The 113,933-nt window shown below is 71.2% G+C and carries 105 protein-coding genes, 1 pseudogene and 2 riboswitches (2 of these 108 running past the window's edge); of the genes and pseudogenes, 69 read left to right on the top strand and 37 right to left on the bottom strand.

Annotated elements, in window-relative coordinates:
* The 3 genes from ACZ60Q_RS01305 to ACZ60Q_RS01295 form a co-directional block, all read right to left on the bottom strand.
* Positions 1-1,082, bottom strand: the 5' portion of a protein-coding gene (locus ACZ60Q_RS01305; protein ID WP_469626629.1) for a S1C family serine protease. It extends 7 nt beyond the left edge of the window; the window shows 1,082 of its 1,089 coding nt (coding positions 1-1,082); it begins with the start codon at positions 1,080-1,082; its stop codon lies beyond the left edge, outside the window.
* Between the two features lie 73 nt (positions 1,083-1,155).
* Complete coding sequence (locus ACZ60Q_RS01300) at positions 1,156-1,818, bottom strand: class I SAM-dependent methyltransferase (protein WP_469626626.1); 663 nt, start codon at positions 1,816-1,818, stop codon at positions 1,156-1,158.
* 128 nt (positions 1,819-1,946) lie between these two features.
* Positions 1,947-2,546, bottom strand: coding sequence for a DUF3043 domain-containing protein (locus tag ACZ60Q_RS01295; protein ID WP_097869394.1), 600 nt, complete (start codon positions 2,544-2,546; stop codon positions 1,947-1,949).
* A gap of 317 nt (positions 2,547-2,863) precedes the next feature.
* On the opposite strand from ACZ60Q_RS01295, the gene ACZ60Q_RS01290 reads away from it, so the two are divergent.
* The 5 genes from ACZ60Q_RS01290 (at position 2,864) to ACZ60Q_RS01270 (ending at position 9,460) form a co-directional block, all read left to right on the top strand.
* A complete protein-coding gene (locus tag ACZ60Q_RS01290) occupies positions 2,864-3,649 on the top strand; it encodes a PspA/IM30 family protein (protein ID WP_469626624.1) in 786 nt (261 codons plus the stop codon).
* 9 nt (positions 3,650-3,658) lie between these two features.
* Positions 3,659-3,937, top strand: a complete 279-nt coding sequence (gene pspAA / locus ACZ60Q_RS01285; protein ID WP_469626621.1) for a PspA-associated protein PspAA — start codon at positions 3,659-3,661, stop codon at positions 3,935-3,937.
* Between the two features lie 157 nt (positions 3,938-4,094).
* The gene (locus ACZ60Q_RS01280; RefSeq protein ID WP_469626618.1) at positions 4,095-5,372 is read left to right on the top strand and encodes a sensor histidine kinase; all 1,278 of its coding nucleotides are present in this window, start codon (positions 4,095-4,097) and stop codon (positions 5,370-5,372) included.
* Positions 5,369-6,124 carry a response regulator gene (locus ACZ60Q_RS01275; RefSeq protein WP_469626616.1) on the top strand — a complete coding sequence of 252 codons (756 nt, stop codon included), beginning with the start codon at positions 5,369-5,371 and terminating at the stop codon, positions 6,122-6,124. Before ACZ60Q_RS01280 ends, ACZ60Q_RS01275 begins: the two co-directional genes overlap by 4 nt.
* Before the next feature lie 186 nt (positions 6,125-6,310).
* The gene (locus ACZ60Q_RS01270; RefSeq protein WP_469626612.1) at positions 6,311-9,460 is read left to right on the top strand and encodes an efflux RND transporter permease subunit; all 3,150 of its coding nucleotides are present in this window, start codon (positions 6,311-6,313) and stop codon (positions 9,458-9,460) included.
* Positions 9,461-9,641: 181 nt separating this feature from the next.
* Here ACZ60Q_RS01270 and ACZ60Q_RS01265 read toward each other — a convergent pair.
* Positions 9,642-9,737: pseudogene (locus ACZ60Q_RS01265) on the bottom strand (GNAT family N-acetyltransferase); the annotation flags it as partial.
* A 96-nt stretch (positions 9,738-9,833) separates the two neighbouring features.
* On the opposite strand from ACZ60Q_RS01265, the gene ACZ60Q_RS01260 reads away from it, so the two are divergent.
* Positions 9,834-10,343: a DUF6879 family protein gene (locus ACZ60Q_RS01260; protein ID WP_469626609.1), complete on the top strand. Its 510-nt coding sequence runs from the start codon at positions 9,834-9,836 to the stop codon at positions 10,341-10,343.
* Between the two features lie 152 nt (positions 10,344-10,495).
* On the opposite strand, the gene ACZ60Q_RS01255 is transcribed toward ACZ60Q_RS01260, so the two are convergent.
* Together ACZ60Q_RS01255 and ACZ60Q_RS01250 are read right to left on the bottom strand one after the other, a co-directional pair.
* Positions 10,496-10,690, bottom strand: a complete 195-nt coding sequence (locus ACZ60Q_RS01255; RefSeq protein WP_469626607.1) for a DUF397 domain-containing protein — start codon at positions 10,688-10,690, stop codon at positions 10,496-10,498.
* The gene (locus ACZ60Q_RS01250) at positions 10,687-11,514 is read right to left on the bottom strand and encodes a helix-turn-helix domain-containing protein (protein ID WP_469626605.1); all 828 of its coding nucleotides are present in this window, start codon (positions 11,512-11,514) and stop codon (positions 10,687-10,689) included. Before ACZ60Q_RS01250 ends, ACZ60Q_RS01255 begins: the two co-directional genes overlap by 4 nt.
* A gap of 149 nt (positions 11,515-11,663) precedes the next feature.
* On the opposite strand from ACZ60Q_RS01250, the gene ACZ60Q_RS01245 reads away from it, so the two are divergent.
* Positions 11,664-11,963: a hypothetical protein gene (locus ACZ60Q_RS01245; protein WP_469626602.1), complete on the top strand. Its 300-nt coding sequence runs from the start codon at positions 11,664-11,666 to the stop codon at positions 11,961-11,963.
* 42 nt (positions 11,964-12,005) lie between these two features.
* On the opposite strand, the gene ACZ60Q_RS01240 is transcribed toward ACZ60Q_RS01245, so the two are convergent.
* Together ACZ60Q_RS01240 and nadA are read right to left on the bottom strand one after the other, a co-directional pair.
* Positions 12,006-14,261 carry a tetratricopeptide repeat protein gene (locus ACZ60Q_RS01240; protein ID WP_469626599.1) on the bottom strand — a complete coding sequence of 752 codons (2,256 nt, stop codon included), beginning with the start codon at positions 14,259-14,261 and terminating at the stop codon, positions 12,006-12,008.
* Between the two features lie 243 nt (positions 14,262-14,504).
* On the bottom strand, positions 14,505-15,692 hold the full coding sequence (gene nadA / locus ACZ60Q_RS01235) for a quinolinate synthase NadA (protein WP_469626596.1): 1,188 nt from the start codon (positions 15,690-15,692) through the stop codon (positions 14,505-14,507).
* Between the two features lie 264 nt (positions 15,693-15,956).
* Between nadA and ACZ60Q_RS01230 the strand changes: the two genes are divergently transcribed.
* Positions 15,957-16,313 carry a HesB/IscA family protein gene (locus ACZ60Q_RS01230; RefSeq protein WP_007451212.1) on the top strand — a complete coding sequence of 119 codons (357 nt, stop codon included), beginning with the start codon at positions 15,957-15,959 and terminating at the stop codon, positions 16,311-16,313.
* 74 nt (positions 16,314-16,387) lie between these two features.
* On the opposite strand, the gene ACZ60Q_RS01225 is transcribed toward ACZ60Q_RS01230, so the two are convergent.
* A complete protein-coding gene (locus ACZ60Q_RS01225) occupies positions 16,388-17,821 on the bottom strand; it encodes a hypothetical protein (protein ID WP_469626593.1) in 1,434 nt (477 codons plus the stop codon).
* Between the two features lie 197 nt (positions 17,822-18,018).
* Positions 18,019-18,216: a hypothetical protein gene (locus tag ACZ60Q_RS01220; protein WP_469626590.1), complete on the bottom strand. Its 198-nt coding sequence runs from the start codon at positions 18,214-18,216 to the stop codon at positions 18,019-18,021.
* A 156-nt stretch (positions 18,217-18,372) separates the two neighbouring features.
* Between ACZ60Q_RS01220 and ACZ60Q_RS01215 the strand changes: the two genes are divergently transcribed.
* The gene (locus tag ACZ60Q_RS01215) at positions 18,373-19,347 is read left to right on the top strand and encodes a carbohydrate kinase family protein (protein ID WP_469626587.1); all 975 of its coding nucleotides are present in this window, start codon (positions 18,373-18,375) and stop codon (positions 19,345-19,347) included.
* On the opposite strand, the gene ACZ60Q_RS01210 is transcribed toward ACZ60Q_RS01215, so the two are convergent.
* Complete coding sequence (locus tag ACZ60Q_RS01210) at positions 19,348-20,730, bottom strand: aminotransferase class V-fold PLP-dependent enzyme (RefSeq protein ID WP_469626584.1); 1,383 nt, start codon at positions 20,728-20,730, stop codon at positions 19,348-19,350.
* Between the two features lie 273 nt (positions 20,731-21,003).
* Between ACZ60Q_RS01210 and ctaC the strand changes: the two genes are divergently transcribed.
* The 4 genes from ctaC to ACZ60Q_RS01190 all read left to right on the top strand — a co-directional run bounded on the left by ctaC (position 21,004) and on the right by ACZ60Q_RS01190 (position 25,495).
* Positions 21,004-21,972, top strand: coding sequence for an aa3-type cytochrome oxidase subunit II (ctaC, locus tag ACZ60Q_RS01205; protein WP_469626581.1), 969 nt, complete (start codon positions 21,004-21,006; stop codon positions 21,970-21,972).
* The gene (gene ctaD, locus ACZ60Q_RS01200; RefSeq protein ID WP_469626579.1) at positions 21,969-23,705 is read left to right on the top strand and encodes an aa3-type cytochrome oxidase subunit I; all 1,737 of its coding nucleotides are present in this window, start codon (positions 21,969-21,971) and stop codon (positions 23,703-23,705) included. Before ctaC ends, ctaD begins: the two co-directional genes overlap by 4 nt.
* The gene (locus tag ACZ60Q_RS01195; RefSeq protein WP_469626577.1) at positions 23,702-24,100 is read left to right on the top strand and encodes a cytochrome c oxidase subunit 4; all 399 of its coding nucleotides are present in this window, start codon (positions 23,702-23,704) and stop codon (positions 24,098-24,100) included. Before ctaD ends, ACZ60Q_RS01195 begins: the two co-directional genes overlap by 4 nt.
* Before the next feature lie 141 nt (positions 24,101-24,241).
* Positions 24,242-25,495 (top strand): L,D-transpeptidase, encoded by a 1,254-nt coding sequence (locus ACZ60Q_RS01190; RefSeq protein WP_469626574.1) that lies wholly within the window; start codon positions 24,242-24,244, stop codon positions 25,493-25,495.
* A gap of 57 nt (positions 25,496-25,552) precedes the next feature.
* Here the strand turns inward: ACZ60Q_RS01190 and ACZ60Q_RS01185 are convergent, their stop codons facing one another.
* On the bottom strand, positions 25,553-25,954 hold the full coding sequence (locus ACZ60Q_RS01185) for a hypothetical protein (RefSeq protein ID WP_469626573.1): 402 nt from the start codon (positions 25,952-25,954) through the stop codon (positions 25,553-25,555).
* A 199-nt stretch (positions 25,955-26,153) separates the two neighbouring features.
* Between ACZ60Q_RS01185 and ctaE the strand changes: the two genes are divergently transcribed.
* The 6 genes from ctaE (at position 26,154) to ACZ60Q_RS01155 (ending at position 33,317) form a co-directional block, all read left to right on the top strand.
* Positions 26,154-26,774, top strand: a complete 621-nt coding sequence (gene ctaE, locus ACZ60Q_RS01180; protein ID WP_469626570.1) for an aa3-type cytochrome oxidase subunit III — start codon at positions 26,154-26,156, stop codon at positions 26,772-26,774.
* Positions 26,775-26,829: 55 nt separating this feature from the next.
* Entirely contained in the window at positions 26,830-27,639 is an 810-nt protein-coding gene (gene qcrC / locus ACZ60Q_RS01175) for a cytochrome bc1 complex diheme cytochrome c subunit (protein WP_469626567.1), read from the top strand.
* Positions 27,636-28,688, top strand: a complete 1,053-nt coding sequence (qcrA, locus tag ACZ60Q_RS01170) for a cytochrome bc1 complex Rieske iron-sulfur subunit (RefSeq protein WP_469626565.1) — start codon at positions 27,636-27,638, stop codon at positions 28,686-28,688. The genes qcrC and qcrA overlap by 4 nt, the downstream gene beginning before the upstream one ends.
* Positions 28,685-30,334: a cytochrome bc1 complex cytochrome b subunit gene (gene qcrB / locus ACZ60Q_RS01165; RefSeq protein ID WP_469626564.1), complete on the top strand. Its 1,650-nt coding sequence runs from the start codon at positions 28,685-28,687 to the stop codon at positions 30,332-30,334. The genes qcrA and qcrB overlap by 4 nt, the downstream gene beginning before the upstream one ends.
* 122 nt (positions 30,335-30,456) lie before the next feature.
* The gene (gene trpD, locus ACZ60Q_RS01160) at positions 30,457-31,524 is read left to right on the top strand and encodes an anthranilate phosphoribosyltransferase (protein WP_469626563.1); all 1,068 of its coding nucleotides are present in this window, start codon (positions 30,457-30,459) and stop codon (positions 31,522-31,524) included.
* A gap of 105 nt (positions 31,525-31,629) precedes the next feature.
* Positions 31,630-31,747, top strand: a riboswitch (SAM riboswitch).
* Between the two features lie 178 nt (positions 31,748-31,925).
* A complete protein-coding gene (locus tag ACZ60Q_RS01155) occupies positions 31,926-33,317 on the top strand; it encodes an aminotransferase class V-fold PLP-dependent enzyme (RefSeq protein WP_469626560.1) in 1,392 nt (463 codons plus the stop codon).
* A gap of 58 nt (positions 33,318-33,375) precedes the next feature.
* On the opposite strand, the gene ACZ60Q_RS01150 is transcribed toward ACZ60Q_RS01155, so the two are convergent.
* Both ACZ60Q_RS01150 and ACZ60Q_RS01145 read right to left on the bottom strand, forming a co-directional pair.
* Positions 33,376-33,657 carry an Lrp/AsnC family transcriptional regulator gene (locus tag ACZ60Q_RS01150; protein ID WP_469626557.1) on the bottom strand — a complete coding sequence of 94 codons (282 nt, stop codon included), beginning with the start codon at positions 33,655-33,657 and terminating at the stop codon, positions 33,376-33,378.
* On the bottom strand, positions 33,654-34,403 hold the full coding sequence (locus ACZ60Q_RS01145; protein ID WP_469626554.1) for a rhomboid family intramembrane serine protease: 750 nt from the start codon (positions 34,401-34,403) through the stop codon (positions 33,654-33,656). Before ACZ60Q_RS01145 ends, ACZ60Q_RS01150 begins: the two co-directional genes overlap by 4 nt.
* A gap of 193 nt (positions 34,404-34,596) precedes the next feature.
* On the opposite strand from ACZ60Q_RS01145, the gene ACZ60Q_RS01140 reads away from it, so the two are divergent.
* The 5 genes from ACZ60Q_RS01140 to ACZ60Q_RS01120 all read left to right on the top strand — a co-directional run bounded on the left by ACZ60Q_RS01140 (position 34,597) and on the right by ACZ60Q_RS01120 (position 40,133).
* Positions 34,597-34,839 carry a hypothetical protein gene (locus ACZ60Q_RS01140; RefSeq protein ID WP_015608051.1) on the top strand — a complete coding sequence of 81 codons (243 nt, stop codon included), beginning with the start codon at positions 34,597-34,599 and terminating at the stop codon, positions 34,837-34,839.
* Positions 34,840-34,878: 39 nt separating this feature from the next.
* Positions 34,879-36,240, top strand: a complete 1,362-nt coding sequence (locus ACZ60Q_RS01135; RefSeq protein ID WP_469626551.1) for an NYN domain-containing protein — start codon at positions 34,879-34,881, stop codon at positions 36,238-36,240.
* A gap of 309 nt (positions 36,241-36,549) precedes the next feature.
* Positions 36,550-37,575: a C40 family peptidase gene (locus ACZ60Q_RS01130; RefSeq protein WP_469626548.1), complete on the top strand. Its 1,026-nt coding sequence runs from the start codon at positions 36,550-36,552 to the stop codon at positions 37,573-37,575.
* Between the two features lie 256 nt (positions 37,576-37,831).
* Entirely contained in the window at positions 37,832-38,860 is a 1,029-nt protein-coding gene (locus ACZ60Q_RS01125; protein ID WP_469626545.1) for a C40 family peptidase, read from the top strand.
* 16 nt (positions 38,861-38,876) lie between these two features.
* Entirely contained in the window at positions 38,877-40,133 is a 1,257-nt protein-coding gene (locus tag ACZ60Q_RS01120) for a hypothetical protein (RefSeq protein WP_469626542.1), read from the top strand.
* On the opposite strand, the gene ACZ60Q_RS01115 is transcribed toward ACZ60Q_RS01120, so the two are convergent.
* On the bottom strand, positions 40,109-41,356 hold the full coding sequence (locus ACZ60Q_RS01115; protein ID WP_469626539.1) for a glycosyltransferase 87 family protein: 1,248 nt from the start codon (positions 41,354-41,356) through the stop codon (positions 40,109-40,111). The two genes, ACZ60Q_RS01120 and ACZ60Q_RS01115, sit on opposite strands and share 25 nt — an antisense overlap.
* A 106-nt stretch (positions 41,357-41,462) precedes the next feature.
* Here ACZ60Q_RS01115 and ACZ60Q_RS01110 point away from each other — a divergent pair, with 106 nt between their 5' ends.
* Positions 41,463-42,605, top strand: a complete 1,143-nt coding sequence (locus ACZ60Q_RS01110) for a glycosyltransferase family 4 protein (RefSeq protein WP_469626536.1) — start codon at positions 41,463-41,465, stop codon at positions 42,603-42,605.
* 99 nt (positions 42,606-42,704) lie between these two features.
* On the opposite strand, the gene ACZ60Q_RS01105 is transcribed toward ACZ60Q_RS01110, so the two are convergent.
* Entirely contained in the window at positions 42,705-44,501 is a 1,797-nt protein-coding gene (locus ACZ60Q_RS01105) for an AMP-dependent synthetase/ligase (RefSeq protein WP_469626533.1), read from the bottom strand.
* Between the two features lie 279 nt (positions 44,502-44,780).
* Between ACZ60Q_RS01105 and ACZ60Q_RS01100 the strand changes: the two genes are divergently transcribed.
* From ACZ60Q_RS01100 to ACZ60Q_RS01075, 6 genes are all read left to right on the top strand, one after another.
* The gene (locus tag ACZ60Q_RS01100; RefSeq protein WP_469626530.1) at positions 44,781-45,587 is read left to right on the top strand and encodes a metallophosphoesterase family protein; all 807 of its coding nucleotides are present in this window, start codon (positions 44,781-44,783) and stop codon (positions 45,585-45,587) included.
* Between the two features lie 109 nt (positions 45,588-45,696).
* Complete coding sequence (locus ACZ60Q_RS01095) at positions 45,697-46,146, top strand: SRPBCC family protein (RefSeq protein WP_398613738.1); 450 nt, start codon at positions 45,697-45,699, stop codon at positions 46,144-46,146.
* 5 nt (positions 46,147-46,151) lie between these two features.
* Positions 46,152-47,339 (top strand): ArsA family ATPase, encoded by a 1,188-nt coding sequence (locus tag ACZ60Q_RS01090; protein ID WP_469626527.1) that lies wholly within the window; start codon positions 46,152-46,154, stop codon positions 47,337-47,339.
* Between the two features lie 83 nt (positions 47,340-47,422).
* Positions 47,423-47,902 carry a DUF5304 domain-containing protein gene (locus tag ACZ60Q_RS01085; RefSeq protein WP_469626524.1) on the top strand — a complete coding sequence of 160 codons (480 nt, stop codon included), beginning with the start codon at positions 47,423-47,425 and terminating at the stop codon, positions 47,900-47,902.
* A gap of 103 nt (positions 47,903-48,005) precedes the next feature.
* Positions 48,006-48,947, top strand: coding sequence for an ROK family glucokinase (locus ACZ60Q_RS01080; RefSeq protein ID WP_469626521.1), 942 nt, complete (start codon positions 48,006-48,008; stop codon positions 48,945-48,947).
* Positions 48,948-49,027: 80 nt separating this feature from the next.
* A complete protein-coding gene (locus tag ACZ60Q_RS01075; protein WP_469626518.1) occupies positions 49,028-49,780 on the top strand; it encodes an endonuclease/exonuclease/phosphatase family protein in 753 nt (250 codons plus the stop codon).
* 4 nt (positions 49,781-49,784) lie between these two features.
* Here the strand turns inward: ACZ60Q_RS01075 and ACZ60Q_RS01070 are convergent, their stop codons facing one another.
* Both ACZ60Q_RS01070 and ACZ60Q_RS01065 read right to left on the bottom strand, forming a co-directional pair.
* The gene (locus tag ACZ60Q_RS01070; RefSeq protein WP_469626516.1) at positions 49,785-50,480 is read right to left on the bottom strand and encodes a hypothetical protein; all 696 of its coding nucleotides are present in this window, start codon (positions 50,478-50,480) and stop codon (positions 49,785-49,787) included.
* On the bottom strand, positions 50,473-51,252 hold the full coding sequence (locus ACZ60Q_RS01065) for an alpha/beta hydrolase (protein WP_469626513.1): 780 nt from the start codon (positions 51,250-51,252) through the stop codon (positions 50,473-50,475). The genes ACZ60Q_RS01070 and ACZ60Q_RS01065 overlap by 8 nt, the downstream gene beginning before the upstream one ends.
* Before the next feature lie 220 nt (positions 51,253-51,472).
* Between ACZ60Q_RS01065 and ACZ60Q_RS01060 the strand changes: the two genes are divergently transcribed.
* The 4 genes from ACZ60Q_RS01060 to ACZ60Q_RS01045 all read left to right on the top strand — a co-directional run bounded on the left by ACZ60Q_RS01060 (position 51,473) and on the right by ACZ60Q_RS01045 (position 55,306).
* Entirely contained in the window at positions 51,473-52,243 is a 771-nt protein-coding gene (locus tag ACZ60Q_RS01060; RefSeq protein ID WP_469626510.1) for a lysophospholipid acyltransferase family protein, read from the top strand.
* Positions 52,244-52,276: 33 nt separating this feature from the next.
* Entirely contained in the window at positions 52,277-53,527 is a 1,251-nt protein-coding gene (gene macS, locus ACZ60Q_RS01055) for a MacS family sensor histidine kinase (protein WP_469626507.1), read from the top strand.
* Positions 53,524-54,237 carry a response regulator gene (locus ACZ60Q_RS01050; protein WP_469626504.1) on the top strand — a complete coding sequence of 238 codons (714 nt, stop codon included), beginning with the start codon at positions 53,524-53,526 and terminating at the stop codon, positions 54,235-54,237. Before macS ends, ACZ60Q_RS01050 begins: the two co-directional genes overlap by 4 nt.
* Positions 54,238-54,310: 73 nt before the next feature.
* Positions 54,311-55,306, top strand: a complete 996-nt coding sequence (locus tag ACZ60Q_RS01045; protein WP_469626502.1) for a 2-hydroxyacid dehydrogenase — start codon at positions 54,311-54,313, stop codon at positions 55,304-55,306.
* 9 nt (positions 55,307-55,315) lie between these two features.
* Here ACZ60Q_RS01045 and ACZ60Q_RS01040 read toward each other — a convergent pair whose 3' ends face one another.
* Positions 55,316-57,217: an anthranilate synthase family protein gene (locus ACZ60Q_RS01040; protein ID WP_469626499.1), complete on the bottom strand. Its 1,902-nt coding sequence runs from the start codon at positions 57,215-57,217 to the stop codon at positions 55,316-55,318.
* A 123-nt stretch (positions 57,218-57,340) separates the two neighbouring features.
* A complete protein-coding gene (locus ACZ60Q_RS01035; RefSeq protein ID WP_398064646.1) occupies positions 57,341-57,409 on the bottom strand; it encodes a trp operon leader peptide in 69 nt (22 codons plus the stop codon).
* A gap of 103 nt (positions 57,410-57,512) precedes the next feature.
* Between ACZ60Q_RS01035 and ACZ60Q_RS01030 the strand changes: the two genes are divergently transcribed.
* Positions 57,513-58,859 (top strand): class II 3-deoxy-7-phosphoheptulonate synthase, encoded by a 1,347-nt coding sequence (locus ACZ60Q_RS01030; RefSeq protein WP_469626495.1) that lies wholly within the window; start codon positions 57,513-57,515, stop codon positions 58,857-58,859.
* A 177-nt stretch (positions 58,860-59,036) separates the two neighbouring features.
* Entirely contained in the window at positions 59,037-59,333 is a 297-nt protein-coding gene (locus ACZ60Q_RS01025; RefSeq protein ID WP_469626492.1) for a (2Fe-2S)-binding protein, read from the top strand.
* Positions 59,334-59,373: 40 nt separating this feature from the next.
* Here ACZ60Q_RS01025 and bfr read toward each other — a convergent pair whose 3' ends face one another.
* Entirely contained in the window at positions 59,374-59,853 is a 480-nt protein-coding gene (bfr, locus tag ACZ60Q_RS01020) for a bacterioferritin (RefSeq protein WP_469626490.1), read from the bottom strand.
* Positions 59,854-60,009: 156 nt separating this feature from the next.
* On the opposite strand from bfr, the gene ACZ60Q_RS01015 reads away from it, so the two are divergent.
* On the top strand, positions 60,010-60,642 hold the full coding sequence (locus ACZ60Q_RS01015) for a sulfite oxidase-like oxidoreductase (RefSeq protein WP_050358036.1): 633 nt from the start codon (positions 60,010-60,012) through the stop codon (positions 60,640-60,642).
* Positions 60,643-60,675: 33 nt separating this feature from the next.
* Here the strand turns inward: ACZ60Q_RS01015 and ACZ60Q_RS01010 are convergent, their stop codons facing one another.
* The 5 genes from ACZ60Q_RS01010 to thiO all read right to left on the bottom strand — a co-directional run bounded on the left by ACZ60Q_RS01010 (position 60,676) and on the right by thiO (position 65,881).
* Complete coding sequence (locus ACZ60Q_RS01010) at positions 60,676-61,569, bottom strand: deoxyribonuclease IV (protein ID WP_469626487.1); 894 nt, start codon at positions 61,567-61,569, stop codon at positions 60,676-60,678.
* A 6-nt stretch (positions 61,570-61,575) separates the two neighbouring features.
* Positions 61,576-63,501, bottom strand: a complete 1,926-nt coding sequence (gene pknB / locus ACZ60Q_RS01005) for a Stk1 family PASTA domain-containing Ser/Thr kinase (RefSeq protein ID WP_469626484.1) — start codon at positions 63,499-63,501, stop codon at positions 61,576-61,578.
* A 135-nt stretch (positions 63,502-63,636) separates the two neighbouring features.
* On the bottom strand, positions 63,637-64,431 hold the full coding sequence (locus tag ACZ60Q_RS01000; protein WP_469626481.1) for a thiazole synthase: 795 nt from the start codon (positions 64,429-64,431) through the stop codon (positions 63,637-63,639).
* 2 nt (positions 64,432-64,433) lie between these two features.
* On the bottom strand, positions 64,434-64,703 hold the full coding sequence (gene thiS / locus ACZ60Q_RS00995) for a sulfur carrier protein ThiS (RefSeq protein WP_469626479.1): 270 nt from the start codon (positions 64,701-64,703) through the stop codon (positions 64,434-64,436).
* Positions 64,700-65,881: a glycine oxidase ThiO gene (gene thiO, locus ACZ60Q_RS00990; RefSeq protein WP_469626477.1), complete on the bottom strand. Its 1,182-nt coding sequence runs from the start codon at positions 65,879-65,881 to the stop codon at positions 64,700-64,702. Before thiO ends, thiS begins: the two co-directional genes overlap by 4 nt.
* A riboswitch (TPP riboswitch) is annotated at positions 65,879-65,991 on the bottom strand. It overlaps the preceding gene by 3 nt.
* Positions 65,992-66,042: 51 nt before the next feature.
* Between thiO and ACZ60Q_RS00985 the strand changes: the two genes are divergently transcribed.
* The 6 genes from ACZ60Q_RS00985 (at position 66,043) to ACZ60Q_RS00960 (ending at position 70,936) form a co-directional block, all read left to right on the top strand.
* The gene (locus ACZ60Q_RS00985) at positions 66,043-66,384 is read left to right on the top strand and encodes an avidin-fold protein (protein ID WP_469626474.1); all 342 of its coding nucleotides are present in this window, start codon (positions 66,043-66,045) and stop codon (positions 66,382-66,384) included.
* Positions 66,385-66,462: 78 nt separating this feature from the next.
* Complete coding sequence (locus ACZ60Q_RS00980) at positions 66,463-67,695, top strand: NAD(P)/FAD-dependent oxidoreductase (RefSeq protein ID WP_469626471.1); 1,233 nt, start codon at positions 66,463-66,465, stop codon at positions 67,693-67,695.
* 82 nt (positions 67,696-67,777) lie between these two features.
* Positions 67,778-68,143 carry an Rv2175c family DNA-binding protein gene (locus ACZ60Q_RS00975; RefSeq protein ID WP_469626470.1) on the top strand — a complete coding sequence of 122 codons (366 nt, stop codon included), beginning with the start codon at positions 67,778-67,780 and terminating at the stop codon, positions 68,141-68,143.
* Between the two features lie 76 nt (positions 68,144-68,219).
* Positions 68,220-68,870 carry a thiamine phosphate synthase gene (gene thiE / locus ACZ60Q_RS00970; RefSeq protein ID WP_469626467.1) on the top strand — a complete coding sequence of 217 codons (651 nt, stop codon included), beginning with the start codon at positions 68,220-68,222 and terminating at the stop codon, positions 68,868-68,870.
* A gap of 184 nt (positions 68,871-69,054) precedes the next feature.
* Positions 69,055-69,972, top strand: coding sequence for a methylenetetrahydrofolate reductase [NAD(P)H] (gene metF / locus ACZ60Q_RS00965; RefSeq protein WP_469626464.1), 918 nt, complete (start codon positions 69,055-69,057; stop codon positions 69,970-69,972).
* 49 nt (positions 69,973-70,021) lie between these two features.
* The gene (locus ACZ60Q_RS00960; RefSeq protein ID WP_469626461.1) at positions 70,022-70,936 is read left to right on the top strand and encodes a hypothetical protein; all 915 of its coding nucleotides are present in this window, start codon (positions 70,022-70,024) and stop codon (positions 70,934-70,936) included.
* A 50-nt stretch (positions 70,937-70,986) separates the two neighbouring features.
* Here ACZ60Q_RS00960 and ACZ60Q_RS00955 read toward each other — a convergent pair whose 3' ends face one another.
* The 4 genes from ACZ60Q_RS00955 to ACZ60Q_RS00940 all read right to left on the bottom strand — a co-directional run bounded on the left by ACZ60Q_RS00955 (position 70,987) and on the right by ACZ60Q_RS00940 (position 76,438).
* Positions 70,987-72,501 carry a phytoene desaturase family protein gene (locus ACZ60Q_RS00955; protein WP_469626459.1) on the bottom strand — a complete coding sequence of 505 codons (1,515 nt, stop codon included), beginning with the start codon at positions 72,499-72,501 and terminating at the stop codon, positions 70,987-70,989.
* A gap of 463 nt (positions 72,502-72,964) precedes the next feature.
* Positions 72,965-73,576 (bottom strand): TetR/AcrR family transcriptional regulator, encoded by a 612-nt coding sequence (locus ACZ60Q_RS00950; RefSeq protein WP_469626456.1) that lies wholly within the window; start codon positions 73,574-73,576, stop codon positions 72,965-72,967.
* A gap of 53 nt (positions 73,577-73,629) precedes the next feature.
* Positions 73,630-75,717: a YhgE/Pip family protein gene (locus ACZ60Q_RS00945; RefSeq protein WP_469626453.1), complete on the bottom strand. Its 2,088-nt coding sequence runs from the start codon at positions 75,715-75,717 to the stop codon at positions 73,630-73,632.
* Positions 75,710-76,438, bottom strand: coding sequence for an ATP-binding cassette domain-containing protein (locus ACZ60Q_RS00940; protein ID WP_469626451.1), 729 nt, complete (start codon positions 76,436-76,438; stop codon positions 75,710-75,712). Before ACZ60Q_RS00940 ends, ACZ60Q_RS00945 begins: the two co-directional genes overlap by 8 nt.
* Positions 76,439-76,602: 164 nt before the next feature.
* On the opposite strand from ACZ60Q_RS00940, the gene ACZ60Q_RS00935 reads away from it, so the two are divergent.
* From ACZ60Q_RS00935 to ACZ60Q_RS00925, 3 genes are all read left to right on the top strand, one after another.
* Positions 76,603-77,130 carry an SAV_6107 family HEPN domain-containing protein gene (locus ACZ60Q_RS00935; RefSeq protein WP_469626449.1) on the top strand — a complete coding sequence of 176 codons (528 nt, stop codon included), beginning with the start codon at positions 76,603-76,605 and terminating at the stop codon, positions 77,128-77,130.
* Between the two features lie 174 nt (positions 77,131-77,304).
* Positions 77,305-78,063, top strand: coding sequence for a methyltransferase (locus ACZ60Q_RS00930; protein ID WP_469626447.1), 759 nt, complete (start codon positions 77,305-77,307; stop codon positions 78,061-78,063).
* Between the two features lie 247 nt (positions 78,064-78,310).
* Positions 78,311-78,715, top strand: coding sequence for a DUF3040 domain-containing protein (locus tag ACZ60Q_RS00925; RefSeq protein WP_018957470.1), 405 nt, complete (start codon positions 78,311-78,313; stop codon positions 78,713-78,715).
* 231 nt (positions 78,716-78,946) lie between these two features.
* Here the strand turns inward: ACZ60Q_RS00925 and ACZ60Q_RS00920 are convergent, their stop codons facing one another.
* The 4 genes from ACZ60Q_RS00920 to ACZ60Q_RS00905 all read right to left on the bottom strand — a co-directional run bounded on the left by ACZ60Q_RS00920 (position 78,947) and on the right by ACZ60Q_RS00905 (position 84,597).
* Positions 78,947-81,364 (bottom strand): transglutaminase TgpA family protein, encoded by a 2,418-nt coding sequence (locus tag ACZ60Q_RS00920; RefSeq protein WP_469626443.1) that lies wholly within the window; start codon positions 81,362-81,364, stop codon positions 78,947-78,949.
* Positions 81,361-82,728, bottom strand: coding sequence for a DUF58 domain-containing protein (locus ACZ60Q_RS00915; RefSeq protein ID WP_469626441.1), 1,368 nt, complete (start codon positions 82,726-82,728; stop codon positions 81,361-81,363). The genes ACZ60Q_RS00920 and ACZ60Q_RS00915 overlap by 4 nt, the downstream gene beginning before the upstream one ends.
* A complete protein-coding gene (locus tag ACZ60Q_RS00910) occupies positions 82,728-83,780 on the bottom strand; it encodes an AAA family ATPase (RefSeq protein ID WP_469626439.1) in 1,053 nt (350 codons plus the stop codon). The genes ACZ60Q_RS00915 and ACZ60Q_RS00910 overlap by 1 nt, the downstream gene beginning before the upstream one ends.
* Positions 83,781-84,033: 253 nt before the next feature.
* Positions 84,034-84,597: a beta-class carbonic anhydrase gene (locus ACZ60Q_RS00905; RefSeq protein WP_469626436.1), complete on the bottom strand. Its 564-nt coding sequence runs from the start codon at positions 84,595-84,597 to the stop codon at positions 84,034-84,036.
* A gap of 419 nt (positions 84,598-85,016) precedes the next feature.
* Here ACZ60Q_RS00905 and rsmH point away from each other — a divergent pair, with 419 nt between their 5' ends.
* The 16 genes from rsmH to ACZ60Q_RS00825 all read left to right on the top strand — a co-directional run bounded on the left by rsmH (position 85,017) and on the right by ACZ60Q_RS00825 (position 103,041).
* A complete protein-coding gene (gene rsmH, locus ACZ60Q_RS00900) occupies positions 85,017-85,982 on the top strand; it encodes a 16S rRNA (cytosine(1402)-N(4))-methyltransferase RsmH (protein WP_469626433.1) in 966 nt (321 codons plus the stop codon).
* Between the two features lie 67 nt (positions 85,983-86,049).
* Entirely contained in the window at positions 86,050-86,622 is a 573-nt protein-coding gene (gene ftsL, locus ACZ60Q_RS00895; protein ID WP_469626432.1) for a cell division protein FtsL, read from the top strand.
* Positions 86,623-86,626: 4 nt separating this feature from the next.
* Positions 86,627-88,615 (top strand): peptidoglycan D,D-transpeptidase FtsI family protein, encoded by a 1,989-nt coding sequence (locus ACZ60Q_RS00890; RefSeq protein WP_469626429.1) that lies wholly within the window; start codon positions 86,627-86,629, stop codon positions 88,613-88,615.
* A 40-nt stretch (positions 88,616-88,655) separates the two neighbouring features.
* Positions 88,656-90,374, top strand: coding sequence for a UDP-N-acetylmuramoyl-L-alanyl-D-glutamate--2,6-diaminopimelate ligase (locus ACZ60Q_RS00885; protein WP_469626426.1), 1,719 nt, complete (start codon positions 88,656-88,658; stop codon positions 90,372-90,374).
* A 4-nt stretch (positions 90,375-90,378) separates the two neighbouring features.
* Positions 90,379-91,800, top strand: a complete 1,422-nt coding sequence (locus ACZ60Q_RS00880; RefSeq protein WP_469626423.1) for a UDP-N-acetylmuramoyl-tripeptide--D-alanyl-D-alanine ligase — start codon at positions 90,379-90,381, stop codon at positions 91,798-91,800.
* Positions 91,797-92,867: a phospho-N-acetylmuramoyl-pentapeptide-transferase gene (gene mraY / locus ACZ60Q_RS00875; protein WP_469626421.1), complete on the top strand. Its 1,071-nt coding sequence runs from the start codon at positions 91,797-91,799 to the stop codon at positions 92,865-92,867. The genes ACZ60Q_RS00880 and mraY overlap by 4 nt, the downstream gene beginning before the upstream one ends.
* A complete protein-coding gene (gene murD, locus ACZ60Q_RS00870) occupies positions 92,849-94,294 on the top strand; it encodes a UDP-N-acetylmuramoyl-L-alanine--D-glutamate ligase (RefSeq protein WP_469626418.1) in 1,446 nt (481 codons plus the stop codon). Before mraY ends, murD begins: the two co-directional genes overlap by 19 nt.
* A gap of 64 nt (positions 94,295-94,358) precedes the next feature.
* Positions 94,359-95,804: a putative lipid II flippase FtsW gene (gene ftsW / locus ACZ60Q_RS00865; RefSeq protein ID WP_469627947.1), complete on the top strand. Its 1,446-nt coding sequence runs from the start codon at positions 94,359-94,361 to the stop codon at positions 95,802-95,804.
* Between the two features lie 6 nt (positions 95,805-95,810).
* Complete coding sequence (murG, locus tag ACZ60Q_RS00860) at positions 95,811-96,899, top strand: undecaprenyldiphospho-muramoylpentapeptide beta-N-acetylglucosaminyltransferase (RefSeq protein WP_469626415.1); 1,089 nt, start codon at positions 95,811-95,813, stop codon at positions 96,897-96,899.
* 62 nt (positions 96,900-96,961) lie between these two features.
* Positions 96,962-97,756 carry a cell division protein FtsQ/DivIB gene (locus tag ACZ60Q_RS00855; RefSeq protein WP_469626413.1) on the top strand — a complete coding sequence of 265 codons (795 nt, stop codon included), beginning with the start codon at positions 96,962-96,964 and terminating at the stop codon, positions 97,754-97,756.
* A 276-nt stretch (positions 97,757-98,032) separates the two neighbouring features.
* Positions 98,033-99,253, top strand: a complete 1,221-nt coding sequence (gene ftsZ / locus ACZ60Q_RS00850; protein ID WP_469626410.1) for a cell division protein FtsZ — start codon at positions 98,033-98,035, stop codon at positions 99,251-99,253.
* Complete coding sequence (pgeF, locus tag ACZ60Q_RS00845; protein WP_469626407.1) at positions 99,250-99,990, top strand: peptidoglycan editing factor PgeF; 741 nt, start codon at positions 99,250-99,252, stop codon at positions 99,988-99,990. The genes ftsZ and pgeF overlap by 4 nt, the downstream gene beginning before the upstream one ends.
* A gap of 6 nt (positions 99,991-99,996) precedes the next feature.
* Positions 99,997-100,716, top strand: a complete 720-nt coding sequence (locus tag ACZ60Q_RS00840; protein WP_469626404.1) for a YggS family pyridoxal phosphate-dependent enzyme — start codon at positions 99,997-99,999, stop codon at positions 100,714-100,716.
* A gap of 125 nt (positions 100,717-100,841) precedes the next feature.
* Positions 100,842-101,465, top strand: coding sequence for a cell division protein SepF (locus ACZ60Q_RS00835; RefSeq protein WP_469626401.1), 624 nt, complete (start codon positions 100,842-100,844; stop codon positions 101,463-101,465).
* A 90-nt stretch (positions 101,466-101,555) separates the two neighbouring features.
* Positions 101,556-101,840 (top strand): YggT family protein, encoded by a 285-nt coding sequence (locus ACZ60Q_RS00830; protein ID WP_006123846.1) that lies wholly within the window; start codon positions 101,556-101,558, stop codon positions 101,838-101,840.
* A gap of 49 nt (positions 101,841-101,889) precedes the next feature.
* Entirely contained in the window at positions 101,890-103,041 is a 1,152-nt protein-coding gene (locus ACZ60Q_RS00825; RefSeq protein WP_469626397.1) for a DivIVA domain-containing protein, read from the top strand.
* A 352-nt stretch (positions 103,042-103,393) separates the two neighbouring features.
* Here the strand turns inward: ACZ60Q_RS00825 and ileS are convergent, their stop codons facing one another.
* On the bottom strand, positions 103,394-106,537 hold the full coding sequence (gene ileS, locus ACZ60Q_RS00820; RefSeq protein WP_469626394.1) for an isoleucine--tRNA ligase: 3,144 nt from the start codon (positions 106,535-106,537) through the stop codon (positions 103,394-103,396).
* A 563-nt stretch (positions 106,538-107,100) separates the two neighbouring features.
* On the opposite strand from ileS, the gene ACZ60Q_RS00815 reads away from it, so the two are divergent.
* From ACZ60Q_RS00815 to ACZ60Q_RS00795, 5 genes are all read left to right on the top strand, one after another.
* Complete coding sequence (locus ACZ60Q_RS00815) at positions 107,101-107,850, top strand: TraR/DksA family transcriptional regulator (RefSeq protein ID WP_469626391.1); 750 nt, start codon at positions 107,101-107,103, stop codon at positions 107,848-107,850.
* Positions 107,851-107,907: 57 nt separating this feature from the next.
* Positions 107,908-108,498 (top strand): signal peptidase II, encoded by a 591-nt coding sequence (lspA, locus tag ACZ60Q_RS00810; RefSeq protein ID WP_469626388.1) that lies wholly within the window; start codon positions 107,908-107,910, stop codon positions 108,496-108,498.
* Between the two features lie 51 nt (positions 108,499-108,549).
* Entirely contained in the window at positions 108,550-109,491 is a 942-nt protein-coding gene (locus tag ACZ60Q_RS00805; RefSeq protein ID WP_469626385.1) for an RluA family pseudouridine synthase, read from the top strand.
* Positions 109,488-109,973 (top strand): GNAT family N-acetyltransferase, encoded by a 486-nt coding sequence (locus ACZ60Q_RS00800; RefSeq protein WP_469626382.1) that lies wholly within the window; start codon positions 109,488-109,490, stop codon positions 109,971-109,973. Before ACZ60Q_RS00805 ends, ACZ60Q_RS00800 begins: the two co-directional genes overlap by 4 nt.
* A gap of 109 nt (positions 109,974-110,082) precedes the next feature.
* Positions 110,083-111,669, top strand: coding sequence for a Na+/H+ antiporter (locus tag ACZ60Q_RS00795; RefSeq protein ID WP_469626379.1), 1,587 nt, complete (start codon positions 110,083-110,085; stop codon positions 111,667-111,669).
* 19 nt (positions 111,670-111,688) lie between these two features.
* Here ACZ60Q_RS00795 and ACZ60Q_RS00790 read toward each other — a convergent pair whose 3' ends face one another.
* Positions 111,689-112,840 carry a mechanosensitive ion channel family protein gene (locus tag ACZ60Q_RS00790; RefSeq protein ID WP_469627944.1) on the bottom strand — a complete coding sequence of 384 codons (1,152 nt, stop codon included), beginning with the start codon at positions 112,838-112,840 and terminating at the stop codon, positions 111,689-111,691.
* Positions 112,841-112,889: 49 nt separating this feature from the next.
* On the opposite strand from ACZ60Q_RS00790, the gene ACZ60Q_RS00785 reads away from it, so the two are divergent.
* A complete protein-coding gene (locus ACZ60Q_RS00785) occupies positions 112,890-113,468 on the top strand; it encodes a dienelactone hydrolase family protein (RefSeq protein WP_469626377.1) in 579 nt (192 codons plus the stop codon).
* Positions 113,469-113,541: 73 nt separating this feature from the next.
* Here ACZ60Q_RS00785 and ACZ60Q_RS00780 read toward each other — a convergent pair whose 3' ends face one another.
* Positions 113,542-113,933 carry the end of a DsbA family protein gene (locus ACZ60Q_RS00780; RefSeq protein WP_469626374.1) on the bottom strand. It continues 424 nt past the right edge of the window, so only the last 392 of its 816 coding nucleotides appear in the window; its start codon lies beyond the right edge, outside the window; it ends in the stop codon at positions 113,542-113,544.

Below are 113,933 nucleotides of genomic sequence, written 5' to 3'. Positions count from 1 at the left end.
TCCCCGAGCGTGACCTCCGCCGTCCGGCTGTCACCGTCGCGCGTGTACGTCACGGTCACCTTCTGGCCCGGCTTGTCACCCGCCAGCGCCTCGGAGAGCGAGGTGATCGTGGTGACCTTGTCGTCCCCGATCCCCGTGATGGTGTCCCCGGGCTTCAGCCCCGCCTCGTCCGCCGCGCCGCCCCGGTCCACGCTGACCAGCGCCACCCCGGCGGGGCGGTAGCTGTCGTCGACGACCGTGCGGCCCGTGATGTTCAGTGCCGCCCGGCCCGAATCGGTGACCTTGCCGTCCTTGATGATCTGGTCGGCGACCGTCTTCACCATCGAGACGGGAATCGCGAAGCCGATGCCCGGCGCCGCGCTGTCACCCGACTGGCTGTCGGTCGCCGCGAGGGTCGGGATGCCGATCACCTGGCTGTCCAGGTTGACCAGCGCACCGCCGCTGTTGCCCGGGTTGATCGCCGCGGACGTCTGCACCATGTCGGCGATCGTCGCGCCCGTGCCCCCGCCCGACCGGCCCTCGCTCACGGTCCGGCCGAGGGCGGAGACGATGCCCTGGGTGACACTGCTGGACAGGCCCAGCGGTGACCCCATCGCCAGCACGATCTGCCCCACCTCGACCTTTCCCGAGTCGCCGAACGTCGCGGGCTTCAGCCCGTCCGGCACCTCGTCGAGCTTGATCACGGCCAGGTCCTGCTCCGGGTAGGAGGAGACCAGCGAGGCGTTGAGCATGCCCTCGCCGGTGGCGACGCTGACCTTGAAGCTCTTCTCCTTGCCGACCACATGGGCGTTGGTGATGATGTGCCCCTTGTCGTCGTAGACGATCCCGGAACCGAGACTGTCCGAGGCGTCGATCTGCACCACCGAGGGCAGCACGTCGTTGATGACGGCCTGATAGGCGTTCTGCAGGTCGTCGGGGGCGCGTTTCGCGGAGCCCTGCGCCGTACCCGACGCAGCGGCTTCGGGGGCCGGGGCCGCCGGACTCGTACCGGAACAGCCACCCGCCAGGGCGATGGCGCAGACGGCCGCGGACAAGGGAAGCAGCAGCCTGCGCGCCCGGCTGCGGGAGGGGGATACGTCCATATCCGGAGTCTGGTGCCCGAACCGTTCGGGTGCCCGGGCTGATGGGCCGAACGGGCCCGCCACCGCGTCGCTGTCAGCCGCGCACGCCGCACAGATGCAGCAGCGCCGCCACACCCCGGTAGGGGTCGGTCCGCCCGGCCCGGTCCTCCAGGGTCAGGACCCGTTCCAGCTCCTCGGCCGACCGCTCCACGTCGTGGTCGACGTTGTCCGTGAAGACCCGGACCCCGTACCAGGCGTGCAGCGGCGCGGCGATCCCCGCGAGCGTTGCCCGCAGCGCGTCGAGCCGGTCGGCCCGCACGGTGAGGCCGAGGCGGTTGGTGTACGTGGCGGTGTCGAAGGCGGTCAGCGCCGCGCCGAAGTCACCGGCGAGCCCCGGGCGCATCGCGAGCGCGTCCGCGTTCCGTACGAGCAGGGAGAGCAGCCCCCCGGGAGCCAGCATCCGGGCGAGCCCGGCCAGCATCGGGTCCGGCTCCTCGACGTACATCAGGACGCCATGGCACAGCACCACGTCGAAACTGCCGGGCAGGAAGTGCACACCGGTGTCCCGGCCGTCGCCCTCGATGAGCCTGACCCGCTCCCGGATGCCCTCCGGCTCGGTCGCCAGGGACTCATGGGCCGCCGCCAGCATCTCGGCGTCCGACTCCAGGCCGGTCACCGAGTGACCGGCCCGCGCCAGGCGCAGCGCCTGGGCGCCCCGGCCCATGCCGACATCCAGGACGCGCAGTCGCTGACCCACCGGGAAACGCCCGGCTATCTGCTCGTCCAGTTGCCGTGCGACGAGCTCCTGGCGGACCCTGTCGCGTACGCCGCCGAGACCTGCCGGCCACGCCGAGGGGACCCCGGTGAATCCGGAGTCCTCCGTGCTCAGGGCCGCTCTCCGCGCTTGACCTGCGGCTTCGGAAGCCGCAGTCGGCGCATCTGGAGCGTGCGCATCAGGCCGTACGCCACGGCTCCGCGCTTCGGCGTGTCCGGGAAGCGCTCACGCAGCTGCTTCTTCAGGCGCATCGACAGACCGATCGAGTCGATCACGATCAGGATGATCACGCCGAGCCAGAGCAGCAACGAGATGCTCTGGATGTTCTGCACCTGGATCACGCTGAGGATCAGGATGATCACGGCGAGCGGCAGGAACCACTCGGCGACGCAGAAGCGCGAGTCCACGTAATCGCGGACGAAGCGCCTGACCGGGCCCTTGTCGCGGACCGGGAGGTAGCGCTCGTCGCCCGACGCGAGCGCCTCACGCTGCCGGGCCAGGTCGGTGCGGCGGGCTTCGCGCTGGCGCTTCATCGCCGCCTTGCGGTCGGTCGGCGCACTGGACGCGGCACGACGGCGCTGCGTCTGGGCCTCGCTGCGCTTGGGGGTGGGGCGACCCTTGGGAGCCTGCGGGTCGCGGGGCTGCTGGGAGAGGTCCGCCGTCACCTTGTCGGTGGGGGCCTTCTCTGTCTTGGCGCGGCTACGGAACACAAAACCCAAGGGTACGGGGTCGGCGCGCGGGCCCGGAGACCCGGGCGGGAACGATCCGGCAACGGACGCGTCCCCACAGGGGTCCGAGGGGGCGATACGGGTGTCAACCGCCCGTTCCCGTGCCCGTCACGAGAATGTCCCGGGGCCTCACCTACACCCTGGGCGGGAGTGTTCACGGGGTGCAGTCGTCCTTGGGGAGGAGCACATCGACGCCCGAACAGTGCGGTAATAGAGACAGGGCCCGTACTGTGGGTTCTATCGGGAGCGCTGGAGCTCAGTCCGTCAGAAGGGGGCGCGCGAAGCCCATGAGCGGTGTCATGAAGCGTATGGGGATGATCTTCCGCGCGAAGGCAAACAAGGCCCTGGACCGGGCCGAGGATCCGCGCGAGACCCTCGATTACTCGTACCAGAAGCAGCTGGAGCTGCTTCAGAAGGTGCGCCGTGGCGTCGCCGATGTGGCGACGTCCCGCAAGCGCCTGGAGCTGCAGCTGAACCAGCTGCAGGGCCAGTCGTCCAAGCTGGAGGACCAGGGCCGCAAGGCGCTGGCACTGGGCCGCGAGGACCTGGCGCGCGAGGCGCTGTCCCGGCGCGCCGCCCTTCAGCAGCAGGTCACCGACCTGGAGACGCAGCACACGACGCTGCAGGGTGAGGAGGAGAAGCTCACCCTCGCGGCCCAGCGGCTCCAGGCCAAGGTCGACGCCTTCCGCACGAAGAAGGAGACCATCAAGGCCACCTACACGGCGGCCCAGGCCCAGACCCGGATCGGCGAGGCCTTCACCGGCATCTCCGAGGAGATGGGTGACGTGGGCCTCGCGATCCAGCGGGCCGAGGACAAGACGCAGCAGCTCCAGGCGCGGGCCGGCGCCATCGACGAGCTGCTCGCCTCCGGCGCCCTGGACGACCCGACCGGCACGGCGAAGGACGACATCGCCGCGGAGCTGGACCGGATCTCCGGCGGCACCGATGTGGAGCTGGAACTGCAACGCATGAAGGCCGAGCTGGCCGGCGGCTCCTCCTCCTCGCAGCAGGCCATCGAGGGTGGCGAGCAGGACAGCGCGCCGCAGTCGCAGCAGTCGTCCCCGCACAAGTTCGACAAGCAGTAAGGCAGCGTCATGATCGTACGGATCATGGGGGAGGGCCAGGTCAAGCTGGCCGACAGTCACGTCGTCGAGTTGAACGAGCTCGACGACGTCCTGCTCAAGGAGATGGAGAGCGGCGACGGCCCCGGCTTTCGCACGACCCTCCACGCGCTCCTGGACAAGGTGCGCGAGCTCGGCACTCCGCTGCCGGACGACTCCCTGGAGCCGTCCGAGCTGATCCTGCCGGCGCCCGACGCGACCCTCGAAGGTGTACAGGCCATGCTCAGCGACGGCGGACTCATCCCCAACTAGAACCCACGGGCCAGCCCTGGCGGGCCCGTGGATCGCCGCACCAGCACCCTGCACCCCGGCCCCGCGCCCGGCCCGCCGGACGCGGGGCCGGGGTGCTCCGGGCCCTCCCCGGGGAAGACTCCCGCACCCGGGGAGGGGCCGCGTACCGTAGCTGGACGTGACCACCCTCTCGTCCGGCTTCGCGCGCGCCCGCCGCTGGCTTCGGGACCATCCTCTCGCGCTCGACGCGACCCTCGCCCTCGGCTCCCTCGTCGCGATGATCGGCGGCTCGTTCGCGGGCCCGGGCACCGGAAACGGGCCCACCTTCGGCACCCGCACTCCCGAGCCGTTCAGCGTGCTCCTGATGGTCCTCGCCGCCGTGGCCCTGGTCCAGCGGCGACGGCGTCCGATGGCGGTGCTCGCCGCCACCGGGGTCCTCTCGGCCACCGAGTACATCCTGATGGACCCGCCCGCCCCGGTCGTCATGAGCACGGTCGTCGCCCTCTACACCGTCGCCTCGCGCACCGACCGCCCCACCACCTGGCGGGTCGGGCTGCTGACCATGGGGGCGCTCACGGCGGCCTCCATGTTCTTCGGTTCGACGCCCTGGTACAGCCAGGAGAACCTCGGCGTGTTCGCCTGGACCGGGATGGCCGGGGCCGCCGGAGACGCCGTACGCAGCAGACGCGCGTTCGTCGACGCCATCCGGGAACGCGCCGAGCGCGCCGAGCGCACCCGTGAGGAGGAGGCCCGCCGCCGGGTCGCCGAGGAGCGGCTGCGGATCGCCCGGGACCTCCACGACGTCGTCGCCCACCACATCGCCCTGGTCAACGTCCAGGCCGGGGTCGCCGCCCACGTCATGGACAAGCGCCCGGACCAGGCCAAGGAAGCACTCGCCCACGTCCGCGACGCCAGCCGTTCCGCGCTCAACGAACTCCGGGTCACCGTCGGCCTCCTGCGCCAGCAGGGCGACCCGGAGGCGCCCACCGAACCTGCCCCCGGGCTCGCCGTCCTCGGCGAGCTGGTCGGCACCTTCCGCAACGCCGGGCTCCCTGTCGAGGTGGCCGGCTCCGACCACGGCGCCCAGCTGCCCGCCGCCGTCGACCTGGCCGCCTACCGGGTCATCCAGGAGGCCCTGACCAACGTCCGCAAACACGCGGGCACCGGGGCCAGGGCCGAGGTGAGCGTCGTACGGGTGGGCACCACCGCCGAGGTCACCGTGCTCGACAACGGCCGGGGGAGCGCCGCCCGGCGGCCCGGAGCCGATGACGACCTGGACGGCGGCGGCCACGGCCTGGTCGGCATGCGCGAACGCGTCACCGCCCTTGGCGGGGCCCTCACCGCGGGGCCTCGGTACGGTGGCGGATTCCGGGTCCATGCGATCCTTCCGGTCGAGGCCCGTACGGGTGAACCGGAGCGGCCGGGCACAGCGGGCGGGACGGGGCTCCGCCGATGAACCAGCCGACACCGAAGCCCACACCGCGGGAGTGGCCGGCAGCCGTGCCGCAGCCGCGGCCCCGGGCGCCGATCAAGGTGCTGCTCGCCGACGACCAGGCGCTGCTGCGCAGCGCGTTCCGGGTGCTGGTGGACTCCGAGCCGGACATGGAAGTGGTCGGCGAGGCCGCCGACGGGGCCCAGGCCGTCGAGCTGGCCCGCGCCTCGGGCGCCGACGTGGTGCTCATGGACATCCGGATGCCGGGCACCGACGGACTCGCCGCCACCCGCATGATCAGCGCCGACCCGGAGCTGTCCGCGGTGCGGGTGGTCATGCTCACCACCTTCGAGGTCGACGAGTACGTGGTCCAGTCGCTGCGCGCCGGAGCCTCCGGTTTCCTCGGCAAGGGCGCGGAGCCGGACGAACTCCTCAACGCCATCCGGATCGCCGCGGCCGGCGAGGCGCTGCTCTCGCCGGCCGCGACCAAGGGGCTCATCGCCACGTTCCTGGCCCAGGGCGGCAGTTCGGGGGAGGGGCCGGACAGTACGGAGTACGCGGAGCGGCTGGCGGCCCTCACCGGCCGCGAACGCGAGGTGCTGGTGCTGGTCGCGGGTGGCCACTCCAACGACCAGATCGCCGAGCGGCTCGCGGTCAGCCCGCTCACCGTCAAGACCCATGTGAACCGGGCGATGGCGAAGCTGGGCGCCAGGGACCGGGCTCAATTGGTGGTAATCGCCTATGAATCGGGCCTGGTGCGTCCCCGGACGGACTGACCGGGGGGAGTTTCGGCGTACAGCGGCGTACTCCACCTGCGGTATGCGCGGCATCAGAAAGCAGCCCGGGGGGCGACGTTTCGGCGGCGCGCAGCGGAGATCGTAGGACTGGGCTGGAGGCGCGGGTTCTTGACGTTTCCCCCCTCCCGCCCTCTGCCGCGTACGCCACAGAAGAGAGACCCACCCATGTCCTGGCTGTCCAGATTCAGCCTCGCGCAAAGGGCCCTGATCGGGCTGATCTCGATTGTCGCGCTGGTTTTCGGCGCGATAGCGATCCCGCAGCTCAAGCAGCAGTTGCTGCCCACCATCGAACTGCCGATGGTCTCGGTGCTGGCGCCCTACCAGGGTGCGTCTCCCGATGTGGTCGAGAAGCAGGTCGTCGAGCCGCTGGAGAACTCCCTCAAGGCCGTCGACGGCGTCGAGGGCATCACCTCCACCGCCAGCGAGGGCAACGCCCTCATCATGGCGACCTTCGACTTCGGCGACGAGGGCACCAAGCAGCTCGTCGCGGACATCCAGCAGGCGGTGAACCGGGCCCGCGCCCAGCTGCCCGACGGCGTCGACCCGCAGGTCGTCGCCGGATCCACGGACGACATCCCGACCGTGGTCCTCGCCGTCACCTCCGACAAGGACCAGCAGGTACTGGCCGACCAGCTCGACCGCACGGTCGTCCCGGCCCTGGAGGACATCGCAGGCGTCGGCCAGGTCACGGTGGACGGTGTGCGGGACCTCCAGGTCTCCGTCGTCCCCGACGACAGGAAGCTCGCCGAGGCCGGCCTGAACGCGGGCACGCTCGCCCAGGCCCTCCAGGCGGGCGGCGCCACGGTGCCGGCCGGTTCCTTCTCCGAGTCCGGCAAGAGCCGCACCATCCAGGTCGGCGGCGCCTACACCTCGCTGAAGCAGATCGAGGACCTCCAGGTCGTCGCCAAGGACCCGGCGGGCGGAGCGCCCGGAAAGCCGGTGCGTCTCGGTGACGTCGCCGAGGTGAAGCAGGAGCCGTCCGCGGCCGTCTCCATCACCCGCACCAACGGCAAGCCGAGCCTCGCCGTGATGGCGACGATGGACAAGGACGGCAGCGCCGTCGCCATCTCGGACGCCGTCAAGGAGAAGCTCCCCGACCTCCGCAAGGACCTCGGCGTGGGCGCGGAGCTGACGGTCGTCTCCGACCAGGGCCCCGCCGTCTCCAAGTCGATCTCGGGCCTCACCACGGAGGGCGCGCTCGGCCTGGTCTTCGCGGTCGTCGTGATCCTGGTCTTCCTCGCCTCGATCCGCTCGACGCTGGTCACCGCGGTCTCCATCCCGCTCTCGATCGTCCTCGCGCTGATCGTGCTCTGGACCCGCGACCTGTCGCTCAACATGCTCACGCTCGGCGCGCTCACCATCGCCATCGGCCGGGTCGTCGACGACTCGATCGTGGTCCTGGAGAACATCAAGCGTCACCTCGGCTACGGCGAGGAGCGCCACGCGGCGATCATCACCGCGGTCAAGGAGGTCGCCGGAGCGGTCACCTCCGCCACCCTCACCACCGTCGCCGTCTTCCTGCCCATCGGTCTGGTCGGCGGCATGGTCGGCCAGCTCTTCGGCTCGTTCTCGCTGACCATCACCGCGGCGCTGCTGGCCTCCCTGCTGGTCTCGCTCACCGTGGTGCCGGTGCTGTCGTACTGGTTCCTCCGCGCCCCCAAGGGCACCCCCGAGGACGCGGCCGAGGCCCGCCGCCTCGCCGAGGAGAAGGAGGCGGCCAGCAAGCTCCAGCGGATCTACGTCCCGGTCCTGCGCTTCGCGACCCGCCGCCGGGTCACCAGCCTCGTCATCGCCGCCGCCGTGCTCCTCGGCACCTTCGGGATGGTCCCGCTGCTGAAGACGAACTTCTTCGACGCCGGTGAGCAGGAGGTCCTGACCGTCAAGCAGGAGCTGACCCCCGGCACCAGCCTGGAAGCCGCCGACGAGGCGGCCCGCAAGGTCGAGAAGGTCATCGAGCGGGACAAGGGCGTCAAGGACTACCAGGTCACCGTCGGCTCCTCCGGCTTCATGGCCGCCTTCGGCGGCGGTACGGGCGCCAACCAGGCCTCCTACCAGGTCACCCTGAAGGACGCCGCGGACCACGCGGACGCCCAGGACCGCATCGAAGAGGCCCTCGGCAAGCTCGACGGCATCGGCGACACCACCATCGCCGCGGGCGACGGCTTCGGCTCCCAGGACCTCAGCGTCGTGGTCAAGGCCGCCGACGGGGACACCCTGAAGAAGGCGGCCGAGGCTGTCCGCACCGAGGTCGCCACGATCAAGGACGTCACCGACGTCCAGAGCGACCTGGCGCAGAGCGTCCCGCGCATCTCGGTCACCGCCAACGACAAGGCCGCCGCCGCCGGATTCGACTCCGCCGCCCTGGGCGGAATCGTCGCCGGAGCCGTACGCGGCACGCCCGCCGGCTCCGCGACGCTGGACGACACCGAGCGCGACATCGTCATCCGCTCCTCGAAGCCGGCCGCCACCATGGCCGAGCTGAAGGCCCTGCCGCTCGGCCCGGTCGAGCTCGGCGACATCGCCGACGTGAAGGTGGTCCCGGGCCCGGTCTCGATGACCCGGATCGACGGCCAGCGTTCGGCGACGATCACCGCCAAGCCCGTCGGCGACAACACGGGCGCGGTCAGCACGGACCTCGCCGCGAAGATCGACGCGTTGGACCTCCCCGAGGGCGCCACCGCCACCATCGGCGGTGTCACCGAGGACCAGAACGAAGCGTTCATGAAGCTCGGCCTCGCCATGCTGGCGGCCATCGCGATCGTCTTCATGCTGCTGGTAGCCACCTTCCGGTCGCTCGTCCAGCCGCTGATCCTGCTGGTCTCCGTCCCGTTCGCGGCGACCGGCGCCCTGGCCCTGCTGCTGATCACGGGCACCCCGCTGGGTGTCCCCGCGATGATCGGCATGCTGATGCTCATCGGCATCGTGGTCACCAACGCGATCGTGCTGATCGACCTGATCAACCAGTACCGCGCCCAGGGCCTCGGGATCGTGGAAGCCGTCATCGAGGGCGGGCGCCACCGCTTCCGCCCGATCATCATGACGGCGCTGGCGACCATCTTCGCCCTGCTCCCGATGGCGCTCGGCGTCACCGGCGAGGGCGGCTTCATCTCGCAGCCGCTGGGCGTCGTGGTGATCGGCGGTCTGATCAGCTCCACCCTGCTGACCCTGCTGCTCGTGCCGACGCTGTACGCGATGGTCGAGCTCCGCAAGGAGCGCCGCGCCAAGAAGAAGGCGGCCAAGCGCGCCGCCAAGGCGGGCGTGCCGGAGCAGGTCGATCCGGAGGAGGCCCGCGAGGCCGAGCCGGCGAAGGTCTGACCTGACAGAGGGGAGGGGCCTGTTCCCACGCGGGTGCGTGGGAACAGGCCCCTCCCCTGTCTCCCGTGTGGTGGCCGGGCCGCAGGCGGTACTCGATCATCCCGTTCACCTTCCCGATCCGTGTGAAGCCGGCCTTCGCGAGCACCCGTCCCGAGGCGGGGTTGTCGGGATGGTGCTTGGCACCGAGGGAATCGAGGCAGGCTGTGGTGAAGGCGAGGGCGACGAGTTCCTCGACAGCCCTCGTCGCATAGCCCTGCCCCCAGCGGTCCTCGCGCAGGACGTAAGGTACCGGGTCACCCCAAGGGGGTACCCGACCACGAGACCGTGGTCCGCGTCCCCGCCCGGATGATCCCGACCCTGCGAAAGGCGTGCGATGCAGCAGAACGTGCCGGACTTCACCGCCCTGCTGAGGAGTGCTGAGCGCTCGGCCGTTCACCTGGAGATGCGCGACAGTTACATGGCGGACCCGCTGTTCGAAGCGTGGCGAGAAGGACGCGAAGTCGAACTGCCGGAGGAATACCGTCATTGGCAGGGACTGGTGAAGGAGACAACGGCCCGCGGCGTGACACTGCGGCGGATTCGGATCGTCTCGGAGCCGGTGACTGACTACATCCGGTGGGAACACTCCCTGACCGCACGCCACAACATCGCGGCCGGCGAGATGGTGCGCTGGCTCCCCAGGCGGCTTTCCTCCGACCTCGCGCTGCCGGGGAACGACCTCTGGTCGATCGACGACGAGCGGGTGCTCTTCCACTGGTTCACCGGCGGCGGCGAGTGGGCTGGACATGAGTTCAACGAGGACCCCACTACAGTCAAAATGGTCGTCACCTCACTTGAGGCTCTGTGGGACCGCGCCATCCCTCACGAGGAGTTCGTGGTCTAGATCCGCCGACTCACCCGCACCGGACAGTCGCCATTTTCGTCCCCTTTGTCGAGTGTTGCCGAGGCGCGCAAGGCCCTCGCTCACCGCCTGGTAAGGCATGGGGCCTGTCCCACGCATGAGTGTGGGACAGGCCCCATCCGGGTGCCCCCGGTCTACTTGACCGACGAGATGAACGTGTCCCAGGTGGAGGCCCGGAGGATGAGCGCGGGGCCGGTGGGGTTCTTGCTGTCGCGTACGGGGACGAGGCCGGGGAAGTCGTCGGTGATCTCCACGCATTCGCCCCCGTTCGTGTTGCTGTGGCTGCTGCTGCGCCAGCGGGCGGTGCTCAGCTCGGGGGAGTGGGTCATGGTCGGTAGCCCTCCATCGCGGTACGAATCCGTTCCGCCGACTCGTCCAGCGTGAGGGAGTTGGCCCGCAGCACCTCGTACTGCCGCCGCCATTTCTTCACCGCGACCGGGTCCTCGTAGAGATGACCGGCTTGGATGCCTTCCTCGTACGCCACCGAAGTGCCATCCGGCAGGGTCAGCAGAGTCAGCGCGCCGCCCAGCAACGAGTGCGGCCCCGCGCTGAACGGCATCACCTGAACCTTACTGCTCGGCGTGTCCACCTGCTCCAGCAGCGACGCCAGTTGCTCGCGCATGCAGTCAGGTTTGCCGACCTGTCGCCGCAGTACCGCCTCGTCGATGATCGCCCAACGGAGTGGTGGGTCGTCCGAACGCAGTCGCACCTGACGGGACATCCGCGCAGTGACACGATCCTCGACCTGTTCGGGGCTCAGTTCTTCCTGGCAGCGGAGCAACCCCCGCGCGTACCCCTCCGTCTGCAACAGCCCCGGCAACGCCTGCGCCCCGTACTGCTCTATCACCTCCGCCCGGAACTCGAAGTCCATGTACCGCTGGTACTTGTCCGGGTGGATCTCGCGCCGGGCCAGCTCGTAGAGCCCGTGGAAGTGCTGGTCGGTCCCGAAGGCGATGTCCAGACGGCTCGGGATGTCCGGCGGCGGCATCAGCTCCGCCGTCTCGATCCGGCCCAGCGCGCTCTTGCTGGAGTTCACGATGCCCGCGAGCTGGACCAGGGACAGGTTCGCCCGCTCGCGGTGGCGGCGCTGCTCGGAGCCGAAGTAGTGGCGGGCGGAGACATAGGGCGTGAGGGGTTGGGGCTTGAACGTCACGGTGCGTGCCTTTCGTGTGTCCCGTTCCCAAGGCCGGGACAGCTGCGCTCTGTTGAGGTCATGTTTCTCAGGGCGACGATTGCGGCACACACCGTAACCGCCCTTTCGTGCGGTGCACCAGAGGGCCTTCTCCGGAGGTAGCGACCGAGATGATGTTCGACAACAAGGGCCGGGCCCTGCGACTGCTCCCGTGGACCAACGACTTCGGGGGTCCGTGCTGGCTCAGCACCACGGACCCCGACAGTCGCGTCTCGCGGATGGCCGACGAGCTGGAGGCGTCCATGATCGCCTCGGCAGAGGAAGTGCTCTCCGAAGCGCGGGAGTTGCTGGCGGAGTCCGTGGTGGGGGAGCGGGAGCTGCGGTTCGCGGGCACCCGGCTCGCCGAGTCGCTGGGGGACACCCTGCGGATCGCGGCGAGCCGGGGCGGCCGGCTGGAGAGCGCCGACTGACGAACGCGGCTCCCGGGCCCTCCCGCTGACGGCCGGTGCCCCTCAGGCGCCCCCGCCGAGGGCCTGGATGATCCGGACCCAGGCGTCCCCGTGAGGGTTGGGGCGGCGGGTGCTCAGGGCGGCCGTCTCCCGTACCAGCCGGGCGCGGGTCTCCTCGTCGGCCTTGTGCAGGAGTGCGGCCAGGTCGTCCGGCTCGAAGCCCTCGGTTGCCCCCGCGAGCACCAGGGCCACCTGTGCGTGGGTGAGCGAGGAGAGCCGGTCGCCGAAGACCTGGCCCTCGATGCCCCCGCCGTGCATCAGCGCGACCCCGTCCCCGGCCTCCAGCGCCCGGTTCACGTAGGCCTGGAGGGCCTCGCGGTCCTCGACGAGGCGGTACGCGGCGTCCAGTCCCTCGACGCGGCCGATCTCCAGCATCGCGACATGGGCCAGCGGGGTGGCGTCGGGCAGCTCTACCGTCAGCAGGCGCGGATGCTCCTCCAGGTACGCCCGTGACTCCGTCCAGTCCGCGCACTCCAGCCACTGGGCCAACTGCTCCCGCAGGATCAGCGGATCGTAGGCGGCGGTCACCCCGTGGGCGAGGACGGCCTCGCGGAGCAGGGCGTGCCGCCGCGCACCGTCCGGGTCCAGGATCGCCAGTTCGTCCAGGGCCGTCGCCGCCTCCTCGCTGCCGAGCGCCTCGGCGTGCTCGGACCAGAAGTCGCGTGACCGGGGCCAGTTGGGCGCGAACATCCACGCACTGACGAGGTCGAGCGTCCCCGGCGACAGGAGGAGCCAGTCCGGCACGGGCGTGAAGGTCTCGTCCTCCCAGGCCGTGTGCACCGCCGCGATGTCACCGTATGCGCGCAGCGCCTGCCGGGCCCGTACGGTCACGGTGTCCGCGCCTCCGGTCCTCTCCGCGTCCTCGTCGAGCCGGTTCACCAGCTCACTCACCCCGGTCGCGGGCCAGGGGGCCGGGCAGCGCAGCAGGAAGGCGCTCCGTTCCACGCCCAGGCGCCGAGCGGTCGCCGGACCGGCCCCGGCGAACTCCTTGACGGTCGCGTCGAACTCCTCGATCGCCGATCCGTGTTCGCCGGTACGGGCGAGCGCCCGGGCCAGGTCGTCGAGGGCGCAGACCAGGGCGGTGCCGGGGGCGCCGGGGGCGGAGACCAGGGCGGCGTCGGGGGCCTCCAGCGCCAGCGACCGGTGGAGGGCCACCGCTTCCCAGAACGCCTCCACCGCCCCCTCGGCGTCCCCGTTCAGCTCCACGTACGTGCCGAGCACCTGGAGGGAGTCGGCCAGATCGGCCAGGACGGCGTCCCCCAGCTCGCGCAGGAGATCGACGGCCTCCCGCGCCGGGAGCAGGGCCTCCTGCGGGTCGCCGGTGCCGGCCAGGCTCCGGGCGAGGGTGCGCAGCGCGGCGGCGAGGCCGGGGCGGAAGGCCTCGGGGTGCTGCGCGGCCAACTCGCGGCAGAGGGCGACGGCTTCCTCCGCCACCCGGAGGCCCGTCCCCGCGTCACCGCCCTTGTCGAGGTGACCGGCCAGGCCGTCCAGCGCCGTGGCCAGCTCCGGGCGGAAGACGTCCGGCCGCTGTGCGGCGAGCGCGCGGAAGCGGCTGCGCGCCTCCTGGGCCGCTTCGATGGCACCGGAGGTGTCGCTCACGGCCGCGCGGTGGTGGCCGAGGGCGTGAAGGGCGCCGGCGAGCCGGGGGAGGAAGGTCTCCGGATCCTCCTCGGCGAGGCCCCGGAGGAGGTCGACCGCCTCCTCGGCGCGGGGCACGGCCTCCACGGCCTCCCCGGCGCCCGCCAGACGCGTGGCGTAGGTCAGGAGGTACGCGGCGAGCGCCGGGACGGACGCGCCCGGCTGCTCCTCCTCGACCAGCTCGCGCTGGAGCCGCACGGACTGCTTCGCGAACGGCACGGCGGCCACCCGGTCCCCGGTGTCGGCGACGCGGTCGCCGAGGGCGCCCATGGCCAGGGCCAGCTCCGCCTGGAAGTCGCCGGGGCGCTTCATGCCGAGCTCGGCGTAGATCCGCGCGGCCTCCTTCGCCGGGGGCAGCGCGCCGGTGCGGTCCCCGGTGGCGGAGAGCAGGTTCGACAGCCGGTGCAGGGCCCCGGCCAGCGCGGGCAGGCCGGTCGCGGGGTCCTGCTCGGCGGCGGCCCGCAGGTCACGTACCTCCTCCTGCGCGCGTGCCGACTCCGCGCGTGCCGACTCCATGCGTGCCGGGGCGTCGGCGGCGGCGTCCTTCTGCCGCACCTCGTGCTCCGCGCCTGCCCCCCGTGCCTCGTCGCCGACGCCCGTTCCACGGTCCTCGTAACTCATGCCCGCCCCACCGTTCTCGCCGTTCGTTCCGGTCAGCCTCATCGGGCCCGTCGGTCCCGCCCGCGCGAAGGTTCGCTGCGGTGAGTAGCAGCGTAGTTACGGCGTGGTGTCATTGGCTGCCGTACGGGAGAACCGGCCCCACCGGAACGTTCCTGCCGGAACATCCCCGCCGAGCCGTCCCCGGCGTACGCGAAAGCCCCGGTACGCCGACGGCGCACCAGGGCTTCGGGGAGCTGTACGGCTCTACGGCAGCGCCAGCATCCGCTCCAGCGCGAGCTTCGCGTACTTCTCCGTCTCCGGGTCGACCTCGATCCGGTTGACCAGCTTGCCCTCGGCCAGCGACTCCAGCGTCCAGACCAGGTGCGGCAGGTCGATGCGGTTCATCGTCGAGCAGAAGCAGACCGTCTTGTCGAGGAAGACGATCTCCTTGTCCTCCGCGGCGAAACGGTTCGCCAGTCGGCGGACCAGGTTCAGCTCCGTGCCGATGGCCCACTTGGAGCCGGCCGGGGCCGCCTCCAGGGCCTTGATGATGTACTCCGTCGAGCCCACGTGGTCCGCGGCGGCGACGACCTCGTGCTTGCACTCGGGGTGCACCAGCACGTTGACCCCGGGCATCCGGGCCCGGACGTCCTCGACCGCCTCGACCGAGAAGCGGCCGTGGACCGAGCAGTGGCCGCGCCACAGGATCATCTTCGCGTCGCGCAGCTGCTCGGCGGTGAGGCCGCCGTTCGGCTTGTGCGGGTTGTAGAGGACGCAGTCCTCCAGCTCCAGCCCCATGTCCCGCACGGCCGTGTTGCGGCCCAGGTGCTGGTCGGGGAGGAAGAGGATCTTCTCGCCCTGCTCGAAGGCCCACTCCAGGGCCCGCTTCGCGTTCGACGACGTACAGATCGTGCCACCGTGCTGGCCGGTGAAGGCCTTGATGTCGGCGGAGGAGTTCATGTACGAGACGGGCACCACCTGTTCGGCGACCCCGGCCTCCGTCAGCACGTCCCAGCACTCGGCGACCTGCTCGGCGGTGGCCATATCGGCCATCGAGCAGCCGGCCGCCAGGTCGGGCAGGACGACCGCCTGGGCGTCCGTGGTCAGGATGTCCGCGGACTCCGCCATGAAGTGGACGCCGCAGAAGACGATGTACTCGGCCTCCGGGCGTGCGGCCGCGTCCCGGGCCAGCTTGAACGAGTCGCCGGTGACGTCCGCGAACTGGATGACCTCGTCGCGCTGGTAGTGGTGGCCGAGGACGAACACCTTGTCCCCGAGCTTCTCCTTCGCGACGCGGGCGCGCTCCACCAGGTCCGGGTCGGACGGGGAGGGCAGGTCGCCGGGGCATTCGACGCCGCGCTCGCTCCTCGGGTCGGCCTCACGGCCGAGCAGCAGCAGCGCGAGCGGTGTCGGCTGTACGTCCAGGGGCTGGGCCGTGGTCACGTCACGCACCCTTTCTAGTCTGCGAACTCAAGTTCACTCCGCGAACTTCCGCGAAGAGCTTCGGCGAACTCGCCTTTTCGTCTATTTGACGCTATCTATCATAGCCGCTTCGTGTCACTTTGACGATGCCGATAGTGTCGATGTGACGCATCCCCCGGACGGCCCGGTGTGCGAGCATGAAAAGGAACAGACAAGCGCTTGGCACGGAATGAATCCGCGGCCGAGGCGGTTGAACCGTCGGCAAGCAGTCCGTACAACCCGGGAGAGAAGCAGATGTCCGTATCGGACGAGACCACCACCGTGAGCGACGGCATCCTCCTGTCCGACGCCGCCGCCGCCAAGGTCAAGGGCCTGCTGGAGCAGGAAGGCCGCGAGGACCTGGCGCTGCGCGTCGCCGTCCAGCCCGGCGGTTGTTCGGGCCTGCGTTACCAGCTCTTCTTCGACGAGCGTTCGCTCGACGGTGACGTCGTGAAGGACTTCGACGGCGTCAAGGTCGTCACCGACCGGATGAGCGCCCCGTACCTGGGCGGCGCCTCCATCGACTTCGTCGACACCATCGAGAAGCAGGGCTTCACGATCGACAACCCGAACGCCTCCGGCTCCTGCGCCTGCGGCGACTCGTTCAGCTAGGCGCCGCGCGTACGAATACGGCATACGAGGGCGGCCCCGGGATCAGTACCGGGGCCGCCCTCGTACGTCCGCCGTCAGCCGCGCGGCACCGCGCCGCCCGACGCCGCGTCGATCACCGTACGGTCGCCCAGCGGCTTCTCCAGCGTCACCGTCCGCGTCAGCTCCTTGGCGATCATGATGCAGGCCTTCTTGCCCTCCTGCGGCTTCTCCGTCACCGAGATCCGCACCTGGCCCGCGCTCTCCCGCGCGCTCGCCGTGTACGTACTGCACACGCCGCCCCAGAACGTCACCTCAAGGGTCCGCCCGTCCGCGCCGTACGACGTCACCTTCCGGTCCCCGGAGGGCGTCGGCGTCGTGGGCTTCTCGATGAAATCCGGGTCCACGGCGACCTGCGTGACGGTGCTCTCCGGGCCGCCCGGGGCCTGGCGGACCGTGAACAGCCAGGACGGCACCAGCGTCTGCCGGCCGTCCACGTGGTTCAGCGCGAGACCGAACACCGCGCTCTCGACCGTCTGCTCCACCGGGGCCCGCTTGCCGTTCGACGGCACGCACTGGGGGTCCGACGGGGACTTCCGCTCACCCTCCAGCGGTACGGGAGTGGCGCAGCCGCCGATGTCCCGGTCGGCGTCGCCTTTGCCCCTGCTCGCGGCGTTTCGCTGCTTCAGCGCCTCGTCCGCGCCGATCGCCGGGTAGCTGTCGCCCTTCTCCAGCGCCTTCAGGTGCCCGCTGCCGCCGGTCACCTTGCCGTCCGGGCCCACCTGGACGCCGGTCGACCAGCCGTACGTCGGGAGCCCGTCGATCCTCGGGTCGGCGTTCACCACACGGACGTCGCCCATCAGCTGGCCCGCGTTCAGCGCCGCGCCGTCCTGCCCGGCCGCCTTGAGCACCGGGACCGCCGCCGCCTTCGCCGCCTTCTCGCTCACCGGGTCGCCGCCCGGCTCCGAGGCCCCGTTCGCGCACATCGTCCCGGGCTCACAGGGCTTGGGCGCGGTGGTACGGGCGAACGTCCAGGTGCCCGGGGCCTGCTTCGTCACCTTCAGGAGCGCACCGGGACCGTCGTCGTCGCCGACCACCCAGGACGTGCCCTCGGTGCGTGGCGAGCCCGCAATGCCCAGCGCCTCCGCCAGTCGGGCGACGTCGGCCGACGCGACCGTGCCCTTCGCATGGTGGACCGCCGCCTCGTCCGGGCCGTCCGGAAGCTCGCCCGCGGCCCGGAGAATCACGGGCGGACCGCCCGGGTCGGGCTCGCCGGGTGCGATGCCGGGGGGAGGGGAGTCCGGGGACGCACCGCTCGGGCCGTCCGCCGGGGCGTCCAGGGCCAGCAGGGGGGCAGGCTTCCTGTCCGCCGCGCCGCTGGCCGCCGCGCCGCCGTCGCCCGCGGCGGCCGAGGCCCAGTACGCCCCCCCGCCCCCGGCCAGCAGCACGGCCGCGGCCACCGAGGCCACCGCGAGCGGCGGCCGTCGCCGCCGGGGGCCGGTCACGTCGTTGTCGGGTCGCTCGGTGCTCACCGGATCGCTCCTTCGACTGCGTTGCCGTCGCGGTGCCTACCGCGTGTCCCGGACCGGGGACGCCGGTGGGACGGAGCGGAGGAGCGTGCGGTTCCCGCGGTCGGGTAGGCCCCGACCCGGGCTCCGTGCGGGTTCCCGCGAGAACCCGCACGGAAAGGCCGAAACGCGGCGTCGTCCGGACCGGCCCCGGCCGGTTCTCAGTCGCCGTACTCGGACATCGCGTCGATCAGCCGCGCCGACGAGGGCGGGACCGTCACCCCGTTGATCAGGGAAGGCTTCACCGGGACCGGGGCGCTCTTCACGGGCGCCGTCCAGTGCGGCGCCATGCGCGCACAGTCACCGCGCAGTGCGGCCAGGCTCAATTCGGACTCGGGCAATGCGTCGTGCTTCGACATATCCGCACCGTAACCACGGTCGGGCTCAGGTAGAAAGACCTACTATCGGGTAGTTTTCCCTTTTCCTGGCTGACGGCGCACCCGGTAGCGTGAACTGTCACGTCGTCCCGGAGGGCGCACTCACGGCCCTTCGCCTTCCGCAGGAGTAGCCTCCCCGTGCGTATTGCAGTCACCGGCTCGATCGCCACTGACCACCTCATGACCTTCCCCGGCCGCTTCGCCGACCAGCTGGTCGCGGATCAGCTGCACACGGTCTCCCTCTCCTTCCTGGTCGACAACCTCGATGTGCGCCGGGGCGGTGTCGCCGCCAACATCTGCTTCGGGATGGGCCTGCTCGGCACCCGCCCGATCCTGGTCGGCGCCGCCGGGGCGGACTTCGACGAGTACCGCGCCTGGCTCGACCGGCACGGCGTGGAGACCGGCTCGGTCCGTATCTCCGAGGTACTGCACACCGCCCGCTTCGTCTGCACCACCGACGCCGACCACAACCAGATCGGCTCGTTCTACACGGGCGCGATGAGCGAGGCCCGTCTCATCGAGCTGAAGAACGTCGCCGACCGCTTCGGCGGCCTCGACCTCGTCTCCGTCGGGGCCGACGACCCCGAGGCGATGCTCCGCCACACCGAGGAGTGCCGCTCCCGGAACATCCCGTTCGCCGCGGACTTCTCGCAGCAGATCGCGCGGATGGACGGCGAGGAGATCCGTATCCTCCTCGACGGCGCCACCTACCTCTTCTCCAACGAGTACGAGAAGGGGCTCATCGAGTCCAAGACCGGCTGGAGCGAGACGGAGATCCTCGCCAAGGTCGGCCACCGTGTCACCACCCTCGGCGCGCGCGGTGTCCGGATCGAGCGGGTCGGCGAACCGGTCATCGAGGTCGGCTGCCCCGAGGAGGAGACCAAGGCCGACCCCACCGGCGTCGGCGACGCCTTCCGGGCCGGCTTCCTCTCCGGCCTCGCCTGGGGCGTCGGCCTGGAGCGCGCCGCCCAGGTCGGCTGCATGCTCGCCACCCTGGTCATCGAGACGGTCGGCACCCAGGAGTACACCCTGCGCCGCACCCACTTCATGGACCGCTTCACCAAGGCGTACGGCCATGAGGCCGCCTCCGAGGTCCGGCAGCACCTGGCGTGATCAACTGAGCCGGCGGACCACATAGGCCGAGCCGCGGTCCGCCGGCTCCTCGCCCACGTACTCCTGGCCCCGCATCTCGCACCAGGCCGGGATGTCCAGGCGCGCCGCCTCGTCGTCGGCGAGCACCGTCACCGTGGCGCCCACCGCCACCTCCCCGATCACCTTTGCGAGCTCGATCACCGGGATCGGGCAGCGCCGGCCCAGCGCGTCGACCACCACGGACGCCGCGGGCCCGGGGGCCAGGGGCGTCGAGGCCGGGGCCCCGAGGTGTTCCCGCACCCCGGCGACCACCCCGGGAAGGATCTCCAGGAAGCGGTCCACGTCCGCCCCGGCCGTGCCCGGCGGCAGCGACACCCGGACGTTCCCCTCCGAGAGCACCCCCATCGCCTTGAGCACATGGCTCGGAACCAGCGTGCTGCTCGTGCAGGACGAGCCGGACGACACGGAGAATTCCCTCCGGTCCAGCTCATGCAGCAGGGTCTCCCCGTCGACATAGAGACAGGAGAAGGTGACCAGATGCGGCAGCCGCCGCTCCGGATCGCCCACCACCTCGACATCGGGCACCCGCTCGGCCACGACCGACCGGATCCGGTCCACCAGGGCCCGCAGCCGCACGGACTCCGCCGCGGCCTCGCCCCGTACCGCGCGCAACGAGGCCGCCGCCGCCACGATCGCCGGCAGGTTCTCGAACCCCGCCACCCGCCCCGACTCCCGCTCCCCGGCCGGCCCCCGGGGGGAGAACCGCACCCCCTTGCGGACGGCGAGCAGCCCGACCCCGGCCGGACCGCCCCACTTGTGCGCGCTCGCCGTCAGCAGCGACCAGCCCGCCGGGACCGGCCCCCAGCCGAGCGACTGGGCCGCGTCCACCAACAGCGGCACCCCGGCGTCAGCACAGCGCGCGGCGACCTCGGCCACCGGCTGCACGGTGCCCACCTCGTGGTTGGCCGACTGGAGGCAGGCCAGCGCGGTGTCCGCCCGCAGCGCCCCGCCGTACACCACCGGATCCACCGCCCCCGTGCGGTCCACCGGGACCTCGGTGAACGAGCCGCCCGCCGCCTCGTGGGCCGCCGCCGAATGGAGTACCGACGAGTGTTCGACCGCCGAGAGGGCCAGATGACGGCCGACACGCCGACGGCCCGAAAGAGCCCCGGTAATTCCCGCGTGCACCGCCGTCGTCCCGGACGAGGTGAAGACCAGTTCGTCGGGGCGGCAGCCGACGGCCTCCGCGGCGGCCTCCCGGGCCGCGTCCAGGAGCAGCCTGGCCCGCCGCCCCTCCCGGTACAGGCGGGCGGGATCGGCCCAGCCCTCGTCGAGCGCGGCAAGCAGCGCCTGGCGTGCGACGGGGTGCGGGGGGGCGGCGGAGGCGGCATCGAAGTAGGGCACCCCGCCACGCTAGCCCGCACCCGGTCCTGCCTCGCCGGGGGCCGTTCCTCCCGGACGGGCGAGTGGCCGTCAGATGGGGCCCGGAGGCCCGGATTCCACCCCATGGGCGTGTCGGGCGGCGCGTTGGGCACCCTCCCCGCGCGACCCCAAATAGCGTCCAGTAGGGTTTGGTCCGCATAAACATCCAAACCCCTGCCCGCGTCAGGGCCGGCGACCGACCAGAGACATACGGGCGCGCCGACCGTGCGGGCGAGACTCTCGGGAAGGCGCTACGTGAGTCCCAACGGCTCCGACCGCTCGTCGCGGCGCCCGATGCGGCGGAAGCTGCCGCAGGTGCTGACTGCGGGCCTGGTCCTGGCGACGGCCTCCGGTTGTTCATACAACTGGGAGGATTTCCCCCGCCTCGGAATGCCCACTCCGGTTACGGAAGAGGCCCCCAGGATCCTCTCCCTCTGGCAAGGCTCGTGGGCGGCAGCGCTCGTCACGGGTGTCCTTGTCTGGGGGCTGATCCTCTGGAGCGTCTTCTTCCACCGGCGTAGCCGGACCAAGGTGGAGGTACCTCCGCAGACCAGGTACAACATGCCCATCGAGGCGTTGTACACAGTGGTTCCCCTCATCATCGTCTCGGTGCTCTTCTACTTCACCGCACGTGATGAGTCCAAGCTCCTCGAGCTCTCCGACAAGCCCGCCCACACCATCAACGTGGTCGGCTTCCAGTGGAGCTGGGGCTTCAACTACATCGAGAAGGTGGATGGCCAGCCCGCTGCGGGCCCCGAGATCCCCAAGGAACTCGACGCCATCCCCGACCGGTTCCGCGAGGACTTCCCCGAGGGCGCCGGTGGCGTCTACGACGTGGGCATCCCCGGGACCCGCAACCCGCAGAACGGCAACCCGGGTCCGACCCTGTGGCTGCCGAAGGGGGAGAAGGTCCGCTTCGTCCTCACTTCGCGTGACGTCATCCACTCCTTCTGGGTGGTGCCGTTCCTCATGAAGCAGGACGTCATCCCGGGCCACACCAACGCGTTCGAGGTGACTCCCAACCGGGAGGGCACCTTCATGGGCAAGTGCGCCGAGCTCTGTGGTGCCGACCACTCCCGGATGCTCTTCAACGTCAAGGTCGTCTCCCCGGAGCGTTACCAGCAGCACCTCAAGGAGCTGGCGGAGAAGGGTCAGACGGGCTACGTGCCGGCAGGCATCGCGCAGACGGACCCGGCCAGGAATGCGGAGACGAACCAACTGTGAGCATCCTCAACGAACCTCAGGGTGCCGCTCCGGCAGACGACTCGTACGAGGACGAGCTGCCCGTGCGGCACAAGCAGCCGGGAAACATCGTCGTGAAGTGGCTGACCACCACTGACCACAAGACGATCGGCACGCTCTACCTGGTCACGTCGTTCGTGTTCTTCTGTGTCGGCGGACTCATGGCGCTCTTCATGCGCGCCGAGCTGGCCCGTCCGGGTACGCAGATCATGTCGAACGAGCAGTTCAACCAGGCGTTCACGATGCATGGCACGATCATGCTGCTGATGTTCGCGACGCCGCTGTTCGCCGGATTCGCGAACTGGATCATGCCGCTGCAGATCGGCGCGCCCGACGTGGCGTTCCCGCGGCTGAACATGTTCGCGTACTGGCTGTACCTCTTCGGCTCCCTGATCGCGGTGGCCGGCTTCCTCACCCCGCAGGGTGCGGCCGACTTCGGCTGGTTCGCCTACTCCCCGCTCTCGGACGCGGTCCGCTCGCCGGGCATCGGCGCCGATATGTGGATCATGGGTCTGGCCTTCTCCGGCTTCGGCACGATCCTCGGCTCGGTCAACTTCATCACCACGATCATCTGCATGCGCGCACCCGGCATGACGATGTTCCGCATGCCGATCTTCACCTGGAACGTCCTGCTGACCGGTGTTCTGGTCCTGCTGGCCTTCCCGGTCCTCGCCGCGGCGCTCTTCGCGCTGGAGGCGGACCGAAAATTCGGTGCGCATATCTTCGACTCGGCCAATGGCGGCGCACTGCTCTGGCAACACCTCTTCTGGTTCTTCGGCCATCCAGAGGTGTACATCATCGCGTTGCCATTCTTCGGAATCATTTCCGAGGTCATCCCGGTATTCAGCCGCAAGCCGATGTTCGGCTACATCGGTCTGATCTCCGCGACGATCGCCATCGCCGGCCTTTCCGTGACGGTGTGGGCGCACCACATGTACGTCACGGGCGGTGTGCTGTTGCCGTTCTTCTCCTTCATGACGTTCCTCATCGCCGTGCCGACAGGCGTGAAGTTCTTCAACTGGATCGGCACGATGTGGAAGGGGTCGTTGTCCTTCGAGACACCGATGCTCTGGGCCGTCGGCTTCCTGATCACCTTCACCTTCGGTGGTCTGACCGGCGTCATCCTCGCCTCGCCCCCGATGGACTTCCACGTCTCGGACTCGTACTTCGTCGTCGCGCACTTCCACTACGTCATCTTCGGCACCGTGGTCTTCGCGATGTTCTCCGGATTCCACTTCTGGTGGCCGAAGTTCACCGGCAAGATGCTGGACGAGCGGCTCGGGAAGATCACGTTCTGGACGCTGTTCGTGGGCTTCCACGGCACGTTCCTGGTGCAGCACTGGCTCGGTGCCGAGGGCATGCCGCGTCGGTACGCGGACTATCTCGACGCCGACGGCTTCACCGCGCTGAACACGATCTCGACGATCTCCTCGTTCCTCCTCGGCCTGTCGATGCTGCCGTTCTTCTACAACGTCTGGAAGACCGCGAAGTACGGCAAGAAGATCGAGGTCGACGACCCGTGGGGTTACGGCCGTTCGCTGGAGTGGGCGACCTCCTGCCCGCCGCCGCGGCACAACTTCCTCACGCTGCCGCGGATCCGTTCCGAATCCCCGGCGTTCGACCTGCACCACCCGGAGATCACGGCGCTCGAACAGTTCGATCACCTCTCCGAGTCGGACAAGGCCCTCGCCGGCGGCAAGGAGGCAGGCAAGTGAAGATCCAGGGACAGATGTTCATCTGGCTGAGCGTCTTCATCCTCGCCATGGCCGTCGTGTACGGCGTGTGGTCCAAGGAGCCGGTCGGTACCACGGCCCTCTTCCTGGCCTTCGGGCTGTCCGTCATGATCGGCTTCTACCTGGCCTTCACGGCCAACCGGGTCGACGCCATGGCGCAGGACAACAAGGAGGCGGACGTCGCCGACGAGGCGGGCGAGCTGGGGTTCTTCGCCCCGCACAGCTGGCAGCCGCTCTCCCTGGCGGTCGGCGGAGCCTTCGCCTTCATGGGCGTCGTCTTCGGCTGGTGGCTGATGTACTTCTCCGCACCCCTGCTCCTGATCGGCCTCTTCGGCTGGGTCTTCGAGTACTACCGGGGCGAGAACCGCACCCAGTGACACCGCACCCCGTGACACCGCACCGCCGGTGACACGCGCTACACCAGGAGGGGCCCGCGTCGCTGACAGCGACGCGGGCCCTTCGCTCGTTTGCAGTCACTGAACGCGCTGGAACGGATGAATCTTCTTAGCGTGGACGGCATGAACCACACGCCGCGCATCCGCACCGTAGTGAGCTGCACCCTGCTGGTCGTGACCCTCGCCGCGGGTGCGACCGCCTGTGGCTCGCCCGACGGCCACCCGCTCTCCACGAAGCCTTACGACGCGGGCGACCAGGTCTCCTTCAACGGCCCCTCCAAGGAGGAGAAGGCCGACCCCGACAAGCCCCTGGAAGTCACGGTCAAGGGCGAGGACGGGCGCATCACCGACGTCAGCGCCGTGGACACCGGCGGCCGCCACCTCGCGGGAGAGCTCTCGGCCGACGGGAAGCGCTGGCGCTCCACCGCCCCGCTCGCGGCCGGCACCGGATACACCGTCAGGGTCGCCACGGAGAACGGCGACGGCGCCCCAGGCGTCCGTACGCTCTCCTTCGACACCTCCTCGCCCAAGAAGTTGCTGAAGGTCACCTTCGGCCCGGAGGCGGGCACCTACGGCGTCGGACAGCCCATCACCGCGGAACTCAGCGCTCCGATCACCGACAAGGCGGCCAGGGCCACCGTCGAGCGCGCCCTGAAGGTCCGCTCCACCCCGGCGGTCACCGGCTCCTGGTACTGGGTCGACGACAAGAAGCTGCACTACCGCCCGGAGGAGTACTGGCCCGCGAACGCCACCGTCGAGGTCCGCTCCAACCTGGCGGGCATCAAGGTGACCAACGCCCTCTACGGAGCCGAGGCCAAGCCCCTGAAGCTCTCCACCGGCGACCGGATCGAGGCCGTCACCGACGCCTCGGACCACACCCTGACGGTGTTCCGCAACGGAGAAGTGATCAATACCATTCCGGTCACCACCGGCAAGCCCGGCTTCTCCACCCGCAACGGGGTGAAGGTGGTGCTCGCCAAGGAGCAGTTCGTCCGTATGAGCGGAGAGAGCATCGGCATCGCCGCCGGCTCCTCGGAGTCGTACGACCTGCCGGTCTACTGGGCCACCCGGGTGACCTGGAGCGGCGAGTACGTCCACGCCGCCCCCTGGTCCACCGGCTCCCAGGGCAGCGCCAACGTCAGCCACGGCTGCACCGGTATGAGCACCGGCAACGCCGAATGGTTCTTCGACACGGTGCGCGAGGGCGACATCGTCAAGGTCGTCGGCAGCCAGGGCGAGGAGATGGACCCGTTCGGCAACGGGTTCGGCGACTGGAACCTCTCCTGGGAGAAGTGGCAGAAGGGCAGCGCCCTCCACGAGGGGGCGCCGGACAGCCCGCAGACACTCCGGGCGGCCCGGCTGCGTCCCCACGTCTGACTCCGGGCAGGAGTGCCCAGCGGCGCGGAACGTCCCTCAGTGGTCCACAGGGGCCGCTCAGGCCTCCACGGCGAGCCGGTGGCGCAGCAGCGCCGCCAGCGCGTCGGCGAACTCCACCGGGTCGACCGGAAGTGTCACGGCGGCCTCCGCCCGGCTCCAGGTGGCCAGCCACGCGTCCTGCGGGCGGCCGATCAGCAGGAGCACCGGCGGGCAGCGGAAGATCTCGTCCTTGATCTGGCGGCAGACCCCCATGCCGCCGATGGGAGCCGTCTCCCCGTCCAGCACACAGACGTCGACGCCGCCGTTGTCCAGCGCCGTGAGGACGGCCGGGAGCGTCGCGCACTCCAGGAACTCCACCGGTGGGACGTCCGCGGCAGGCCTGCGACCGGCTGCCAGCCTCACCTGCTCGCGGATGTTGGCATCGTCGCTGTAGACCAGGACCGTGGCGGTCGCCTGCATTGTTCCTCCGTGACATGGACGTCGTCGGGGCTCTCGGGGCATGAACCGATGCGCGGATCGTACTCCGCCCGACCGGCTGTCAGCACCGGTAATGACGACCTTCGGATGGGCCGTTCGGCGCAGGGTGAGACCCCTGCAGACGGTCCGGACACACCGAACGGCACCCCCCGGGGTGAGGGCGGGATAAGCGACCGACATAATGTCGGTCGTGGCGACAGCAACGACAGTAGAAACCGGGCACGCGCACCCGTCGGTCAATCGGCCGAACCTCACCAGCGTCGGAACCATCATCTGGTTGAGTTCCGAGCTGATGTTCTTCGCGGCCCTCTTCGCGATGTACTTCACCCTGCGATCGGTGATGGGACCCGATTACTGGAAGGAGATGTCCGATCATCTGAACTTCCCGTTCTCGGCGACGAACACCACGATCCTGGTGCTCTCCTCACTCACCTGCCAGCTCGGCGTTTTCGCCGCCGAGCGGGGCGATGTGAAGAAGCTCCGCACCTGGTTCATCATCACGTTCGTGATGGGTGCGATCTTCGTCGGCGGCCAGGTCCTGGAGTACACCGAGCTGGTCAAGGACGCGGGGATCACCCTGTCGTCCGACCCGTACGGCTCGGTGTTCTACCTGACCACCGGCTTCCATGGTCTGCACGTGACAGGCGGTCTGATCGCCTTCCTGCTGGTCCTCGGCAGAACGTACGCGGCCAAGAGGTTCACCCATGACCAGGCCACCGCCGCCATCGTCGTGTCCTACTACTGGCACTTCGTCGATGTCGTATGGATCGGCCTCTTCGCAACGATCTACATGATCAAGTAACCGGGCTCGCACCCGCCCACCATCGACGCAGAAGATCCTGACACCGGGGTAATCCGTGAAAAAGCTCTCCGCACGACGACGCCATCCGCTGGCGGCGGTCGTCGTACTACTCCTCGCGCTGGCGGCCACCGGGGGGCTGTACGCCGCGTTCGCGCCTGCGGGCAAGGCGCAGGCCGATGAAACCGCCCAGTCCCTCGCCATCGAAGAGGGCAAGAAGCTCTACTCCGTAGGCTGCGCCAGCTGCCACGGAACCGGCGGTCAGGGCACCACCGACGGGCCGTCCCTCGTGGGCGTGGGCTCCGCCGCCGTCGACTTCCAGGTCGGTACGGGCCGTATGCCCGCGCAGCAGCCGGGCGCCCAGGTACCGAAGAAGAAGGTCATCTACACCCAGGCGGAGATCGACCAGCTCGCGGCGTACGTCGCGTCGCTCGGCGCCGGTCCGATCAAGCCGACCGACAAGCAGGTCGATCCCGCGGGCGCGGACATCGCCAACGGTGGCGAACTGTTCCGCACCAACTGCGCCCAGTGCCACAACTTCACCGGTAAGGGCGGCGCCCTGACGGAGGGCAAGTACGCCCCCGACCTCGAAGGCGTGAGCCCGAAGCACATCTACGAGGCCATGCAGACCGGCCCGCAGAGCATGCCCTCCTACCCCGACACGCTGATGCCGGAGCAGGAGAAGAAGGACATCATCGCGTACATCGAGACCGTGAACGGTGACGAGACGGAGCGCCCCGGCGGCCTGGCCCTCGGCAGCCTCGGTCCGGTCAGCGAAGGTCTGTTCGCGTGGATCTTCGGGCTCGGCGCGCTCGTCGCAGTCGCCGTTTGGGTCGCGGCCCACACCGCTAAGGCCAAGAAGTCATGAGTAGCCAACAGATTCCAGAAGACAACCTGCCCGTGGTGCAGGAGACCGCGCACGGCGTGGTGGAGCGTAACGACGACCCGTTCGCCGACCCGGGGCTGCCGGCCCACCAGCCGCGCATCCAGGACCTCGACGAACGCGCCGCGAACCGCTCGGAACGCGCCGTCGCGTTCATGTTCACCCTCTCGATGCTGGCGACGGTGGGCTTCATCGCCTCCTACGTCATCTTCCCGGTGGACAAGATCGTCTACATCTGGCCCTTCGGCCATGTGAGCGCGCTCAACTTCTCCCTGGGGCTCACCCTGGGTGCGGCGCTCTTCTTCATCGGCGCGGGAGCCGTCCACTGGGCGCGCACCCTGATGTCCGACGTCGAGGTCGCCGCCGACCGCCACCCGATCGAGGCCCCGCCCGAGGTCAAGGCCCAGGTCATGGCCGACTTCAGGGCCGGTGCCGAGGAGTCCGCGATCGGTCGGCGCAAGCTGATCCGCAACACCATGTTCGGTGCGCTGGCCCTGGTGCCGCTCTCCGGAGTGGTCCTGCTGCGCGACCTCGGTCCGCTGCCGGAGAAGAAGCTCCGGACCACCCTGTGGGCCAAGGGCAAGCAGCTCATCAACATGAACACGATGAGGCCGCTGCGCCCCGAGCACATCACCGTCGGGTCGCTGGTGTTCGCCATGCCCGAGGGGCTCGACCCGGAGTCGCACGAATTCCAGACGCAGATGGGCAAGGCGGCCCTGATGATCGTCCGCATCGAGCCGGACGACATCAAGGACAAGCGCCAGCGTGACTGGGCCCACGAGGGCATCGTCGCGTTCTCCAAGATCTGCACCCACGTCGGCTGCCCGATCAGCCTGTACGAGCAGCAGACGCACCACGTGCTCTGCCCGTGCCACCAGTCCACCTTCGACCTTTCCGACGGCGCTCGCGTCATCTTCGGTCCGGCCGGCCACCCCCTTCCGCAGCTGCGGATCGGTGTCAACAGCGAGGGCAACCTCCAGGCGCTCGGCGACTTCGACGAGCCCGTCGGTGCTGCCTTCTGGGAGCGCGGATGAGTACTGCGACAAAGAACCCCTCCGCCGCCGGACCGGCGAGCGGGCGCAAGGCTCCGGCCGGCGAGCGGGTGGCCGACTGGGCGGACGGCCGACTGGGCATCTACGGCCTCGCCAAGGCCAACATGCGCAAGATCTTCCCGGACCACTGGTCCTTCATGCTCGGTGAGGTCGCGCTCTACAGCTTCATCATCATCATCCTCACGGGTGTGTATCTGACGCTGTTCTTCCAGCCGAGCATGGGCGAGATCGTCTACCACGGTCCGTACGAGCCCATGCAGGGCATCCGGATGTCCGAGGCCTACGCCTCGACCCTGAAGATCAGCTTCGAGGTCCGCGGTGGTCTGCTCGTACGGCAGATCCACCACTGGGCCGCGCTGATCTTCCTGGCCGCCATGTTCGTGCACATGATGCGCGTCTTCTTCACGGGCGCGTTCCGCAAGCCGCGCGAGATCAACTGGCTCTTCGGCTTCCTGCTGTTCGTGCTCGGCATGTTCACCGGGTTCACCGGCTACTCCCTCCCGGACGACCTGCTCTCCGGTACGGGTGTCCGCTTCACCCAGGGCGCGATCCTGTCCGTGCCGATCGTCGGTACGTACATCTCGATGTTCCTGTTCGGCGGCGAGTTCCCCGGCCACGACTTCGTGGCCCGGTTCTACTCGATCCACATCCTGCTGCTGCCGGGCATCATGCTCGGCCTGCTGGTGGCGCACCTGATCCTGGTCTTCTACCACAAGCACACGCAGTTCGCGGGTCCCGGCCGGACCAACAAGAACGTCGTCGGTATGCCGCTGCTGCCCGTGTACATGGCGAAGGCCGGAGGGTTCTTCTTCCTGGTCTTCGGCGTCATCGCGGCCATCTCCGCCATCGCCACGATCAACCCGATCTGGGCCCTCGGTCCGTACCGGGTCGACCAGGTGTCCACCGGCGCCCAGCCCGACTGGTACATGGGCTTCGCCGAGGGTCTGGTGCGTGTGATGCCGGGCTGGGAGGTCAACCTGTGGGGCCACACGCTCGCCCTGGGCGTGTTCATCCCGCTGGTCGGCTTCGGCGTGGTCCTCACCGCGATCGCGGTGTACCCGTTCATCGAGTCCTGGGTCACCGGCGACAAGCGCGAGCACCACATCCTGGACCGTCCGCGCAACGCCCCGACCCGTACGGGCTTCGGCGTCGCCTGGATCACGGCGTACTTCATCGGCCTCGTCGGCGGTGGAAACGACCTGTGGGCCACGCACTTCCACCTGTCGATCAACGCCATCACCTGGTTCGTCCGGATCTTCTTCTTCGTCGGGCCGGTCATCGCGTTCATCGTCACCAAGCGGATCTGCCTCGGCCTCCAGCGCCGCGACCGGGAGAAGGTGCTGCACGGTCGCGAGACCGGCATCATCAAGCGCCTGCCGCACGGTGAGTTCGTCGAGATCCACGAGCCGCTCAGCCCCGGGCAGCTGCACACGCTCACGGCGCACGAGCAGTACCAGCCGCTCGATCTCGGCCCCGCGGTCGACGAGAACGGCGTCAAGCGCAAGATCTCCCCGGTGCAGAAGCTGCGCGCCAAGCTCAGCAAGGGGTACTTCGCCGACGGGAACCAGATCCCCAAGGCCACCCCCGAGGAGTACAAGGAGATCAGCGAGGGCCACGGCCACCACTGATCACCTGAACTGATCGCCACCGTGAGAGCCCCGTCCATCCGATGGACGGGGCTCTTCGCGCTCCCCCGGCTGGATAGGGTGGAGCCATCTTTCCTGACCGGCTGTGGACCCTGGAGCGGACCATGAACGTGGTGACCCCGAACGGCGGCGGCGACAGCGTGGCGGACCGTTCGTGGCCCGGTCTCCTGAACCCCCTGCTGCGCGGCGAGGACCTCAGCTCCGAGGAGACCGCCTGGGCCATGGACCGCATCATGAGCGGCGAGGCCACCGACGCGCAGATCGCCGGGTTCGCCGTCGCGCTGCGGGCCAAGGGCGAGACCGTCGACGAGGTCACCGGACTGGTCCGCGCGATGTACGCCCATGCCAACACCATCCACGTGCCGGGCCCGGCCGTCGACATCGTCGGCACCGGCGGCGACCTCGCCAGGACGGTCAACATCTCGACCATGTCCGCGATCGTCATCGCCGGCACCGGCGCCAAGGTCGTCAAGCACGGCAACCGGGCGGCCTCCTCCGCGAGCGGCTCCTCCGACGTACTGGAGAAGCTCGGCGTCAACCTGGAGCTGACCCCGGAGCGGGTCGTCGAGGTCGCCGAGGCGGCGGGCATCACCTTCTGCTTCGCCGTGAAGTTCCACCCCGCCCTGCGGTACGCCGCCAAGGCCCGCAAGGAACTCGGCGCGCAGACCACGTTCAACATCCTGGGCCCCCTCACCAACCCGGCCCAGGTCCGCGCCCAGGCGGTCGGCGTCGCCGACGCCCGGATGGCGCCCATCGTCGCGGGTGTGCTGGCCGACCGGGGCAACTCGGCCCTGGTCTTCCGCGGTGACGACGGCCTCGACGAGCTGACCACCACCGCCACCTCCCGGGTCTGGGTGGTGCGCGACGGCGCGGTCCGCGAGGAGCCTTTCGACCCCCGCGACGTCGGGCTGACCCTCGTCCCTGTCGAGGCGCTGCGCGGCGCCGACGCCTCGTACAACGCCGATGTGGCCCGCCGACTGCTGGACGGCGAGGGCGGCGCGGTACGGGAGGCGGTGCTGCTCAACTCGGCGGCGGCCCTGGTCGCCCTGGAACCAGGCCCCGGCACGCTGACCGAACAGCTCGCGGCGAAGATCCTCGTCGCGGCCGAGGCCGTCGACTCCGGGGCCGCCAAGCGGGCTCTGGAGCGCTGGGTGGCGGCCAGCAACGCCTGAGCGCGCGGCCGGGACACCTCCGGGCACACGGTGTGACACAGGGCGCGGTCCGGATGCCGGACCGCGCCCTTGCGTGTGTACGCATGTATGGCAAGATGCTGCGCAGGTCATGAGTGACAGCGACTACGGCCCCGGCCCGCTGTCCGGCAACCCTCCGTCCGTGGCGGGGTGCCCCGGGTGAAGACCAGGCCGCAGGCAGCGAGGTCTGCGGCAAGCGCGGGCCCCTCGGCATCCAGCGGATGCCAGCCCCCGGGGTCCTGGTCCCCAGGGAGCCTTCTGTGAGCAAGCGAATGCGCTAGGGCTGACCGCCCTCCTTCCGCGCACCTGTTTCTTCTTCCCCTTCCCGCGCTGCCGCGTACTCGCCGGCGCCGGATTTCGCCTGCCTGTTACGGGAGTTCGCCATGTCTGTCCCCTCCGCCGCCCTCGACTCGTCGATTTGTGCCCCGCTGCCCGTTCTGGGGCAGAACGTCACGGTCCCGCTCGTCACCGGCGGTGAGGTCACCTACGCCGCGCTCGACTACGCGGCCAGCGCCCCGGCCCTCCAGCGGGTCTGGGACGACGTCGCCGCGTACGCCCCGTACTACGGCAGCGTCCACCGAGGCGCCGGCTACCTCTCGCAGCTCTCCACCGACCTCTTCGAGAACAGCCGCCGCGCGGTCGCGGAGTTCCTCGGCTGCCGCGCCGAGGACCAGGTGGTCTTCACCCGCTCCACCACCGACTCCCTCAACCTGCTGGCCGCCGCGATCCCCGCCGACTGCCAGGTCTTCGTCTACGAGACCGAGCATCACGCGTCCCTGCTGCCCTGGCGCGACGCCCAGGTCACCTACCTCAACGCGCCCCGCACCCCGGCCCAGGCCGTCGAGACCCTGGAGCGGGCGCTGGCCGGGCGCGACCCCTACGGCCCCGCCCTCGTCTGCGTCACCGGCGCGTCCAACGTGACCGGCGAGCTGTGGCCGGTGAGGGAACTGGCCGCCGCCGCCCACGCGCACGGCGCCCGCATCGTCCTCGACGCCGCCCAGCTCGCCCCGCACCACCCCGTGGACATCGCCGAACTGGACGTCGACTGGGTCGCGTTCTCCGGCCACAAGCTGTACGCGCCCTTCGGCTCCGGGGTCCTGGCCGGTCGCGCCGACTGGCTCCAGGCCGCCGAGCCGTACCTCGCCGGCGGGGGCGCGTCCCGCAAGGTCGCCCGGCGCGCCGACGGCGGCGTGGACGTCGACTGGCACACCACGGCCGCCCGTCACGAGGCCGGTTCGCCCAACGTCATCGGCGTCTACTCCATCGCCTCCGCCTGCAAGGCCCTGACCGAGGCCGGCTTCGAGGGCCTGGTCGCCCGGGAGCAGGAGCTGGTGTCCCGGGTCCGTGCGGGGCTCGCCGAGGTGCCCGAGGTGCGGGTGCTCTCGCTGTTCGGCGACGACGCGCCCCGGGTCGGTGTCATCTCCTTCGTGGTGCGCGGCTGGAACAGCTCGCACTTCGCCGCGGCCCTCTCGGCCGAATACGGCATCGGCGTGCGCGACGGCCTCTTCTGTGCCCACCCGCTGGTGCGCACCCTGCTCGGCAGCGACCCCCAGGATCCGGGCGAGTGCGGCGCCCCGGAGGCCGAGCCGGGCGAGCTCTCGCTCAACGCCATCCGCGTCAGCTTCGGGGCCGGTACGCCCGACGAGCACATCGACCGGTTCCTGCGCGCGGTCTCCGAACTGGTCCGCGAGGGCGCCCGGTGGAACTACCGCACCGAGGACGGCCGCTGCGTCCCGGACCGTGGCGAGGCCCCCCAGGTCCGAGACACGTTCTGATGAAACACCTCGGCCGGGCACGGGCGTGCTGCCCGAACCCGGCCGAGGTGCGTCGGTGTTACGCGTCGAGGCCGATGGCGAAGGCCGCTTCCAGGTCGTGCTGGGAGTACGTACGGAACGCCACGTGGGTGTCGGTGCCCTCGACGCCCGGGATCTTGCTGATCCGGCCGGGGATGACGTCGGCGAGGTCGTCGTGCCCGGCGACCCGGACCATGGCGATCAGGTCGTAGGTGCCGGTGACGGAGAAGACCTCGCTGACGCTGTCCAGCGCGGCGATGGCCTCGGCGATCTCCGGAATCCGGTCCACGCTGGTCTTGATGAGCACGATCGCGGTGATCACGGCTGGCTGTCTCCCTCGGTGGCTGGAACCTTCACTCTAGCCCTCCGCCCGTAACGCACCCAGGCGTACAGGAACCCGGCCGCGAAGCCCGCCACATGGGCCAGGTAGGCCACCCCGGGACCGCTGCCCGCCCCCTGCGCCGCCGCCCACTGGAGCCCGAACCAGAAGACCAGCACGATCCAGGCGGGGAAGCGCAGCGGCAGGAAGAAGAGGAACGGGAACAGACTGGTCACCCGGGTCCTGGGGAAGAGGTGGAGGAACGCGCCGAGGACCGCGGAGATCGCCCCCGACGCCCCGACCAGCGTCTGTCCGGAGTCCGCGTGCGCCGCCGCGTAGCAGACCAGTGCCACATAGCCGCAGCCCACGTAGAACAGGGCGAACCGCACCCGGCCCATGCGCTCCTCGACCATCGCGCCGAACACGTACAGGAACAACAGGTTCCCCAGCAGGTGCAGCCAGCTGCCGTGTACGAAGAGTGCGGTGAACGGCGTGATCAGGGCGTGCGCCGACCCCTCCCACAGCTCGGTGGGGATCACCCCCCACCGCTCGAAGTACCCCGCCTGCGCGGCGAGCAGCGCGTCCTCGCTCCGATAGGAGGCGCCGCCGAACCCGGAGAGCGGGCTGATCAGGAAGATCACACCGCAGACGGCGATCAGCCCGTAGGTGACCGGGGCGCCGCTCGACGCCGCCGCGTCCCGGATCCTCCCGGCCGTGGTCCGCCGGTCGGTCTGTCGCCCATCGACCATGTGCAGAGCATGACGTACCGGTGGAGAACGGGACGGAGCGCCTCGCCGTGCCGATGCCTATACCCGAGGCCGTAGGGTTACGCCAGGACTTCCGCAGTTCGACGGCGCACCGCGAGTTCCTTGACGTAGACAGGTGGAGACGCGGCGGCGCGCCCGGCGCGGGCTCCTGGAGACGACGAAAGAGGACGCAACGATGACGACGGTTCCCCTGCCGACCGACGGGACCCGCTGGCGCTGCACGCTGTGCGGCAATCTCACCCGTTTCGACGTGACCCGTTCCTCCAAGGTCGTGGAGTACGTGCACCTCGACCTGGCCGGTGAGTCGAGTGTCGAGGAGCGGGAGGTCGTCAGTGAGACCATCGAGTCGGTCCGCTGTCGTTGGTGCAACGCGGTGGACCAGATCGAACTGGTGGACAGGCCGGGTGCCGCTTCCTGAGGAAGCGCACCCATCACACATCTACAGGGGTGACGGACGGTGGATCAGCCGACCAGCGGCGCCGGACCGGCCGATGAGGCCGACGGCGGCGCAGAGGCGCTCGGCCGTCCGCTGCCCGAGGGTGTGCGACGGCGGGTGATCGCGCTGGTCTCGGACGCCTTCGGTGGACTGACCGTCGCCGAACTGCCCGCCCAGCTACGACAGTACGCCCGGTTCACCCCGACCCGGCGGGCGAAGTTCGCGGGGAACGCGATGGCCGCCGCACTGGAGAGCGACGCCCTCTTCCGGCAGCGCATCGGTGAGCGGCTGGCCCAGTCCCAGCCCGAGCTGACCGGTGCGCTGGAGGCGGGTTCGCCGCCCGCCGCCGCCGATCCCCTCGATGTGGCCGCGGCCGCCTATGTGCTGCGTCCGGTCGGCTGGGTCAAACTGGTCGAATCCGCCGGCGAGGAGGTCCAGCGCGCCGACGCGGAACGGGCCGACGAGGAGACCCGGCGCGAGCTGGAGCGCCTGCGCGAGGAGCTGGAGCGGGCCCGCGCCCACACCCGCGCCGAGACCGAGCGGCTGCGTATCGAGCTGGAGGCGGCCCGCAAGGAGGCCGAGTCGCTGCACCGCAAGCTGCGCAGCGCCCTGAGCGAGGTGAAGCGCGGCGAGGCCGCCCTGCGTCGCGGCGCCGCCGAGGCCGACACCGTACGCGCCGAATCGGCCGCCCAGCTCTCCGTCGCGGAGAGCGAGTCGCGCCGGCTCAAGGGGCGGCTGGGGGAGGCCGAGGCAGCCCTGGAGGCGAGCCGCCGGGCCGCCCGGGAGGGCCGCTCGGTGGAGGACATGCGGCTGCGGCTGCTCCTGGACACCGTGCTGGACGCGGCCTCGGGGCTGCGGCGGGAGCTGGCCCTCCCTCCGGCGACGACGCACCCCGCCGACACCGTGGACGCGGTGGAGCCCGGCCGGATGTCGCCCAAGGACATTGCCGCCAGGGCCCTTTCGGAGACCGATCCGGCGCTGCTGGATCAACTGCTGGCGCTGCCGCAGGCCCACCTCATCGTGGACGGCTACAACGTCACCAAGACGGGCTATCCCCAGATGCCGCTGGAGAAACAGCGGTTGCGACTGCTGGGCGGGCTCTCGGTGCTCGCGGCGCAGACCGGCGCCGAGATGACCTGCGTCTTCGACGGGGCCGAACTGGCCGCCCCGGTGCTGCTGGCCCCGCCCCGGGGCGTACGGGTGCTGTTCAGCAAGGCCGGAGTCACGGCGGACGAGCTGATCCGTCAACTGGCCCGCGCGGAACCGCCGGGGCGGCCCGTGGTGGTCGTCTCCACCGACCGGGAGGTGGCGGACGGCGTGGCGAAGGCCGGCGCGCGACCGGTAGCGTCCGTCCTGCTCCTCAAGCGCCTTTCACGCGTCTAACGGGATATGCGTGACATATGCGGTGTGTTTGATATGTGTGGCATGCCGGATTTCTGGGAACGTACGGTCAAGTCGCCGCTACACGCGGTGGGGTGAGAGTAAAGAAGTGCCTGATGTGACGAGAAAAATCCTGTGAGGATTTGAACTGATCACGAGATGGTCACTAGGGTCAGCTCGAACCTTCGCACGGTTGATCACCCATGGGGGGTGGCGGCGAAGGAACCGCCGAGTCCGTCATGAGCGCGGAGCCGGGGATCCTTATTCCCAACGGCCCGGTAGGCGGCTCTGAGGAAGAAGGAGCTCGACTTCGTGGCGTCCCACCGTCGTCCCAAGCAGCCGAGCCGCGCCCGCGTGACCGTGCTCACCGCGACCGCCGCCGCGGCCGTGGCCCTGACCTCCCAGGCCGCCCACGCCGACCCCAAGCCGAGCAAGGGCGAAGTCAAGTCGAAGGTCGACGACCTCTACCACGAGGCCGAGGCGGCCACCGAGAAGTACAACGGGGCCAAGGAGCAGCAGGACAACCTCAAGAAGGATGTCGACGCGCTCCAGGACAAGGTCGCCCGCGGCCAGGCCGAGCTCAACACGCTCCGCACCGAGCTGGGTTCCATCGCCACCGCGCAGTACCGCTCCGGCGGCATCGACCCCTCCGTGGCCCTCTTCCTCGCCTCGGACCCGGACAGCTTCCTCGACCAGGCCTCCGCGCTCGACCAGCTGACGGTCAAGCAGACGGAGTCGCTGCAGAAGATCCAGTCCAAGCAGCGCACCCTCGCCCAGCAGCGCAAGGAAGCCCAGGACAAGCTCGGCGACCTCGCCGACGTCCGCAAGACGCTCGGCGAGAACAAGAAGAAGTACCAGGGCAAACTGGCTGACGCCCAGCAGCTGCTCAACACGCTGACCCAGGCCGAGCGCGCCAAGATCCAGAAGGACGAGCAGCGCGCCAGCCGCGCCGCCGGCGACCGGGTCGAACTCGGCAACGAGTCCCCCGCGTCCGGCCGTGGGGCCGCCGCCCTGGCCGCGGCCGCCACGCAGATCGGCAAGCCGTACGTCTCCGGCGGCTCGGGCCCCAACTCCTACGACTGCTCCGGGCTGACCCAGTGGGCCTTCGCCCAGGCCGGCGTCTCCATCACCCGGACCACGTTCACCCAGCACAACGACGGCACGAAGATCGGCCGCAGCCAGCTCAAGCCGGGCGACCTGGTCTTCTTCAACAACCTGGCGCACGTCGGCTTCTACGCCGGCAACAACCAGATCCTGCACGCCCCGAAGCCGGGCACCGTCGTCCGCTACGAGTCGATGGACTACATGGGCACCTTCCAGTTCGGCGTCCGCATCTGACGTCACGGCACGCCCCGCGGCACGCCCGAACGAGGGAATCGCCGCGCACCACACTGACGCCCCCGCCCCGCCGGAGACCAAGGTCACCGGCGGGGCGGCGGCGTCCGGCCCCGCCGCCGCCACCGGCGCGGTCTTTTGCCGGTGCGTAGTCGCCCGATTACTGTCTGGCTGCCGCGCAGCTCCCGGTCTCCGTCCGCCCGCCCCGGGTGGCAGGGGCTGCGCACTACCGCGTCAGCGGAAGGGAGTGCGGCTACCTGTGGTGTCCCATCGCCGTTCCACACAGTCCGGCTTCAACAGAGGCGTCCGGGTCACGGTCATCTCGGCGGCCGCCGCCACCGCGGCCGCGACGCTGACCGGGGCCCCGGCGAGCGCCGACCCGAAGGACACCCGGGAGAGCGCCAAAGCCGCCGTCGACCGCCTCTACGGGGAGGCGGAGCAGGCCACCGAGCGCTTCAACGAGGCCGGGGAACGCGTGGACCGGCTGCGCGGCGAGGCGGACCGTTCCCAGGACGCCACGGCCCGGGGCCAGGAACGCGTCAACCGGATGCGCGACGCGCTCGGCGCGATGGCGGGCGCGCAGTACCGCACCGGCTCCATCGACCCGACGCTCGCCCTGCTGCTCTCCGCCGACCCGGACACCTACCTGGAGCGGGCAGCCGCCCTCGACCGGGCCGGCGCCCGCCAGGCGATGATCCTGGACAAGCTGCGGCACGCGCAGCGGGGGCTCGCCCAGACCCGCGCGGAGACCACCCGCGCCCTGACCGAGCTGGAGCGCAACCGGGCCGCCGTCACCCGCCACAAGCATGCCGTCGAGGGCAAGCTCCGTGAGGCCCGCCGACTGCTGGACTCGCTGCCGCCCGAGGAACGCGCCACCTTCGACCGGGCCGCCCGCTCCGGCCGCGAAGGGCTGCCCGACCTCTCCGGGGCCGCCCCCGGCTCGGCCCGCGCGATGTCCGCCGTGGCCGCCGCCCACCAGGCGCTCGGGAGACCCTACGTCTGGGGCGCCAACGGGCCCTCCGGGTTCGACTGTTCCGGCCTGATGCAGTGGGCCTACGGCCAGGCCGGGGTGAGCCTGCCCCGCACCTCCCAGGCCCAGCGGTACGCGGGCCGCATGGTGCCCCTCTCCCAGGCCCGGCCCGGCGACCTGGTCGCCTACCGCGCGGACGCCAGCCACATCGGCATGTACGTCGGCAACGGCCAGGTCATCCACGCCCCCTACCCCGGCGCCCCGGTCCGCTACGATCCGGTCGGCATGATGCCCGTCTCCTCGGTGACCCGGATCTGACCGTACGATCGGCAGGGTGGCCGTACGAGGATGTGACGCGCGAGGGGGACGCCCCCGGGGACGGCGGCGCCCGGCGGGCCTGCTGCTCGTCGGGCTCCTGACCGTGTCCGCCTGCACAGCCCCCGCCGACACGGAGACCTTCCTCACCACCGGCGCCCTCGACGCCACCCTGGAGCGCCGCGCGGCGGCCGTCCTCGCCCACGACCCGGCGGGCTACCTCGACGGCCTCGCCCCGGACGCCGCGAAGCTGCGGGCAGCCCAGCGTACCGAGCTGGACCGGCTCGCCGATGTGCCCCTGAAGTCCTGGACCTACGACGTCGAGGGCATCACCGAGCAGGACGGGCGGTGGGCCACCGCCGAGGTGGAGCTGCGCTACCGCATCGACGGGTACGACACCGCCCCCGTCGCCACCCGCCGCGTCCTGGAGCTGATGCGCGACGGGGAGCGCTGGTACATCACCGACGACCGGCCCGCCAAGGGAGCCTCCGGGCAGCTGTGGCAGCAGGGGGACGTCGAGGTCGTCGAGGGCGAGCACGCGATAGTCCTGGGTGTCGGGCGGTCCGAGGGCGAGCTGCGCCAGGTCGCCGACACCGTGGACCTCGCCGTACCGGCCGTGTCGGACGCCTGGCCGAGGCCCTGGACCCGCCGGGTGGTGATCCTCGTCCCGGACTCCGTCGAGGACATGGCGGGACTGCTGGGCTCGCCGGAGGCCAGCTACCGGGGCATCGCCGCCGTCACCACCGGCGAAGTGGGCGGCACCGGTGAGCGCCCGGCCATCGCCGACCGGGTGATCGTCAACCCGCAGGCGTACGCCACCCTGGGCAGTTTCGGGCAGCGGATCGTCCTGACCCATGAGACGACCCATGTCGCCACCCGGACCAGTACCTCCACCGCCACCCCGGTCTGGCTCTCCGAGGGCTTCGCCGACTGGACCGCCTACCGGGGCGAGGACCGCGCCGCCGACACCATCGCCCCCGAGCTGGCCGACGCCGTCCGCAGCGGCCGGACCCCCGCCGAACTCCCCACCGACCCGGAGTTCGGATTCGACGGCGACCCGGCGAAGCTCGCGGGGGCCTACGAGGGCGGCTGGCTGGCCTGCGAGCTGATCGCGGAGCGGTGGGGCAAGGAGAAGCTGGTCGCCTTCTACGAGACCGTCGGCGCGCACCCCGGGCGCGAGGGTGCGGTGGAACAGGCGCTGGACGCGGTGCTCGACACCACTCCCGAGCAGTTCACCGCCGACTGGCGCGACTACCTCGCCACCCGGCTCGGCTGACCCCCGCCCGCGAGAAGGGCGGCCCGGGCACGTGGCCGCCCCGGCACGGTCGACCGCCACAGCCGCCGCGCCGCGATCAGCGAGGCCGCCACCAGCAGCCCGTTCCGTACGAGAAGGAGCGTCACCCCCCACGCGTCGCTCGCCACCACATGGCCGAAGCCGACCGGGAACTCCAGCAGCGTCACCCCCGCCGCCACCAGCACCAGCACGGCCGGGAGCGTCATCGAGGCACCCCGGAACGCCAGACTCACCGCCGCGAGCCCGACCAGCCACACCACGTACTGCGGGCTGATCACCCGGCTGGTGACCGTGAACAGCAGCACCGCGGTGAACGCCGCCTCGGCGGGGGTGTGCGCCGCGAACACCCCCGCCCGAAGCCGCCACAGCAGCAGCCAGCCCAGCGCCAGGACGGCGAGCCCCAACGCCAGCGTCGACACCAGCTCCACGTGCGGGCCGAGGAACTCCAGCGAGCCGTAGCGCAGCTCCACCCGCCCCTCCCAGCCGAATCGCCGCGCCACGTGGAAGACCAGCGCCCCCAGGGACTCGACCTCGGTGCCCCGGTCCCGTTGGAAGGCCAGGAACGCGTACGCTCCCGGCATCCACTGTGCGAACGCCGCCGCGAGCCCCGCCGCCGTCAGCGCCGCCGTCGTCCAGGCCGCCCGTGTCACACGCCCCTTGCGCACCCCCACCAGCAGCAGTGCCGGCCACCCCTTCAGCAGTGCCCCGAACGCGGCCAGCGCCCCCAGGGCCCGGGGCATGCGCACCCCCGCCAGCAGCGCCGCCACCGCGACCGCCGTCACCATCAGGTCGTAGCGGGCATAGACCGTGGGCCCCAGCAGCGGCACCCCCACGATCCACACCCACGCGCCCGCCGCCCTTATCCCCGGCCGTCGCCCCGCGTACAGCAGCAGCCCCAGCACCAGCGCGTCGCAGAGCAGGACGAGGACGAAGAAGGCCGCCGCGTACTCCAGGAACGGCAGCAGGGCCGGGGAGAGGATCGCCAGGGCCGCTCCCGGCGGGTACTGCCAGGTGACGTCGTCCAGCGGATACGTACCGGTCAGCAGGACCTCGTACCACCTCCGGTAGATCACCGACACGTCCACCGTGACGTCCGGGCCGGGCACCGTGACCACCTTGAACACGCAGGCCAGCAGCCAGGCCCGGGTCAGCGCCCACACCGCGTACGGCCAGGGTCCCGCGCCGGTGGGTGCTCGTCCCGTCATCGCACCGTCCGCCTTCGTCGTCCCCCGCCGGTCTCCCGGCGGCCCATGATGCCGGGGGCCGGGCACGTCAGCGGTGAAGCGCGGCCGTTCGGTACTGTCGGCGACGATGGACAAGACCTTGATCGTGACCAATGACTTCCCGCCCCGCCCCGGTGGCATCCAGGCGTTCCTGCACAACATGGCACTGCGCCTGGATCCCGACCGGGTCGTCGTCTACGCCTCCACCTGGAAGCGCGGCGAGGAGGGCGCGGCGGCCACCGCCGCCTTCGACGCCGAGCAGCCGTTCACCGTGGTCCGCGACCGGACGACGATGCTGCTGCCGACCCCGCGCGTCACCCGCCGGGCCACCGGTCTGCTGCGCGAACACGGCTGCACCTCCGTCTGGTTCGGTGCCGCCGCTCCGCTCGGCCTGATGGCGCCGGCGCTGCGCCGCGCGGGCGCCCGGCGACTCGTCGCCACCACCCACGGCCACGAGGCCGGCTGGGCGCAACTGCCCGCCTCCCGGCAGCTGCTGCGCCGGATCGGGGAAGGCACGGACACGATCACCTATCTCGGTGAATACACCCGCTCCCGGATCGCCGGCGCCCTCACCCCCGAGGCCGCCGGGCGCATGGCCCAACTGCCGCCCGGCGTCGACGAGAAGACCTTCCACCCGGCGTCCGGCGGCGACCGGGTCCGGGCCCGCCTCGGGCTCTCCGACCGCCCGGTGGTCGTCTGCGTATCCCGCCTGGTGCCGCGCAAGGGCCAGGACACGCTGATCCTGGCCATGCCCGCGATCCTCGCGCGGCTCCCGGACACGGTGCTCCTGATCGTCGGCGGCGGACCGTACGCCAAGGAGCTGAAGCGGCTCGCGGCTCAGACCGGGGTCCAGGACTCGGTGCGCTTCACCGGACCGGTGCCCTGGGCCGAGCTGCCCGCGCACTACGGGGCCGGGGACGTCTTCGCGATGCCCTGCCGCACCCGGCGCGGCGGCCTCGACGTGGAGGGCCTCGGGATCGTCTACCTGGAGGCGTCCGCGACCGGGCTGCCCGTGGTGGCCGGCGACTCGGGCGGCGCCCCGGACGCGGTGCTCGACGGCGAGACCGGGTGGGTGGTGCGCGGCGGCAGCGCCGAGGAGTCGGCGGACCGGATCGTGACGCTGCTCGGCGACCCGGAGCTGCGGCGGCGGATGGGGGAGCGGGGCCGGGCCTGGGTCGAGGAGAAGTGGCGCTGGGACCTGCTGGCGGAGAGGCTCAAGACCCTGCTGTGAGCGCGCTCACGACGGAGGGGCCCGTACCGGGATATCGGACGCCGTCGGTACCGACGGCGTCCGGGGATATCGGTGCGGGCCCCTCCGCGCGACCACCGCTCAGGCGCGGTAGATCGACTCCACCTCGTCCGCGAAGTCCTTCGCCACCACATTCCGCTTCAGCTTCAGCGACGGCGTGATGTGGCCCGCCTCCTCGGTGAACTGGGCCGGAAGAATACGGAACTTGCGCACCGACTCGGCCTTGGAGACCGCCGCGTTGCCGTCGTCCACCGCCCGCTGCACCTCGGCCAGCAGCTCCGGGTCCTCGCGCAGCGAAAGGGCCGTCGACCCGGCCGGCTTGCCGTGCTCCTCGGCCCAGCGGCCCAGGAACTCCTCGTCCAGCGTGACCAGCGCACCGACGAACGGGCGGCCGTCGCCGACCACCATGCACTCGGCGACCAGGGCATGCGCCCGGATGCGGTCCTCGATGACGGCCGGGGCGACGTTCTTGCCGCCCGCCGTCACGATGATCTCCTTCTTGCGGCCGGTGATCGCGAGATAGCCGTCCTCGTCGAGCGTGCCGATGTCCCCGGTGTGGAACCAGCCGTCGGCCAGCGCCTCGGCCGAGGCCGACTCGTTCTTCCAGTAACCGGTGAACAGGTGCTCGCCGTGCAGCAGCACCTCGCCGTCGTCCGCGATCCGCACGACCGAACCGGGCAACGGCTGGCCGACCGTGCCGATCTTCGGCCGGTCCCACGGGTTGAACGCGGTCGCCGCACAGGTCTCGGTCAGGCCGTAGCCCTCCAGGACCGTGAAGCCGATGCCCCGGTAGAAGTGACCGAGCCGCTCGCCCAGCGGGGCGCCGCCCGAGATCGCGTACTCGCCCCGGCCGCCGAGGACGGCCCGGAGCTTGCCGAAGACCAGCCTGTCGAAGAGCTTGTGCTTGAGCCTCAGCCCCAGTGCGGGGCCCTGCGGGGTGCTCAGCGCCCTGCTGTAGGAGATCGCCGTGTCGGCGGCCCGGTCGAAGATCTTGCCCTTGCCGTCCGCCTGTGCCTTGGCGCGGGCCGCGTTGTAGACCTTCTCGAAGACCCGGGGCACGCCCAGGATCAGCGTCGGCCGGAACGAGGCCAGCTCGTCCGTGAGGTTCTTGATGTCGGGGACGCAGCCGAGCCTGATCGGGGCCATCACCGACGCCACCTCGACCAGCCGGCCGAAGACGTGCGCGGCGGGCAGGAACAGCAGCACCGAGCACTCGCCCGTGCGGAAGAGGGGCTTCAGCCGCTCCACCACGTTGCCGCACTCGGCGAAGAAGCTGCGGTGGGTGAGCACACAGCCCTTGGGGCGGCCCGTGGTGCCCGAGGTGTAGACGATCGTCGCCGGGTCGTCCGCCTTGGCGCTGCGCGTCCGCAGGTCCATGGTCTCCTCCGAGACCTCGGCCCCCGCCTCGGCCAATGCCTCCACCGCGCCCGCGTCGAGCTGCCAGACGTGCGCGAGATCCGGCAGCGCCTCCCGTACGGAGGCCACGGACGCGGCGTGCGCGTCGCTCTCCACCAGCACCGCCACCGCCCCGGAGTCGCCGAGGATCCACCGCACCTGCTCGGCGGAGCTCGTCTCGTACACCGGCACGGTCACCGCGCCCGCGCTCCAGATCGCGAAGTCCAGCAGCACCCACTCGAAACGGGTGCGCGACATCAGGGCGACCCGGTCACCGGGCTGCACGCCCGAGGCGATCAGACCCTTGGCGGCGGCTCTCACCTCGGCCAGGAACCGCGTGGCGCTGACGTCCGTCCAGACGCCGGCCACCTTGCGGCTCATCACCGCGACTTCGGGATGGTGAGCGGCATTGCGGCGGATGAGATCCGTCAGGTTGCCGTCCGTCGGGACCTCGTACAGGGCCGGAAGGCTGAACTCGCGCAAGACTGCTGCTCCTCATCGGGCTCCGGTGCCACGGCTCTGTGTGACGCACCGGCTGCGGTCCAAGAACGGCGGGTGCTCAAGTGGGGTGAGCACGACTGGACTGCCCGGACGTTACCCACCAGTACTCGGTTCCGGATAGGGGGTTCCGGCCAGATGTCTTATGCGTCACACATATAAATGGCCCTTTCGCGCACAGTAGTCCACTGCCGTCCCGACGTGGAAGTAACCGCAGGTCCGGACGGTCTACCAGCGACGGAAGCGGCACCCTAGGGTGATCCCATGCGAGGCAGCGAACCGGACAGCCGGGACCGGGCCGGCGGATCGACCCGGATCCACGTGGTCAGCGACGTGCACGGCAACACCGAGGCCCTGGCCCGCGCCGGGGACGGCGCCGACGCCCTGATCTGCCTCGGTGACCTGGTGCTCTTCCTCGACTACGCCGACCACTCGCGCGGCATCTTCCCCGACCTGTTCGGCAGGGAGAGCGCCGACCGTATCGTCGCCCTGCGCACCGCCCGCCGCTACGACGAGGCCCGTGCCTTCGGCCGCGAGCTGTGGGCGGGCCGCGACCGTGACACCGAGATCCTCGGCGCGGTGCGCAAGCAGTACGCCGAACTCTTCGCGGCCTTCCCCACTCCGACGTACGCCACCTACGGCAACGTCGACATCCCCGGCCTCTGGCCCGAGTACGCCCGCCCCGGCACCATCGTGCTCGACGGCGAACGCGTCGAGATCGGCGGCCGGGTCTTCGGCTTCGTCGGCGGCGGCCTCACGACCCCGATGAACACCCCCTACGAGATCAGCGACGAGGAGTACGCCGCCAAGGTCGAGGGGCTCGGCCCGGTCGACGTCCTCTGCTCGCACATCCCGCCCGAGGTCCCCGAGCTGACGTACGACACCGTCGCCCGCCGCTTCGAACGCGGCAGCCGCGCCCTGCTGGAGGCAATCCGCGCCACCCGCCCCCGGTACGCGCTTTTCGGCCATGTTCACCAGCCGTTGGTCCGCCGGATGCGGATCGGGACCACCGAGTGCGTGAACGTCGGCCACTTCGCGTCGACCGGGACACCCTGGGCGCTGAGCTGGTGACCGCGGGCGGCCGGGGCGTGGACCGGAGCCCCCCGGGCACGCGATAGCCTGCACAGCGGCAGGCTCCTGCCGAACGCGACCGGTTACACCGCACTGGAGGGCCACGGCGATGGCTGAACACACCAGCTCGAGCATCACGATCGAGGCGGCGCCGGCCGACGTCATGGGCGTGATCGCGGACTTCGCCCGCTACCCGGAGTGGACCGGCGAGGTCAAGGAGGCCGAGGTCCTCTCCACCGACGACCAGGGCCGTGCCGAGCAGGTCCGCCTCGTCCTGGACGCCGGGGCGATCAAGGACGACCACGTCCTCTCCTACACCTGGACCGGCGCGAACGAGGTCAGCTGGAGCCTCGTCAAGTCCCAGATGCTGCGCTCCCTGGACGGCACGTACGCCCTCGCCCCGCTCGGCGGCGGCGAGCGCACCGAGGTCACCTACCGGCTCGCCGTCGACGTCAAGATCCCGCTGCTCGGCATGATCAAGCGCAAGGCCGAGAAGGTCATCATCGACCGCGCCCTCGCCGGTCTGAAGAAGCGCGTCGAGTCCGCACCGGAGAACTGAGGGCCGTGCGTACGGTCCTGGTCACCGGCCCCGGCGGTGCGGGCCGCACCACCGTCGCCGCGGCCACCGCACTGGCCGCTGCCGCGAACGGCAGCCGCACGCTGCTGGTCTCCGCCGAGGCCATACCCGGCTTCCCGGCCGCCTCGGAACCGACCCGGGCCGCCGACGGCCTCGACCACGCCCGCATCGACTCCGGCGAGCACTTCCGCGCCGAACTCACCGAGCTCCAGAAGCGCGCCTCCGGCGTCCTGGACCTGCTCGGCGCGGGCCGGCTCGACGGCGAGGAGCTCACCGAACTCCCCGGCTCCCCGCAGCTCGCCCTGCTGCACACCCTGCGCCGGGCCGCCGAGGGAGACTGGTCCGGCTACGACACCCTCGTCGTCGACCTGCCGCCGCTCGCCGAAGCCCTGGCCCTGCTCGCCCTGCCGGAACAGCTGCGCCGCTACCTGCGCCGGCTGCTCCCCGCCGAACGCCAGGCCGCCCGCGCCCTGCGCCCGGTCCTCGCCCAGCTCGCCGGGGTCCCGATGCCCGCGCAGTGGCTGTACGAGGCCGCCGCCCGCAAGGACGCCGAGCTGGCCGCCGTCCAGGCCCTGATCGAGGACGGGGCCACCACACTCCGCCTGGTCGCGGAGCCGGGGCCCGCCGGCGAGGACGCCCTGCGCGCCGCCCGTACCGGTCTCGCCCTGCACGGACTGGGCGCCGACCTGCTGGTCGCCTCCCGTGTGCTGCCCCGGCACTCGCCCGACCCCTGGTTCGCCGCGCTCGCCGCCCAGCAGGAGAAGTGCCTGGACCACTGGCACCAGGACGTGGCCCCGGACCTCCCCGTGCACGAGGCGGCCCACCTGGGCCGCGACCCCGAGGGCCCGGACGACCTGGCCGCGCTGGAGATGCCCGCCCCGGACCACCGGACGCCCGGCCGGGCCGGCGACCCCTGGTGGATCGAGGAGGACCCGGACGCCGAGGACGGGACCCTCACCCTCACCTGGTGCCTGCCGCTGCCCGGGGCCGCCAAGGAGCAACTGCGCCTGGTCCGCCGGGGCGACGAACTGCTCCTGACCGTCGGCCCCTTCCACCGGATCGTGCGGATCGCCTCCGCGCTGCGCCGTTGCACCGTCTCCGGCGCGGCCCTGTCCGACGGGGTGCTCCGGGTGCGGTTCACGCCGGATCCGGCCCTGTGGCCGCGCACCTCCTGAACGGCCTGCGGCCATTCGGGTAACGTCGGTAGTACGTGTACCGCAGGCCGACCGTCGGCCGCCCCGCGTCGCAGGAGTCCGCCATGAGTGAAGCCACCGATCGTCCCGTCGACGGCGACGCGTGGGCCGACGCCTGCGCCGAGGACCTCGCGGCCGAGAAGGCCCGCCGCCGAGCCGAGTACGGTCCCCAGCCCGGATCCGCCGCCGAGGAACTGCGCAAGCTGGTCGACGCGGTCGCCGACAAGGTCTCCTCGCTCCCGACCCCGCTGCTGGGCGCCGCCGCCCAGGGCGCGGTCCAGCAGGCCATCCGGCAGGCGAGGTCCGCCGTCGAACCGGTCATCGAACGCAACCCGCAGCTCTTCGACCACCTCGCCGCCGCGGGCAACGAACTGCTGGCCGCCTACCGCTCCGCGGTCGAGGGCCAGGAGAGCCGCTGGACCCGCACCACCGAGGGCGCGTCGGGCGCCGCGAGCCCCGCGGACCCCTCGAAGGAGGCCGCCGACGACCCGTCCGACCCCCGGGACGAAGGCCCCTCCGGCACCGAACGCATCGACCTGGACTGACCGGAGCCCCGACCGGCACCGACCGGCCCCGGCCGGGGCCGGGGCCGTGCCACGCCTCGGGTACGGTTGCCCCTAGCGGGGCTCGACCGAAACTGAGGGATTCATGGGACTCACCATCGGCGTCGATATCGGCGGCACGAAGATCGCGGCCGGAGTGGTCGACGAAGAGGGCCGGATCCTCTCGACGTTCAAGGTGGCGACCCCGCCGACGGCCGAAGGCATCGTCGACGCGATCTGCGCGGCGGTGGCCGGGGCGAGCGAGGGACACGAGGTGGAGGCCGTCGGCATCGGCGCCGCCGGCTATGTCGACGACAAGCGCGCCACCGTGCTGTTCGCACCGAACATCAACTGGCGTCACGAGCCGCTCAAGGACAAGGTCGAGCAGCGCGTCGGTCTGCCCGTCGTCGTCGAGAACGACGCCAACGCCGCGGCCTGGGGCGAGTATCGCTTCGGGGCAGGACAGGGTCACGACGACGTCATCTGCATCACGCTCGGTACCGGCCTCGGCGGCGGCATCATCATCGGCAACAAGCTGCGGCGCGGACGCTTCGGCGTGGCCGCCGAGTTCGGCCACATCCGGGTCGTCCCGGACGGTCTGCTGTGCGGCTGCGGCAGCCAGGGCTGCTGGGAGCAGTACGCCTCCGGCCGCGCGCTCGTCCGGTACGCGAAGCAGCGCGCCAACGCCACCCCCGAGAACGCGGCCGTGCTCCTCGGCCTCGGCGACGGCTCGGTGGACGGCATCGAGGGCAAGCACATCAGCGAGGCCGCCCGCCAGGGCGACCCCGTGGCCGTCGACTCGTTCCGTGAGCTGGCCCGCTGGGCCGGCGCCGGACTGGCGGACCTCGCCTCACTGTTCGACCCGTCCGCGTTCATCGTCGGCGGCGGCGTGTCGGACGAGGGCGAGCTCGTCCTCGACCCGATCCGCAAGTCGTTCCGGCGCTGGCTGATCGGCGGTGAATGGCGCCCGCACGCCCAGGTGCTGGCCGCCCGACTCGGCGGCAAGGCGGGACTCGTGGGAGCGGCCGACCTGGCCCGCCAGGGTTAGTCCCCGGCTCCGTACGACGCCCAGGGCGCCCGTCGCCGCCCTCCGGGGCAGCGGCGGGCGTCCGTCGTATCGTGGCCCGCATGGTCCTGACGCCACTGCCCGTCTCCCGTACCGAGCCGGACGGTTCAGCCGTCATCAGAGTGCTGAGCTACAACATCCGGTCGATGCGCGACGACACCGCCGCGCTGGCCCGGGTGATCCGCGCCTGCGCGCCCGACCTGGTCCTCGTCCAGGAGGCCCCGCGCTTCTTCCGCTGGCGCAAGGCCGCGGCCAGGCTGGCGAAGAGCAGCGGACTGGTGGTGCTGAGCGGCGGGGCCACCGCCGCCGGACCGCTGCTGCTGTGCTCGCTGCGGGTGACCGCCGAGCGCACCGAGGACGTCCTGCTGCCGCTCACCCCCGGCCTGCACCGCAGGGGCTTCGCCACCGCCGTGGTGCGGATCGCCGGGACCAGACTCGGGGTGCTGAGCTGCCATCTGAGCCTCCAGCGCGACGAGCGCCTCGCCCAGGCGGACCTGCTGCTGGAGAGGCTGGCCGCGATGGGCGTGGAGCACGCCGTGGCGGGCGGCGACCTCAACGACGTACCGACCGGGAAGGCGTTCCGGCACCTGGCCGCGCCCCTCCAGGACTGCCGGGCCGTCGCCCCGTGGGGTGATGAGCTGACGTTCCCCCCGGACGGACCGCGCAAGCGCATCGACGCGGTGTTCGCGACCCCCGGCGTCGACGTGCTCGGCTGCGGTGTCCCGACCGGGCTGGACGGGGTGAGCGGGGAAGACCTGAAGGCGGCCACGGACCATCTGCCGGTCCTGGCCGCCCTCAGAATTCCCGCCGGATGAGCGGCTACACGACCGCGCCGCGCCCCGGGTCGCCGTAGGTGTCGTCATCGTCGTCGTGCGGCATCCGGGCCACCAGGGTGGCGAAGCCGCCGAGGAAGCCCCCGATGCAGAGCGTGGTGAGCCACCACGTCATCTCCCAGCCGAACAGCACCGCGATCAGCATCAGGACCGGCCCGCCGATCACCGAGAGCCAGGCGAACTTCGCCGTGACGTCGGCCTCCGGCAGCGGCGGCGGCTCCGGGGGCACGAAATGGCCCTCGTCCCCGTCGTCCGGCTCGCCGACCCCGTCGTCCTTGGACCCGGGCAGCTCGTAGTCGCGGGGACCGGCCACACCGGGCGCGAAGACCACGGAACTGCCGAGCGGCTTCTTCTCCGGCGGCTTCGGGGGCGTCTTGCCCGACCCCTTGTCCGCCGGATCATCGGCGGAGCCGTCCTTCGGCCCCACCACATTGCGCTGACCGTCCTCCAGCAGCGCCAGGTCCTCGACGGACTTGAACGGCTTGGCGCCCGGCGGGTCCGGCGGCTCCTCCCCGTACCCCTCGACGATCGCGGCCCACGCCGCGTCCTCGTCGACCTCCCGCTCCTGCTCCGCTCCCTCGGCCCCCGTCTGCTTCGTCCCCTCCGGGACGGCCGCCGGCTCCGTGGGGCGCGGTTCGCGCTCCTCGTCGCTGCCTGTGCGTTCCGCGTCGTGCTCAGCCACCGGACGTGCTCCCCTTCATCCCGACGCTCGGTGCGAGACGGCCGATGAACCGGTAGCTCTCATCGAAGATCCGCTCCGCGTCATGGTCCAACGTCGCCACGTGGTAGCTCTGTTCCAACAGGATCTCCGAGACGTCCGTGGAGGAGATCCGGCTCAGGATCCGCGCGCTGTCCGCGGGCGGCACGACATGGTCCTGCGGGCTGTGCAGCAGGACCACCGGCTGGGTCACCTGGGGCAGCTCCCCGTCGACCAGCCGGAAGAACTTCCGCACGGAGTGAGCGGCGTGCAGCGGCACCTTGTCGTAGCCGACCTCGTGCGACCCCGGGAGCGCGATGTCGTCGGACAGGCCCTTGGTCGTCCGCACCAGATGACGGGCCACCGGCAGCGCGTACGCGGCGAGGCCGTGCACCTTGTTGGCCGGGTTGACCAGCACCAGGCCGCTGATCGCGTTTCCGTGCTTGGCCGCGAGCCGCAGGCTCAGCGCGCCGCCCATGGAGAGGCCGAAGACGAAGACCCGCTCGCACGTCTCCCGCAGCACGCGCAGCTCCCGGTCCACCTCCGCGTACCAGTCCTGCCAGCCGGTGACCGCCATGTCCTCCCAGCGAGTGCCGTGGCCCGGCAGCAGCGGCAGCGAGACCGTCAGCCCGCGCTCGGCGAGATGCTCCGCCCAGGGGCGCAGCGACTGCGGCGATCCGGTGAAGCCATGACAGAGGAGGACGCCGACCTCTCCGCCCTCGTGGCGGAACGGCTCGGCTCCAGGGAGGACCGGCACCAGGGTCTCCTGTTCGTGGGACGGGGGCGGGCGGGCACCTGGGGGAGTGCTTGACGGATGGCTTCACCGTACGCGACCGGACCGACACCGACCAGGGCCGTCGCGCCCCCCGGGCCGCCCCGCACGGCCCGCCGGGGCAGCCGGTCCTTCCATGCCGGGCAAAGGCCGCGACGACCTCACAGGCTAAGGTCTCAACGACAGCACACAGGAGGCACAAGAGTTGATCTACGGCGCAGTGAAGTTCTCCATCGGCGGGTCCCTGAAGCTCGCCTTCCGGCCGTGGGTGGAGGGCCTGGAGAACATCCCCGAGCGCGGTCCGGCGATCCTCGCGAGCAACCACCTGTCGTTCTCCGACTCGTTCTTCCTCCCGGCCGTGCTGGACCGCAAGGTCACCTTCATCGCCAAGGCCGAGTACTTCACCGCGCCCGGGGTCAAGGGCAAGCTCACCGCCGCCTTCTTCAAGGGCGTCGGCCAGCTCCCCGTCGACCGCTCCGGAGCCCGCGGCGCGGGCGAGGCGGCGATCAGGGCGGGCATCCAGGTCGTCGAGAGCGGCGGCCTCTTCGGCATCTACCCCGAGGGCACCCGCTCGCCCGACGGCCGCCTCTACCGGGGCAAGCCCGGCGGCCTGGCCCGGGTCGCGCTGGCCACCGGAGCGCCCGTGATCCCGGTCGCCATGATCGACACCGAGAAGATCCAGCCGCCCGGCCAGGTGATGCCCAAGCTGATGCGCCCCGGCATCCGGATCGGCAGGCCGCTGGACTTCAGCCGCTACCAGGGCATGGACGGCGACCGCTTCATCCTGCGCTCGGTGACCGACGAGGTCATGTACGAGATCATGAAGCTCTCCGGCCAGGAGTACGTGGACGTCTACGCCACCGCCGCCAAGCGCCAGATCGCCGACGAGGCGAAGGCCAGGGCGGAGGAGGCCAAGCGCGCCCAGAAGCAGGCCGCCGCGAGCAACGAGAACGGAACGGAACGGTCCGACGCGTAACCGCGTCGTTCACCGCCCGGGGGGTGTGGGGCCATGGCCAAGCGTGAGCGGGTCGTACGGATGTCGGTCGAGCTGCCGCTGTGGCGCGCGCTGACGGGCTACCGCGTCCTGACGATGATCTACGCGGTACTGCTCGCGATCTTCGGGAAGGACAACTTCGGCCAGCAGAGGTTCGAGCGGCCCTGGGTGGCCGTCGCGTATCTGGCGTTCCTCTTCGTCTGGACGCTCGCCACGCTGCCGAAGGTCCGCTCGGCGGCCGGCTGCACCAAACGCTTCCTCGTCGCGGACCTGGTCGTCGCGCTGGCCGGCATCCTGCTCACCCCGCTCGCCGACTTCGACTCGCAGTCGTTCGACGGCCCGACGCTGCCGTCGATCTGGACGGCCGGCGCGGTCCTCGCCTTCGCGATCAAGGGCGGCTGGCGGTGGGCGGCCTTCGCCTCCACGTTCGTCGCCGCCGCCAACATCATCCAGCGCGGTGAGCCCAGCCGGGACACCTACCACAACGTCCTGCTGGTCTGGGTCGCCTCCATCGCCATCGGGTACGTCGTCGAGGTCGCCCGCGCCAGTGAACGCACTCTGGCCCGCGCCCTGGAGATCGAGGCCACCACCCGCGAACGCGAACGGCTCGCCCGCGACATCCACGACAGCGTGCTCCAGGTCCTCGCCATGGTCCAGCGCCGGGGCACCGCCATCGGCGGCGAGGCGGCCGAGCTGGGCCGGATGGCCGGGGAGCAGGAGGTCGCCCTGCGCACCCTGGTCACCAGCGGCCTGCTCCCACCGACCCGGGTCTCCGAGGACGCCGCCGAGGGGGCCGTGGTGCGCACGGTCGAGGTGGACGACGAAGGCTCCGGCGACGGGGCCGCCCGCGACCTGCGGGCCCTGCTCGCCCCGCACGCGGGATCCCGCACGAGCTTCGCGGAACCGGGCGCCCCGGTGCTGCTCCCCGCGGAGTCGGCCCGGGAACTGGCCGCCGCCGTCAGCGCCGCCCTGGACAACGTGCGGGTTCACGCGGGCCCGGACGCCCAGGCGTGGATCCTGGTCGAGGACGAGCCCGGCGAGGTCATCGTCACCGTCCGGGACGACGGCCCCGGCATCCCGGACGGGCGGCTCGCCCAGGCGGAGGGGGAGGGGCGGCTCGGAGTCGCGCTGTCCATCCGGGGCCGGCTGCGCGACCTGGGCGGCACGGCAGAGCTGATCTCGGTGCCCGGACAGGGCTGCGAGGTCGAGTTGAGGGTTCCCAAAGCACCGAAGGTTTCCCGGGGGAAGGCAGGATCGGCCCGATGAGTACACGGAACGCAGCAAACGCAGCACAGGACGAGCAGGGGGCCACAGGCCGGCCCATCAGGGTCATGGTCGTCGACGACCACCCCATGTGGCGTGACGCGGTCGCCCGCGATCTGGCCGAGTCCGGCTTCGACGTCGTCGCGACCGCCGGGGACGGCCCGCAGGCGGTCCGCCGGGCCAAGGCCGTGAACCCGGACGTCCTGGTCCTCGACCTGAACCTCCCCGGCATGCCCGGCGTCCAGGTCTGCAAGGAGCTCGTCGGCTCCCACCCGGGCCTGCGGGTCCTGGTCCTCTCCGCGAGCGGCGAACACGCCGACGTCCTGGAGGCGGTGAAGTCCGGGGCCACCGGCTATCTGCTGAAGTCCGCCTCCACCCAGGAACTGACCGACGCCGTCCGCTCCACCGCGGCCGGCGACCCGGTCTTCACCCCGGGCCTCGCGGGCCTGGTCCTCGGTGAGTACCGCCGGCTCGCCTCCGACCCCGTACCCGTGGCGTCGAACGAGCCCAAGGCCCCGCAGCTCACCGACCGGGAGACCGAGGTGCTGCGGCTGGTCGCCAAGGGACTCTCGTACAAGCAGATCGCCGAACGCCTGGTCATCTCGCACCGCACCGTGCAGAACCATGTGCAGAACACCCTCGGCAAGCTCCAGCTGCACAACCGCGTGGAGCTCGTGCGGTACGCCATCGAGCGCGGCCTCGACGACGTCTGACCGGCGGGTCCGGGGGCGGAGCCGTATATTCGCGTTGTCCGGCCCCGCCCGCGGAAACAGATCGGGAGTACCCGTGGAAATCCTGGCCTTCGGTGTGCAGTCCGACGAGAAGCCCCTGATCGAGAAGGCCTTCGAGGGGCTGCACGAGGTCCGCTGCCTGGACGTCTTCCTGAACCGGGACACCGCCCCCATCGCGGCCGGCTACGAGGCCGTCTCCACCAGCGTCAACGCCGACCTCGGCTCCCAGGTGCTCCAGACGCTCGCCGCGGGCGGCACGCAGTTGATCGCCCAGCGCTCCACCGGCTTCAACAACATCGACCTGGAGGTCGCCGAGCGCCTCGCCCTGCGCGTCGCCCGGGTCTCGTACTACTCCCCGTACTCGGTCGCCGAATTCGCCTGGACGCTCGCCATGGCCGTCAACCGGCGCATCATCCGCGCCGCGAGCCGCACCCGGGACTTCGACTTCCGGCTGGACGGGCTGCTCGGCCGGGACATGCGCGGGCGGACCGTCGGAGTGCTCGGCACCGGGAAGATCGGCGAGGCGTTCACCCGGATCGCCCACGGCTTCGGCATGAAGCTGCTCGGCTGGGACGTGGCGGAGAATCCGGCCTGCGTCGAGCTGGGCATGGAGTACGTCGACAAGGAGCGGCTGTTCGCCGAGGCCGACCTGATCAGCCTGCACGTGCCGCTGCTGCCCAGCACCCACCACATCATCGGCGAGGCCGCCCTGAAGGCGATGAAGGACGACGCGATCCTCGTCAACTCCAGCCGCGGCGGCCTCATCGACACGACCGCCCTGGTCACCGAGTTGCGCGCGGGCCGCTTCCTCGGCGTCGGACTCGACGTGTACGAGGCGGAGGCCGGGCTGTTCTTCCTCGACAAGTCCCTGGAGGGCATCGACGACGACACCCTCGCCCGGCTGGTGACCTTCCCCAACGTCGTCGTCACCTCCCACCAGGCGTACTACACCGAGGACGCGGTGGGCCAGATCATCGACGCGACCGTGAAGAACGTCAGCGACTACCTGGCCCGCCGCACCAGCGAGAACGTCCTCGTGCCGAGGACGTGAGGACGTCCCTCAGCTCGGCACCACCGGCAGCCCCGCCAGCAGCTCCGTCACGATCACCGAGCCCCGCACGGTCAGCACCGACTCCGGGTGGAACTGCACCGAGGCGAAGCCGGGACCCCGCAGCGCGTGCAGCTCGTCGCTGTCCTCGTCGCGGCTCACCTCGATCCCGTGCGCGGCCAGCTCCACGGCGGCCGGAGCGTCGCACCGCCCGGTGAAGCTGTTGTAGAAGCCCACCGTCTCCGGCCGGCCGAACAGCTCGATCCGGGTCTGCGCCCCCTGGTACGGCACGGCCCTGCGCACGACCTCCAGTCCCAGCTCCGCCGCGATCAGCTCGTGCCCGAGGCAGACCCCCAGCAGCCCGTGCCGGTGGTCTCGCACCAGCTCCGCGGCGAGCTCCCGCAGCAGCCGCATCTTCGGGTCGGTGAGATCGCCCGGATCACCCGGACCCGGACCCAGCACCACCGGCCCTTCGTGCGCCCGCACCACCTCGCGCAGCCCCGGCTCGTCGTAGCGGCGCACCGAGACGTCCAGCCCCGACGCCCGCAGCAGATGGGCCAGCATCGCGGTGAACGAGTCCTCGCCGTCCACCACCAGCGCGTGCCCCGAGAGATCCTGGGTCCGCTCCTGCATCCGCAGCCAGAACGGCGCGAGCCCTCCGCGCCGGTCGTCCAGCGCCGCCTGCACCCGGGGGTCGGAGGCCAGCCGAGGCCGGTCCGCCTCGGCTCCGGGCCGGCCCGGCCGCACCCCCAGCGCGGCCAGCACCCCGGCCGCCTTGGCATGCGTCTCGGCGACCTCGCTCTCCGGGTCCGAGTGGCGGACGAGGGTGGCCCCGACGGGCACCTTCAGCGAGCCGTCCGGGGTGATGTCGGCCGTACGGATCAGGATCGGCGAGTCCAGGGTCTGCGCCCCGCTCGCGTCCCGGCCCAGCAGGGCCAGCGCGCCCGCGTAGTAGCCGCGGCCCCCGGACTCGTACCGCTCGATGACCCGGCACGCGTTCTGCACCGGGGAGCCGGTGACGGTCGCCGCGAACATCGTCTCGCGCAGCACGTCCCGTACGTCCAGCGAGGACTTCCCGCGCAGCTCGTACTCGGTGTGCGCGAGGTGCGCCATCTCCTTGAGCCGGGGCCCGACCACCACCCCGCCCATGTCGCCCACCGTGCACATCATCTTCAGCTCCTCGTCGACCACCATGGACAGCTCCTCGCTCTCCTTGCGGTCCCCGAGGAACGCCAGCAGACTCTCGGCGGTGGGCCCCTCGGCCGGGTAGCGGTACGTCCCGCTGATCGGGTTCATCACGACCGTCCCGCCGGACATCCGTACGTGCACCTCCGGGCTGGCCCCCACCAGCGTCCTGTCCCCGGTGTGGACGACGAACGTCCAGTACGCGCCCCGCTCGCCCGCCAGCAGCCGCCGGAACAGCGCCAGCGCGTCCGCCCGCCCGAACCCGGGGATCGCGCCCCGGAACGTGCGCCGGATCACGAAGTTCGCGCCCTCGCCCTGCCCGATCTCGTCCCGGATCACCCGCCGCACGATGTCCGCGTACTTTGCGTCCGGCACGTCGAAACCGAGGTCCTCCACCCTCACGTCATGGGCGGGCAGCGCCGCCAGCAGCTCCGTGAGCTCCAGCTCGTGCGTCTCGTCGGCCACCAGCACGCTCAGCGGGGTGCCGTCGTCGCGCACGTCGAAGCCGCGCTCGGCGATCTGCCGGAACGGCACCAGGGCCAGCGCGGGTGCCGTACCCACCGGCAGGTCGGCCAGCCGCTTCGCCTCCCGCACCCCGCCGATCAACAGTTCGACGTGATCGTGGTCACGGCCGGGCGTGCGCCGGTGCAGCAGGGCGAACGGCGGGGCGTCCTCCGCGAGCAGCCGGCGGAGGAGACCGGAGGCGGGGCGGGATGCGGTCTGCGACATGGGAGCAGGTTCCTTCCGGACGGCCCGTACAGGACTCCGTACGGGATTCACAGGGGAGGAACGGCTCCGCAACGCGGAAAGGCCGCCCCTCGGGCGGCCTTCGCGAAGTGTCAGCGCGATGAATCAGCGGGCCGCCGGATGAGCGGTCCACCACCAGTTCTGGATCGAGATCCCGATCAGTCGCGTCGACATGCCCCGACCCTAGCGGACCGGTCCGGGCATCGGAGCGGGTGTCTCATCTGTTGAGCGCACGGCTGGACGCCCCTTCCGACCCCGTAATGTTGTGCTCGTGACCGTGAACGCCAATACCTCCGTCGCCGGTGGCAACACCTGGCGAGACCTTCCCGCGGCGCAGCAGCCCGAGTACCCCGACTCCGAGGCCCTGCGCGATGTACTCGCGGACCTCGCGTCGTATCCGCCGCTCGTCTTCGCCGGCGAGTGCGACCAGCTGCGCGCCCGCATGGGAGCCGTCGCCAAGGGCGAGGCGTTCCTGCTGCAGGGCGGCGACTGCGCCGAGGCCTTCGACGCCGTGTCCGCCGAGCACATCCGGGCCAAGCTGAAGACGCTGCTCCAGATGAGCGCCGTCCTGACCTACGCGGCCTCCGTGCCCGTGGTGAAGGTCGGCCGGATCGCGGGCCAGTACTCCAAGCCGCGCTCCAAGTCGACCGAGACCCGCGACGGTGTGACCCTGCCGACGTACCGCGGCGACTCGGTGAACGGCTTCGCCTTCACCGAGGAGGCCCGGATCCCGGACCCCGCGCGGCTGAAGCAGATGTACCACGCGTCCTCCTCCACGCTGAACCTGGTGCGCGCCTTCACCACCGGCGGTTACGCCGACCTGCGCCAGGTCCACGCCTGGAACCAGGACTTCGTGAAGTCGTCCCCCTCCGGGCAGCGCTACGAGGCGCTGGCCCGCGAGATCGACAACGCGCTGAACTTCATGAAGGCGTGCGGCACCGACCCGGCCGAGTTCAAGGCGGTCGAGTTCTACGCCTCGCACGAGGCCCTGCTGCTGGACTACGAGTCGGCGCTGACCCGTACGGACTCGCGCACCGGCGAGCTGTACGACACCTCCGCCCACATGGTCTGGATCGGTGAGCGCACCCGGCAGATGGACGGCGCGCACATCGAGTTCGCCGCCCGGATCCGCAACCCGATCGGCATCAAGCTGGGCCCGACGACCACCGTCGACGAGGCGCTCGGCTACGTCGACCGCCTTGACCCCGGGCGGGAGCCCGGCCGGCTGACCTTCGTCGTCCGGATGGGCGCCGACAAGGTCCGCGACAAGCTCCCCGAGCTGGTCGAGAAGGTCACCGCTTCGGGCGCGACCGTCGCCTGGGTGACCGACCCGATGCACGGAAACACCTTCGAGGCCGCCTCCGGCCACAAGACGCGCCGCTTCGACGACGTCCTGGACGAGGTCAAGGGCTTCTTCGAGGTCCACAAGGACCTCGGCACCCACCCGGGCGGCATCCACGTGGAGCTGACCGGCGACGACGTCACCGAGTGCGTCGGCGGCGGCCACGAGATCTTCGTGGACGACCTGCACCAGCGCTACGAGACGGCCTGTGACCCCCGGCTCAACCGGAGCCAGTCCCTCGACCTGGCCTTCCTCGTCGCCGAGATGTACCGCGACCAGTAGTCCGGCAGACCGGGAGGATTCCCGGCAGTCGCACCTGTGGGGCACGGATCCATGTGATCCGTGCCCCACAAGTCGTATCCGGACTTTTACGGTGGTCGAGCGGCGGGTAAGGTTAGGTTAGCCTCACCGTGGAAATCGGAGCGGCGCCCGTGACCGACCCGCAGGGAGGTGAACCGCATGTACGTCTGTTCCTGCTTCGGCATCACGGAAGCGCAGGTCAGGAAGCATGCGGACGACGGAGCCTGCACACCCCGGCAGATCGCGTCGGCCTGCAAGGCCGGGACGGACTGCGGAGGATGTGTGCGCCGTATCCAGGCCCTGCTGGGCCGGGGCGACTGCCCCCGCGGCGAGCTGCTCGACCAGCGACAGGAACCCGCGACCGCCTCCCTCGCGCACCCGACCGTCGCGGCATCGGCCGCGGCGGCGGCCGCCATCGGCGCGATCCGGGGCGTGAGGCTCACCGACGCCGCCTGACCGGCGCGCACCGCCCGGGGAAAGCCCGGGTGCGGTCCGGTCAGCTCTCCGGCTGCTCGATCAGCTGGGCGATGTAGAGCGGCTCACCGAGCTTCTCGACCAGCTCCAGCTGGGTGTCGAGATAGTCGATGTGGTGCTCCTCGTCCTTGAGGATCGACTCGAAGACGTTCGCGGACGTGATGTCGCCCTTGCCGCGCATCACCTCGATTCCGCGCTTGAGGCGGTCGATCGCCTCCACCTCGACCTGGCGGTCCGCCTGGAACATCTCGGTCACCGTCTGGCCCACCCGCACATGGAAGAGCCGCTGGTAGTTCGGCAGGCCGTCGAGGAACAGGATCCGGTCGGTGAGGATCTCGGCGTGCTTCATCTCGTCGAAGGACTCGGTCCGGGTGTACTTGGCGAGCTTCGTCCACCCGAAGTTGTCCTGCATCTTGGCGTGCAGGAAGTACTGATTGATGGCAGTCAATTCGGCGGTCAGCTGCTCATTGAGAAACTCAAGGACCTCGGGGTCGCCCTGCATGGCAAAGGCTCCTTCCAACCGGTGATCGATTCTGCGAGCTGGCCAGATCCTCGCACCGCGCCCAGCGGCCGTCCAGTAAGTGCACACTTAGTATGAGTTGCCCGGATGGGTACTCCCTGGTCATGACCACCCCTGCCTGTCTGTCACCATGGAGGCATGGGTCAGCCGGAAAGCCGGGAAAACCGCGAGACAGAGCAGTCCGAGCTTCCGCCGGGACAGCGACTGCAGCGGGGATGGCCGGTCACCCATTACGGGCCCGTTCCCAAGTTCAAGCCCGACCGCTGGGAGTTCCGGGTCTTCGGGGCCACCGCCGACGGCGACAAGCACTGCTGGAACCACCAGGACTTCTCGGCGCTGCCTTTCTCCTCGGTCGTCGCCGATCTGCACTGCGTGACGAAATTCAGCATGATCGGCGCCGAATGGGGCGGGATCCCCGCCCGTACGGTCCTCGAGCTGGCACCGCCCGCCCCCGACGCCACCCATGTGATGGTCTGGGCCGAATACGGCTTCTCATCGAATCTGCGCCTGGACGACTTCGCCTCCGAGCGCACCCTCTTCGCCACCCACAAGGACGGCGAACTCCTCACCGCCGAGCACGGCTTCCCGCTCCGCCTCGTCGTCCCGCACCTGTACGCCTGGAAAGGCCCGAAATGGGTCCGGGGCATCGAGTACATGACGGCGGACCGGCGTGGATTCTGGGAGGAGCGGGGCTACCACAACATCGGCGACCCCTGGGGCGAGCAGCGCTACTCCTATCAGGAGGAGCCCGGGGACGGCCCCGAACTCTGACGCGGCCCGCGCAGATCCTTCGGTATTGAGCCTTCAGTTCCGCGCAGTCGGTCCCGTGATCTGACGCGTCTCGCGCAGAGCCTTCAGCCGGGCCACGTCCGCCGCGTGCCCCTCCTTGCCGCCGGGTGTCTCGATGATCAGCGGCACGCCTGCGGTCGCCGGATGCGCGAACAGCTCACGGAAGGGCTCCACCCCGATGTGACCGGCGCCGATGTTCTCGTGCCGGTCCTTGTGGGCGCCCACGACGTCCTTGGAGTCGTTGGCGTGGATCAGCTTGAGCCGCCCCTCGCCGACCGTCTCCACCAGCAGGTCGAGCGTCTGCCGCATCCCCGAGGGGCCGGCCAGATCGTGCCCGGCGGCGTAGATGTGGCATGTGTCCAGGCAGATGCCCAGCTTCGGGTGGGAGTCCAGCGCCTCGAAGTACGGACCGAAGTCCCAGGTCCGCGAGCAGAGCGAGAAGCCCTGGCCGGCCGTCGACTCCAGCAGAAGATCCGGGGAGTCGTCGTGGGTCAGCTCGTCCAGCAGCGGGCGCAGGTGCGTCCGCACCTGGGCCAGCGCCTCGGCGCGCGGCCGTCCGCCGGTCGCCGAACCGGTGTGCACCACCACGCCCAGCGCGCCGATCTCCCGGGCCCGCCGCAGCGAGTGGCGCAGGGACTCCACGGACTTCTCGACCGTCGCCTCGGTGTGCGAGCCGAAGTTGATCAGATACGGGGCGTGGACGTACGCCGGGATCGAGTCCGCCGCGCACCCGGCGCGGAACAGCTCGTCCTGCGCCGGGTTCCCGGCGGGCGTGGCCCAGCCGCGCGGATTGGCCACGAAGACCTGCACGGCCTCCGCCGCCAGTTCCCGGGCGTACTCCAGGCCGACCTTGGACAGGCCGCCGGCCACCGGAACGTGTCCGCCCACCGGGTTGCGCAGTGTGTGCATCTGGTTCTAGAGCCCCTTGGTCCTGATCGTGATCGTGGCCCCTTCGGGGGCCTGCTCGCCGCCGTCCACGGACTGGCTCGCGATCGTGTCGCTGAAGGAGAGGAACGGCCGGTCGACCTTCACGTCGAAGCCCGCCTCCTCCAGGGTGCTCCGCGCCTCGTCGACGTCCCGGCCGGTGACGTCCGGGACGTCCAGGATCCGGGGACCCTTGGAGACGGTCAGCTCGATCGTGTCGCCCTCGGCGGCCTCGACGCCCGCACCGGGGGACTGTTCGGCGACGGCGCCCTCGGCCTCGGGGGAGTGGACCCGGCCGGGCAGCACCTGGGCCTTCAGCCCCTCGGCCGCCAGCTCGGCGGTGGCCTCCTCGGCCGGAAGACCGGTGACATCCGGGACGTCGACGGGAGCGCCCTTGCTGACGACGAGCGCCACGGCCGCGTCCGGATTGCGGTCGGTGCCCGCGCGGGGATCCGTGCGGATCACCCCGCCGCGGGCCACGTCCTCGCTGAACTCCCTGGTCGCCATCCCGGGGACCAGGCCCACCTTCTTCAGGGAGCGCCGGGCGTCCGCGAGCGAGCGGCCCACGACATCGGGCACCCGCACGATCTCCGGACCCCGCGAGACGAGGAGCTTCACCGAGCCGTTGCCCCGGATCCGGTCGCCGGAGGCGGGGTCGCTGCTCACGACCGAGCCCCGCTCGACGGTGCCGCTGAAGACCCGCTCCACGCCCTTCAGCCCGAGCCCCTCGTCGGAGAGCCGCTTCTCGGCGGTCTGCTGGGTCTGGCCCAGCAGCGAGGGGACCTGGGTGAACTGCCCGGAGTTGATGTACCAGACGCCCGTCCCGATGCCCAGCGTCAGCAGTACGGCCGCGAGCACCGTGATCAGCTTGCGGTGCGGCCCGCCGAACGGGCCGCGACGGCCGGTCCCGCGCCGGGGAACGGCGGATCCCGCGGGCGGCATCACCAGCCGGCTGGTGCGGTGCACGCCGTCGCCGTCCGCCGGGAGGGCCCGCGGGATCACGCTCGTACGGTCGTCCGCGCCGTCGTGGGCATCCGACAGCGCCCCCGGCGGTACGGCGTCCAGCTCGGCGTCGGTCAGCGCGGCTCGGGCCTCACGGGCCTCGGCCAGCAGCAGCACCGCGTCGTGCGGGCGCACCTCGGGATTGCGGGCGGTCGCGCTCGCCACCAGGCTGTCCAGCGCGACCGGGAGCCCCGGCACGACGGCGGACGGGGCCGGGACGTCGGAGTTGAGGTGCCGGTAGATGACCTGGGCGGCGTTCTCGCCGGTGTGGGGCTTGGCGCCGGTCAGCATCTCGTAGAGCACGACCCCGCAGGCGTACACATCACTACGGGTGTCGGCCGAGCCGTGCTCGATCTGCTCGGGGGCCAGATACGACACGGTGCCCAGCAGGGAGCCGGTGCTGTCCGTGGCCGTGCCGACCGCCCTGACCAGGCCGAAGTCGGCGACCTTCACCCGGCCGTCATCCCCTATCAGGACGTTCTCCGGCTTCATGTCGCGGTGCACGAACCCCGCCCGGTGCGCGGCGCCGAGCGCGGCGAGCACCGGCTCCAGGATGTCCAGCGCCGCCCGGGGCCGCAGGGCACCGCGCTCGCGCAGCACGTCGCGCAGGGTGCAGCCCGCCACGTACTCCATCGCGAGATAGACATACGCGCCCTCGGCGCCCTGGTCGAAGACCGCGACGACATTGGGGTGCGCCAGGCGGGCCACCGACTTGGCCTCACGGATGAAGCGCTCGACGAACGAGACATCGGTGGCGAGCGCCGGGTGCATCACCTTGAGGGCGAGCACCCGGTCCAGGCGGGTGTCCACGGCCCGGTAGACCGTGGCCATCCCGCCGACGGCGATGCGCGCCTCAACGCGATACCGGCCGTCGAGCAGCTGCCCGACGAGAGGGTCCTGGAGGGTCGTGTCCACCCCGAGAGTCTACGAGCCGCCACCGACACCCCGGACGGGCAAGGGCGTTCCCGGGGCCTTCCGCAGCCGATCCGTGACAGGGACACGCCCTGATCGAGACGGGGCACGCCCCGGGCGGCGAGCGCGTGCGGGTACTCAGAAAGCCGGGTGCTCCGGATCGAGCACCGCTCGCCCGGTCACCGGGGACGAGGCCTCGGCGAAGTGGCGGCGCGGAATCCGGCCCGCCCGGTACGCGAGCCGCCCGCCCTCCACCGCATGGCGCATCGCCCCGGCCATCAGCTCCGGCTCCTGGGCCCGGGTCACCGCCGAGGCGAGCATCACAGCGGCGCACCCCAGCTCCATCGCCTGCGCCGCGTCCGAGGCGGTGCCGGCCCCCGCGTCGAGGATCACCGGCACCCCGGCCCGTTCGACGATCAGCTCGAAGTTGTGCGGGTTGCGGATGCCGAGTCCGGAGCCGATGGGGGAGCCGAGCGGCATGATCGCCGCGCACCCCACATCCTCCAGCTTCCGGGCCAGGACCGGATCGTCGTTGGTGTAGGGCAGCACGGTGAACCCGTCGTCGACCAGGATCTCCGCGGCGTCCAGCAGTTCGATCGGATCGGGCAGGAGGGTCCGCTCGTCGGCCACCACCTCCAGCTTCACCCAGGGGGTGCCGAGCGCTTCCCTGGCCAGCCGCGCGGTCAGCACCGCCTCGCCCGCGGTGAAGCAGCCCGCCGTGTTCGGCAGGACCTGGATGGAGAGCCGCTCCAGCACCGAGAGCACCGAACCCCGCACGGTCGGGTCCAGCCGGCGCATCGCGACCGTGGTCAGCTCGGTGCCGGAGGCGATCAGCGAGCGCTCCAGCACCTCCAGGCTCGGCGCTCCGCCGGTGCCCATGATCAGCCGGGAGCGATAGGTGGCGGGACCCAGCGTGAAGACGTCGTCCGACATGGTCAGCCTCCTTGTACGGCGGTCAGGACCTCGACGCGGTCGCCCTCGCCGAGCGTCGTGGCGGCCCACTGGCCGCGCGGGACGACGCTCTCGTTGACGGCCGCGGCGACCCCGGAGCGGGCCGGGGTCAGCGTGGCGACGAGGGCGTCCAGGTCCGTCCCGGCGGGAACGGTACGGGCTTCCCCGTTCACCGAGACGGAAACCGAGACTCCGGAAGGCACAGGCACAGGCACAGGCGCGGAGCCAGGCACGGAGGCGGGCTGCTGGGTCATACGGGCTGCTCCTGGAGTACGGGGGCGGCGGGTTCGAAGCGGCCGGGGGCGAACGGGCGGGCCGTCTCGGGCAGCTCGCCGGTGGTCAAGACGTCGGCCATCGCGTCCCCGGTGACGGGCGTCAGCAGGACGCCGTTGCGGTGGTGGCCGGTGGCGAGCAGCAGACCGGGCAGGGCGGTCGGGCCGAGCAGCGGGGCGTTGTCGGGTGACGCTGGACGCAGTCCGGCCCGGGTCTCGGTGAGCGGCAGTTCGGTGATGCCGGGCACCAGCTCATGGGCGTCGCGCAGCAGTTCGTACACCCCGCCGGCGGTGACCGTGGTGTCCCAGCCCATCTCCTCGCTGGTGGCGCCGACGACCAGCTCGCCGTTCTCGCGCGGCACGAGGTAGAGATGGCCGCCCCGGACCACGGCGCGCACGGTGCGGCTGAGGAAGGGGGCGTACGCCCGGGGCACGGTGAGCCGCAGGACCTGGCCCTTGACCGGGCGGACCGGCGGTACGAGCTCCGGCGGGAGCCCGGCGAGCCGACCGCTGAGACTGCCCGCGGCGAGCACGACCTGTTCGGCCGCGAACTCCGTACCGTCGCCGAGCAGCGCCCCGACGGCCCGGCCCCCGGCCACGGTGAGCCGCTCGGCGGTCGTCCGGCGGAACGCGACCCCGGCCCGTTCGCACGCGGTCAGCAGCGCCGCGGCGAGCCGGCGGGGATCCACCTGGTGGTCGCCGTCGACCCGAAGTCCGCCGCGGACGCCCGGGGCCAGCATCGGTTCCAGGCGACGGCACTCACGGCCGCTCAGCCAGACCGACTCCAGACCCGAACGCTCCTGGAGGGCGTGCAGTTCGCGCAGATGCGCCCGGTCGTCGGAGTCCAGTGCCACGGCGAGCGTGCCGCAGGTCCGGAAGCCGGTGTCCCGGCCGCTCGCCTCTTCCAGCTCGGCCACGAACGAGGGATAGCGGGCGGCGGAGGCGAGGTTGAGCCCCAGCAGCATCTGCTCGCCGTAGTGCAGTTCGGTGACGGCGGCCAGCATGCCCGCCGCGACCTGTGCGGCGCCGCCGCCCGGTTCCCGGTCCGCGACCGTGACGCGCAGCCCCCGCTGGGCGGCCCGCCACGCCGTGACCAGGCCGATGATTCCGCCCCCGATGACGAGGACATCGGATCCTGAGGTTCTTCCCGGGACGCGCATGAGTGTCCAGCCCCTCCCTTCGCCGGCATGACCCGGAGCAGGTTCGTACGGTCGGAGGCCGTCCAGCCTCCCTCTCAGCCCGGTGCGTCCGGGCTCCCGCGAGTGTTCTACCTTGGCCACCCTAAACCCCGCCGCCCCCGGCCAGCAGAGGAGCGCCCGCCGTGGCCCGTTCACTCGACGGACTCGTCCTGTCGCCCGTCGCCGACCAGGCCCCCGGCCAGGTCGGCACCCGCACCCGCTTCACGTACCACGAGCTGGACGGCCGGATCTGGGCCGAGTACGCGGGTGGCGACGTGGTGCGCGGCCATCTCGTCGGCACCCGCGACGGGGACGCGCTGGACTTCCGTTACGTGCAGCTCAAGCGGGACGGAACGACCTCGTCCGGGCACTGCCTCTCCACGGTCGTCGACCTCGCCGACGGCCGGGTGCGGCTGGCGGAGCGGTGGGCCTGGGAGTCCCAGGAGGGCAGCGGCACCAGTGTGGTGGAACAGGTTCGTTCCTGAGGTCCTTCCCGGGGTCCCTTCCGAGCCCCTTCCCCGCACCCCCTATCTGATGATCCGTCAGTTGATTAAGATGGACGGGTGAGCGAACAGACGGAACAGCGGGCGGCACGGCACGTCGTGGTCGTCGGGGCGGGAATGGCGGGGGTGCAGAGCGCCGTGGCCCTGCGCGGGGCGGGCTTCACCGGGCCCGTCACCCTGATCGGCGCCGAACCCCACCAGCCCTACGACCGACCGCCGTTGTCCAAGGCCGTACTGCTGGGCAAGGCCGAGGACTCCGCCTTCGACGTCGACTTCGAGGCGCTGGACATCACCCTGCGTCTCGGCCTGGACGTCACCGCCCTGCGCGCCGCCGACCATGTGCTGGACACCGCCGACGGACCGGTCGCCTACGACTCCCTGGTCCTCGCGACCGGCGCGGAGCCCATGACCCTGCCCGGCGCCGAGGGTGTGCCCGGCGTCCACCTGCTGCGCACCCTCGACGACGCCGCCCGGCTGAGGCCCGTCCTGGACCGGCAGCACGACGTGGTCGTCGTCGGGGCGGGCTGGATCGGCGCGGAGTTCGCCACCGCCGCCCGCGCCGCGGGCTGCGCGGTCACCGTCGTCGAGGCCGCCGCCCGCCCGCTCGCCGGAACCCTGCCCGCCGAGGTGGCCGCCCCGATGGCCGCCTGGTACGCCGACAGCGGCGCCGAGCTCCTCACCGGGGCCCGGGTCGACCGCGTCGAGGAGGGGTCCGTCGTCCTCGCCGACGGGCGGGTCCTGCCCGCCGGGGCCGTGGTCGTCGGCATCGGCGCGCGCCCCGCCACCCGCTGGCTCGCCGGCTCCGGGGTCGCGCTCGGCCCGGACGGCTCGGTCACCGCCGACAGCGCGCTGCGCACCTCGCTGCCCGATGTGTACGCGGTCGGGGACTGTGCCTCCTTCCCCTCCGCCCGCTACGGGACACGCCTGCTGGTCCACCACTGGGACAACGCCCTCCAGGGCCCGCGCACCGCGGCCGCCGCGGTCATGGCCGCCCGGGACGGGGGGCCGCTCCCCGTCTACGACCCCGTCCCGTACTTCTGGTCCGAGCAGTTCGGCCGCTTCGTGCAGTACGCCGGCCACCACGCGGTCGCCGACACCCTGGTGTGGCGCGGCGACGGGGCGGACGCGGCCTGGTCGGTGTGCTGGCTGCGCGACGGCGCCCTGGTGGCCGTGCTCGCCGTGGGCCGCCCGCGCGACCTCGCCCAGGGCCGCAGGCTCATCGAGTCGGGGGCCGTCCTCGACCCGGAGAAGGTGGCCGACCCCGCCGTACCGCTGAAGTCCGCCGCCCTGTGACGGAGCCCGGACCCGCCGCGTTGACCCCCATACGGTCGGGCCCGGCTACCGGCTGTCGGTCCCGGATGGCACGCTTGTCCCTGTGACCGAGATTGACGCAAAGACCGATGCTCTCGTCCCCGCCTGGCTCCACCTTCCCGACATCGCGGAAATGCTCGATGTCCAGGTGACGCGCGTACGGCAGCTGGTCAAGGAAGGCCAGCTCATCGCCGTACGCCGTGGTGAGAACCGGACGCTCCAGGTGCCCGCCGTCTTCATCGACGGCGACAAGGTGGTCAAGGGCCTCTCCGGCACCCTGACCCTCCTGAGGGACGACGGCTATTCCGACAAAGAGATGCTGGAGTGGCTCTTCACTCCCGACCCGACCCTGCCCGGCACCCCCGCACAGGCGCTGAGCGAGAATCGCGGTACGGAGGTGAAGCGCCGCGCCCAGGCGCTCGCCGTCTGACCGACACGACAGGAAGCGGAGCACGGGCCGCCCAGCGCGGCCCGTGCACCGTCACGACCTACGGGGGAGTCCATCCATGTCCACGCCTCGCGAGCGGCTGTCCGGCGCCCGGCTCTACCTGTGCACGGACGCCCGCAAGCGGCAGGGTGACCTCCCCGCCTTCCTGGACGCCGTGCTCGCCGCGGGCGTCGACATCGTCCAGCTCCGGGACAAGGGCATGGAGGCCGCCGAGGAGCTGGAGCATCTCGCCGTCCTCGCCGACGCCTGCCGACGGCACGGCAAGCTCCTCGCGGTGAACGACCGCGCCGACGTCGCCCACGCCATCGGTGCCGACGTACTCCACCTCGGCCAGGGCGACCTGCCGGTCCCCGCCGCCCGGGCGATCATCGGCGCCGACCGGCTGATCGGCCGCTCCACGCACGCCGAGGCAGAGGTCGACGCGGCGCTCGCCCAGGACGGTGTGGACTACTTCTGCACCGGCCCCTGCTGGCCCACCCCCACCAAGCCCGGCCGCCACGCCCCCGGCCTCGACCTCGTGCGCTACGCCGCCTCCCTCGGTGGTTCGCGACCCTGGTTCGCGATCGGCGGGATCGACGCGGGCAATCTGGACCAGGTACTGGACGCCGGAGCCCGCCGTGTCGTCGTCGTCCGGGCCATCACCGAGGCCGACGATCCCGCCGCCGCCACCGCCGACCTGGCCCGGCGCGTCAAAGCCCGCGCGCTCTGATTTCCACGGGCAGAACCACGGGCCGAACCACGGGCAGACCCGCGTACCGACTTACCCGTCGGCTCGCGTGCCGATGAGGGACGTCTCGGGCTGATGTCCGAGGGATGGACAACAGTCCGGCAAAACGAGACAAAGTTGGCTGCTCCGGTTGGGGGAGCGCCCACCCCCTGGTTAACCTCCCCTTATGGCCCTTGGCACACCCTCCACCAGGACGGATCACGCACGCACCGTGCGTGACCTGCTGGCGACCGGTAAGACGTCGTACTCCTTCGAGTTCTGGGCGCCCAAGACGGAAAGAGGCGAGCGGAACCTCTGGAACGCGCTCCGTCGCGTCGAGGCGGTCCGTCCGAGCTTCGTCTCCGTGACGTACGGCGCCGGCGGCTCCACCCGCGCCGGGACGGTCCGGGCCACCCAGCGGATTGCCGCCGACTCCACCCTCACCCCGGTCGCCCACCTCACCGCGGTGAACCACTCCGTCGCCGAGCTGCGCAACATGGTCGGGCAGTACGCCGACGCGGGCATCAGGAACATCCTCGCGGTCCGCGGCGACCCGCCGGGCGACCCGATGGGTGAGTGGGTGGAGCACCCGCAGGGGGTGAAGTACGCCGCTGACCTCGTCCGTCTGATCAAGGAATCGGGCGACTTCTGCGTCGGTGTGGCGGCATTTCCCGAAATGCACCCCCGGTCGTCCGACTGGGAGACGGACACCAGCCATTTCGTGGACAAGTGCCGGGCGGGCGCGGATTATGCGATCACCCAGATGTTCTTCCGCCCGGAGGACTATCTCCGGATGCGTGACCGTGTGGTCGCCGCGGGTTGCGAAACGCCGGTGATCCCCGAGGTCATGCCCCTTACCAGCGTGAAGCAGTTGGAAAAGTTCTCCCAGCTCAGCAACGCGACCGTGCCCGCGTCGTTGAAAGAGCGCATCCTCGCAGCCAAGGACGATCCAGCCGCTGTACGCTCCATTGGCATCGAGTTCGCAACGGAGTTCTGCGCGAAGCTGCTGTCCGAGGGTGTGCCCGGACTGCACTTCATCACGCTCAACAACTCGACGGCTACGCTCGAAATCTACGAAAAACTCGGACTGCACAAGCAGTCGTGACCGGTCGTACCCGCCGCCGACGCGGCTACGGCCGAAGGAGGGGGCGGGCGTGGGCTGGACGGTCCTCTACATCGCTTTCGGTCTGGTGGCCCTGTGGCTGCTCGGCGAGGTGCTGTTGCAGTACAAGGCACGACTGCGCTGGCGGCTCCTCGCCTTCGGCGGCTTCCTCGGCGTGGTGGTGGGGGTGCTGCTGGCCTCCGTTCCCGTCATCGTCGTCGGGACGCTCGCCTTCGCCACCGGCCAGACCTTCGTGACGCTGTCCTTCCGGCGTGGCTTCTCCACCGGCTGGGCCATGGGCGGTAGCCCGGGGGAGAGCCGCCGGCGCAGGGGCCGCGGTGAGGGCGCCGCCGTGAAGGAACCCACGCTGGAGGTCTCGGACCTGGAGGTCTCGGACCTGCAGGTCGCCGGCCCCGGGTACGACCAGCCCCCGGCCGCCCCGCCCGCACAGTCCGTCTACGAACCGCGGCCCCTGCCCGAGGACACCGGCCAGTACGGCGTGTACGGGATCACGGGCTACGACGCGAACGGCAGCGCGCGCCAGGACCACGGCCACGAGGCCGACCCCTCCGCCCAGCCGCAGTACGCCGCGTACGACCCGTACACCGGCTACGAACAGCCCCCGGCCCAGGACCCCTACGCCGGGACGTACGACTACGGCACCGACCGGCAGAGCTACGCCGCCTACTCCGACCCGTACATCGGCACCACCAACGGAGCCCCCTCCTACGGCGGTTACGACGCCTACGGAAATGGCGGCGACGGCTACGACAGTCAGGGCGGGCAGCAGGGCTACCCCGATCCCTACGCCCAGGGCTATGGCGCGGACACCCCGCCCGGCGGCGTCTGGGTCCCGCAGCAGCGCGACACGGAGCAGCACCCCCCGATGCCGCCGGAGCAGCCCGCGGCACCCGCACCGTACGGCAATGGCTACGACACCGGCCAGAACGAGCAGTACCGCTACTGAGACCGCGCCGCTGCCGGGGACGGGCCGGTCGGCAGCGGCACACGCTCCGCTCAGCGTGAGCCGCGGAAGTCGTCGCCCTCCACGACGAGCCCGGCCACCAGCGTCCCCGACATCCCGGCGTGCGCCAGCCCGCCGCCCGGGTGCGACCAGCCGCCCACGAGATACAGCCCCGGCAGCCGCGTGAGGTTGCCCGGGTGCAGATACGCGCCGTCGCCCCCGGCCAGCGCGGGCGGCGGCACCGCACCGCCCTCGGCCCCCGTTTCGGCCTCGGTCTCCGCGGGCGTGCGGACCTCGGTGTGCAGGATCCGCTCCCGCAGCCCGGGAACGGCCGCCGCCGCCCGCTCCACCAGGACGTCGGCGAACCGCTGCCGCACCCCGGCGTCCCGCCAGTCGACCGGCCCCTGCGGAGCCACCGTCGCGGTGAGCGTCACCGCCTCGTGCTCCGCGTCCGGGCGGGTCGCCGGATCGTCGGGGCGCAGCACCGTCACCGTGGGGTGCCCGGCGATCCGGCCCCCGAACACCGCCTCCTGCTCCGCCGTCCCGTCGGCGCCGTGCACCACGGTGACGTGCACCGCGTCCGCCTCCCTGGCCCCGCGCAGCGACAGCAGCACCGTGAACCGGCCCGCCGCGCCCGCGCCGGAGCCCGGCCGGACCGTCACGTCGTCCCCGCCCCACACCTGCTGACCCGGCACCAGACCCGGGTGCGGCCGGACCCCGAGCACCACCCGGTCGGCCTCTTCCACCTCACCGCCCGCCAGCTCCACCCCCGCCGCCCGGCCCTCCTTCTCGACGACCCGGACCACCTCGGCCCCGAAGACGAACCGCACCCTGCGGGCCACGCACCGCTCGTACACCGCCCGCGCCAGCTCGCGCATCCCGCCCATCACGTACCAGCTGCCGAAGGTCTGCTCCATGTACGGCAGCAGCGCGGCGCTCGCGGGAGCGGTGCGCGGGTCGAGGCCGTGGGACAGCGCGTACCCGTCGAGCAGGGCGGCGAGCCGCGCGTCCGCCAGCTCCCACGCGCCGATCTCCGCGACCGTTCCCGCCTGCCGGGGGCCGCGCAGCAGGCGTCGCTGTCGCACCGCCGGATACGGATCTCGCCCCAGCACCTGGTGGTCCGCCCTCAGGGGCTCCTCCAGGAGTGGCCGCCGCGACCGGTCCCAGGCGTCCCGGGCCCGGTCCATGAAGTCGCTCCAGCGCGCCCCGGCGCCCGTGCCGAGGGCGTCGTCCAGGGCGGTGGCCACCCCGGCCCGGGAGGCGTTGGGCAGCGACACGGCCGTGCCGTCCGCGAAGAGATGGCGGCCCGCCGGATCGACCTGGGTCAGCGTCACGGACTGCTCCAGCGACTCCTTGCCGGTCTTCACGAAGAGGTCCCGCTGGACGGCGGGGAGGTGCAGCAGCCCGGGCCCGGTGTCGAAGGCGAAGCCGTCGTGCTCATGGCGGCCGACCGAGCCGCCGTAGCTCGCGGACCGCTCGTAGACCGTCACCTTCTCGCCCGCCACGGCGAGCCGGGCGGCCGCCGCCATCGCGCCCGTCCCGGCGCCGATCACTGCAATTCGTGCCATGCCGGTGATTTTATCGACCGGCGCCGACAGGTCGGCCGGGAGGCCGGGGACCAGCCGACTCGGCAGGCGACCGTAACGGCCCCGCGCGGGAGCCGGGTGGGGTTCCGCCCGGGCCCTGAGTACCCGTACTCAGGGAGGTAGATGAGTAGCTACGCGGATAGGCCCCCACCTGCGGGGACGGCAGAGTGATGACCACGGAAGGGGCGCTGCGCCAGGACCGCCGGCACGGGGCGGCGGAACGGTGCGGTTCCCCCGACGCAACGGGGGTGCACGATGGAGGCCCGGGGACCACGGGGGACACACGGGGTCACGGGGAACGGGTTTCCGGAAGCACGGAAGACGCCGGTCCGGTGAGGTTCGCGGGGGATGCGAACTCCAGCGGTCGGCGTCTTCGGCTTTCCCGGTACGGACCCGGCCCGGACCCGCCGGGCGTTCCCGGCCCGGACCCGGTGCGCGGCGGGTCTCAGTGCCCGCTGACCCGCCCGTGCAGCAGCAGGGACAGCGCCGAGTGGACCTCGTCGATCGAGCGCTCCGGCTGGAACGCCTGCCAGTCCAGCGCCGCCACCAGCACCATCCCGACCAGCGCGGCGGCCGTCAGCGGGATGTCGATCTCCTCGCTCAGCTCACCGCTGTCCACCGCCTCCCGCAGCACGTCCTCGACGACCGCGACGGCCTCCTGACGTACCACCAGCAGCGTCGACTGCCAGGCGCGGTTGGTGCGCCAGAGCTCGGCCACGTACAGCTGCGTGAAGGCCGGGTAACGGTCGATGAAGGCGAGCCCGGCCCGGATCATCGCGTCCAGCGCCTCGACGCGGGTGGCGCCGCGCTCCTCGGACTCCTCGGCGGCGGCCCGCAGCGAGGCCGTGAGCAGCCCCACACCGTGCCGGAGCAACTCCTCGAACAGCTCGGTCTTGCTCTTGAAGTTGTAATAGACCGTGCCCTTGGCGACCCCGGCCCGCTCGGCGATCTCGTCGACGGTGGTCGCCGAGAAGCCCTTCTCGGCGATCAGCGTCACCGCCGCCTCGTAGAGCTTCTGCCGGGTGGCCTGGCGGCGCGTGGTGCCACTGCTTTCCATGAGACCGATTCTTCCAGGCGCCGCCGCGCTCGCAGGCGCGGTTCCGGGCGCGCTCACAGGCTCAGCTCCGGGTGCAGCCGGCTCAGGCTCCACACCTGCTTGCGGCGGGCGGTGAACGCGGTCAGGGCCAGCGCGCCGACGGTGAAGGCCCCCAGCACCGCGCAGCCCAGCCACACCGGGCCGAGGGGGCCGCCCGTGATCAGCCTGCGCAGCCCCTCGACGACGTACGTCATGGGGAGGTACGGGTGGATCGCGCCGAAGAAACCGGGGCTGGTCTGGACGGGGTACGTGCCCCCGGCCGAGGTCAGCTGGAGCATCAGCACCACCAGCACCAGGATCCGCCCGGCCGCCCCGAAGCAGGCGTTCAGCCACTGCACGATCGCGGCGAAGCAGCAGGTCACCAGAGCCAGGAAGCCGATCGTTCCGGCTGCGTGGGTCATCTGGAGGCCGAGGCCCCAGTGCAGGACGGCCATCAGGGCGCCGACCTGGAGCGTGCCGATGGCGGCGACCGGGAGCCAGCCGGCGAGCGCGATCCGCCAGGAGGAGGCCCCGGCGGCGAGTGCCCGCCGGTTGAGCGGCTGGATCAGCATGTACGCCACCATCGCGCCGACCCACAGGGACAGCGGGATGAAGTACGGGGCGAAGCCGGTGCCGTAGTTGGGCGCCGCGTGCAGCGACTTGGAGGCCAGCTGGACGGGGTCGGCCATGACGCCGGTCCGCGCGTCGCGGTCCTTCCTGCCGTAGTCCGGGATCTCATCGACGCCGTCGTTGAGGCCCTGGGCCAGCTCGGCCGAGCCGTCGCCGAGCCGGAAGAGCCCGCCGTCCAGGTTCTCCGCGCCGGTCTTCAGCTTGCCGACGCCGGTGTCCAGATCGCTGGAGCCGGTCTGTGCGCCGCCGAGTCCGGTGTGCAGCGCCTGCGCGCCCTTGGCGACCTTGTGGGCGCCGGTGTTGAGCTCATTGACCTTGCCGACGGCCGCCGCCAGGTCGTCGTCCAGCGTCGGCGCGCGCTTCGCGAGGTCGTCGGCCTGCTTCTGGAAGGCGGTCAGCTGGGTGCTCAGCTTCTTCAGATCGCCGTTCTGGCTGGTGACCAGGGTGTTCACATCGGCGGCGATCTTCGCGACGTCGACGGCCGTGACCTTGGCGCGCTCCAGCGGGGGGCAGACAGCGGCGTCGGGCTCCTCGGTCTCCTCACACCGGGTGCGGTGGATCTCGGTCAGCTCGTCGGCCGCCTCCTTGGCTCCGACGGCGGCGGTGGGCGCGCTCTTCACCAACAGGTCGAGGTTGTGCCGTACGGCTCCGGAGGTGTCGGCGACCAGGCGGGCCGTGTCGCGGATGGATTTCCCGTTGTCCTGGAAGAACGGGCGTACGTCACCGGCGATCCCGTTGACCTTGCCGGCCAGGACCTGGGTGCCTGCGGCCACTTGGGCGGAACCCGTGGCGAGATCCCGCGAGCCCTGGTTCAGCCTGACGATCCCGTCGGAGAGCTTCTTGCTGCCCGCCTTGGAGTCCTTGAGGCCGTCCGCGAGGTCCTGGGACCCCTGCTTCGCCTTCGAGATGCCGCCCTTGAGGTCGTCGGCCCCCTTGGCCGCCTCGGCGGTCTTGTCGTGCAGATCGGAGAAGTTGATGAAGATGCGGTCCAGGAAGCCCCGGGAGGCGTTCGTGGAGGCGGCGTTGCGCACCTCTCCGAAGACCGTCCTGGAAATCTGTCCGACGATGTAGTTGTTCGCGTCGTTCGTCCGCACCTGGAGTGCGCCGGTCTCCGGGGATTCCCCGCCACTGGACGCGATCTTCTTACTGAAGTCCGACGGCATCGTCAGCGAGAGGTAGTACGTACCCTCCTCGACGCCCTTCTCCGCCTCGGCGGAGCTCACCTCGTGCCAGTCGAACACCTGGGAGTCGAGCAGCTTCTCGCTGATCTCGTCCCCGGCCGCGAGGCGCTTCCCGTCGCTGGTGGCCCCCTTGTCGTCGTTGACCAGGGCGACGGGCAACTTGTCGAGCTTTCCGTACGGGTCCCAGAAGGAGTACAGGTACAGGGCGCCGTAGAGCAGGGGCAGGAGCAGCAGGGCCACCAGCGCGGCGGCCGGCAGCTTTCCCCTCCCGAACCGCTTCAGCTCGAGCGCGGCCAGTTTCGGGCTACGCATCGGCTGTCTCCTCATCGCCCGCGGGTGCGGGTGCGGTACGTACGACGTGGGTGTTCTCGGGGGCCTCGCTGCACACGGCGAGCACGGTCGTCCCGGTGTCGGCCACGGAGCGCAGCAGCGCCCAGGCCCGGTCGCGTTCGGCGCCCGGGAGCTTGAGGTCGGTGTCGTCGACGGCGAGCAGCCGCGGCTCGCCGATCAGCGCCAGTGCGACGGACAGCCGCAGCGCCTCCAGCCGCTCCAGGTCCCGTACGGAAGTGCGCCCCGATTTGGGCAGCGTGGCGAGGTCGAGGCCCGCGGCCTCAAGAGCCTCGTCGATCCGGGCCCGGGCCGCGGCCCGGCGTTCGGCACGCGGGCGCAGGAGGGTGCGCAGCGAGGCTCCGAAGCGGCCTTGGAGGAGGGCGCGTTCGTTCAGGTGCTCGGCGACGGTGAAGGCCGCATCCAGCTCATTGACCGCCGGGACCGGACCCAGGGCGGCTATCCGGCGGACGGCGGCGGCCTGCTCGGGCAGCCGCAGACCGCCGGTCCGTGCGTGGCCCTCGGTGGTGCCCATCCGGCCGGTCAGGGCGAGCAGCAGGCAGGTGCGGCCCGATCCCGAGGGCCCCTCGATGGCCACCAGCGATCCTGGCTCGGCACTGAACGTCACGTTCCGGAAGACCCAGCCACGCGGTCCCTCCAGTCCGAAGTCCTCGGCGGCGACGGCCGCGCCGTGCGGGCTCTCCACAGACTCTCCCCTGTTGAACTGACCAGTCAGTGCAGAAAGTAGTCCGAACTCACGCTCGAAGCAAAACGGCAGGTCAGGGGTGTACCGAGGTCGATTGTCAGTGGGGCCCGCCACCATGGACACAGACGGCCACGAAGCCGTCACACGACGACAGGAGGTTCGTCATGGCCAGCTCGTCCGCAGCCGCCGCCCCGCGGCGCCGCGCAGGCAGCCCTGCCCCCTCACCGACCGGTCCGGCCGGCGATGTCCACCCCGTGCTGCGCCGCAGCACGGCGCCGCCCGCCGCTCTCGAACTGCTCGCCAAGGCCCGCTCCGGCCTCGACGAGGCCGCCGTGCTCCACGAGCCGAACGAGCGGTACGCCACCGCACACCTCGCCGCCCTGCGCACCGCGGCGGCCGTGCTGGCCGCCCGAGGCCGCCCCGAGACGAACAAGCGACGCCGCGACCGCATCCGCAGTGCCTGGGAGGTCCTCCCGGAGATAGCACCGGAACTGACCGAATGGAGCGCGCTCTTCGCCTCGGGCGCCCTGCGCCGGGCCCGAGCGGAGGCCGGCGTGCCGGGAGCCGCCGGCGGACGCGACGCCGACGACCTGCTGCGCGACGCTGCCATGTTCCTGCGCCTGGTGGAACGGCTCCTGGCCCTCCAGCCGGTGCTCCCGCGACCACGCCCGGAGCGGTCGGGCGGCGAGTGACGTCGGCCCGGCGTCGCCCCGGCCCCGGGCCGACGCTGTACCGGGGCCCGCCGGGCGATGCCGCCGGGCCCCGGGACGGCGGTGCGAGGCAATAGGGTGGTACCGCTCACATCACCACCCGCACTGTTCACGCTCCGCCGTCCCCGGCGGAGCGTTGCCGAGGAGTCATCTGCCGTGTCGGACCAGCTGCGCCCCCGCGCCTCCCTCCGTACCGCCGTGGTCTGGGAGGTCCTCAAGGACGCTCTGGACCGTCAGGTCAAGGCGACCGGCAGGGACGCCCTGGATGTTCTGGACACCGGAGGCGGCACCGGCAACTTCGCCGTGCCCGCGGCCCGGCTCGGTCACCTGGTCACCGTCGTCGACCCCAGCCCCAACGCGCTCTTCGCGCTGGAGCGCCGCGCGGCCGAGGCCGGGGTCGCCGACCGGGTCCGGGGAGTCCAGGGCGACATCCTCGGGCTGTTCGACGTCGTGGAGCGCGACGGCTTCGACGCCGTGCTCTGTCACGGCGTCCTGGAGTACGTCGACGAGCCCGCCGAAGGCGTGCGCAACGCGGTCGAGGCACTGCGGCCCTCCGGCGCACTCAGTCTGCTGGCCGCCGGCCTGGGTGGAGCCGTCCTGGCCCGCGCGCTCGCCGGACACTTCACGGAGGCCCGGCAGGCGCTCACCGACCCGGCCGGCCGCTGGGGCGAGGGGGACCCGGTGCCCCGCAGGTTCACCGCCGAGCAGCTCTCCGGCCTGGTCTCCTCGGCCGGTCTGGAGATCGCCGCGGTGCACGGAGTCCGGGTCTTCGCCGACCTCGTGCCGGGCGTCCTGGTGGACACCGAGCCCGGCGCCATGGAGGCGCTCCTCAAGCTCGAAGCGGCCGTCGCTGAGCAGCCCGCGTTCCACTCCGTCGCCACCCAGCTCCACGTTCTGGGCGAGAAGCGCCGCTGATCAGCAACGCAGCTGTGGACGGAGTGGGACTCAGGACCCCCGTACCGGGCGTACGCCCCGTATGATCGGGTGACACCATCCGGCATGGCGGATCGGTCGTCGGGGAATCTACGCCTCAGCAGCCGAGCCGACATAGCGGTCCGGACTGGCTGAGCGCTAGAGGGCGGGTTTCACGGGGGCGAATCCCTGCCTATCCTGGAAGGGCCGCATACCGGTCGCCCCCGCGGCCGACGACGAGGAGGATCCCGTGCCGCTCTCGGAGCACGAGCAGCGCATGCTCGAGCAGATGGAGCGAGCGCTGTACGCCGAAGATCCCAAGTTCGCGACAGCGCTCGAGGGAAGCGGACTGCGTACGTACACCCGGAAAAGGGTCTACCAGGCGGTCGCTGGCTTCCTGGTGGGTATCGCGCTCCTCATGGCCGGAATGGTCGCCCAGCAGATCTGGATCAGCGTGGTGGGGTTCCTCGTCATGCTCGGCTGTGCCGTGCTCGCGGTCACCGGCTGGCGCAAGGCGCCCAAGCCCGGTGAACAACAGCCGGCTGCCGCAGGCAGCGGGGACAGCGGCGCAGGCCGCCGACCGAGACAACGCCGGTCGATGATGAACCGCATCGAGCAGCGGTGGCAGCGCCGCCGCGACGAACAGGGCCAGTAGAGGACCCGGCCCTGTCCTTCACAGGGCCGGGCACCGGTACGACGTATGACACCGATGGGTGAGGGGTGGCCGGGTTTTCCGCGGCCACCCCTCAGCCGTTGCCCGACGGTGCCCCTCGCCCGGCAGCGCCGTCGGCCGTGGCGCCGATGCCCGACAGCGTCGAGCCTCCGGTCCGGACCCCTTTACAGGGTCCGGACCGGAGGCTCCGGTGTGTGCGGCCCCTCGACCGCCTCAGCCGTGCTGACGCGTGAGGCGGCGCAGCCGGGCCGTCCAGCGACCGGCTCCCGGTCGGCTCGCCCATCGTGCCGCGAGCGCCGTCCGGCGCTCCGCGAGGGCCCACACCACCCGGACGGACGATCGGGGCAGGAGTGTTGCCCGCAGCCGGGTGCCGCGGTCGGCCGATGCCCGCAGACCCGCCCGGACCGCCAGCGCGTCCTCGGCCAGTCCGGACGCGGGGCGCGGCTCGGGGGCGTACAGCACCTGCTCCACCGAGCCCGCGATCCGGTGCACGGCCTCGGCCGCGGCGGTGTCGAGGCGGCCCAGCCGCACGATTGTGGCCGCCGCCTTCCGGGGCGTCAGTGACTCGTCCGGCGCGATGCCGTGGTCCCAGGCCGCGTCGGTGATCTCCCGCCAGGCGGCCGACGTCCGCGCGACGGCGTCCGTGGGCGTCCGGCCCCCGGAGCCCAGTCGGCGATTCCGCGTCCGGGTCCGCCACAGCAGCGGTGACAACGGCAGGACCAGCACCAGGACCGCCGCGAGGATCACCAGCAGCACCGTCCCGGCCGGGGTGCCCCGGTCGGTCGGCAGCGCCGCTCCCGGCTCCTGCGAGGGACCGCACCCGCCTTCCTGACGCAACTGCGGCGGGCAGCTGTCCTCGGCGGAGGGGATCGCGGACGGCTCGGCGGAGGTGTCCGCGGAGGGCTCGGCGGCGTCGCTCGCGCTGTCCGTGGGGACCTCGGGGCGGGTCCACGAGGGAGTGCTGCCCCGGCTCGGGGTGGGCTCGAACCGGGTCCACCCCACTCCCTCGAAATACAGCTCGGGCCAGGAGTGTGCGTCGCGCAGCCCGACCGAGATCGCCCCGTCCGCCTTCATGGTGCCCGGGGTGAAGCCCACCGCCACCCGGGCCGGGATACCCAGCGTCCGGGCCATCGCGGCCATCGAGAACGAGAAGTGGACGCAGAAGCCCTCCCGGTCGCGGAGGAAGCGGGCGATGGCGGACGACCCCGTCCCCGAGGTGACCTTCGTGTCGTACGTGAAGCCGCCGTCGGACGCGAACCAGTCCTGGAGCTTCACGGCCCGCTCGTAGGCGTTGGACGAGCCCGCCGTGACCTCCTCGGCGGTCTCGGCGACGATGCCGGGCAGCGAACCGGGGATCTGGGTGTACTCGCGGACCAGCTCCTGGGGCGGTGAACCCGCGGCCGCGAGCTGCTCCGCCGTGGGTTCGACCACCAGACTGCCGACCTCGTACTGCGCGCCGCGCGTGGTCTGTCCGTCGTCGCCGACCAGGGTGCGGCCCTCGGGCTCGAACCGCCAGCGACCGCCGACGCGGACCTCGTCGGCCGGGTAGGGGAGCGGCAGATAGGTCTGCTGGTAGGAACGCGACGCGGAGATGTTCGTCCGGACCTCGGTGACGGAGACGTCCCTGCCCAGCCCGGTGGGCTGGGGGAGGCGGTCGGGAACGTCCGTCAGCCGACGGGTGGAGGAACGCCACTCGCTGCCGTTGAACTCGTCCAGGGCCAGGATCCGGAGATAGAGACTCCGCGGGTCCTCGATGTTGCTGCGGTACGTCATCACCTCCCGGTTGTCCGGCTGGTTGAGGTTGTTCTGCAGCGAGACCAGCGGATTCACCGCGGAGATGGTGCCACCGCCGCTGCCCCTGCCGTTCCCCGGACCGTCGCCGCCCAGCAGGCCGGTGTCCAGGGCGGGCAGGGCCAGGGGGGCCACCAGGGCGATGCCGAGCGCCAGCACGCCGATCCGCCGCCCGGTCCGGACGGGGGAGGGGCCGCCGCTCACCCCGGCCGGCCCGTCGGCCGGACCGCCCGAACTCCGCGCGGCGCCGCCGAAGACGCGGCCCCATTGGGAGAGCCGGTCTTGGCCCTCCGCCAGCAGGAGCAACAGATAGCCGGAGGCGGCCAGCAGGAACCACAGCCAGCTCGCTCCACCGTCGGAGAGGCCGGCCGCGACCGAATACAGGGCGAGGAGGGGCAGTCCGGCCGGGGCCGCGCTGCGGAAGGTCACCGCCAGGGCGTCGACGGTAAGACCGATCAGGACCACCCCGCCGACCACCAGCAGCTTGATGCCATCGGTCATCGGGGCCGGGACGGCGTACGTGCCGACGTCCTCCCCGCCCGCCACCAACAGCTCACCGAGCCGCATGAGGGCCCCTGGCCCGGGCAGCACCCCGAACAGGGCGTGGTCCCGGACGAACACCAGCGTCAGCAGCAGCAGGGTGACCAGCGTCTGGACGGAGATGGTCAGCGCCCTCGCCAGCGGCACCCGGCGGGCGAGGGCGCCCACCCCGCTCTGGACGCCGAGCAGCACCGCCGCCTGCACCAGCCAGCCGACCCCCTCCACCAGCGGGATCAGCGCCCCCGCCGCCAGCAGTGTCGCCGCATAGGCGCACAGCGCCAGCCTGGCCCGCCCGCTCATGACCATCTCCCCGTGAAACCTGTCGCGCCGCCGCTCGTGGCCGACGGCGCATCCATACGCATGCCGCCCGCCAACTGCCACAGTGCGGGCAGTTCGGCCCCCGGCTCCACGGGCACCGCGATCCAGCCCGACTCGCGCAGCCGTCGCAGCCGCTCCTCGGCCCGCCCCGCCCCGTCCTCGTCGCCGGCCCAGGCGGCGCTGTCCAGGACGAAGGCGACCCCCGCCCCGGCCCGCTGCCGCATCCGGGCCGCGACCGCGGCCTGTTCCTCGTCCAGATCGCCGAAGAAGGCGATGAGCAGTCCCTCGTTGCCGCCGCGCAGCACGTCATGGGCGCGCGCGAGCCCCCCGCCGTCGGAGTGGCCGACCACCGCGAGCGTGTCGAGCATCAGGCCCGCCGAGTCCGCGGACTCCTGGGTCGAGCCCGCGAAACCGCCTGACCCCTCGCCGGGTGCCGTGGTCCCGTCGTCCGTGAGCAGCCGTACGGCGAAGCCGCGCTCCAGCATGTGCACGAGTGCGGAGGCCGCCCCCGAGACCGCCCATTCGAAGGCGGAGTCGGGCCCGGCGCCCTGGAAGCCGATGCCCCGGGTGTCCAGCAGGACCGTGCACCTGGCCCGCTGCGGCTGTTCCTCCCGACGCACCATCAGCTCGCCGTGGCGGGCGGTGGAGCGCCAGTGGACCCGGCGCAGGTCGTCGCCGTGCCGGTAGCCGCGCGGAATGATGTCGTCCTCACCGGCCAGTGCGAGGGACCGCTGCCGCCCGTCACCGTATCCGGAGGCCTCGCCCGCCAGCCGCAGTACGGGCAGCGGCACCGTGCGCGGGATGACGACGAGGGTGTCGTACGCGCTGAAGGAGCGGGTCAGCTCGCACATCCCGAACGGGTCGCCGAGCCGCAGCTGCAACGGGCCCAGCGGATAGCGGCCGCGCAGGTCGGAGCGGACCCGGTAGGACACCTCCCGCCGGCCGCCCGCCTCCACCCGGTCCAGGACGAACCGGGGGCGCGGGCCGAGGACGTACGGAACACGGTCCTGGAGCATCAGCAGTCCGGTGGGAAGCCGGGAGACGTTCTCCATCCGCAGGTGCACCCGGGCCTCCGCGCCCGCGGGCACCCGGGAGGGTGAGAGCCGCCGGGTGCCCGTCACGCGGTAGCGGGTGCGGTAGAGGACGGTCACGCAGACCAGGGGCAGCACGGCCAGCAGGAGCCCGACCCGCAGCAGATCGCCCTGGCCCAGGACATACGCGCAGACGGCGGCGGCAAGACCGGCGGCCAGGAACGAGCGTCCCCGGGTGGTCAGTCCGCCCAGGGCCGCCCGGAGGCCGCCCTTCCTGTCGCCGTCCTCCACGGCGCCGGGCTCGCCGGCCGCCATCACAGCCGCCGTACCCCGGGCTGCTGCTGGTGGTACAGCGGGCGGCCCGGCTCCTGCCCGACCGGCGGGGACGGCACGGTGCCGCCGGCCGAGGTCGGTACGGGGGTGCGCTGGATGATCTCCAGGACCACCTGCTCCGCCGTGCGGCGGTTCAGCTGGGCCTGGGCGGTGGGCAGCAGCCGGTGCGCGAGCACCGGGGTGGCCAGCGCCTGGACGTCGTCCGGCAGGGCGTAGTCGCGCCCGCTGAGCGCGGCGGACGCCTTCGCGGCGCGCAGCAGGTGCAGCGTCGCGCGCGGGGAGGCACCGAGTCTGAGGTCGGGGTGGCTCCGGGTGGCCCCGACGAGCTCCACGGCGTAGCGCCGCACGGCGTCGGCGACGTGCACCGTACGGACGGCGTCGATCAGCTTCACGATGTCGTGGGCGTGGGCCACCGGCTGGAGGTCGTCCAGCGGGGAGAGGCCCCCGTGCACCTCGAGCATCTGGAGCTCGGCCTCCGGGCTGGGGTAGCCGATGGAGACCCGGGCCATGAAGCGGTCGCGTTGTGCCTCGGGCAGCGGGTAGGTGCCCTCCATCTCGACCGGGTTCTGGGTGGCCACCACCATGAAGGGGTCGGGCAGCTCGTAGGAGTGCCCGTCGATGGTGACCTGGCGCTCCTCCATCGACTCCAGCAGCGCCGACTGCGTCTTCGGAGAGGCGCGGTTGATCTCGTCGCCGATCACGATCTGGGCGAAGATCGCGCCCGGCTTGAACTCGAAGTCCCGCCGCTGCTGGTCGAAGATCGACACGCCGGTGATGTCCGAGGGCAGCAGGTCCGGTGTGAACTGGATCCGTCGCACCGAACAGTCGATGGACCGCGCCAGCGCCTTGGCCAGCATGGTCTTGCCGACGCCGGGGACGTCCTCGATGAGGAGGTGCCCCTCGGCGAGGAGCACGGTCAGGGACAGCCGTACGACCTCGGGCTTGCCCTCGATCACACCCTCCACCGACCTGCGTACCCGCTCCGCTGTGGTGGTCAGATCCGTGAGGCTCGCTCGATCGTCATAGGTCGTCACCCGGCCCTCCTCGGCCCTTTTGCGCAGGGGCCGTCGCGCGTACCCGCGCGGCCCACCCCGAAAGATCGGACACTCCTCCGGAAGACCCGGGGATGTCACACCCGCATTCTTGTTGCCGTTACCGCTTCGTGTCACTTGCCTGTGGATAAGTGGGTGTGAAAAGTCGGCGTCTGTCGCGATTTCGGCACCGCGAGGTGGGGTGATGACCGTGTGAGGTGCAGCAGAGGGCGGGACAGCCCTTGGGTGAACGCGTTCAGGAAACGGAGTGGATCTCGCGCAGCAGGCCGGTGGTCACGTCGAAGACGAACCCGCGCACATCGTCGGTGTGCGGCAGGAACGGCGAGGTACGCACCCGCTGCATCGACTGGCGCACGTCCTGGTCGGCGTCCGAATAGGCCTCGACCGCCCACACCGGACGCTGGCCCACCTCGCGCTCCAGCTCCTGCCGGAAGTCCTCGGTGAGGGACTCCAGGCCGCAGTTGGTGTGGTGGATGAGGACCACGCTGCGGGTACCGAGAGCCCGCTGGCTGATGGTCAGTGAGCGGATCACGTCGTCGGTGACCACGCCGCCCGCGTTACGGATGGTGTGGCAGTCGCCGAGCTCCAGACCGAGCGCCGCGTGCAGGTCGAGACGGGCGTCCATGCAGGCGACCACGGCCACCTGGAGAACGGGGCGCGCGTCCATGCCCGGATCGCGGAAGCCCTTCGCGTACCCGGAGTTCAGTTCGACGAGCCGGTCGGTGACCTGGCCCCCCTCGCGGACCGCCGCGGCGGTGGACGTCACGGACTCGGCGGGAGAGTGAGCAGAAGTCGACATGGATACGACGTTAGCCTTCCCGCCTGGTCCGAGCGTGTTGTGGGAGCGGACAAAAAACGTCAACTCGGCTTGTTGTGAGCTAACCCACAAGAATCACAGGGACGCACCCGTTCGGGTGGGTTCGCCGCATCCGGACGGGTGGCGCGACTCGCTGCCCGGTTCGTTGATCGCGAATCGATCGAATGGCAGGGTGGACTAAAGTAACGCGAAGTCACTATCCACCTCCGTACCCACTGCCCCATCGCACCCCCTGCATATTCCGTATTTCCCCCGTGATGTGCGGCGTACGTGCGACCCGGCCCTCTCCCGCTCTCGGTCGGCCGACGCCTCTTCCCCGGCGCCGGCGGACCTCCCCTTCAGGGCGGGCGGGGACCAGGACGTACGTGCCGGCCGCGCGGGACAGAGCCTGAGAGGGCGCATTGAGCCAGACCCGACACGTCCCCGTGATGCTCCAGAGGTGTCTGGACCTGTTGGCCCCGGCTCTCCAGGACCCGGCCCACTCGGAGCCGGTGGTCGTCGATTGCACCCTCGGCCTCGGCGGGCACAGCGAGGCGCTGCTCGCCTCCTTCCCCACCGCCCGGCTGATCGCCCTGGACCGCGACAAGGAGGCGCTCCGCCTCTCCGGCGAACGGCTCGCCCCCTACGGCGACCGCGCCACCCTCGTCCACGCGGTCTACGACGAGCTCCCCGAGGTCCTCACGCGGCTGGGGATCCCCAAGGTCCAGGGCGTGCTGTTCGACCTGGGTGTCTCCTCCATGCAACTGGACGAGGCCGACCGCGGATTCGCCTACGCCCAGGACGCCCCGCTCGACATGCGGATGGACCAGTCCACCGGCATGGGCGCGGCCGAGGTCCTCAACACCTATCCGCCCGGCGAGCTGGTCCGGATCCTGCGCGCGTACGGCGAGGAGAAGCAGGCCAAGCGGATCGTCTCCGCCGTCGTGCGCGAGCGCGAGAAGGAGCCGTTCAGCAACAGCGCCCGGCTCGTCGAGCTGATCCGCGACGCGCTCCCGCAGGCCGCCAAGCGCACCGGTGGCAATCCCGCGAAGCGGACCTTCCAGGCCCTGCGCATCGAGGTCAACGGCGAGCTGAGCGTCCTGGAACGGGCCATTCCGGCCGCCGTCCAGTGCCTCGACGTCGGCGGCCGCATCGCGGTGCTGTCCTACCACTCGCTGGAGGACCGGCTGGTCAAGCAGGTCTTCGCGGCCGGCGCCGCCAACACCGCCCCCCCCGGACTGCCCGTCGTCCCCGAGCGCTACCAGCCCCGGCTGAAGCAGCTCACCCGGGGCGCCGAGCTGCCCACCGAGGAGGAGGTCGCCGAGAACCGGCGCGCCGCCCCCGCCCGGCTGCGCGGCGCCCAGCGCATCCGCGCGGAGGAGCGATGAGCGCCGGGGCCCGGCGTCGCCCGACGCCGGACGCCCGCCCGGGGCCGGGCGGCAGGGGAGCCGTGCGGTGAGCAGGACGGCCGCACCGCTGAAGGGGCGGGCCGCGCGGCTCGCCCGGCTGATGCCGTCCACCGGGCCCAGCACCGCGGCCCGCACCCCCTTCGTGCTGCTGGTCGTCCTGCTCCTGGGCGGCGGGCTCATCACCCTGCTCCTGCTGAACTCCGCGCTCAACGAGGGATCGTTCAGGCTCAGTGAGCTGAAGCGGGACACCACCGAGCTCACCGACGAGCAGCAGGCACTCCAGCGCGACGTCGACAGCCGTTCCCAGCCCGACGCCCTGGAACGCCGAGCCCGGGAGCTGGGCATGGTCCCCGGCGGCAGCCCCGCCTTCCTGAACCCCGACGGCACGGTCCGCGGCAACCCCACCGAGGCCACCGCCCCGCCGCCGAGCCCCAGCCCCACGCCGAGCCCCAGTGCCTCGGCAAGCGCCACACCGGGTACCGACGCCTCCGCCGCAGGGGCCCCGGCCGGGCCCTCCGGCTCCGCTTCGTCCTCCGGCTCCGTACCCGCGACCGAGCCCGGCCCCGCAACCGCCCCCGCGGCCCAGAGCACCCCGCCCCCGACGAGCCCCGGCAGGTGACGCAGTGCCGTCCAAGGAACCGCCGCGCCGCCGCGTACCCGGACCGGCCCGCCCCCGCAGCGGGGGAGCAGGGTCCGGCCGCTCCGGCGCGCGCCCACCGGCCCGCCGCCCCCGTCCCGCCGCGGGGCGCACCACCGCGCGCGAAGGCGCGCCGCGCTCCCTGCGGCTCGGCAGCCCCCGCCCACGGCTGCGGCTCGTCAGCCTCGGACTGACGCTGGTCATGCTGGCCTTCGTGGCCCGCCTGCTCCAGGTCCAGGCCGTCGACGCCAGCGCGTACGCGGCCAAGGCGGAGAAGAACCGCTACCTGGAGTACACGGTCGCCGCCGAGCGCGGCGAGATCACCGACCGCAAGGGCGTCGCGCTCGCCACCAGCGTGGACGCGCACAACATCACGGCCGACCCGAAGATGTTCACGCCCAAGGACAGCAAGGCCCCCGACGCGCCCCAGCAGGCAGCGGCCCTGCTCGCCCCGATCCTCGGCAAGGACGTCGACGAGCTCGTCAAGAAGCTCTCGGCGCCCAAGTCCCGCTACACCGTTCTCGCCTACCGGCAGACTCCCCAGGTCTGGAAGCAGATCAAGGACCTCAAGTCCGTCTTCGCCGAGAAGGCGTCCGAGGACGAGCTGAAGGGCGGTCCGGGAGCCAACGTCCTGGCCGGCGTCCTCCAGGAGCCGACCACCAGGCGCGTCTACCCCAACGGGGATCTCGCCGCCGGGATACTGGGATTCGTGAGCGCCGACGGCAAGGGCGGCGGCGGCCTGGAATCGCAGCTGAACAAGGAACTCGCGGGCGAGGACGGGAAGATCCGTTACGCCCAGGCCGGCGGCCGGCGGGTCCCCACCGCGGGCAGCAGCGAGATCCCGGCCGTGCCCGGCTCCGACATCGAGCTGACCATCGACCGCGACATCCAGTGGGCCGCCCAGAAGGCGATCAGCGACCAGGTCGAGAAGTCCAAGGCCGACCGCGGCTACGTCATCGTGCAGAACACGCGGACCGGCGAGCTGCTGGCCATGGCCAACGCCCCCGGCTACGACCCCAACGACCTCTCCGAGGCGACTTCCGCCTCCCTCGGCAACGCGGCCCTCCAGGACGTGTACGAGCCCGGCTCCACCAGCAAGGTGATGTCCATGGCCGCCGTACTGGAGGAGAAGGCCGCCACGCCCGGCACCCACGTCACCGTCCCCAACCGGCTGCACCGCGGCGACCGGCTCTTCAAGGACGACGTGGACCACCCCACCTGGTACCTCACGCTCAACGGGGTCCTCGCCAAGTCCAGCAACATCGGCACCATCCTGGCGACCGGTCAGCTCGGCAGGACCCAGGCGGAGTCCAACCAGGTCCTCCACTCCTACCTGCGCAAGTTCGGCCTCGGCTCCAAGACCGGGCTCGGCTACCCCGGGGAGTCGCCGGGGCTGCTGGCCCACCCCAAGGACTGGTCGACCTCGCAGCAGTACACGATCCCCTTCGGCCAGGGCCTCTCGCTCAACGCCGTCCAGGCCGCCTCGGTCTACTCCACCATCGCCAACGGCGGCGTACGGATCGCCCCCACCCTCGTCCGCGGCGCCAAGGGCTCAGACGGGCGTTTCGCCGCCGCCGAGGCCCCCGGGGCGAACCGGGTGGTCAGCGAGAAGACCGCCAAGACCCTGGCGACGATGCTGGAGTCCGTCGTCGGCGACCGGGAAGGGACCGGCACCAAGGCCGCCATCCCCGGCTACCGGGTCGCGGGCAAGACCGGCACCGCCAACCGCGTCGACCCCGTCCGCGGCGTCTACAAGGGCTACACCGCCTCTTTCGCGGGCTTCGCCCCCGCCGACAACCCGCAGGTCACCGTCTACTGCGCGATCCAGAACCCCACCAAGGGCAGTTACTTCGGCGGCCAGATCTGCGGCCCGATCCACAAGCAGGTCATGGAGTTCGCGCTCAAGACGCTCCAGACCCCACCGTCCGGCAGCGAGCCACCCCGGCTGCCGGTGTCCTTCAAGCCCGGCGAGTGAATACGGGGATGCGCGAGCATCTCCTCCAAGGGAACCCTCAGTGACAACCATCACCCCCGATCCGGGGAACCGGAACGAGAACCGCCGCAACCGGGGTCCCTCGCTTCGCGAGACGCCGCACCGGCCCGGTACGCTCACCGCCGTGCCCCACGCTGATCAGTCCCAAACCTCTCAGAAGGACGCGCCTGTGACCTACCCGGGAGCGCCCCGACCGGACCGGCTCCGGCCCACCCCTCTCGGCGAGCTGGCAGACCGGCTCGGCGTCGAAGCGGCCGGGTCCGGTGAGGTCACCGGCATCACGCACGACTCGCGGGCCGTGCGCCCGGGCGACGTGTACGCGGCCCTGCCCGGCGCCCGCTTCCACGGCGCCGACTTCGCGACCCAGGCCGCGGGCCTCGGCGCCGCCGCCGTCCTCACCGACCCCGCCGGCGCCGAACGCGCCGCGGCCACCGGCCTGCCGGTGCTGGTCACCGAGGACCCGCGCGCCGTCATGGGCGAGCTGGCCGCCGACATCTACGGGCGGCCCGGTATCGGCCTTCTCCAGCTCGGCATCACCGGCACCTCCGGCAAGACCACCACCGCGTACCTCGTCGAGGGCGGACTGCGCGCCGCCGGACGCCCCACCGGGCTGATCGGCACCGTCGAGATGCGGATCGGCGACGAGCGCATCAAGTCCGAGCGCACCACCCCCGAAGCCACCGACCTCCAGGCCCTGTTCGCCGTCATGCGCGAACGCGGCGTCGAGGCCGTCGCGATGGAGGTCTCCAGCCACGCCCTGGTGCTCGGCCGGGTCGACGGCTGCGTCTTCGACGTCGCCGTCTTCAACAACCTCAGCCCGGAGCACATGGAGTTCCACTCCGGCATGGAGGACTACTTCCAGGCGAAGGCCCAGCTGTTCACCCCCGAACGCAGCCACCGCGGCGTCGTGAACTTCGACGACGAGTACGGCCGCAGGCTCCTGACCGAGTCCGGGGTGCCGGTCACCAGCTTCTCCGCCGAGGGTCACCCGGACGCCGACTGGCACGCCGAGGACGTCGAGGTCGGCCCGCGGGACAGCACCTTCACCGCCGTCGGCCCCAAGGGCGAGCGAATCACCGCCCGCGCCCCGCTGCCCGGCCCGTTCAATGTCGCCAACACCCTCGCCGCGATCGTCACGCTGGCCGTCGCGGGAGTCGACCCGCAGACCGCCGCCGACGGCATCGCGGCCGTCCCCGGGGTCCCCGGCAGGCTGGAGCGGGTGGACGCCGGACAGCCCTACCTCGCCGTCGTCGACTACGCGCACAAGACCGACGCCGTCGAGTCCGTACTGCGCTCCCTGCGCAAGGTCACCGAGGGCAGGGTGCACATCGTCCTCGGCTGTGGCGGCGACCGCGACACCACCAAGCGCGGCCCGATGGGCGCGGCAGCCGCCCGGCTCGCCGACACCGCCGTGCTGACCTCCGACAACCCCCGCTCCGAGGACCCCCTCGCGATCCTCGCCGCGATGCTCTCCGGCGCCGCCGAAGTGCCCGTCCACGAACGCGGTGACGTGCTGGTGGACGCCGACCGCGCCTCCGCCATCGCCGTCGTCGTCGCCCGCGCGGAGGCGGGCGACACCGTCCTTGTCGCGGGCAAGGGGCATGAACAGGGCCAGGACATCCACGGGGTGGTACGCGCCTTCGACGATCGCGAGGTCCTGCACGCAGCCATCGAGCGGTCCCTGACGCGCCCCGGCGCCGCGGACCGTGTCCCTCACCTCGAGAACAACAGTCAGGGATGACCAAGTGATCACCCTTTCCCTCGCCGAGATCGCCGAAATCGTCGGCGGGCAGTCCTGCGACATACCGGATCCGGCAGTCACCGTGACCGGCCCCGTCGTCATCGACTCCCGTGAGGTCGCGCCCGGCAGCCTGTTCGCCGCGTTCGCCGGCGAACGGGTCGACGGCCACGACTACGCCCGGCGCGCCGTCGAGGCGGGTGCCGCGGCCGTGCTGGCGGCCCGCCCCGTAGGCGTTCCGGCGATCGTCGTGGACGACGTCGTCGGCGCGCTCGGAGCCCTCGCCCGTGCCGTCGTGGAACGCCTCGGCACCACCGTCGTCGGACTCACCGGCTCCGCCGGCAAGACGTCCACCAAGGACCTGATCGCGCAGCTCCTCCAGCGCAAGGGCCCGACCGTCTGGACGCCCGGCTCCCTCAACAACGAGATCGGTCTGCCGGTCACGGCCCTGACCGCCACCGCCGAGACCGAGCACCTGGTTCTGGAGATGGGGGCCCGGGGCGTCGGCCACATCCACTATCTGGCCAACCTCACCCCGCCCCGCATCGGCCTCGTCCTGAACGTCGGCTCCGCGCACCTCGGCGAGTTCGGCAGCCGGGAGGCCATCGCCCGGGCCAAGGGCGAGCTGGTCGAGGTCCTGCCCGAGGACGGCTGCGCCGTGCTCAACGCGGACGACCCGCTCGTCCGCGCCATGGCCGCGCGCACCAAGGCCCGCGTCCTGCTCTTCGGGGAAGCCCCGGATGCGGACGTACGGGGCGAGAAGGTCAGGATGACCGCCGACGGGCGGCCCGCCTTCGAGCTCCACACACCCACCGGGTGCAGCGACGTGACCATGCGCCTGTACGGTGAGCATCACGTGTCGAACGCGCTCGCCGCAGCCGCCGTCGCCCATGAGTTGGGCATGTCCGTGACCGAGATCGCCGAGGCGCTCTCGGAGGCGGGCACCCTCTCCCGCTGGCGCATGGAGGTCACCGAGCGCGGGGACGGTGTGACGGTCGTCAACGACGCCTACAACGCGAACCCCGAATCCATGAGAGCCGCACTGCGTGCGCTGGCTGCCATGGGTCAGGCCCGACGGGCCGACGGGGGGCGCACCTGGGCGGTGCTCGGTCAGATGGCCGAGCTCGGTGACGCGTCGCTCGCCGAGCACGACGCGGTCGGACGGCTCGCCGTCCGGCTCAACGTCAGCAAGCTCGTCGCTGTCGGGGGGAGAGAAGCCTCCTGGCTGCAACTGGGCGCATATAACGAGGGTTCGTGGGGTGAGGAGTCGGTGCACGTGTCCGACGCACAGGCGGCCGTCGACCTGTTGCGCAGTGAACTGCGCCCGGGAGACGTCGTGCTGGTGAAGGCGTCCCGGTCGGTCGGCCTGGAGAAGGTCGCCCTGGCACTGCTGGAGAACTCGACCGAGGGCGAGGTCGCCGGCCGATGAGGCAGATCCTCTTCGCGGGGGCCATCGGGCTCTTCCTGACCCTGGTCGGGACTCCGCTGCTGATCAAGCTGCTGGCCCGCAAGGGATACGGGCAGTTCATCCGGGACGACGGCCCGCGCACGCACGGCAGCAAGCAGGGCACGCCCACGATGGGCGGTATCGCCTTCATCCTGGCGACGATCGTCGCGTATCTCCTCGCGAAGGTCATCACGGGTGAGGACATCCGCTACTCCGGCCTCCTCGTGCTGTTCCTGATGGCCGGGATGGGCGTCGTCGGCTTCCTCGACGACTACATCAAGATCGTCAAGCAGCGTTCGCTCGGTCTGCGGGCCAAGGCGAAGATGGCCGGACAGCTGATCGTCGGCATCGCCTTCGCGGTGCTCTCGCTCCAGTTCCCCAACTCCATGAACTACACCCCGGCCTCCACCCGGCTCTCGTTCGTCGAGGACTTCGGCTGGTCGATCGGCCCGGTGCTGTTCTGCGTCTGGGCGCTGTTCATGATCCTCGCCATGTCCAACGGCGTGAACCTCACCGACGGCCTCGACGGGCTGGCCACCGGCGCCTCCGTGATGGTCTTCGGCGCCTACACCTTCATCGGCCTCTGGCAGTTCCAGGAATCCTGTGCCAACGCGGCCAACCTGACCAACCCGAGCGCCTGTTACGAGGTACGCGACCCGCTCGACCTCGCCGTCGTCGCCGCCGCCCTGATGGGAGCCTGCTTCGGCTTCCTGTGGTGGAACACCTCGCCCGCCAAGATCTTCATGGGCGACACCGGCTCGCTCGCCCTCGGCGGCGCGCTCGCGGGTCTCGCGATCCTGTCCCGCACCGAGTTCCTCCTCGCCATCCTCGGCGGCCTCTTCGTGATGATCACCATGTCCGTGGTCATCCAGGTCGGTTCCTTCAAGATGACCGGCAAGCGGGTCTTCCGGATGGCACCGCTCCAGCACCACTTCGAACTCAAGGGGTGGTCCGAAGTCCTTGTCGTGGTCCGCTTCTGGATCATTCAGGGCATGTGCGTGATCGTCGGCCTCGGCCTCTTCTACGCGGGATGGGCAGCCAAGAAGTGAGCAGCACCGTGGACTGGCAGGGCAAGCACGTCACCGTCGCCGGGCTCGGCGTCAGCGGGATCCCCGCGGCCCGCGCCCTGCACGAGCGCGGCGCGCTCGTCACCGTCGTCAACGACGGCGACGACGAACGCGCCCGCGCGCAGGCGGCCGAGCTGGAGGCGCTCGGCATCACCGTGCGCCTCGGCGACGGCGCCACCCTGCCGCCGTCCACGGAACTCGTCGTCACCGCCCCCGGCTGGCAGCCGGACAAGCCGCTCTTCCTGGCTGCCGCCGAGGCGGGCGTCCAGGTCTGGGGCGACGTCGAACTGGCCTGGCGACTGCGCGGGACCAACGGCAGAAAGGCCGCGCCCTGGCTCGCGGTCACCGGCACCAACGGCAAGACCACCACCGTACGGATGCTGGCCTCGATCCTCGAAGCGGCAGGCCTGCGCACCGCGGCCGTCGGCAACATCGGCGTATCGCTGCTGGACGCGGTCCTCGGCGAGACCGAGTACGACGTCCTCGCCGTCGAACTGTCCAGCTACCAGCTGCACTGGGCGCCCTCCCCGCGCGCCCACTCCGCCGCCGTCCTCAACCTGGCGCCGGACCACCTCGACTGGCACGGCTCGATGGAGGCGTACGCCGCCGCCAAGGGCCGCGTCTACGAGGGCAACACCGTCGCCTGCGTCTACAACGCGGCCGACCCGGCCACCGAGGACCTGGTGCGCGAGGCGGATGTCGAAGAGGGCTGCCGGGCCATCGGCTTCACCCTCGGCGCCCCCGGCCCCTCGCAGCTCGGCGTGGTCGACGGCATCCTCGTCGACCGGGCGTTCGTCGCCGACCGCCAGAAGCAGGCCCAGGAACTGGCCGAGGTCACCGACGTCAACCCCCCGGCCCCGCACAACATCGCCAACGCCCTCGCGGCCGCCGCCCTCGCCCGCGCCTTCGGCGTGGAACCGTCCGCGGTCCGCGACGGTCTGCGCGCCTTCCGACCGGACGCCCACCGCATCGAACACATCGCGGACATCGACGAAGTCCGTTACGTGGACGACTCCAAGGCCACCAACACCCATGCCACCGAGGCCTCCCTCGCCGCCTACGACTCCATCGTCTGGATCGCGGGCGGACTGGCGAAGGGCGCCACGTTCGACCAGCTGGTCACCGGCGCGGCGAAGCGGCTGCGCGGGGTCGTGCTGATCGGCGCCGACCGGGCGCTGATCCGCGAAGCCCTGACGCGACACGCCCCCGAAGTCCCGGTGGTCGACCTCGACCGGACCGACACTGGGACGATGTCCGAAGCGGTCGCGCGGGCGGCCGAGCTCGCCCGGCCGGGCGATACGGTACTGCTGGCCCCGGCCTGTGCCTCGATGGACATGTTCACCAACTACAACAAGCGGGGCGAGGCGTTCGCGGACGCGGTCCGCGCGCGCGCCGACGAGAGCGCCTGACCGACCGGGCCTCCGTGCCCGGGGCCACGGGCCCCGGGCACGAGCAGTGGAGGGGACAGCGATGATGCCGGCCGACGAGAGATTCGCCGTACGGCGGGACCGCGTACGGGCCTCGGTTCCCCGCCTCCTCGCCGCGGCGCCCGCACCCTCCGGAGTGCCGCTGCCCGACGGGCTCGCCCTGCGCGGGCGCCTCGCCACCGGAGCCAGGCGTCCCGAGACGCCCGCCGGCTCCGGACGCGGTGGCCGGGGGACCCGCACGCCGCGCACCGGGCGCGGCGGTGGACCGCGCCGTACCTACGAGCGGGCACGACGGGCCTGGGACCGGCCCCTGACCGCCTACTACGTGATCCTCGGCTCCAGCCTCCTGATCACCGTGCTGGGCTTGGTGATGGTCTACTCCGCCTCGATGATCAAGGCGCTGGACATCAGCAAGCCCGCGACGTACTTCTTCGCGAAGCAGTTCCTCGCCGCCGTCATCGGGGGCGGGCTGATGCTGCTCGCCGCCCGGATGCCCGTGAAGCTGCACCGGGCGCTGGCCTACCCGATACTGATGGTCACCGTCTTCCTGATGGTCCTGGTCCAGGTACCGGGGATAGGGATGTCGGTCAACGGCAACCAGAACTGGCTCTACCTGGGCGGCCCGTTCCAGCTCCAGCCCAGCGAGTTCGGCAAGCTGGCCCTCATCCTGTGGGGGGCGGACCTGCTGGCCCGTAAGCAGGACAAGCGGTTGCTGGCGCACTGGAAGCACATGCTTGTGCCGCTCGTGCCGGTCGCCTTCATGCTGCTCGGACTGATCATGCTCGGCGGCGACATGGGAACCGCGATCATTCTCACGGCGATCCTGTTCGGTCTGCTCTGGCTGGCGGGCGCTCCCACCCGGCTGTTCGCCGGGGTGCTCGGCTTCGCCGCCGTCATCGCGTTCCTGCTGATCAGGACCAGCCCCAACCGGATGTCCCGGCTCGCCTGCATGGGCGTGAGCGAACCCGATCCGGAGGGCGGCTGCTGGCAGGCCGCACACGGGATCTATGCTCTGGCGTCCGGCGGATGGTTCGGTTCCGGTCTGGGTGCGAGTGTGGAAAAATGGGGTCAACTCCCGGAACCCCACACCGATTTCATCTTCGCGATCACCGGTGAGGAACTGGGTCTGGCGGGGACGCTGTCCGTGCTCGCCCTGTTCACGGCTCTAGGCTATGCGGGTATCCGCGTGGCCGGACGCACGGAGGACCCCTTCGTGAGGTTTGCCGCGGGAGGTGTGACCACGTGGATCACGGCCCAGGCCGTGATCAACATCGGTGCGGTGCTCGGCCTGTTGCCGATCGCCGGGGTTCCGCTCCCGCTGTTCTCCTACGGGGGGTCGGCCCTGCTGCCGACGATGTTCGCGGTCGGGCTGATGATCGCCTTCGCACGGGAGGACCCAGCCGCCAAGGCGGCCCTGGCCATGCGGAAGCCCGGGGTGAGATGGAAGACGATGAGACGGCGCGTCAAGAAGCGTCCGTCCGGAGAGCGGTGAATTTCGGTGCATGTCGTACTCGCCGGCGGGGGGACCGCCGGACACATCGAGCCCGCGCTTGCCCTCGCAGACGCCCTGCGCAGGCAGGACCCGACCGTGGGAATCACTGCCCTCGGCACGGAACGCGGACTGGAGACCAGGCTCGTGCCCGAACGGGGGTACGAGCTGGCGCTCATTCCCGCCGTGCCGCTGCCCCGTAAGCCCACGCCCGAACTGATCACCGTCCCGGGCCGGCTGCGCGGCACCATCAAGGCCGCCGAGCAGATCCTGGAGCGCACCAAGGCGGACTGCGTGGTCGGCTTCGGCGGCTACGTCGCGCTGCCCGGCTATCTGGCCGCCAAGCGGGCCGGCGTGCCGATCGTGGTCCACGAGGCCAACGCCCGCCCGGGCCTGGCCAACAAGATCGGCTCGCGCTACGCCCACGGGGTCGCCGTCTCCACCCCGGACAGCAAGCTGCGCGGCGCCCGCTACATCGGCATCCCGCTGCGCCGCACCATCGCCACCCTGGACCGTGCCAGGGTCCGCCCGGAGGCCCGTGCTTCCTTCGGCCTCGACCCCAACCTGCCCACGCTGCTGGTCTCCGGCGGCTCGCAGGGCGCGCGCCACCTCAACGAGGTCGTGCAGCGAGTCGCACCGCTGCTCCAGCGCTCCGGGATCCAGATCCTCCATGCGGTCGGCCCGAAGAACGAATTGCCGCGGATCGACAACATGCCCGGGATGCCGCCCTACATCCCGGTACCGTACGTGGACCGGATGGACCTCGCGTACGCCGCGGCCGACATGATGCTCTGCCGCGCGGGCGCGATGACCGTCGCCGAACTCACCGCCGTCGGGCTCCCCGCCGCCTATGTTCCGCTGCCCATCGGCAACGGCGAACAGCGGCTCAACGCCCAGCCGGTGGTCAACGCCGGCGGCGGCCTGCTGGTGGACGACGCGGCGCTCACCCCGGAGTGGGTGCAGGGCAACGTCCTGCCGGTACTGTCGGACCCCCACCGGCTGTACGAAATGTCCCGCGCCGCGGCCGAGTTCGGCCGGCGCGACGCCGACGACCTGCTCGTCGGCATGGTGTACGAAGCGATTGCCGCGCGCCGCTAGGCGCCCGGCGCGATGCGGTGCGGACCCGGGGCGGGCGTCCCGGGTCCGGCGAAGGAGCGAGCGTGGCCGGACCGACGACCGCCCAGCGCGGCGTACCCGGGCGGGCGGACACCTCCGCCCGCCCGCCGGGCATCGGCCCCGAGGGGCACCGGATCAGCCGCCGCACCCTGCTGATCCTGATCGGCGTCGCGGCCGCCCTGCTCACCGGGTTCGTGATCTGGGTGCTCTACGGATCCTCCTGGCTCCGTGTCGAGAGGGTCAGCACGAGCGGTGTGGAGGTCCTGACCCGCGAAGAAGTGGAAGCGGTTGCCGCCACACCGATCGGCGCCCCGCTGGTCTCCGTGGAGACCGGCGCCATGGAGCGCCGGTTGCGCCAGAAGTTGCCTCGTATCGACACAGTTGATGTCGTTCGGTCCTGGCCGGACGGCATCGGCCTTAAGGTGACCGAACGGAAGCCGGTCCTGCTGGTCGAAAAGGGCGGCGCATTCGTGGAAGTGGATGCCAAGGGTGTGCGCTTCGCCACCGTGGACAAGGCGCCGAAGGGCGTACCCCTGCTGGAGCTGACTCCCGAACGTTCCGCGAGCCTTCGCCGCTTCGGCGGTGACGGTCTGTTGCGGGAGGCGGTCCGGGTCGCCGGCGACCTTCCGACGGGTGTGGCCAAGGACACCGAGGTCGTACGGGTCACCTCGTACGACGCGATCTCCTTGCGGCTGACCCGCGATCGTGTGGTGACCTGGGGGAGTGGCGAGGACGGGCCGGTGAAGGCGCGGGTCCTCATCGCTCTCATAAAAGCCGCCCCCAAAGCGGGACAGTTCGATGTAAGTGCTCCCACCGCCCCGGCGGTATCGGCGAGTTGACGGGTATTCGTGCTGGCCAGCACCCTGGTTGGTCAGCGCTACGGGTGATCACATAGGGTGAAAAGAAAAACGGGAGGTTCGGCGTGTTCGTTGAACGTGCGCCACTTGTCGACTTAGTGTCCTGTTCGGAAGAGTCCAGGAAGCAGACACACTGGTAACCCTAAACTTCAACGTTAGGGTTTGGGTCGGCGTTCGGACCGTCCCCATCGACATCAGTCGTCGCCGCGGGGCTACCGCAGAGCGACGACACGTAACTCGAGGCGAGAGGCCTTCGACGTGGCAGCACCGCAGAACTACCTCGCAGTCATCAAGGTCATCGGTGTCGGCGGCGGTGGTGTCAATGCCATCAACCGAATGATCGAGGTCGGCCTCAAGGGTGTCGAGTTCATCGCGATCAACACGGACGCACAAGCCCTGTTGATGAGCGACGCCGACGTCAAGCTCGACGTCGGCCGCGAACTCACCCGGGGCCTCGGCGCCGGGGCGAACCCGGCCGTAGGTCGTAAGGCGGCAGAGGACCACCGTGAGGAGATCGAGGAGGTCCTCAAGGGGGCCGACATGGTCTTCGTCACCGCCGGAGAAGGCGGCGGCACCGGCACCGGCGGCGCACCCGTCGTCGCCAACATCGCACGCTCGCTCGGCGCTCTGACGATCGGCGTGGTCACCCGCCCGTTCACCTTCGAGGGCCGACGACGCGCGAACCAGGCGGAGGACGGCATCGCCGAACTCCGCGAAGAGGTCGACACCCTCATCGTCATTCCCAACGACCGTCTGCTGTCCATTTCGGACCGCCAGGTCAGTGTGCTCGACGCGTTCAAGTCGGCCGACCAGGTGCTGCTCTCGGGTGTCCAGGGCATCACCGACCTCATCACCACCCCGGGTCTCATCAACCTCGACTTCGCCGACGTCAAGTCGGTCATGTCCGAGGCCGGATCGGCGCTCATGGGCATCGGCTCGGCGCGCGGCGACGACCGTGCGGTGGCGGCGGCGGAGATGGCGATCTCCTCGCCCCTCCTGGAAGCCTCCATCGACGGCGCCCGCGGTGTCCTCCTCTCCATCTCCGGCGGCAGCGACCTCGGTCTCTTCGAGATCAACGAGGCCGCCCAACTGGTGAGCGAGGCCGCGCACCCCGAGGCCAACATCATCTTCGGTGCCGTCATCGACGACGCCCTGGGCGACGAGGTGCGGGTCACCGTGATCGCGGCGGGCTTCGACGGCGGGCAGCCGCCGGCCCGTCGGGAGAACGTCCTCGGCGCGAACAGCAACAAGCGCGAGGAGCCGGCCGCCCCGGCCAGGTCCTCCGCCGAGTCCACGCGCTCCATGGGCGGACTCGGTTCCGTACCCCCGCGCGAGGAGAGCTCGGCTCCGGCCGAGCCCGCCCCGTCGGCTTCGAGTGAGAACGCGCTCGGGCCGGTCTCTCCGCCGCACGTCCCGCCGGCCCGCCCCTACCAGGACACCCAGGCCGAAGAGCTGGATGTTCCGGACTTCTTGAAGTGATAGCTCAGCACCTGGCGGCACCCGTCACGGGCAGCGCTCGCTTCGCCTTCACCGACCGGTGGGGCGGAGTGAGCGCCGCTCCGTACGGTGAGCTCAACCTCGGCGGCGCGGTCGGCGACGACCCCGCCGCCGTCGGCGCGAACCGGGAGCGTGCGGCCCGCGCTCTCGGAATCGACCCGGCGCGGGTCGTCTGGATGAACCAGGTGCACGGCCGGGACGTCGCGGTGGTGGACGGACCCTGGGGCGTGGACGCGGAGATTCCGGCCGTGGACGCGGTGGTGACCGCCCGGCGTGGACTGCCGCTCGCGGTCCTCACCGCCGACTGCACTCCCGTACTTCTCGCCGACCCGGTCGCCGGGGTCGTCGGGGCGGCGCACGCCGGGCGGCCGGGACTGGTCGCCGGAGTCGTTCCGGCGGCGGTCGAGGCCATGGTCGCGCTCGGCGCACACCCCTCCCGGATCACCGCGCACACCGGGCCGTCCGTCTGCGGACGGTGCTACGAAGTGCCCGAGGCGATGCGGGCCGAGGTGGCCGACGCCGTCCCCGGCACCTGGTCCGAGACCAGCTGGGGAACCCCGGCGGTCGACGTCACCGGCGGGGTCCACGCCCAGCTCGCCGCACTCGGTGTGACCGACCGGCACTCCTCGCCGTACTGCACCCTGGAATCGGGCGACCACTTCTCGTACCGACGCGAGCGTGCCACCGGGCGGCTCGCCGGATATGTCTGGTTGGACTGATAGGGCATGACGGACCGTAAGACTCAAATCGCCGCGAATCTGGCGCAGGTGGAGGAGAGGATCGCCTCCTCCTGTGCCGCGGCCGGTCGCAAGCGCGAGGAGGTGACCCTGATCGTGGTCACCAAGACCTACCCCGCGAGCGATGTGCGGATCCTGCATGAACTCGATGTGCGCCATGTCGCGGAGAATCGTGACCAGGACGCGGCCCCCAAAGCCACCGCTTGTGCGGATCTTCCTCTGACATGGCACTTTGTCGGACAATTGCAGACGAACAAGGTTCGTTCTGTGACCAGTTATGCCGATGTCGTGCAGTCGGTGGACCGTGCCAGGCTGGTCACCGCCCTCTCCGCCGCCGCGGTGCGCGGGGAGCGTGAACTCGGCTGCCTGATCCAGGTCGCCCTGGACGCGGAGAGCGGCGAGCGCGGTGAGCGCGGCGGCGTCGCGCCGGACGGGGTCGAGGAGTTGGCGGCCGCGATCGGCGCGGCTCCCGGACTCCGGCTCGACGGACTGATGACCGTGGCGCCGCTGGCAGGGGAGTACGCCGGTCGGCAACGGGCCGCGTTCGACCGGCTGATGGGAATCTCATCCCGCCTGCGCGCCGGTCACCCGGCTGCGAACATGGTCTCCGCAGGTATGAGCGGGGACCTGGAGGACGCGGTGGCGGCCGGAGCGACACATGTACGCGTCGGTACGGCGGTACTCGGAGTCCGACCCCGGCTCGGGTAACGTCGCGAAGCAAGTCGGACCACAGCAGAAAATATGGTCATTACCGCTCACGGCGGGCAGACCACAGTGGATCGCGGGCACTTGGTGACGAATGCCGATCCACCACAGAGCGGAGGAATCGGAGCATGGCCGGCGCGATGCGCAAGATGGCGGTCTACCTCGGCCTCGTGGAGGACGATGGGTACGACGGTCCGGGGTTCGACCCCGATGACGAATTCGAACCTGAGCCGGAGCCCGAGCGCGACCGGCGGCGGCATCAGCCCCCGCACCAGGGGGAGCGGGAACGTGAGCGCGAAAGGGACGAACCGGTACGGGTGGTGCAACCGCCCTCCCCGCGCGAGCCGGTTCAGCTCCCCGCTGAAAGCGTGCGACCCGCCCGGATCGCCCCCGTGGCATCCATCACACCTGAACGCCCGAACATGGAGAAGAACGCACCGGTGATCATGCCCAAGGTCGTGTCCGAGCGGGAGCCGTACCGCATCACCACGCTGCACCCCAGGACCTACAACGAGGCCCGTACCATCGGGGAACACTTCCGTGAGGGCACTCCGGTGATCATGAATCTCACGGAGATGGACGACACGGACGCGAAGCGACTTGTCGACTTTGCCGCGGGACTCGTCTTCGGTCTCCATGGCAGCATTGAACGCGTGACGCAGAAGGTGTTCCTGTTGTCGCCTGCTAACGTCGATGTCACGGCGGAGGACAAGGCCCGCATCGCAGAGGGCGGATTCTTCAACCAGAGCTGAGAACGCGACACCGGAACAACCCGGCCGAGAGGCCGGTGCCGGCCACGAGGCCGGAGCTGACGAGAGCCAGGGGAGAGGGAACCGCGGGACATGGGCGTCGCACTGGATGTTGTCTATATCGCGCTGATGTGTTTCCTCATCGTGCTGATCTTCCGACTTGTCATGGACTATGTCTTCCAGTTCGCACGTTCATGGCAACCCGGCAAGGCGATGGTGGTCGTACTGGAGGCCACCTACACTGTCACCGATCCACCGCTCAAGCTTCTGCGGCGGTTCATCCCGCCGCTGCGTCTCGGGGGCGTGGCACTCGACCTGTCCTTCTTCGTTCTGATGATCATCGTCTACATCCTGATCAGCGTTGTGGTCAGGTTGTGAGCGATACGGTCTTGCCGACTGCCGACGACTACGTAGAGGTGAAGAAGAGATGCCGTTGACCCCCGAGGACGTGCGGAACAAGCAGTTCACGACCGTCCGCCTCCGAGAAGGCTATGACGAGGACGAGGTCGATGCCTTTCTCGACGAGGTCGAATCGGAGCTGACCCGTCTGCTCCGTGAGAACGAGGACCTGCGCGCCAAGCTGGCCGCCGCGACGCGTGCCGCCGCGCAGAACCAGCAACAGCAACAACAACAGGGTATGCGCAAGCCTCCGGAGCAGCAGGATCGCCCGGGTGCGCCTGTTCCCGCCGCCATATCAGGACCGCCGCAGCAGCAGCCCCCGCAGATGGGTCCGCCCCAGCTGCCCGGTGGCGTGCCGCAGCTGCCCGCAGGTCCCAGTGGTCACGGCCCCCAGGGTGGTCACGGCCCCGGTCCGCAGGGCCCGCACGGCCCCGGCCCGATGCAGGGCGGTCCCATGGGTGGCCCGATGGGCGGCCCCATGGGTCAGCACCCCCAGCAGCAGCAGATGCAGCAGATGCAGCCGCCGCAGATGCAGCAGCAGGGGCAGGGCCCCGGCGGCGACAGCGCCGCCCGTGTTCTCTCGCTCGCACAGCAGACCGCCGACCAGGCGATCGCGGAGGCCCGTTCCGAGGCCAACAAGATCGTCGGCGAGGCGCGCAGCCGTGCCGAGGGTCTGGAGCGCGACGCGCGTGCCAAGGCCGACGCCCTGGAGCGGGACGCGCAGGAGAAGCACCGCGTGGCGATGGGCTCGCTGGAGTCGGCCCGCGCGACGCTGGAGCGCAAGGTCGAGGACCTGCGTGGCTTCGAGCGCGAGTACCGCACGCGTTTGAAGTCCTACCTGGAGAGCCAGCTGCGTCAGCTGGAGACCCAGGCGGACGACTCGCTCGCCCCGCCGCGGACTCCGGCAGCCGCTTCGCTGCCGCCGTCCCCCTCGCTGGCCCCGGCCGGTGCGGGTGCGATGGGTCACTCCATGGGCGGCTCCAACCACGGTGGCCACGGCGGCCAGCAGATGGGTGGCGGCCAGTCCACCATGGGCGGCGCGCCGTCCTACGGTGGCCAGCAGCAGATGTCGCCCGCGATGACACAGCCGATGGCGCCGGTGCGGCCGCAGGCGCCGCAGCCGATGCAGCAGGCGCCTTCGCCGATGCGCGGGTTCCTGATCGACGAGGACGACAACTGAGCGGTTCGCGCTCGCTGAGCGCGTAGCCGTCGGCAGGCAAAGGGCCGGGCCCCGGGATTTTCCGGGGCCCGGCCCTTTGGCGTGGGCTCGGCCCGCCCTTGCCGGGTGCGGGTGGGGCGCCTGCGGCGGGCCTGTTCCCCTACCCGCCCCTTCCCGAAACCGGGGCGCTGCCCCCGGACCCCCGTTGCCCTCAAGCGCCGGAGGGGCTGACAATATCCAGCCCGTCCGGCGATTGAGGACGTCTTTTCAGCCTTGCCGGCGTTTGAGGCGCGGGGGCAGCCCCCCTGAGGGGTACACGGAAGGGCCCGCCGGAATCCGTTCCGGCGGGCCCTTCCTGTCCTGCGGGTTACCGCTACCGCTTGCGCAGGCGGAACGTGAGCTCCAGGCCCTCGTCCTCGAACGCCGCGCCGTAACTCTCGTCCGCCTCGCCCTCCGCGTAGTCCAGGGCGAGCACCTCCTCGGAGATCAGCGGCGTGTGCTCGGTGAGGGCTTCCACCGTTGCCGGGGACGTCGAGGTCCAGCGGACGGCGATACGGTCCGCGACGTCCAGGCCGCTGTTCTTGCGGGCCTCCTGGATCAGGCGGATCGCGTCACGGGCCAGGCCCGCGCGGCGCAGTTCCGGGGTGATCTCCAGGTCCAGGGCGACGGTCGCGCCCGAGTCCGAAGCGACCGACCAGCCCTCGCGGGGGGTCTCCGTGATGATGACCTCGTCGGGGGAGAGGGAGATCCGCTCGCCGTCGACCTCGACCGACGCCGTGCCTTCGCGCAGGGCGAGGGAGAGAGCTGCCGCGTCGGCCTCGGCCACGGCCTTGGCCACCGCTTGGACGCCCTTGCCGAACCGCTTGCCCAGGGCGCGGAAGTTGGCCTTCGCCGTCGTGTCGACCAGGGAGCCGCCCACCTCCGAGAGCGAGGCCAGCGACGTGACGTTCAGCTCCTGGGTGATCTGGGCGCGCAGCTCGGCGGAGAGCCCCTCGAAGCCTGCCGCCGCCACCAGCGCGCGGGACAGCGGCTGACGGGTCTTCACCCCCGACTCGGCGCGCGTGGCCCGGCCCAGCTCCACCAGGCGGCGCACCAGCGCCATCTGCGTGGAGAGCGTCGGGTCGATCGCCGACAGATCCGCCTTCGGCCAGGAGGACAGGTGGACCGACTCCGGGGAGTCCGGGGTCACCGGCGCGATCAGGTCCTGCCAGACCCGCTCCGTGATGAACGGGGTCAGCGGGGCCATCAGCCGCGTCACCGTCTCGACGACCTCGTGCAGGGTGCGCAGCGCGGCCTTGTCGCCCTGCCAGAAGCGGCGGCGCGAGCGGCGTACGTACCAGTTGGAGAGGTCGTCCACGAACGCCGAGAGCAGCTTGCCGGCGCGCTGGGTGTCGTAGCCCTCCATCGCGACGGTCATCTGGTCGGCCAGCGCGTTCAGTTCGCTCAGCAGCCAGCGGTCCAGGACGGTGCGGTCCGCCGGGGCCGGGTCGGCCTCGGAGGGGGCCCAGCCCGACGTGCGCGCGTACAGGGCCTGGAAGGCAACCGTGTTCCAGTAGGTGAGGAGCGTCTTGCGGACGACCTCCTGGATCGTGCCGTGGCCCACGCGCCGTGCCGCCCACGGGGAGCCGCCCGCCGCCATGAACCACCGCACGGCGTCCGCCCCGTGCTGGTCCATCAGCGGGATCGGCTGGAGGATGTTCCCCAGGTGCTTGGACATCTTGCGGCCGTCCTCGGCGAGGATGTGGCCCAGGCAGACGACGTTCTCGTAACTCGACTTGTCGAAGACCAGGGTGCCTACCGCCATCAGCGTGTAGAACCAGCCGCGGGTCTGGTCGATGGCCTCCGAGATGAACTGCGCCGGGTAACGGCTCTCGAAGATCTCCTTGTTCTTGTACGGGTAGCCCCACTGAGCGAACGGCATCGAACCCGAGTCGTACCAGGCATCGATGACCTCCGGGACGCGGTACGCCTCCAGTTGGCAGTTCTCGTGCGAGCAGGTGAAGGTGATCTCGTCGATGAACGGGCGGTGGGGGTCCAGCCCTGACTGGTCGGTGCCCGTGAGCTCCGTCAGTTCGGCGCGCGAGCCCACGCAGGTGAGGTGGTCGTCCTCGCAGCGCCAGATCGGCAGCGGCGTGCCCCAGTAGCGGTTACGGGAAAGGGCCCAGTCGACGTTGTTGTTCAGCCAGTCGCCGAAGCGGCCGTTCTTGACCGAGTCCGGATACCAGTTGGTCTTCTCGTTCTCCTGGAGAAGCCGGTCCTTGACCGCCGTCGTCCTGATGTACCAGGACGGCTGCGCGTAGTAGAGCAGCGCCGTGTGGCAGCGCCAGCAGTGCGGGTAGCTGTGCTCGTAGGGGACGTGGCGGAAGAGCTTGCCGCGCGCGTCCAGGTCCGCGGTGAGCGCCTCGTCGGCCTTCTTGAAGAAGACGCCGCCGACCAGGGGGAGATCCTCTTCGAAGGTGCCGTCGGGGCGGACCGGGTTGACCACCGGGAGGCCGTACGCGCGGCAGACCACGAGGTCGTCGGCGCCGAACGCGGGGGACTGGTGGACCAGACCCGTACCGTCCTCGGTCGTCACGTACTCGGCGTTCACCACGTAGTGGGCTTCCGCCGGGAAGTCGACGAGCGTGAAGGGGCGCTCGTAGTTCCAGCGCTCCATCTCCGCGCCGGTGAACGACTGGCCGGTGGCCTCCCAGCCCTCGCCCAGCGCCTTCTCCAGCAGCGGTTCGGCGACGACGAGCTTCTCCTCGCCGTTCGTCGCGACGGCGTAGCGGACCTCGGGGTGGGCGGCGACCGCCGTGTTGGAGACCAGCGTCCAGGGAGTGGTCGTCCAGACCAGGAGGGCCGCCTCGCCGGCCAGCGGGCCGGAGGTGAGCGGGAAGCGGACGAAGACCGAGGGGTCGACGACCGTCTCGTAGCCCTGGGCCAGCTCGTGGTCGGACAGGCCGGTGCCGCAACGCGGGCACCAGGGGGCGACGCGGTGGTCCTGGACCAGCAGGTCCTTGTTGAAGATCTCCTTGAGCGACCACCACACGGAGTCCACGTACTCCGGGTCCATCGTGCGGTACGCGTCGTCCAGGTCGACCCAGTAGCCCATGCGGGTCGTCAGCTCGGCGAACGCGTCGGTGTGCCGGGTCACCGACTCACGGCACTTGGCGTTGAACTCGGCGATGCCGAACGCCTCGATGTCCTTCTTGCCGTTGAACCCCAGCTCCTTCTCGACCGCGAGCTCGACCGGCAGGCCGTGGCAGTCCCAGCCGGCCTTGCGGCCGACGTGGTAGCCCTGCATGGTGCGGAAGCGGGGGAAGACGTCCTTGAAGACGCGGGCCTCGATGTGGTGGGCGCCCGGCATGCCGTTGGCGGTGGGCGGACCCTCGTAGAAGACCCACTCGGGGCGGCCCTCGGACCGGTCGAGGCTCTTGGCGAAGATCTTGCTCTCGCGCCAGAAGTCGAGCACGGCGTGCTCAAGCGCGGGCAGGTCGACCTGGGCGGGTACCTGGCGGTACTGCGGCGATGTCATGTGCGGCTTCCTCCGGCGGACGTCTTCCACTTCCGTCGGAGGGACGAGAGCGTCTCGGCTCCCGCGGTACCACCCTCCTTGGCCCCGGGCGCAGGCCCGTGGCCCCCTCATTGGGGTCGCGATGCCGGGTCTAGTGGCCTTGCGCCGGTGGGCGGGGCCCACCGTTCAAAGCGTTCTTCCGGCGGCTCCGGGGTGATCTTCACGACGCGCTCGCCCCCGGGCTCCCACCGTCCCCGGGTCGCTACTGGCTGCGTACGGCGCTACTCGTCCCATCCAAGCCTCTCGCTGGGCCCAGTGTACGGGCCCGTACGGGCGACGGCCGACCGGCTATCGGCGGCGCTGGGGCGTGACCCGAGTGGCGGGACGGGGTAGAAGGACTTCCCGGCGGGGCTTGAGGGCCGGGTTACCGGGCGGGGAGCTGGGAACAACGGATGCAGGCGCGCCACAACCGGATACGGGGGAGGGCGAGAAGGCGGCGTGCCCCGTTGCCGCGGGGCTGGAGTCGATTTATCGTCCCAGCACGATTCGCGAGCAAGATCATAATATGTGAAGGGGCCGCGGCCATGGTGGCGAAGAAGACGGCGGAAGAGACCGCGGCCGAGCACGACGGCATCCACGAGCCACCGGCCGAGCAGGTGCCCGCGCCCGAGAAGAGGGCGGCGAGGAAGGCCGCCGCCAAGAAGAGCACGGCCAAGAAGACGACGGCCACGACGAAGAAGACGACGGCGAAGAAGGCCGCCGCCAAGAAGAGCGCCGCCAAGAAGACGACGGAGAAGGCCGCAGCGGCGGCCACGGAGGCGGCCCGGGCCGCCGAGCAGACGGGAGTCCACACGGTGGTAGCCAAGAAGAGCGCGAGTTCTCACGCAGCGGGCGCACAGGCCACGGCCCCCGTGCCGCCGGCCCGCGCCGCCGCCTCCGACGAGCTGACCGTCCGGCCCGGGGAGGACCCCTGGACGCCCGAGGAGGTCATCGAGGCGCGCACCCTGCTGGCGAGCGAGACGCTGCGGCTCCGCAGCGAGCTGGAGGCCTCCGGCGCGGCGCTCGCCGGGCTGATGCGGGACTCCGGCGACGGCGCGGGCGACGACGAGGCCGACACCGGCACCAAGAACATCACCCGTGAGCACGAGCTGTCGCTGGCCGCCAACGCCCAGGAGATGCTGGAGCAGACCGAGCGGGCGCTCGGCCGGCTGGAGGCGGGTACGTACGGGCTCTGCGAGGTCTGCGGCAAACCGATCGGAAAGGCACGAATGCAGGCCTTCCCCCGGGCCACCCTGTGCGTCGAGGACAAGCAGAAGCAGGAGCGGCGCGGCTGATCCGCACAGGGTGTCGTACCCTCGTCCTCAGGCAGGCACCTAGGTTGAGGGACTCACGTGGCAGAGGCGGAGCGCATCATCGGTACGCCGGAAATTCCTGATGCCGAGGGCACGGGCGAAGGCGGCAGTACGGCCGCCGACGGGTCCGTGAGCGCGGGCCGGGGCAAGCGGAAGATCGCCGTTCTCCTGAGCGTGGCCGTCGTGGCCTATCTGCTGGACCTGGTCACCAAGATGATCGTGGTCGCGAAGCTGGAGCATCAGCCGCCGATCGACATCATCGGGGACTGGCTGCAGTTCCGGGCGATCCGTAACGCGGGCGCCGCGTTCGGGATCGGCGAGGCGTTCACGGTGATCTTCACCATCATCGCCTCCGGAGTGATCGTGGTCATCATCCGGATCGCCCGCAAGCTCTACAGCCTGCCGTGGGCCATTGCCCTGGGCCTCCTCCTGGGGGGTGCGCTCGGCAACCTCACCGACCGCATCTTCCGGGCGCCCGGCGTGTTCGAGGGCGCGGTGGTGGACTTCATCGCCCCCAAGAACTCCGCCGTCTTCAACCTCGCCGATTCCGCCATCGTGTGCGGCGGCATCCTCATCGTGATCCTCTCCTTCAAGGGCCTGGACCCCGACGGGACCGTGCACAAGGACTAGGGGCGCCCCCGGGCTGCGCGGAGAGTGTTGCGCGCAAGGCATACTCGACAGGTGAGTACGCACCCCGAGATCCGCACCCTGCCCGTACCGGACGGCCTGGAAGGCGAGCGCGTCGACGCCGCCATCTCCCGGATGTTCGGTTTCTCCCGCACCAAGGCCGCCGAGCTGGCCGCAGCCGGGAAGGTCCAGGTGGACGGTTCGGTGGCCGGGAAGTCCGAGCGGGTCCACGGAGGTGCCTGGCTGGAAGTGGAGATGCCGCAGGCGGCCGCTCCCGTACAGATCGTCGCCGAGCCCGTCGAGGGCATGGAGATCGTCCATGACGACGACGACATCGTCGTCATCATGAAGCCGGTCGGCGTCGCCGCCCACCCCAGCCCCGGCTGGACCGGTACCACCGTCATCGGCGGCCTCGCCGCCGCCGGTTACCGGATCTCGACGTCCGGCGCCGCCGAGCGCCAGGGCATCGTCCACCGCCTGGACGTCGGCACCTCCGGCCTGATGGTCGTCGCCAAGTCCGAGCGCGCCTACACCCTGCTCAAGGCCCAGTTCCGCGACCGGGTCGTCGACAAGAAGTACCACGCCCTCGTCCAGGGCCACCCGGACCCGATGAGCGGCACCATCGACGCCCCCATCGGGCGCCACCCCAACCACGACTACAAGTGGGCGGTCACCGCCGAGGGCAAGCCGTCGGTGACCCACTACGACCTGATCGAGGCCTACCGCGCCGCCAGCCTCCTCGACATCAAGCTGGAGACCGGCCGCACCCACCAGATCCGGGTCCACATGTCCGCTCACCGCCACCCCTGTGTCGGCGACCTGACGTACGGCGCGGACCCGACCCTGGCCAAGCGCCTCGGGCTGACCCGCCAGTGGCTGCACGCCGTGCGCCTGGGCTTCGAACACCCGAGCGACGGCAGGTGGGTGGAGTTCTCCAGCACCTACCCGGCCGACCTCCAGCACGCCCTCGACACCATCTCCGCGGAGAGTCAGTGACCTCCGCGCCCTCCCCGTACAGCACCCGCAGGGCCGTCGAGGAGAGCGACCTCCACGCCTGCTTCCAGGTCCGTAAAGAGGTCTTCGTCGGCGAGCAGAACGTGCCCGAGGAGCTGGAGTACGACGCCCACGACGCGACCGCGGTGCATGTCCTGGCCGCCGCGGCGGACGGCGCCGCGCTCGGTACGGGCCGGTTGCTGCACGGCGCCGACGCGGCCGGGAAGACCGGTGGCGACCCGGCCGTCGGTTCGCTGGGCCGACTCGCCGTGAGCCGGGAGGCCCGTGGCCTCGGGGTCGGCGCCGCCCTCGTGCGGGCCATCGAGGACGAGGCGCGGGCGCTGGGCCTGGCCGCTGTCGACCTGCACGCCCAGACGCACGCCCTCGGCTTCTACGAGCGGCTCGGATACGTCGCGTACGGCCCCGAGTTCCCCGACGCGGGCATGCCGCACCGGGCCATGCGGCGGGAGATCCGCCCCGCCTGAGTGCCGGAAACGGTGGGTATCGGCCGAATAGCGCACCCCGCGTGGCAGGGTGGGAGCCCTGTTCGGCCGCTCGTGGTGTGCCGGGCCCGCATGCTCCGGAAGGCACCTCGTGGAACAGATGTCCCTGCTGCTCCTGCTGCTGCTCGGAGCCGTGGTCACGGTGCCGCTCGGCGGCCGACTGGGGCTGCCCGCGCCGGTGCTGATGACCCTCATCGGTATCGCGATGGCCTTCCTGCCGTTCGTGCCGAACGTCGACATCCCACCGGAGATCATCCTCCCCGCACTGCTTCCTCCGCTGCTCTACGCCACCGTGCAGCGCACCTCCTGGCGGCAGTTCGCCGCCAACAGACGCCCGATCTTCCTGCTGGCCGTGGCCCTCGTCTTCGTCACCGCCGCCGCCGTCGCCGCGGTCGCCAACTCGATCGTGCCAGGGCTGCCCATCGCCGCCGCCGTCGCCCTCGGCGCGCTCGTCGCCCCGCCCGACCCGGTGGCGGCGACGGCCGTGGCGGGCTCCGTGGGGCTGCCGCGCCGGCTGGTGTCGATCCTGGAGGGCGAGGGGCTCTTCAACGACGTGACCGCCATCGTGCTCTACCACGTGGCCATCGCCGCAGCCGTCAGCGGCACCTTCTCGCTTCCCGAGGCCTTCGGGCTGCTGGCCCTCTCGGCCGTCGTCGCGGTGGCCGTCGGCCTCGCGCTCGGCTGGCTCACCATCAAGCTGATGAACCTGCTGGGCGACGCCACCCTCCAGGTCGGGCTGACCCTGCTGGTGCCGTTCGTCTCCTACGTCCTCGCGGAGGAGCTGATGGGCTCCGGCGTGCTGGCCGTCCTGACCGTCGCGTTGTTCCTCGCCGAGCACACCGCCGACGCCGACGACGTGCTGGGCCGGCTCACCGGAGTTACGTTCTGGGACATCGTCGACACCCTCGTTACCGGCGTGGCCTTCGGGCTGATCGGCCTGGAGCTGCACAGCGTGTTCGGCACCGCCGACGGGCACGCCCTGGAGATGGCCGGCTGGGGGCTCGCGATCGTCGTGGTCGTCGTCGGCGTACGGCTGCTGTACCTGCTGCCGGCGACCTGGCTGGCCAAGCGGCTCCACAGCCGCCGCGACGTCAGCGAGGAGATCCCCACCAGCTGGCGGGAGACCGTCGTGATGTGGTGGGCCGGCATGCGCGGGGTGGCCTCGGTCGCCCTGGCGCTGGCGATCCCGCTGGAGACCGACGACGGGCAGCCCTTCCCCGGCCGCGACGAGATCATCTTCATCGCGTTCGCCGTGATCATGGCCACCCTGGTCTTCCAGGGGCTCACCCTGCCCTGGCTGGTGCGCAAGCTGAGGGTCAGGGCCGACACCGACGCCGAAGAGGCACTGGAGCGGGACCTCGCGGTCCGGGCCGCCAAGGCCGCCAAACACCGCCTCAAGGAGATCCAGGAGGTCGAGGAGTTCCCCGAGGAGGTCATGGAGCGGCTCCAGCGCGCCGCGTACGACATCGGAGCCCGGATCAGCCCGGACATGGTCGACGAGGAGCGGCGTGAGGCCTACGCCCAGCGCGCGGAACGCTTCAAGGCGATCAGCCGTGTCCAGCGCGAGATGATGTCGGCCGCCCGCCACGAGGTGCTCTCCGCGCGCAGCGAGCCCGGCTCCGCCCCGGAGGTCGTGGACCGGGTGCTGCGGTATCTGGACTTCCGCTCGCTGCGCTGAGGGCCGCCGCGGGGCAGCCTCAGCCGCGTCCCGTGCGCGGGGCCTTGGAGCCGTCCCCGTCGGCGGGCGGCGCCGTCCCGTCGCGGCCCGCCCGGGGCCCCGCGCCCGTCAGCTCCGCCCACTGCTCGCCCGGCGGCGGCACGGCGGGCCCGGTGGCGATCCGCGGCAGCGCGTACGGGTGGTGGTCGCGCAGCCAGCCGATCAGCTGCTCGCGCACCGCGCAGCGCGCCGTCCAGATGTCGTCCGCGTCCTTCGCCGTGACCACCGCACGCACCTCGATCGTGGTCGGCGTGGTGTCGGTGACCGCCAGCGACCAGTCCCGGCCGTCCCAGGCGGCGATGTCGCCGAGGAGGTCACGCAGCTTCTTCCGCATCGCCGCGACGGGAGCGGAGTGGTCGAGGTGGAAGTAGACCGTGCCGGTCATCTGCACCCCGCCGCGCGACCAGTTCTCGAACGGTTGGCTGGTGAAGTACGAGACCGGCATCGTGATCCGCCGCTCGTCCCAGGTCCGTACCGCCAGGAAGGTCAGGGTGATCTCGTCGATCGTGCCCCACTCGCCGTCGACCACCACGGTGTCGCCGATCCGCACCATGTCGCCGAACGCGATCTGCAGCCCGGCGAAGAGGTTGCCGAGCGTCGACTGGGCGGCGACACCCGCGACGATGCCGAGCAGACCGGCCGAGGCGAGCATCGACGTGCCGACCGCCCGCATCGGGGGGAACGTCAGCAGCATCGCCGCGATGGCGACCACCGTCACCACCGCTATGACCACCCGCTGGATCAGCGTCACCTGCGTACGGACCCGCCGGACCCGGGCCGGATCACGGGTGGACGTCGCGTAGCGCGAGTAGCTCGCCTCCACGACCGTCGCCGCGATCCGCACCACCAGCCAGGCGGACGCGCCGATCAGGATCAGGGTCAGGGCCTGGCCGATCCCGGCCCGGTGGTCCCGGATCCAGTCGATGCCCATCTGGCGGTAGCTGCTGCGCAGCAGCGCCGTGATGAGCACCACCTGCAAAGGGGGCCGGCAGCGTCGCAGCAGCCCCCACAACGGGGTCTCGTGGTGACGGCTGTCGGCCCGCCGCAGCAGCCGGTCGACCAGCCAGCCGGCCAGCAGGGTGATCACCACGGAACCGCCGATCACGATCAGCGGGCGCAGCACGCTCTCCATCGCTTCGTTCTCCTGGCTGTAGGGCGGCCCGCGGGGCACAAATGGCACCATGGGCCTCATGGACATCATGCTTTTCCACTCGACGTACGGGCTCAGGCCCGCCGTGCACGCCGCGGCCGCGCGCCTCAGGGACGCCGGCCACGAGGTGCGCGTGCCCGATCTGTTCGAGGGGCACACCTTTGACACGGTGGAAGAAGGCATGGCCTACAAGGAGGAGGTCGGCAAGGAGGAGCTGCTGAAGCGCGCCGTGCTGGCCGCCGCGCCCTACTCCGACCGGGGGCTCGTCTACGCCGGCTTCTCCCTCGGGGCGGCGACCGCGCAGACCCTGGCGCTCGGCGACGCGAAGGCCCGCGGGCTGCTGCTGTTCCACGGCACCTCGGACATCGCCGAGAACGCCTCGGTGGACGAGCTCCCCGTACAGCTGCACGTCGCGGACCCGGACCCCTTCGAGTCCCACGACTGGCTGAACAGCTGGTACCTCCAGATGCAGCGCACCGGCGCGGACGTCGAGGTCTACCGCTACCCCGGGGCCGGGCACCTGTTCACCGACCCCGATCTGCACGACTACGACCAGCCGGCCGCCGAGCAGACCTGGAAGGTCGCGCTCGGCTTCCTGGCCACCCTGTAGAAACGCGCGACACCCGGTGCGTCCGGGCGGGCCGCCCGCCCGGACGCGCCGGGTGTCGCGGAGGGCGAAGGCGCTACGCCTTGAGCGCCTTGTCGATGGCCTTCGTGAACTCATCGGCCGTCATCGGGGCGTTGTCGCTGCCCTCGGCCGTGATCTTCTTGTCGTCCATCTTCAGCGTCGGCGTGCCCTGCACCCCGCTCTTGTCGAACGACTTGGACATCTTCACGGCCCAGGCGTCGTACGTGCCGTCCTCCACGTCCTTCTGGAAGTCCTTGTTCCCCTTGAGCGCGTCGACCGAGTCCGCGGCCTCGATGAGGTAGCTGTCCTTGGCGAACTTGTCCTGGCTCTCCTCGGGGTGGAACTTCGCCGAGTACAGCGCGGCCTTGTACTCCAGGAACGCCTCGGGGCTCACGTCCAGCGCCGCACCGAGCGCGCTCAGGGCGTTCTTGGAGCCCTCGCCGTTGT

It is taken from the genome of Streptomyces sp. NPDC104313 (genome assembly GCF_055583985.1).
Note: the sequence above shows the minus strand (reverse complement) of the source record. Positions and strands in the feature narration are given on the sequence as shown.

Excerpts from the sequence above, each read along its gene's own strand:
- ACZ60Q_RS01290 (WP_469626624.1), top strand. The coding sequence starts at position 2,864 with ATGAAGCGTATGGGGATGATCTTCCGCGCGAAGGCAAACAAGGCCCTG.
- pspAA (WP_469626621.1), top strand. The coding sequence starts at position 3,659 with ATGATCGTACGGATCATGGGGGAGGGCCAGGTCAAGCTGGCCGACAGT.
- ACZ60Q_RS01275 (WP_469626616.1), top strand. The coding sequence starts at position 5,369 with ATGAACCAGCCGACACCGAAGCCCACACCGCGGGAGTGGCCGGCAGCC.
- ACZ60Q_RS01270 (WP_469626612.1), top strand. The coding sequence starts at position 6,311 with ATGTCCTGGCTGTCCAGATTCAGCCTCGCGCAAAGGGCCCTGATCGGG.
- ACZ60Q_RS01260 (WP_469626609.1), top strand. The coding sequence starts at position 9,834 with ATGCAGCAGAACGTGCCGGACTTCACCGCCCTGCTGAGGAGTGCTGAG.
- ACZ60Q_RS01255 (WP_469626607.1), bottom strand. The coding sequence starts at position 10,690 with ATGACCCACTCCCCCGAGCTGAGCACCGCCCGCTGGCGCAGCAGCAGC.
- ACZ60Q_RS01245 (WP_469626602.1), top strand. The coding sequence starts at position 11,664 with ATGATGTTCGACAACAAGGGCCGGGCCCTGCGACTGCTCCCGTGGACC.
- ACZ60Q_RS01240 (WP_469626599.1), bottom strand. The coding sequence starts at position 14,261 with ATGAGTTACGAGGACCGTGGAACGGGCGTCGGCGACGAGGCACGGGGG.
- ACZ60Q_RS01230 (WP_007451212.1), top strand. The coding sequence starts at position 15,957 with ATGTCCGTATCGGACGAGACCACCACCGTGAGCGACGGCATCCTCCTG.
- ACZ60Q_RS01220 (WP_469626590.1), bottom strand. The coding sequence starts at position 18,216 with ATGTCGAAGCACGACGCATTGCCCGAGTCCGAATTGAGCCTGGCCGCA.
- ACZ60Q_RS01190 (WP_469626574.1), top strand. The coding sequence starts at position 24,242 with ATGAACCACACGCCGCGCATCCGCACCGTAGTGAGCTGCACCCTGCTG.
- ACZ60Q_RS01185 (WP_469626573.1), bottom strand. The coding sequence starts at position 25,954 with ATGCAGGCGACCGCCACGGTCCTGGTCTACAGCGACGATGCCAACATC.
- ctaE (WP_469626570.1), top strand. The coding sequence starts at position 26,154 with ATGTCGGTCGTGGCGACAGCAACGACAGTAGAAACCGGGCACGCGCAC.
- qcrA (WP_469626565.1), top strand. The coding sequence starts at position 27,636 with ATGAGTAGCCAACAGATTCCAGAAGACAACCTGCCCGTGGTGCAGGAG.
- qcrB (WP_469626564.1), top strand. The coding sequence starts at position 28,685 with ATGAGTACTGCGACAAAGAACCCCTCCGCCGCCGGACCGGCGAGCGGG.
- trpD (WP_469626563.1), top strand. The coding sequence starts at position 30,457 with ATGAACGTGGTGACCCCGAACGGCGGCGGCGACAGCGTGGCGGACCGT.
- ACZ60Q_RS01155 (WP_469626560.1), top strand. The coding sequence starts at position 31,926 with ATGTCTGTCCCCTCCGCCGCCCTCGACTCGTCGATTTGTGCCCCGCTG.
- ACZ60Q_RS01145 (WP_469626554.1), bottom strand. The coding sequence starts at position 34,403 with ATGGTCGATGGGCGACAGACCGACCGGCGGACCACGGCCGGGAGGATC.
- ACZ60Q_RS01140 (WP_015608051.1), top strand. The coding sequence starts at position 34,597 with ATGACGACGGTTCCCCTGCCGACCGACGGGACCCGCTGGCGCTGCACG.
- ACZ60Q_RS01115 (WP_469626539.1), bottom strand. The coding sequence starts at position 41,356 with ATGACGGGACGAGCACCCACCGGCGCGGGACCCTGGCCGTACGCGGTG.
- ACZ60Q_RS01110 (WP_469626536.1), top strand. The coding sequence starts at position 41,463 with ATGGACAAGACCTTGATCGTGACCAATGACTTCCCGCCCCGCCCCGGT.
- ACZ60Q_RS01100 (WP_469626530.1), top strand. The coding sequence starts at position 44,781 with ATGCGAGGCAGCGAACCGGACAGCCGGGACCGGGCCGGCGGATCGACC.
- ACZ60Q_RS01095 (WP_398613738.1), top strand. The coding sequence starts at position 45,697 with ATGGCTGAACACACCAGCTCGAGCATCACGATCGAGGCGGCGCCGGCC.
- ACZ60Q_RS01085 (WP_469626524.1), top strand. The coding sequence starts at position 47,423 with ATGAGTGAAGCCACCGATCGTCCCGTCGACGGCGACGCGTGGGCCGAC.
- ACZ60Q_RS01080 (WP_469626521.1), top strand. The coding sequence starts at position 48,006 with ATGGGACTCACCATCGGCGTCGATATCGGCGGCACGAAGATCGCGGCC.
- ACZ60Q_RS01075 (WP_469626518.1), top strand. The coding sequence starts at position 49,028 with ATGGTCCTGACGCCACTGCCCGTCTCCCGTACCGAGCCGGACGGTTCA.
- macS (WP_469626507.1), top strand. The coding sequence starts at position 52,277 with ATGGCCAAGCGTGAGCGGGTCGTACGGATGTCGGTCGAGCTGCCGCTG.
- ACZ60Q_RS01050 (WP_469626504.1), top strand. The coding sequence starts at position 53,524 with ATGAGTACACGGAACGCAGCAAACGCAGCACAGGACGAGCAGGGGGCC.
- ACZ60Q_RS01040 (WP_469626499.1), bottom strand. The coding sequence starts at position 57,217 with ATGTCGCAGACCGCATCCCGCCCCGCCTCCGGTCTCCTCCGCCGGCTG.
- ACZ60Q_RS01025 (WP_469626492.1), top strand. The coding sequence starts at position 59,037 with ATGTACGTCTGTTCCTGCTTCGGCATCACGGAAGCGCAGGTCAGGAAG.
- bfr (WP_469626490.1), bottom strand. The coding sequence starts at position 59,853 with ATGCAGGGCGACCCCGAGGTCCTTGAGTTTCTCAATGAGCAGCTGACC.
- ACZ60Q_RS01015 (WP_050358036.1), top strand. The coding sequence starts at position 60,010 with ATGGGTCAGCCGGAAAGCCGGGAAAACCGCGAGACAGAGCAGTCCGAG.
- ACZ60Q_RS01010 (WP_469626487.1), bottom strand. The coding sequence starts at position 61,569 with ATGCACACACTGCGCAACCCGGTGGGCGGACACGTTCCGGTGGCCGGC.
- ACZ60Q_RS01000 (WP_469626481.1), bottom strand. The coding sequence starts at position 64,431 with ATGTCGGACGACGTCTTCACGCTGGGTCCCGCCACCTATCGCTCCCGG.
- thiS (WP_469626479.1), bottom strand. The coding sequence starts at position 64,703 with ATGACCCAGCAGCCCGCCTCCGTGCCTGGCTCCGCGCCTGTGCCTGTG.
- thiO (WP_469626477.1), bottom strand. The coding sequence starts at position 65,881 with ATGCGCGTCCCGGGAAGAACCTCAGGATCCGATGTCCTCGTCATCGGG.
- thiE (WP_469626467.1), top strand. The coding sequence starts at position 68,220 with ATGTCCACGCCTCGCGAGCGGCTGTCCGGCGCCCGGCTCTACCTGTGC.
- metF (WP_469626464.1), top strand. The coding sequence starts at position 69,055 with ATGGCCCTTGGCACACCCTCCACCAGGACGGATCACGCACGCACCGTG.
- ACZ60Q_RS00955 (WP_469626459.1), bottom strand. The coding sequence starts at position 72,501 with ATGGCACGAATTGCAGTGATCGGCGCCGGGACGGGCGCGATGGCGGCG.
- ACZ60Q_RS00950 (WP_469626456.1), bottom strand. The coding sequence starts at position 73,576 with ATGGAAAGCAGTGGCACCACGCGCCGCCAGGCCACCCGGCAGAAGCTC.
- ACZ60Q_RS00945 (WP_469626453.1), bottom strand. The coding sequence starts at position 75,717 with ATGCGTAGCCCGAAACTGGCCGCGCTCGAGCTGAAGCGGTTCGGGAGG.
- ACZ60Q_RS00935 (WP_469626449.1), top strand. The coding sequence starts at position 76,603 with ATGGCCAGCTCGTCCGCAGCCGCCGCCCCGCGGCGCCGCGCAGGCAGC.
- ACZ60Q_RS00920 (WP_469626443.1), bottom strand. The coding sequence starts at position 81,364 with ATGAGCGGGCGGGCCAGGCTGGCGCTGTGCGCCTATGCGGCGACACTG.
- ACZ60Q_RS00915 (WP_469626441.1), bottom strand. The coding sequence starts at position 82,728 with ATGGCGGCCGGCGAGCCCGGCGCCGTGGAGGACGGCGACAGGAAGGGC.
- ACZ60Q_RS00905 (WP_469626436.1), bottom strand. The coding sequence starts at position 84,597 with ATGTCGACTTCTGCTCACTCTCCCGCCGAGTCCGTGACGTCCACCGCC.
- mraY (WP_469626421.1), top strand. The coding sequence starts at position 91,797 with ATGAGGCAGATCCTCTTCGCGGGGGCCATCGGGCTCTTCCTGACCCTG.
- murD (WP_469626418.1), top strand. The coding sequence starts at position 92,849 with ATGGGCAGCCAAGAAGTGAGCAGCACCGTGGACTGGCAGGGCAAGCAC.
- ftsW (WP_469627947.1), top strand. The coding sequence starts at position 94,359 with ATGCCGGCCGACGAGAGATTCGCCGTACGGCGGGACCGCGTACGGGCC.
- ACZ60Q_RS00840 (WP_469626404.1), top strand. The coding sequence starts at position 99,997 with ATGACGGACCGTAAGACTCAAATCGCCGCGAATCTGGCGCAGGTGGAG.
- ACZ60Q_RS00835 (WP_469626401.1), top strand. The coding sequence starts at position 100,842 with ATGGCCGGCGCGATGCGCAAGATGGCGGTCTACCTCGGCCTCGTGGAG.
- ACZ60Q_RS00830 (WP_006123846.1), top strand. The coding sequence starts at position 101,556 with ATGGGCGTCGCACTGGATGTTGTCTATATCGCGCTGATGTGTTTCCTC.
- ACZ60Q_RS00825 (WP_469626397.1), top strand. The coding sequence starts at position 101,890 with ATGCCGTTGACCCCCGAGGACGTGCGGAACAAGCAGTTCACGACCGTC.
- ileS (WP_469626394.1), bottom strand. The coding sequence starts at position 106,537 with ATGACATCGCCGCAGTACCGCCAGGTACCCGCCCAGGTCGACCTGCCC.
- ACZ60Q_RS00815 (WP_469626391.1), top strand. The coding sequence starts at position 107,101 with ATGGTGGCGAAGAAGACGGCGGAAGAGACCGCGGCCGAGCACGACGGC.
- ACZ60Q_RS00790 (WP_469627944.1), bottom strand. The coding sequence starts at position 112,840 with ATGGAGAGCGTGCTGCGCCCGCTGATCGTGATCGGCGGTTCCGTGGTG.
- ACZ60Q_RS00785 (WP_469626377.1), top strand. The coding sequence starts at position 112,890 with ATGGGCCTCATGGACATCATGCTTTTCCACTCGACGTACGGGCTCAGG.